The sequence below is a fragment of the Streptomyces sp. NPDC053432 genome (genome assembly GCF_055585365.1).
In genome coordinates this window covers 1-108240 of record NZ_JBVJKF010000022.1, presented here as the reverse complement: position 1 = coordinate 108240, position 108240 = coordinate 1, and the positions used below count along the sequence as shown (strand labels likewise).

The following is a 108240-nucleotide window of genomic DNA, read 5'->3' as shown; positions in this document are numbered from 1 at the left end:
GGGAGTAGATCGCGGAGGGCATGCCCACGACCTCGCCGTTCATGTTGAAGAGGGCGCCGCCGGAGTTGCCGGGATTGAGGGAGGCGTCCGTCTGGATGGCCTTGTACGAGGCGGTCTCGTTGCCGGTCCTCCCGTTGAACTGCTGACCGTTGAAGGAGAACGGCCAGCCGCCGTCGCCGCGCTGCGGGGTCTGCTGTGTCTCCGGCTTGGACACGTTCACCTCGCGGTTCAGGGCGGAGACGATGCCGCTGGTGACGGTGCCGGTGAGGCGGTCGGGGGAGCCGATGGCGACGACCTGTTCGCCGACCTTGACGTGGTCGGAGTTGCCGAGGTGGGCGGGCTTGAGGCCACTGGCGCCCTGGAGCTTGATGAGGGCGAGGTCCTTGTCGGGGTCGGTGCCGAGCACCTTGGCCGCGTACTTCTTGCCGTCGCTCATCGTCACCTGGATCTCGGAGGCGCCGCCGACGACGTGGTTGTTGGTGACGATCTCGCCGTCGCCGGTGAGGACGATGCCGGAGCCGGTGCCCTGGCCGGAGGCGGTGCGGGTGTCGATCCGGACGACGGAGGGGCTGTTCTGCTCGGCGACGCCGGCGACGGTGCCGATGCTCGACTGCGAGACGTTGGTGCCGTTGAAGCCGCCGGAGCCGGCGGCGTTCTGGGAGTTCATCAGCTGCTGGACGGCGGCCGCGGTGCCACCGCCGACCACGGCCGCGGCGAGGGCGACGGCGGCCAGCAGCGCGACGGGCTTCTTGGCGCGGGGGGCGGGGGCGGCGGCGTGGGCGGGGCCGTGCGGGGCGGGGCCGTGCGGGGCGGGGCCGTGCGGGGCGGAGCCCCAGGTGGCCCAGCCGCCGTTGCCGGAGCCGGGGCCGGAGCCGGAGCCGGAGCCGTCGGAGGCACCGGCCGCCGGGACGGCCTCGCCCTGGATCACCGGTGGCCGGTGCGCCTCGTGCCAGCCGGGTGCGGCGGGCCGGTAGGCGGGCGGTGGCGGATAGGACCCCGCGGCCTCCTGCGTGAGCCGATCGTCTCCGCGCTGCCAGTCCTCGCCGAAGGGGGCGTGCTGGGTCGGGCGGTGTTCCTGGGGGTACTCGCCTTCGCGGCGGAAGTTCTCGGTCATGGCATGACTCTGGCCACCGTTGATGAGAGCTTCCTGAGTCTGGGCTGAGAAGCCCGACAGAACCGTGTATGCCCGAAATAAGTGCGCTTCCCCGGGGCGCCGGACTCCGCTATCTTGAACGTGTTCAAGTGAACACGTTCAAAATGTGGGGGCGGGGAATGGACGGGGACGTACGCCGGAAGGTGGCCGACCGGCCGTGGAGCTGGGCCGTGGCCGCGGCCCTGGCCGCCGGCGTGATGGCCGCGGTGCTGGTGGGCGTGTCGCGCGGCAGCGCCGCGGCCGTGGTCTTCGAGCTCGTCGTGGCGGGCTCGTTCGCCGTACCGCTGCTGCTGCGCCGCCTGCCGAAGACCTTCGCCGTGGTCTGCCTCGTCGTGGGCGGGGTCGCGCTGCCCTCGGCCGCGCTCATCGCCCTGATGGGTGCGTTCTTCGTCGTCGCGCCGCCGGCGATGCTGCTCACCGCGGCGTTCGCGGACAGCCGGAACTCCCCGGGGGCGGGCTGGGTGGCCGTGGCCCTGGCGGCTTCGGTGCCGGCGACCTGCGGCCTGACGACGCTGTGAGCCCTGGGGCCGGGAGCGCGGCGCGGGCTCACTCCCGCACCGCCGACGGCCTAGCGACAGCCGCAGGAGCGGCGGATCACCAGGGCCGACGGGAACTGCTTCAGCCGCTCGCGCCGGGAGCCCGACACCCGTACGGCGTCGTCCAGGACGAGGTCCACGGCCGCGCGGGCCATCGCCGTACGGTCCGAGGCGATGGTGGTCAGGGGCGGGTCCGTGAGGGCCGCCTCCTTCACGTCGTCGAAGCCCGCCACGGCCAGCTCCCCGGGCACGTCGATCCGCAGCTCGCGCGCGGCCCGCAGCACACCGATGGCCTGGTCGTCCGTGGCGCAGAAGATCGCCGTCGGGCGGTCCGGCCGGGCCAGGACCTCCAGGGCGACCTGGTACGCGTCGTACCGGTTGTACGGGGCCTCGATCAGGCGGCCCTCGGTCGAGCGGCCCGACTCCAGCATGGCCCGGCGCCAGCCCTCGACGTGGTCGGCCACCGGGTCGCCGACCGAGGGGGTGTTCTCGACCCCGCCGATGCAGGCGACGTACTCGTGGCCGTGCTCCAGCAGGTGCCGGGTCGCCATCTGGGCGCCGCCGATGTCGTCCGTGATGACCGCGACGTCGTCGATGGCCTCCGGCCGCTCGTGCAGCAGGACCACCCGCGCGTCCCAGGCCTCGATCTCGCCGGCGGCCTGCTCGCTCATGCCCTGGCTGACCAGGATCAGCCCCGAGACCCGCATGCCGAGGAAGGCCCGCAGGTAGTGGACCTCGCGCTCGGTGCGGTAGTCGGAGTTGCCGACCAGCACCATCTTCCCGCGCTCGGCCGCGGCCTGCTCGACCGCGTGCGCCATCTCCGCGAAGAACGGCTGACGGGCGTCCGGGACGATCATGCCTATGAGGTCGGTGCGCCGTGAGGCCATCGCCTGGGCGACCCGGTCCGGGCGGTAGCCCAGGTCCTTGATCGCGGCGAGGACACGCTCGCGCGTGGCCGGGGCGACCGGCCGGGGTCCGTTGTTGATGACGTAGCTCACGACGGCGGTAGACGTACCCGCAAGTCGTGCAACGTCATCCCGCGTCACCTTGGCCACGTGCGGGAGTCTACGCGGGGTGACCTACCTCTGGGCAGGGCATCCTGCCGAGTGGACGGTCACAGCGGCTTCGGCCGACCGGGTGAGGGCTTCATCCGGAGTGTACGGGGGCCTGGGCGGGCGCCTGGTCGGGCGCCTGCGCGGACCCCTGCGCCGTGGCCTTAGCGGCGGCCTGCGCGGCCGCTTCCGCCGCCGCCCGTTCCACCTTCTCCGGGGTCACGAAGCGGTAGCCGACGTTGCGCACCGTACCGATCAGCGACTCGTGCTCGGGGCCGAGTTTCGCGCGCAGCCGCCGTACGTGCACGTCGACCGTGCGGGTGCCGCCGAAGTAGTCGTAGCCCCAGACCTCCTGCAGCAGCTGCGCACGGGTGAAGACCCGGCCCGGGTGCTGCGCGAGGTACTTGAGCAGCTCGAACTCCTTGAAGGTCAGGTCCAGGACCCGGCCCTTCAGCTTCGCGGAGTACGTGGCCTCGTCGACCGACAGGTCACCGTTGCGGATCTCCATCGGGGAGTCGTCCGAGCCCATCTGCTGCCGGCCGGTGGCCAGCCGCAGCCGTGCCTCGACCTCGGCGGGGCCCGCGGTGTCCAGCAGTACGTCGTCGATGCCCCAGTCGGCGGTGACCGCGGCCAGCCCGCCCTCGGTCACGACCAGGATCAGCGGACAGCCGGGCCCGGTGGAGCGGAGCAGCTGGCACAGCGACCGCACCTGCGGCAGGTCGCGGCGGCCGTCCACGAGGATCACGTCGGCGCCCGGGGTGTCCACGAGCGCCGGCCCCTCGGCGGGGGCCACCCGGACGTTGTGGAGCAGCAGGCCGAGGGCGGGCAGCACCTCGGTGGACGGCTGCAGGGCGTTGGTGAGCAGCAGCAGGGAGCTCATGCCCGACCACCCGCCCCGGTCGGACGGTGGTGCACGGATCGCTGGTCCATCACGTCGGTTCCTCCTCGGTCCCGTCGAGGACGTGCGCGGTACTGCTTCGTACGGTGTCGTTCCCGGTCCCGCCGGCGTCCTCGCGCCCCGCGCCCTGAGGCGTGCGGGGACGGCCGGTGTTCCCGTCTCGTTCAACGTGCTGAAAGCACAAAAGGACCCGGGGGCAACGTTGCCCGGATCCTCTCGCCACGAGAATAGCCCACCGGCCCTTTCGGGGCCGAGGCCTCTTCCGTTTCCGATTCTGTGGTTCCCGCCACGCCCGCACCCCTCGTATGCCCTGGTTTCACCGGATCGGCGGCCCGCCGGGCGGTGCGGTGGGGCCGGCCGGGCGCATCCGGGGCGCGTGGAAGCACGCCGGGGTCGGGCACGCGAGGGGTCATCATGGAGGCCGACGGTAGAGCGTCGAGAGAGCCGACGATAGGAGCTGTGCAGTGGCAACCGGAACCATCCGCTACTGGGCGGCGGCCAAGGCCGCGGCCGGGACTGCGGAGGAGCCGTACTCGGCGGGCACACTGGCCGAGGCGCTCGACGCCGTGCGGGAACGCCACCCCGGGGAGCTGAGCCGGGTCCTGCTGCGCTGCTCCTTCCTGGTGAACGACGAGCCTGTGGGCAAGCGCCCGCACGATGCCGTCCAGCTGACCGAGGGGGGCACCGTCGAGGTGCTCCCGCCGTTCGCGGGCGGGTGAACGGAAACCGATGAGCACGCCCGAGGAACAGCAGCAGCCGCAGCATCACCATCCCCACCCCCATCCCCATCCTCAGCAGGAGCCGGCCCAGGCCCCGGACCCGTACGGGACGCAGACCTGGCAGGCCGACACCTGGGACACCGGCTACCAGCCGGTGCAGCCGCCGCTGGGCGCGGTCCCCGGCCAGCCGGTGGCCCCGGAGGGCTGGTTCCGCGACGAGGCCGCGCCTCAGGCCCCGGACCCGGCCCCGTCGGCCCAGACCGGCGGCCCGTGGCCGGACGGCCCGGGCACGGCCTCCGGCGAGGCGTACCCGGCCCCCCGGGCACAGGCCGGCGGCCCGTGGCCCGGTGACCCGGGCGTGAGCGCCGGTTCGGGTCCCGCCGCCGAGGCGTACCCGTACCCGGCCCCCCAGGCACAGGCCGGCGGCCCGTGGCCGGACGGCTCGGGCACGGGCTCCGGCGAGGCGTACCCGTACCAGCAGGCTCCGGCGGGGCAGCCCGCCGTCCCCGAGGGGTGGTTCCGGGACGAGGCCCCGGCCCCGGCTCCCGTCCAGGACTGGTCCCAGGGGGCGGACGCGGGGTACGCACCCCCGGCCGCGCCGGCGTCGGCGGCGGAGACCGCGTACCTGCCGCCGTACCCCGGCCCGCAGGCCGCCGCGACCGCTTCGACCGCCGCGACCGCTTCGGCCGCCGAGGAGACCGCCTTCCTCCCGCCCTACCATCAGGCTCCGGCTGGGCAGCCCGCCGTCCCCGAGGGGTGGTTCCGGGACGACGCCCCGGCGCCGGCTCCCGCGCAGGACTGGTCCCAGGGCGCCGGGACGGCCGTCTCGGCTGCCGAGACGGCGTTCCTGCCGCCCTACCCGGGCCCCGCGGAGCAGCGGCCGGAGGCGGCCGCCGAGCAGACGGCGTACCTGCCGCCGCAGGCGCCCGCCCCGGCGCCCGCCCCCGAGCCCCTCGCGGACGGCCCGGCCGAGGAGCTGCCCGCGGCTGCCCCTGCTCCCGCTGCCGAGCCGGCGGGCGACGCGGCCTGGTCGCCCCCCACCCTCGGCGGGAACACCCTCCGCGCCGTCGACCCCGCGCAGGCCCGCGCCGAGGGCCGGTCGCCGATCATCGACCCCGGTCCGCAGTCGGCCGTACTGACCGCCGCCCTCGGCCTGCTGATGGCTCTGGCCGCCCTCCTCGGCCAGTACGCCGTGCTCGTCCCGCTGGTCGCCCTCCAGGCGCTCACCGCGGCCGGCTGGTTCCGGCTCAACGGCATGTGGCCGGCCCGCCAGGGCATCGCCCTCGCCTTCGCGGGAGCCCTCGTCGCCGACGTGGCCGTGCTCGCGGTGGACGAGCCGTACGGCCCCGGCGCGATCATCGGGACCCTCGGCGCCTGGGTGCTGATCACCCTCGTCCTGCAGCTCCGCAGCCACGCCGACCCGGACGAGCGCATGTACGGCCTGATGGCCTCGGTGGCCTCCGCCGCCCTGGCCATCGTCTGCGCGGGCTGGCTCACCGCCGGCACCGCCGCGGTCTCCGTCGGCGCGGTGGCCGTCGCGGTGGCCGTGTTCACCCGCGCCCTGCCGCTGCCCACGGCGCCCTCCGTCGGCGTCGCGCTCGCCTCCGCCGCCGGTGCCGGCCTCGTCGTGGGCGGGCTCACCGACGTCGGTGCGGGCGGGGCCCTGGTCGGGCTCGCGGCGGGCGTCTGTGCGCTGATCGGGCTGCGCGTGGCCGCGTACGACTACCCGTCCAAGTTCGTGCACATGACGGCGGGCGTCGCGCTGCCGCTCGCGGTGGCCGCTCCCGCCGTGTACCTGATCGGCCGGGTGGTGAGCTGATCTGTCCCTGACATCGGACGTGGTCCACTAGAAGGCACGTACCGGACTGACGGGGGAGGGGCGCGTGCGGGTTCTGCGTGTCGTCGTGATCATCGGAGTGGTGCTGGGCGCCCTGTTTACCGGGGTGGACCGGTGGGCCGTCGGCTATGCCGAGAACAAGCTGGCCGACCGGATCCAGGCCCGGCAGGGCCTGGCCGGCAGCTCGGAGGTGGAGATCCACGGGTTCCCGTTCCTCACCCAGGCGCTGAGCCACGACCTGGACCGGGTGGACCTGAGGCTCCGGGGCGTCGAGGTGATGGCGGACGGGCGCAAGACCCGTCTCTCGGAGCTCGACGCGAGCTTCCGCGGAGTGAAGATCGACGGGGACTACGCCGGCGGTACCGCCAAACGGGCCGAGGGCTCCGGGCTCATCACGTACGCGGACCTCACTGCGGCCTCGCAGACCGGTGCGACGCTCTCCTACGGCGGGGCGCCCGGCAAGGTGAAGGTCTCCGTGGGGGTGGAGGTGCTCGGCAAGACCCTCACCCGCAGCGTCGTGTCGACCGTCACCCTGGTGGACGCGGAGGGCGGCAAGGGCGGAAAGATCGTCCGGGTACACGCCGACGAGGTGCCGGGCGAGGGCATACCCGGCTGGGAACGGCTCGTGCGCAAGCGGACCGACTTCGACCGCAGTCTCGACGCAGGTCTGCCGGCCGGGCTCCAGCTGACCGCGCTGACCTCGGACGAAGCGGGCGTACACCTCGAACTGGGGGGTTCGGACGTGGTCCTGGCCGGATCGTGAGACGGAGCGGTCCGATCCGCAGAAGGACGGGCCGCCGGACGGCTCCAGGACGGCCCGGGGCGGCCGTGCGCTGCACTCGCATCCCAGTATCCGGACGATCCCGTCTCGGGATATGACACACCGGTGACAGGGCGGCCGATTCGTCCCTACGATCCATGGCTATGAAGCATCAGCAGGCGGACCTCACGAAGCGGCGGGCAGTAGACCTGTGTCGCGTCGCCGCCATGCTCTGTCGATCCATGTGACATGTGAGCGATACCGCTCCATCCGACCGGACGACGGCCGCACGACCGGCCTTTCCCGCGTGACCGCACCCGCCTCCTGATCCCTGACGCCTCCCCGCGCAGGTTCAGATGCGCACCCGTACGCACGCAGAAGCAGCGCAGCACCCGTAATGCCCCCGCACACTGCCCCGGAGGAGAACACCATGAGCCGCAGCGACGTCCTCGTAGACGCCGACTGGGTCGAGGCCCACCTGAACGACGCCAACGTCGTCATCGTCGAGGTGGACGAGGACACGTCCGCGTACGACAAGAACCACATCACCAACGCCGTCCGGATCGACTGGAAGACCGACCTCCAGGACCCGGTCCGCCGCGACTTCGTGGACCAGGAGGGCTTCGAGAAGCTCCTCTCCGCCAAGGGCATCTCCAACGACGACACCGTCGTCCTCTACGGCGGCAACAACAACTGGTTCGCGTCCTACGCCTACTGGTACTTCAAGCTCTACGGCCACCAGGACGTCCGCCTCCTCGACGGCGGCCGCAAGAAGTGGGAGCTCGACTCCCGCGACCTGGTCGACGGCAAGGACGTCCCGAACCGCCCGGCCACCGAGTACAAGGCCAAGGCCCAGGACACCTCCATCCGCGCCTTCCGCGACGACGTGGTGGCCGCGATCGGCAACCAGAACCTGGTCGACGTCCGCTCGCCCGACGAGTTCTCCGGCAAGCTGCTCGCCCCGGCGCACCTGCCGCAGGAGCAGTCGCAGCGTCCCGGCCACGTGCCGAGCGCCCGCAACATCCCGTGGTCGAAGAACGCCAACGACGACGGCACCTTCAAGTCCGACGAAGAGCTGACCGCCCTCTACGAGGCCGAGCAGGTCGACCTGGCGAAGGACACCATCGCCTACTGCCGCATCGGTGAGCGCTCCGCGCTCACGTGGTTCGTGCTGCACGAGCTCCTGGGCCAGGAGAACGTCAAGAACTACGACGGCTCCTGGACCGAGTACGGCTCGCTGGTCGGCGTGCCGATCGAGCTCGGCGCCAACAAGTAATCCCGGCCGGGCACGCGACGCCCGCCCCTCGTAGCAGCAGAACCTCTCTAGGACAGGACAGAGAACATGTGTGGAGCACAGATCGGCGGGCCTTCCCTCGACACGCTGAAGCCCGGTGAGACCGCGATCCAGGGCCAGGTCACCCAGGGCGGCGAGCCGGTGTCCGGCTACGTCCGCCTGCTGGACTCGACCGGCGAGTTCACCGCCGAGGTCCCGACCTCGGCCACCGGCCAGTTCCGCTTCTACGCGGCCCCCGGCTCGTGGACGCTGCGCGCGCTCGTCCCGGGCGCCAAGGCCGACCGCGCCGTCGTGGTCGCCGAGGCCGGCGGCGTGACGGACGTGGCGATCGCGGTCTGACCGACCGTGCTCGCGCACCGCGGCACCGAATGACCGGCCGAAGGGCCGCACCCCGGGGGTTTGGACGCCACTGGACGGGGTGCGGCCCTTCGTGCCGTCATCCGCCCGCGGCCCTTGTGCGCGGCGGGCGCGGTCCTACCCTGGAGCTATGTACGCCAGGCGTAGGCGCGCCTACTTCCTGCTCATGGGCGGATGCCTGATCCTCTTCGTTTCCGCCTGGTCCTTCGTGCGCCTGTTCTCGGTGGAGGCCGCGGTGGCCATGTGCGTGGTCGCCATGGTCATCCCGCCGGTCGCCGCGATGGTCGCGAACCGGCGCGGCCCGGACGACCGCTGGTGGGACGACCCCTCGGGCGATCCGAAGTCGGACGAGTGGTGGGACGAGCTGGACGGCAAGCGGCGCCACGAGGACTGAACCGGAGGCCGCCCCGGGACCGGACCGGACCCGGTGAGATAAGAATGTAATAAGCATCCATACAACTGCTCCCCCCTGAGTCGGGTCATGGATACGCGCGGGTAATCAACCCGCGCCTCATGTCCTGTGGGGGGACCCTTTTGGAACACGAACAGACCATCCCCGAGCAGCGGGAAGAGGCGGATACAGCCCCCGCCCCGGACAATCCGCCCCGCCGCCGGGGCCGTACGCCCCTCCTGATCGCGAGCGCGGCCGCCCTGGGCGTCCTCGCGGGCGCGATCACCGGCTACGCGATCCAGTACCACCGCGAACCGACGCCCCTGCCGCCGCTGGCCCAGCAGAAGCTGGTGACGCCGAAGGCGCTCGCGCCGGACGACGCGACGACGAACAAGACGATCAACGCCAACCGCTGGCACAAGACGGACGACGACCTCACCAAGCTCCTCATCGAGGCCCCGGACGGGGCCAAGGAACTGGCCGGCGGCTACGACACCCTCGACTCGTTCTCGACGACTTTCGAGCGCCCGGACGGAGCCCTGCGCGGGTTCGCGAACGACGGCTTCCGCCGGATCGCGACGAAGGTGTGGCAGGACGACAGGGTTCTCGTCGAGGTCCGGCTGATCCAGTTCGACGACTTCTCCGGTGCCGACGAGTACCAGCGGGAGCAGTCCCACTACATGCCGGAGAAGAAGTTCGCGGGCAACGACGGCGTCGCGATCCCCGGCGTCCCCGCGGACCTCGGGCACGTGTGGATCAACTCCGAGACCCACGAGAAGCCTGGGTACTACCCGGTCCGCGAAGCCCGGGCGCTCGCGCGCCGGGGCGACGTGGTCGTCGACATCTTCTACTACGACAACCGCGCCAAGATCGCCGAGGGCGATGTCATCGACCTGGCGAAGCGACAGCTGGAGCGACTGTGACCGAGCCGCAGAACGACAACACCGCGGCGCCGGTCCCGGCCACAGAGGCGCCCGAGATCTCTGCTGCAGCCCCGATCGAGGCCGCTGCGGAGCCCACCGCTCCCGAGGCCACCGCCGGCGGGGCTGCCGCTCCCGCGGGGGCTCCGGTCGAAGGGGCCGCGCCGGCGGAGCCCGCGCGTACGGGCAGCCGCAGGAAGGCCGCGCTCGTCGCGGCCGGTGTGGCCGCCGCCGTCCTCGTGGGCGGCGGTATCTGGGGGGCCACCGCGATCGCGGGCGCCGACCGGACCGCGCCCACGGCCTACTGGGTGCCCCGCGGCGTGACGACGGAGAAGACGGAAGAACCGGGACCTGTTCCCGTGAACGCCCTCTCGGGCAAACTGCTCCCCCTCCCGAGCGGCTTCTCGCCGGGCCCGGACCTGGGCGGCGACGGCAACAACTTCTTCGTCTCCGGCGAGAAGGCCGTCGAGGGTTTCAAGGAGGCCCGCAAGGGCCTGTCCAGCTCGGAACGCAAGAAGCGCGACGACATGCTGGCCGACCTCAAGCTCAAGGGCCTGGCGGGGCGCAGCTACGTCAAGGGCAACGGCGACATGGTCACGGAGGTCCGCATCATGCAGGCCGACCCGCAGGCCCTGGGACCGTTCTCCGAAGTCTCCAAGAAGCTGATCGACCTCATCGGCGGTGACCACGACGCACCGAAAGTCGACGGTTTCCCGAACGCCAAGTGCTCGCTGCTGCCCGTCGGCGAGGAGAAGGAGGAGAAGATCGACTCCCTCTACTGCGTTTCGGTCGAGGGCGATGTGATGGTCAACTTCCGGGCGTACGGGCCCAAGCCCTCCTTCAAGACGTCCGACGCCACCGCGTTCCTCAAGAACCAGCTGAGCCACCTGAAGTCCCCCGGGGAGTCCGCGTGACCGAGCAGAACACCACCGGACCGGCCCCGGAGACCGTCGAGACCGGCAAGGCCGCCGATACCGCCGACACCGTCGAGGCGACCGAAACGGCCGGGGGCCCGCAGGACCAGGTGCCCGCCGAGGCCCCCCAGGCCTCCGCGCCCAAGGACCGCCGCAAGCTGTTCGCCCTGCTGCGCTGGACCGCCGCCGTCCTCGTCTTCGGAGCCGTCGGCACGGGCGTCGCGTACGGGATCACCCAGCCCGAGCGCACCGGCATCCCCGGCCTGTCCACCAAGGACGACGGCCGCTGGGTCTACCCGGCGCTGGTCAAGCCGACCCTGCCGCCCGGTGCCGCCCTGCCCTTCGCCAAGGACAACCCGGACGGCATCCACTACGCGGGCCTGACCGAACTGCTCCTCCCGGCCCCGAAGGGATCGACGCCCGACTCCACGCTGAAGCTGGAGAAGGACTCGGTGGTGTCCGTGGACACCTTCCTGGAGGAGTACGAGCCGACCGCACGCGAAAAGATGAAGCAGGGGTTCGCCAACGACGGCCTGCGCCAGATCGTGGCGCGCGGCTGGACCACCCCCGACGGCACCCGCACCCGGATCTACCTGCTGCGTTTCCACGCCTCGGGATTCGCCGACGCCTTCAGGGGCTGTGGCCAGTACATGCGCCTGAACGGCGTCAACCGGATCGAGCCGGACATCGCCTGGTCAAAGGCCAAGGTCAGCCAGTCCGGGGGCCCGGACGCCACCGACGTGACGGTCCAGGCGGAATCCACCCCGTTCGGCGACGAGCAGATCAAGGCCGGGTGCATCCAGTCCGGTGACGTCCAGGGCGTGATCCTCCAGTCCCGCAAGGGCCAGGTGGCCACCGTCCCCCTGCACCAGACGGTGATCCTCCAGCACCAGCTCCTCGGCTGACCCCCGCTACGGCCCACCTCACACAGTGCGCCGGTCCCCGGGCCAGTAGGCTTGGGGACCGGCCCCGTACAGCCCCAGAAACGAATTCCGAGGAGCACCCCGTGCTTGAGGCAGTCTTCACCTCCCTGCTGGTCCTGGTCTGCGTCGGCGTCTTGGCCTTCACCGGCCTGGCGGTCAAGAAGCTGTACCAGGGTCAGCGCTGAGCCCCGGCTCCCCAGCCGGCCCAGCAGACCGCCCCGGAACCCCTCCCACAGACCTGAGCAGCCATTCATGATCCAGATCCCGTCCGACCTGAACCCCGGCCTCGTCCCCCTGGCCTTCCTCCTCGGCACCTGGGAGGGCGCGGGAGTCTTCGACTTCCCCGGTGAGGAGAAGTGCAACTTCGGCCAGGAAGTCGTCTTCAGCCACGACGGCCGGGACTTCCTGGGGTACACCTCCCACACCTGGGTCCTCGACGCCGAGGGCAACAAGGTGCGGCCGCTGGAGTCCGAGTCCGGTTACTGGCGCATCGACAAGGACCGCAAGGTCGAGGTCGTCATGGTCCGCGACCAGGGCGTCGTCGAGGTCTGGTACGGCGATCTCGCCGACCAGAAGCCGCAGATCGACCTCGTGACGGACGCCGTCGCCCGCACCGCGGCCTCCGGCCCGTACAGCGGTGGCAAGCGCCTCTACGGCTACGTCAAGAGCGACCTGATGTGGGTCGGCGAGAAGGCCACGCCCGACGTCGAGCTGCGTCCGTACATGTCGGCCCAGCTGAAGAAGGTCGTCACGCCCGAGGAGGTCGCCGAGATGGCGCGCAACCTCCCGGACATGCCGGACGACGGCATCGCGTTCTTCCGCTGAGGCGCCGATCCGCGCGTTCCGGGAAGGGGACCGGGGGCCGCCCCCGGTCCCCTTCCCGCGCTTACACTGGCGGGGTGGTCAGCACCGAGAGCGCCGAGAACCCCGAGGGCACGGACTGGAAGAGCGACCTGCGGCAGCGCGGTTACCGGCTGACACCGCAGCGCCAGCTCGTGCTGGAAGCCGTCGACACCCTGGAGCACGCCACCCCGGACGAGATCCTCGCCCAGGTCCGCAAGACCGCCTCCGGGGTCAACATCTCCACCGTCTACCGCACGCTGGAGCTCCTCGAGGAGCTGGGCCTCGTCTCGCACGCCCATCTCGGGCACGGCGCTCCCACCTACCACCTCGCCGACCGGCACCACCACATCCACCTCGTCTGCCGCGACTGCGCGGACGTCATCGAGGCGGACGTGGACATCGCCGCCGACTTCACCGCGAAGCTGCGCGCCACCTTCGGTTTCGAGACCGACATGAAGCACTTCGCGATCTTCGGGCTGTGCAAGAAGTGTTCCGCCAAACACCGTGACGGCCACGCGTAGCGGAGTCGTACGCTTGGTCCCATGACCAGCAGCCCCTTGCTCCACCTCCCCGGCGCCGTGCAGGCCGAAGGCCGCGACGAGGGCGTCGCCGCCCACTACGGCGAGCTGTACGGCGAACAGCGCGCCCTCGCCGACGGCCGCGGCTTCGTCGACCTCTCGCACCGCGGAGTCGTCACCGTCAGCGGTCCGGAGCGGCTGAGCTGGCTGCACCTGCTGCTCACCCAGCACCTCACCGAACTGCCCGCGGGCCAGGCCACCGAGGCGCTCATCCTCTCGGCGAACGGCCACATCGAGCACGCGCTCTACCTCGTCGACGACGGCGAGACCACGTGGGCGCACGTCGAGCCCGGCACCCAGGGGGAGCTGCTCGCCTACCTGGAGGCGATGAAGTTCTTCTACCGGGTCGAAATCGCCGACCGCACCGACGAGTTCGCCGTCGTGCACCTGCCGGCCGGGTCCATCGCCGAGGTGCCCAAGGAGTTCACCGTCCGGGAGACCGCGCACGGCCGCGACGTGTTCCTGCCCCGCCCCGAGCTGGAGGCCTTCGCCGCCGCGCACGGCCCGGCCGCCGGCCTCCTCGCCTACGAGGCCCTGCGCGTCGAGGCGCACCGGCCGCGGCTCGGCCTGGAGACCGACCACCGGACCATCCCGCACGAGCTGGGCTGGATCGGCACCGCCGTCCACCTCCAGAAGGGCTGCTACCGCGGCCAGGAGACGGTGGCCCGCGTCCACAACCTGGGGAAGCCCCCGCGCCGCCTGGTCTTCCTGCACCTGGACGGCTCCGAGGTGGTCCTCCCGGCGCACGGCGCACCCGTACGGCTCGCCGCCGACGGGGAGGAGGGCCGGCAGCTGGGCTTCGTGACCACCGCCGTACGCCACCACGAGCTCGGCCCGATCGCGCTCGCGCTGGTCAAGCGGAACGTGCCGGTGGACGCGCCGCTGCTGGTCGGCGGGACGGCCGCAGCGCAGGAGGTCGTCGTAGCGCCGTAGGCGCCGTGGCGGCGGTACTAGATGTCGATGACGATGGTGAACGGGCCGTGGTTGGTCAGCGAGACCCGCATGTCCGCGCCGAACCGGCCCGTCTCCACCGTCGCGCCCAGTGCCCGCAGCTGCGCCACGACCTCGTCGACCAGCGGCTCGGCGACGGGTCCGGGCGCGGCCGCGTTCCAGGTGGGGCGGCGGCCCTTGCGGGCGTCGCCGTAGAGCGTGAACTGGGAGATCACCAGCAGCGGGGCGTTCACGTCGCTGCAGGACTTCTCGGCCTCCAGGATCCGCACCGACCACAGCTTGCGCGCCAGCAGCGCCGCCTTCTCCGGCGTGTCCTCGTGGGTCACCCCCACCAGCACGCACAGCCCCTCGCCGACGATCTCGCCCACGGTCTCGCCGCCCACGACGACGCTCGCGCCGTCCACCCTCTGCACTACAGCTCGCATACCACCTGTGTATCAGGGTTGCACCCAACCGGGGCCGATCGGGTGGAGTACGACTGCGTCGGGGCCACGGAGAGTGGCACCATGCACGCAGGCGGTGCGGGTGCGCCGCACCGGTCGAGGGGACGGACTCGTTCGTATGAATACTTCTGGTACCTCCGTACCTGCATCACCCGCCTCCGTCGCAGCTGCCGCGGTACGACCGCCCGCGCAGCGCACCGGCGAACAGCCGGGGCCGGAGGACCCCACCACCGGGCTCGGGCTGCCCGAACTGCGCGCGCTGCGCCGGGACGCGCAGCGTGACGAGGCCGATCTGAGCTACGTACGGCGGCTGCTCCAGGGGCGTATCGACATCCTGCGGGCCGAACTCGCCCGGCGCGCCGACCCCGAGGCGCCCGTGGTGGACCGGCTCTCGGAGATCCTCGCCGACGCCCCCTCCAGCCGCAGCGCCTCCGCCCGGCACGTCACGCTCGGCACCCCGCACAGCGAGGAGTACCGCCTGCTGGCTGCGGAGATGCTGGCCGACGTCGAGCTGTCGGACCTCAGCGCCCGCACGGACGGCGAACTGTACGAGGGGATGGGCAAGCTGGTCCGCTACGAGCAGCAGGTCTCGCGGCGCCGGCAGCAGCTCCAGCGGACGGTGGACGAGTGCAGCGCGGAGATCACCCGGCGCTACCGGGAGGGAGAAGCGCAGGTCGACGACCTGCTGGCGTAGGCGGCCCGGGGAAGGGAGGGCGCTCGGGCGGGCCGAAAATCCGGCGACCGGGGGAGGGCCCGCCGATTAGCGTGACGGCCATGAGTGCAGACGTCCGGCCGATCGCCGAATCCGAACTCCCCGACTGGCTGCGGACCGTGAACACCGGTTTCCTGACGGCCTCCCGTGTCACCGGCTCCGACGTGGCCCAGCGGGCCAAGTACAACGACCTCGCCCGGACGGTGGGCGCGTTCGACTCCGAAACCGGCCGCTGCGTCGCCGCCTTCCGCTCCTTCGCGCAGCAACTCACCGTGCCCGGCGGGGCGTCCGTCCCCTCCAGCGCCGTCTCCAACGTCGGCGTGCTGCCCACGCACCGCCGCCAGGGGCTGCTGTCACGGATGATGGCCCGCGAGCTGGCCGCCGCCAAGGCGCGCGGCGACGTGCTGTCGACGCTGATCGCCGCCGAGTACCCGATCTACGGGCGGTACGGCTACGGCCCCGCGGCCTCCGTTTCGGAATGGGAGATCGACGTACCGCGCACCGGACTGGACCCGCGCACGGCCGTTCCCCTGGAGGGCGGCCGGATCGATCTGGTCGACGTGGAGGAGGTCCGGCGGGTGGGCCCGGAGCTGCACGAACGGCTGCGGGCGCGCACCCACGGCGCCGTGAACCGGGACGAACGCTGGTGGAACCTGGCGACGGGCGTGGAGGAGATGTCCTACCGCCCGTACAAGGAGAAGTTCCACGCGGTGTACCGGACGGCGGCCGGTGAGGTGGCCGGGCTGGTCGTGTACGGGGTCGACGACCACTGGACGGACGCGAAGCTCCCGCAGAACACCGTGCGGGTCAAGGACCTGCTGGCGGTCACGCCGCAGGCGGAGCGGGCGCTGTGGCGGTTCCTGTGCTCCATCGACTGGGTGACGAAGGTGCGCACCGGCTACCGGGCCCCCGACGACCTGGTCGCCGACCTGCTGCCCGACCCGCGCTCGGCCCGGATCGTCACGGCCGCGGACTTCCTGTGGGTGCGGCTGCTGGACGTCGTACGGGCCCTGGGCGCGCGGACGTACGCCGCGCCGGGGATCCTCGTACTGGAGGTCGCGGACGAGGCGGGCCTGGCGGACGGCCGCTACCGGCTGGACGCGGCCACCGGCGCGTGCGAGCGGACCACGGAACCGGCGGACCTGGGCCTGGACGTGTCCGCGCTCGGCTCGCTCTACCTGGGCGACGGGTCGGCGGTACGGCTGGCCGCGCTCGGCCGGGTGACGGAGCTGCGGCCGGGGGCGGCGGAGCTGGCGGACGCGGTGTTCCGCACGGCCCGCCGGCCGTGGTGCCCGGACGTGTTCTGACAACTGACAACTGACAACTGACGACGGACGACTGAGGACAGGTCTACTTGACGAACTCGATGTCACTGGTGGAAGCCCTGCGCGCGGCAGGCTGCGTCTTCGCCGAGGAGGAGGCGGAGTTGCTGGGCGGGGCCGCCCGGGACGAGGCGCACCTGGCGCAGCTGCTGGCCCGCCGGGTCGGCGGCGAACCGCTGGAACACGTCGTGGGATGGGCGGAGTTCTGCGGGCTGCGCATGGAGGTGGGCGCGGGGGCCTTCGTACCGCGCCGGCGCACCGAGTTCCTGGTGGCGCAGGCCGTGACGCCGGCCCGGCCCGGCGCGGTGGTGCTCGACCTGTGCTGCGGGGTCGGCGCCCTGGGCGCGGCGGTGGCGGCGCGGACCCCGGGCGGGGTGGAGCTGCACGTGGCGGACGTGGACCCGGCGGCGCTGGCGTACGCGCGGCGCAACGTGGCACCGTACGGCGGCACGGTGTGGGAGGGCGACCTGTACGAGCCGCTCCCCGCCTCCCTGCTCGGCCGGGTGGACGTGCTGGTCGTCAACGCCCCGTACGTGCCCACGGAGGAGATCGGCCTCATGCCGCCGGAGGCGCGGGACCACGAACCGCGGGTTTCCCTCGACGGGGGCGCGGACGGCCTGGACCTCCACCGCCGGGTCGCGGCGGACGCCCCGCGCTGGCTGTCCCCGGGCGGCCGCCTGCTGATCGAGACGAGCGCCCGCCAGTCGCCGTCGACGGCGGCGGCCCTGACCTCGGCGGGTCTCACGACCCGGGTGGTCACCTCGGAGGAGTTCTACGCGACGGTGGTCGTCGCCGGGGCCTGAACCGGGTCAGGGCATCGCCGGGGCCCGCGCGGCGGACGTTCCCCGCCGCCGCGCGTGGGCGAGCCGCACCCGCACCTCGCGCGGACTCCGCGGCCGGTGGCCGGGCCCGCCGGGGCGGCGCCGCGAAGGCGTCCCCGGCGGGCAGCAGTCCGGTCAGCCGTGCGCAGACCGCAGCGTCCAGGCGACGTCGTAGTCGCGGTGGTCGCGGTAGGCCATGGCCAGTGCGCGCACCGCCTGGTGGAGGGCGTCGCGGGCCGGACCGGGCTGGGCCTGCTCGAACAGGTCGAGCACCATGCGCCGCGCGGCTGTGTTCTCCAGGGCGTCCGTCGGCCCCCAGGTGGCGATCTGGTCGGCCACGTCCCGCAGCGGGCAGGCCACGACCAGCTCGTCGTGGTCGTCCACGACGTTCTGACTGCGGGCCGGCCGGTGCCGCCAGCGGGTCAGTCCGGCCGCGCCCGCCGTTTCCTCCTCCTCGTCCAGCCGGGCGTGGAGGAAGGCGACGACCGGCTCGTGGCCGTGCTCCTCGGGATCGCGCGGCTGACGACGAGGGCCGAGCGCCGGGTCGTCGTCGGGGCAGTAGGTCAGCCAGCCGGTCTCACCGCGTACCAGCACACCGCCGCCGGGCGGAACGTACGTCGCGCACAACTCGCCGGCGCACAGAGCGCCGTACCTGTTCGTCGCCATGGCCCCCATCCTGCCAACCCGTCGTCACCCGGTCGGCGGCGGCCAGGAGTGGGAGATGTTGCAAGCGGCTGCTTGCAAAAGTTAGCAACGTGCGGCAGGGTGGGGGCATGGCATCGCTCAGCGTCGGAAACCTCGGCGAGTACCTCCGTGAGCAGCGTCGACAGGCCCAGCTCTCGCTGCGGCAGCTGGCCGACGCGGCGGGGGTGTCGAATCCGTACCTGAGCCAGATCGAGCGCGGGCTGCGCAAGCCGAGCGCGGAGATCCTGCAGCAGCTGGCCAAGGCGCTGCGGATTTCCGCGGAGACGCTGTACGTGCAAGCCGGGATCCTGGATGAGCGGGACCGGGACGAGGTGGAAACGCGGGCCGTCATCCTCGCCGACCCGTCCATCAACGAGCGGCAGAAGCAGGTGCTGCTCCAGATCTACGAGTCGTTCCGCAAGGAGAACGCGCTCGATGCGCCGGCGGCCCCGGCGCCGACCGGCGAGATGCCGCCGAAGACGAACTGAAATTGATCCGGGAGGACCAGCCACATGGCCATCGCCGATGACCTGAAGAAGACCCTCACCGACCCCACCCCGCTCTACTTCGCCGCCGGCACCGCGGACCTCGCGGTGCAGCAGGCCAAGAAGGTGCCGGGGCTCATCGAGCAGCTGCGCGCGGAGGCCCCCTCGCGCATCGAGGCCGTGAAGAACACCGACCCGAAGGTCGTGCAGGAGAAGGCGAAGGAAGCGGCCCGGGAGGCGCAGGAGGCGGTCACCGCCAAGGTCGCCGAGGTGCTCGGTGCGATCGACCCCAAGAAGCTCGGGGAGACCGCCCAGGACCTGGCGCTGCGCGGGGTCGGCGTAGCGGCGGAGTACGCCGTCCGCGCCAAGGAGACCTACGACAAGGTCGCCGAGCACGGCGAGCAGGCCGTGCGCGCCTGGCGGGGCGAGGTCTCCGAGGAGATCGTCGACATCGCCGTGGCCGTGGAGCCCGCGCCGGAGACGGAGCCCGCCGCCGCCGAGCCGGCCGCGGAGCCCGCCGCCGAGGCCGCGCCCAAGAAGGCCTCCGCGCGCAAGACCACGGCGAAGAAGGCCACGGCCGAAGCGTAAGAGCGTGGCGGGCCGGGCACCTGGAGGGTGTCCGGCCCGTTGTGGTTCATGAGGGCACCTGTGCCGGTAGCGTGGAATGCGCAGGCAGGCATGCGTGCGGGTACGTGCAGCGGAGAAGAGGGCGGTCGAAGCGATGCTGATGAACGGGTTCGATAACGGGGTGCTCCCGTTGCTCGGGTTCGCCATGCTGGCGCTCGCCGTCGTGGCCTTCGTGTTCGCGCTGCTTGCGCGTGACGACGCCTACCGGGCGGCCGACAAGCAGACCAAGACCTTCTGGCTGGTCATCCTCGGCGTCACGGTCCTCGTGGACTTCTTTTTGGCGTCGATGCTGTTCCTGACGATCGCCGGACTGGTCGCGACCATCGTCTTCCTCGTCGACGTCCGCCCGGCCCTCAAGCAGGTCTCGGGCGGTGGCCGGCGCAGCGGCGGCAGCAGCAGCGACGGACCGTACGGTCCCTACAACGGCGGGCGGTAGGCGGCGCTCCGCGGCCGCCCGGCGGCCCTCAGGCCTCGGCGCGCGAGAGCAGGACGACGGCCACGTCGTCGGTGAGCTCGCCGCCGTTGAGACGGCGGGCCTCGGTGACGGACGCCTCCAGCAGGCCCTCGCCGCTCAGGCCGTGGTCCAGGTGGCGGTTGATCATCTCGACCATGCCGTCCTGCCCGAGGCGCTCCCTGCCCTCGCCGACCCTGCCCTCGATCAGGCCGTCCGTGTAGAGCATCAGGCTCCACGTGCCCCCGAGTTCGACCTGGCGGCGCGGCCAGCGGGCGCGCGGCAGCAGCCCGAGTGCCGGGCCGCTGTTCTCGTACGGGAGCAGGCGCGCGGGGCGGCCCGGCCTGGACACCAGCGGGGCCGGGTGGCCGGCCAGGCACAGGCCCGCGTGGCGGCCGTCGGGGGAGATGTCGACCGTGCACAGCGTCGCGAAGATCTCCTCGCACGGGCGCTCCACCTCCAGGACCTGCTGGAGGGTGGCCAGCAGGTCGTCGCCGCACAGGCCGGCCAGGGTCAGGGCGCGCCAGGCGATGCGGAGCTCGACGCCGAGGGCGGCTTCGTCGGGGCCGTGGCCGCAGACGTCGCCGATCATGGCGTGGACGGTGCCGTCGGGGGTGCGGACGGCGTCGTAGAAGTCGCCGCCGAGGAGGGCCCGGCTGCGGCCGGGGCGGTAGCGGGCGGCGAAGCGGAGGTCCGAGCCTTCGAGGAGGGGCGTGGGGAGCAGGCCGCGCTCCAGGCGGGCGTTCTCCTGGGCGCGCAGTTTCGATTCTGCAAGCTTGTACTGGGCGATGTCCGCCCGTTTTCTCTCCACCGCGTAGCGGATGGCGCGGCTCAGCAGCCGGCCGTCGAGCTCGTCGCGGAAGAGGTAGTCCTGGGCGCCGACCCGGACGGCCTCGGCGGCGCGCTCGGCGTCGGCCTCGGAGGTGAGGACGAGCACGGCGTGGCGGGGGGCGAGACGCAGGACCTGGCGGAGGATCGCGAGCTGGTCGACGGCGGTGGCCGTCGCGCTCGCCCGGGGGCTCGTCTCCGGCAGGGACAGGTCGAGCAGGATGCAGTGCACGTCGGGGGTGAGCAGGCGCTCGGCCTCGACGAGGTTGCGGGCGGTGCGGAGCCGGATGCGGTGGCCGTCGGAATCGAGGATCTCGGGGACGGTGAGGCCGCCGGCCGGGTCGTCCTCGATGACGAGGAGGGTCAGCGGGGTCGCGTGCGGGGTCGCCGTCGCCGTGGCCGTGGCTGTGGCTGTGGCTGTGGCTGTGGCTGTGGCCGTCGCCGTCGCCGTGGCCGGGCCGGGGACGCCGGGGGCGCCTGCGGTGGTGGCCGCCGTGTGGTGCAGAACGGCCTGACCGCTCGCCTCGGCAGGGGTCTCCCGCTGCCTCGGTACGGGTACGGGCATCGTCTCCGGTTCCTTCCCTCCCCCCGAGGATGGTGCGGTCGTCCGGCCGACCCTAGCGGCCGGGCCGGGCGAGCGGAATGCCGGTGTGGACCGGGAGCTCCGGCATATGCCGTTATCACGGGGGAAATTCGGTCTCACTGGATGACAAACGTCACGATGGGCCGTGGTCCGTCCCGTCTGCCGAGACGTATCCGGGCCCGAGTTGGTTGCCTGGTTCAGGATGATCCGGGCAATTCTTACCGCATCCCCTGATGTCGGGCTTTTCGGCGCCGCCGGCCGGGCCGGGCCGGGTGTGGGTGCGGGCCCGTGGCATCCCGGCGGCCCTTGGGCGCGGCCCGAACCGGGGTGCCGCTGCGCGGAGCTGTCCCCTACCCGCCCTTCCACCGTTCCCTGGGGCTCCGCCCCAGACCCCGCGCCTCAAACGCCGGCGAGGCTGGAGAGGCCCAGCTGCCGCTGGGGCGCGGCTGAAAGACCCGGGGCTCTGCCCCGGACCCCGGTCCTCAAACGCCGGACGGCTGGATGGCCCGGCCAGGCCCGCAGGGCAGGGGCCGCACAGGCAGCCCCGCCCCAGCCGCCCCCAGGGCGACCCGCACCAAGCCCGCCCGAGCCGCCCGCAGGCGACCCGGAGCGGAGGGTGCCCGAGCCGCCCGCAGGGGACCCGGAGCGGAGGGTGCCCGAGTCGCCCGCCGGTGACCCGCACCAAGCCGGCCCCAGCCGCCCCCAGGGTGACCCGCACCGGAGGCCGCCCGGGCCCGCCCGCAGGGGCCCGCACCCGCAGCGGAGGCCGCCCGGGGCCCGCCCGCAGGGGACCCGGAGCGGAGGGTGCCCGGGGGAGGGTTATGCGTCCGGGCGGACCACCGCCTTGATCGGCATCGAGCCCGCGCCCGCGATCGTGACGTTGCGGCCCGGGCGCGGGGCGTGGACCATCGCGCCGTCGCCGATGTACATCCCGACGTGGCTCGCGTCGTCGAAGTAGATGATCAGATCACCGGGCCGCATGTCCTTCAGTGCGACCTTCGGCAGCAGCCGCAGCTGCTCCTGCGAGGTGCGCGGGATGCCCTTGCCGGCCGCCCGCCAGGCCTGGGAGGTCAGTCCCGAGCAGTCGTACGAACTGGGCCCCACGGCGCCCCAGACGTACGGCTTGCCGATCTGCGCGGTGGCGAACTGCACGGCCCGCTTGCCCGCTTCCGTCGCCGTGCCGTTGATGTCCTTCAGCGCGCCCGACGACAGCCACGCCGTCTGCGCCTTGTACTGCGCCTCCTGTTCGAGCTGGATCAGCCGGGCCTTCTCCTCGGCCTTCAGCTTGCTCTCCAGCTCCTCCGCCGCCTTGATCTTCCCCTCGATCTCCTTCTTGGCGGCTTCCTGCTTGACCCGGTTCTCCTCCAGGACGGCCCAGCGAGCGCTCGCGTCCGCCGCGTACCGCTTCAAGTCGTTCTGGGTGGAGTCCAGTTCGGAGAGCATGCTGGAGGTGGCCTTCTCGCCCTGCCGCAACCGGCCCGCCCCGTCGAGGAACTGCGTGGGGCTTCCGCTCAACGCCAGCTGCGCGCCCGGCGGCAGGCCGCCCGAGCGGTACTGGGCGCGCGCGGCGGCGCCCGCACGGCTCTTGAGGGTGTCGATCCGGGCCTGCCCGGCCTGGATCAGGTTGGCCAGCTCGACGATCTTCTCCGACTGGGCCTTGGTCTCGGCCTCGGCCTGGTTGTAGGCGTCGGTGGCGGCGCCCGCCTGGTGGTAGAGGTCCTCTATCTCCTTGTGGACCTGCTCCAGGGACTTGGTCCCCGGCTCCGGCGCGGGCGCGGCCGGCGCGGCGGGTGCCCCCGGCGCCGCGTACGCCATGCCCGTCGCAAGGCCCGGCGCGGTCAATATCGCCATCGCGCACAGCAGTACGAGTGCGCTCGCGCCACGCCTTTGCCTCACGGCCACCATGGTCCCCCCAGGCTCCATAACTGACTATCCATCAGTAACTTGTCATCGCCTTCGGGATGGTGTCACGAGTCGATGAATTGCAACAGCCTTGTGGATGTCCGTCCGGATCAGGACGGATTCATTTCAGCCCCACCACCCCCGCCGACTCAACGGGCCACCCGGAGCACCGGTTCCCCGGCCCGCCGTATTCACCCCACCGGGCGCAAGGCCTCCCAGCGCACCGTCAGTTCCCCCTGGCGCCACCGCCGCGGACCGTCCGCCAGCGGCCAGTCCGCTGCCAGGTCCCGCGCCGTCCGGATCCAGCGCTGCCTCGCCCCGTACGAGGCGTACGGGGCCGCCGCCGCCCACGCCCGGTCGAAGTCCCGCAGGAAGGCGTGCACCGGCTCGCCCGGCACGTTCCGGTGGATCAGCGCCTTGGGCAGCCGCTCCGCCAGGTCCGAGGGCCGCTCCAGGGAGCCCAGCCGGGTCGCGAACGTCACCGTGCGCGGCCCCTCCGGGCCCAGCGCCACCCACACGTGCCGCCGCCCGATCTCGTCGCAGGTGCCCTCCACGAGCAGCCCGTCGGGGGCCAGCCGTGCGCACAGCCGCGCCCAGACCTCCGCGACCCGCTCCTCGTCGTACTGGCGCAGCACGTTCGCCGCGCGGATCAGTGCCGCTCTCTCCCCGCCGTCCAGCGGCACCTCGAAGCCGCCGTGCCGGAAGCTCAGCCCCTCCCGCTCGTACGGCTTCGCCCCCGCGACCCGCGCCGGCTCGATCTCGATGCCGACCACCCGCACCCGCGGCGCCGCCTCCCGCAGCCGTGCCAGCAGCTCGACCGCCGTCCACGGCGCGGCCCCGTAGCCGAGGTCGACGGCGACCGGCGCGTCCGCGCGCCGCAGCGCGGCCCCGTGCGCGGCGGCGATCCAGCGGTCCATGCGCCGCAACCGGTTCGGGTTCGTCGTCCCGCGCGTCACCGTGCCCACGGGGCGGCCGTGCTTCTGGCCGGAGCCATGGCTGGGCGAGGGGGACGGGGTGCTGCGGGAGGCCATGAGCCGAGGTTAAGCGGAGGGCCCGCACCGCGGGAAAACCGGTCCCCGGCCCAGCGGCGCCCTGACCTCCGCAAGAAAAATCGCGGAATCCCCGGTCATCCCGGAATGCGCGGGACCGCCATCCGGGTTGCACTCCTTGAAGGGTGCCCCGTGCGCTCCCGTCCGCATGCCCGCCAGCCGGTCAGTCAGAGCGTCGTCGTCCGAGCGAGAGGAACTGCTCCCTTGAGCCAGTACGTGTCCCGCATCGGCGGCAGTATCGGCGGCCGCCTCGCCGCCGCCCGCGCGGCCCGCCACGAGCCGCCGCGGCTGCGCCTGCCGGCCGCCGTCGGGGGCCACCGCAAGCCGCGCCGCGTCGCCATGCTCAGCGTGCACACCTCACCGCTGCACCAGCCCGGCACCGGCGACGCCGGCGGGATGAACGTCTACATCGTGGAGCTGGCCCGGCGCCTCGCGGCGATCAACATCGAGGTCGAGATCTTCACCCGGGCCACCACCGGTGGGCTGCCGCCCGTGGTCGAGCTGGCCCCCGGCGTCCTCGTACGGCACGTGGACGCGGGACCGTACGAAGGCCTCGCCAAGGAGGAGCTCCCGGCCCAGCTGTGCGCCTTCACGCACGGCGTGATGCAGGCCTGGGCCGGCCACCGCCCCGGCTACTACGACCTCGTCCACTCCCACTACTGGCTCTCCGGCCACGTCGGCTGGCTGGCCGCCGAGCGCTGGGGCGTGCCGCTCGTGCACGCCATGCACACCATGGCGAAGGTCAAGAACGCCGCTCTCGCCGAGGGCGACACCCCCGAGCCGGCCGCCCGCGTCATAGGCGAGACCCAGATCGTGGCCGCCGCCGACCGCCTCATCGCGAACACCGCCGAGGAGGCCGACGAACTCGTGCGGCACTACGAGGCCGACCCCGCCAAGGTGGCCGTCGTCCACCCCGGCGTGAACCTCGACCGCTTCACCGTCGCCGACGGCCGGGCCGCCGCCCGCGCCCGCCTCGGACTGCCGCAGGACGCCGTCATCCCGCTCTTCGCCGGCCGCATCCAGCCGCTGAAGGCCCCCGACATACTGCTGCGGGCCGTCGCCGTCCTGGTCGACCAGGACCCCTCGCTGCGCCGCCGCCTCTTCGTCCCCGTCGTCGGCGGACCGAGCGGGAGCGGGCTGGCCAAGCCGGAGGGGCTGCAGAAGCTCGCCGCCAGGCTCGGCATCACCGACCTCGTGCACTTCCACCCGCCCGTCGCGCAGGACGGCCTCGCGGACTGGTTCCGGGCCGCGTCCGTGCTGGTCATGCCCTCGTACAGCGAGTCCTTCGGGCTCGTCGCAATAGAGGCCCAGGCCGCCGGCACCCCGGTGCTCGCCGCCGCGGTCGGCGGGCTGCCCGTCGCCGTCGACGACGGGGTCACCGGCATCCTCGTACCCGGCCACGACCCCGTGGACTGGGCGCGGCAGCTGCGGCGCTTCGTCGACGAGCCGGGGCTCACCGACCGGCTGGGCGGACAGGCCGCCCGGCACGCGCAGTTCTTCGGCTGGGACACGGCGGCGAGCGCCACGGCCGACGTGTACACGGCGGCGATGCACGATCATCGTCGTCGCGTACGCTCCCACCATGGCTGACACCGCCGAGATCACCGCGATCGTCGAGAGCGCCCTGACCGGCGCCGAGCTGAGCTGGGAGAGCCCCGAACCGGGCTCGTACGTCGTCCAGCTCCCCGGCACCCGCAAGCTGAGCACCACCTGCTCGCTGCGGGTCGGCCGGCACTCCCTGTCGGTCAACGCCTTCGTGATCCGCCACCCCGACGAGAACGAGGCCGGCGTCCACCGCTGGCTGCTGGAGCGCAACCTCAAGCTGTACGGGCTGAGTTACGCGGTGGACCGGCTCGGGGACGTCTACCTCACGGGCCGGCTGCCGCTGTCGGTCGTGAACCCGGAGGACCTGGACCGGCTCCTCGGCACGGTCCTGGAGGCGGCCGACGGAGCCTTCAACACCCTGCTGGAGCTGGGCTTCGCGAGCGCGATCCGCCGCGAGTACGAGTGGCGTGTCTCCCGCGGCGAACCGACCTTCAACCTCGACGCCTTCAAGCACCTGACGCAGCCGACGCGCTGACGCGTCCCGCTACGGCCCCGCCGGACACCGTCCTAGGCCTCGGCGGTGGCCGGCAGCGACGCCGACCCAGGCGCGGCAGGGGCGGTGGCCCCGGCCGAAGGCTCGGCACCGGCCGTGGCACGGGCACCGGCCGTGGCACGGGCCCCGGCACCGGGTTCGGCCCTGGGCTCGGGGACGGCCACCACGCCCGCCTCTGCCCCCTTGGCCGACGGAGTCCCCGGCAGGTTCCGCATCAGCGCCCAGTAGCCGATCCCGGCGGCCGTGCCCAGGACCGCCGTCGTCCCCCAGAGCCACTGCGCCCCGAACCGGTCGATGACCCACCCGGCCAGCAGCGGCGCGACCAGCGCGGCCACCGACCACGACAGCGTGTACACGCCCTGGTAGCGGCCGCGTGCGTGCAGCGGCGACAGCCGTACGACCAGGCCCATCTGGGTCGGCGAGTTGATGATCTCGGCCAGCGTCCACACGGTCACCGTCAGCGCGAGCGCCCCGACGGACCCGCCGAAGGCCGTGAGCCCGAAGCCGTACCCCGCGAGCAGCGCGGACACCACCAGCAGCTTCTGCGGGTCGCGGTGCTCGATGAACCGCGTCACCGGGATCTGCAGCAGCACGATCATCACGCCGTTGACCGCGATGACCAGGCCGTAGTCGCCGGTGGAGAAGCCCGCGGCGCCCATGGCCAGCGGCAGGCCGAACGAGCCCTGGATGAAGATCAGCGAGATCAGGAACGACAGCCCCACGACGCCCATGAACCGTCCGTCGCGCAGCACCGCGCCCAGCCCGATCCCCGGGTCCGCCGCCGTCACGGCCGCCTCGTCCTTCACGGGCCGCGACTCGGGCAGCTTGAGGAAGACGAGGACCGCGCAGACGAGCGTCAGCGTCGCCTCGCCGAGGAAGCCGGCGAGGTAGCTGTACTCGGCGACGAACCCGGCGACGGTCGAGGAGACGGCGAAGCCCAGGTTGATCGCCCAGTAGTTCAGCGCGAAGGCCCGCACCCGGTCCTCGGGCCGCACGATGTCGGCGATCATCGCCTGCACCGCCGGCCGCGACGCGTTCGAGGTCATGCCGACCACCAGGGCCACCGCGGCGATGGCCGCCGGGTGCTCCATGAAGCCCAGCAGCGCCACCGACAGGCCGGTCGACACGTTGGCGGCCAGCAGCGTCGGCCGCCGCCCGAGCCGGTCGGTCAGCACACCGGCGACGAGGGACGAAACGACCCCGCCGAGCCCGTGCAGGGCGACCACGAGTCCCGCGAAGGCGGCCGAATAGCCCCGGTCCAGGGTCAGGTACAAGGTCATGAACGTGGCGACGAAGGCCCCGAGCCGGTTGACCAGGGTGCTTGCCCACAGCCACCAGAAGTCCGTCGGCAGCCCCGACACGCTCTCTCGGACGGCCCGTCTCACACGCGCAACGGACATAAGGAATCCCCCCGGAAGAGTAAGTGTCACTTGGCCTGCACGCACGTTACGAGGCGCGGTCCCCCGTGCACCAGTCGATTGACGCGGACCGTCAATCGGGGGCCGCGCACGGTGCGAGCGGGCGGCCCCGGGCGTCCATTAGGCTCGTACGCATGGCCGACGCACCGTACAAGCTGATCCTCCTCCGCCACGGCGAGAGCGAGTGGAACGCGAAGAACCTGTTCACCGGCTGGGTGGACGTCAATCTCAACGAGAAGGGCGAGAAGGAGGCGGTCCGCGGCGGTGAGCTGCTCAAGGACGCCGGCCTGCTCCCCGACGTGGTCCACACGTCCCTGCAGAAGCGCGCGATCCGCACCTCCCAGCTCGCGCTGGAGGCAGCCGACCGCCACTGGATCCCGGTTCACCGCTCCTGGCGCCTGAACGAGCGCCACTACGGCGCCCTCCAGGGCAAGGACAAGGCCCAGACCCTCGCCGAGTTCGGCGAGGAGCAGTTCATGCTGTGGCGCCGCTCCTACGACACCCCGCCGCCGGCCCTGGAGGACGGTACCGAGTTCTCGCAGTCCGAGGACCCGCGCTACGCGTCGATCCCGCCGGAGCTGCGCCCGCGCACCGAGTGCCTCAAGGACGTCGTCGTCCGCATGCTCCCGTACTGGTACGACTCGATCGTCCCGGACCTGCTCGACGGCCACACCGTCCTGGTCGCCGCGCACGGCAACTCGCTGCGCGCCCTGGTCAAGCACCTCGACGGCATCTCCGACGACGACATCGCGGGCCTGAACATCCCGACCGGCATCCCGCTCTCCTACGAGCTGGACGCCGACTTCAAGCCCCTCAACCCGGGCGGCACCTACCTCGACCCGGAGGCCGCCGCGGCCGCCATCGAGGCCGTCAAGAACCAGGGCAAGAAGAAGTAGGAAGAGCGGTCGAGCCCCTGACCCGCACGCACGGTGCGGGTCAGGGGCTTTTTCCGCGGCGACCACCTGGATCCGGGCAGGTAGCCCACATGCGTGAACGAGCTTTTGACCTGCGGTTTCACCCTCGGATCAGGGGCTTGACGCACGCCGGTACGGTCCGGGGGCCGGACGGGGGGATCGGTGGGGCCGAACGGGCGACGGCGGGGTGCGAGCGGTGACCGGCGGCCGAGCACCGGCGTTTTCCCGGCATGAAGATCAATCGATTCTCCGCGGTCGGCGCGCTCGCCGGCGTCGTCCTGCTGGCCGGTGGCGCCCCCGCGCAGGCCGACCCGCTGCTCGACCTCATCGATAACCTCAACATCTCGGACCTCAACGTCTCCCGGGTCCTGAGCAACCCCGCGGTCGTCGTCACCAACGGCGGTTCGACCACGCTCACGCAGGCCGAGCCGCTGCTCGCGCCGCTCGCGGCCCCCGCCGCCCCCGCCGCCACGCCGGCCACTCCGGGCATCGCGCCGGCCGCCCCGGCCGCGCCGGCCGCCCCCAAGCGCACCATCCAGGCCGCCCCCGTACTGCCGGGCGGTGCGGCGCACATCGACATCGCCCCGTAGCGGCGACCGCTCCTTCGACCCCCGCAAGCGCGAGGGCCCCGGCCGCGGAAACGGACGGGGCCCTCGCGCGTGCACGCACCGGCGGCAGTCAGCCGCCGCACTGGCAGGGGGCGCCGGACTGGCAGCCGCAACCGCAGCCCGAGCCGCAGCCGCAGGCCGCCAGCAGCGGAAGCCGCAGCGGCTCCGGCTTCGGCGGCTGCTCCTGCTCCGGGGTGATGGGGACGGGGGAATCGGGCATGGATCCTCCTCGCAGGCGACGAACGGGATGTCGTGCTGCCTTCGCCTCATTCATGCCCAGCCTCACCGGCGCGTCAACGGCGCATTGGCGCAGACTCAGACGCCGTCGACGATCGTCGGCTGCTGGAGTTCGTCCGCGTGCTCACCCGTCACGAGGTAGACCACGCGCTTGGCCACCGACACCGCGTGGTCCGCGAAGCGCTCGTAGTAGCGGCCGAGCAGCGTCACGTCGACCGCCGTCTCGATGCCGTGCTTCCAACGGTCGTCCATCAGGTGCTGGAAGAGCGTGCGGTGCAGCTGGTCCATCTCGTCGTCGTCCTGCTCCAGCTGGAGCGCCAGGTCGACGTCCTTCGTGATGATGACCTCGGCCGCCTTCGCCATCAGGCGCTGCGCCAGCTGCCCCATCTCCAGGATCGTGGCGTGCAGGTCCCGCGGCACCGCCGAGTCCGGGAAGCGCAGCCGGGCGAGCTTCGCCACGTGCTGGGCAAGGTCGCCGCTGCGCTCCAGGTCGGCGCTCATGCGCAGCGAGGTCACCACGATGCGCAGGTCGGTGGCGACCGGCTGCTGGCGGGCCAGCAGGGCGATGGCGCGCGCCTCCAGGTCGTGCTGGAGGTCGTCGACCTTCTGGTCGGCGGCGATGACGCTCTCGGCGAGCTTCAGGTCGGCGTCGAGCATGGACGTCGTGGCCCGCCCGATCGCGGAACCGACGAGCCGGGCCATCTCGACCAGGCTTTCTCCGATCGAGTCCAGTTCCTCGTGGTACGCGTCGCGCATGTCTCGTGTCCCTCTCTCGACCTACTGATACAGCTCTACCGCTGGTGATCCGGGCGCCCGGGAACGTCCGCCCGGGCCCCACGTTTCCACGTTGAACCGCTAACGCGTCCGACTCCGGCATCACAAATGAATCAACCCCGTCGCCAGGGTGAACTCTGGGCGACGACTGTTCGAGGTGCCACCCGAACGGCTGTGGAAGTGTCGTCGGGCCTGCTTAACCTGGATCCATGGACGTGAACGCGGCGGTCGCCGCAGCTGCAGCGATCGCCGGTCTGTGCACCGGCGTGATCGCGATGCTGGCGTTCCGCTGGAGCGAGCGCGACCAGGCCCGCCCCACCCGGAGCTCCATGCGCCCCGACATCAACGCGGTACTGCCGCCCGGCGTGGACACCGTCCTGTCCGTGCTGCGGTCCTCGGCGGTGGTCCTGGACGAGGGCGACGCGGTGGTCAAGGCGAGCTCGGCCGCGTACGCCCTCGGGCTGGTCCGCGGCGGCAAGCTCGCCGTGGAGCCCATGCTGCACATGGCCCGCGACACGCGCCGCGACGGGGAGATACGCCAGGTCGAGCTCGACCTGCCCCGGCGCGGCACCGGCCGCGGCGAGGCCCTCGCCGTCTCGGCGCGCGTCGCCCCGCTGGGCTCGCGCCTCGTCCTGCTGCTGGTCGAGGACCTCACCGAGGCCCGTCGCATCGAGGCCGTCCGCCGCGACTTCGTCGCCAACGTCTCGCACGAGCTGAAGACCCCGGTGGGCGCGATCTCCCTGCTCTCCGAGGCCGTCATGGACGCCGCCGACGACCCCGAGGCGGTCAGCCGCTTCGCGGGCCGCATGCAGATCGAGGCCACCCGGCTGATCAACCTGGTCCAGGAGCTCATCGACCTCTCCCGGGTGCAGAACGACGACCCGCTGGAGGACGCCGAGCCCGTCCGCGTGGACACCCTCGTGGCCGAGGCCATGGACCGCTGCCGCCACACCGCGTCCTCGAAGCAGATCACCATGGCCGCGGGCGGTACCGCCGACCTGCGCGTCTGGGGCAACCGCGGCCAGCTCGCGGCAGCCCTCGGAAATCTGGTCGAGAACGCCGTCAACTACAGCCCCGCCCGCACCCGCGTCGGCATAGCCGGACGCAGGGTGACGGCCCCCGGGGGAGACTTGATCGAGATCGCCGTGACCGACCAGGGCATCGGCATCCCGGAAAAGGACCGCGAGCGCATCTTCGAGCGCTTCTACCGCGTGGACCCGGCCCGCTCCCGCGCCACGGGAGGAACCGGCCTGGGCCTCGCGATCGTGAAGCATGTGGCGGCCTCGCACGGCGGGGAGGTGTCGGTATGGAGCTCGGAGGGCCAGGGATCCACCTTCACCCTGAGGCTCCCCGAAGCGGCGGCGCAGTCCCCGGCGCCGGACCGCCACACGCACCCGACCCCCGCCTGACCCCAACAGCTCCGCAAACCGCTCCCGCCACAGCCACACCTGCCCCGGAGGACCTTCCGTGACCCGAGTGCTCGTCGTCGAGGATGAGGAATCCTTCAGCGACGCCCTGTCGTACATGCTCCGCAAGGAGGGCTTCGAGGTCGCCATCGCGGCGACCGGGCCCGACGGGCTCGACGAGTTCGAGCGCAACGGCGCCGACCTCGTCCTCCTCGACCTGATGCTCCCGGGTCTGCCGGGCACGGAGGTCTGCCGGCAGCTGCGCGGCCGCTCCAACGTTCCCGTGATCATGGTGACCGCCAAGGACAGCGAGATCGACAAGGTCGTCGGGCTGGAGATAGGAGCCGACGACTACGTCACCAAGCCCTTCTCCTCGCGCGAGCTGGTCGCCCGCATCCGCGCGGTCCTGCGCCGCCGCGGCGAGCCGGAGGAGGTCACCCCGGCGGCGCTGGAGGCCGGGCCGGTCCGCATGGACGTCGACCGCCACGTGGTGACGGTCGCCGGCGCCAAGGTCGACCTCCCGCTGAAGGAGTTCGACCTGCTGGAGATGCTCCTGCGCAACGCGGGCCGCGTGCTGACCCGCATGCAACTGATCGACCGGGTCTGGGGCGCGGACTACGTCGGCGACACCAAGACCCTCGACGTCCACGTCAAGCGACTCCGCGCCAAGATCGAGCCTGACCCGGGCGCGCCGCGCTACCTGGTCACCGTGCGCGGCCTCGGTTACAAGTTCGAGCCGTAAGCCGACAGCGCTGCCGCTGTCCCGGGCCGGTCGGAGGCCGGCGCAGCGTCTCGAAGCCGGTGAGGCCCCCCGGGGCCGCGCCGTGCGAGGGGCGCACGTGGGATGGGATCGAGCCCGACCCGGGGGCGCCGCGCTACCTGGTCACCGTGCGCGGCCTCGGCTACAAGTTCGAGCCGTAAGCCGGTCCGGTACTGCCCGGCCTGCGCCCGGCAGATATACGGGAAGGGCCCCGGCCGCATCGTGCGGCCGGGGCCCTTCCCGTTTGCGTACGCGGCGACGCGGCTACGCGGCTACGCCTCAGTGGCCGGCGCTGTGCGAGGGGGAGCCGGACGGGGTGCCCGCCGGGGTGCCCGAGGCCGAGCCCGACGGGGTGCCGGACGGCGTGCCCGAAGGAGTGCCGGCCGGGGTGGCCGAGGGGGTGCCCGACGGGGTGGCGCCGGGGACGGGGAGGGCGCTCGGCGCCGCGGTGGCGCCCCACGCGGCGTACATGCCGGTGGCGGGGACCACGAAGGCCCCCAGCGCGACGTCACCCGTGCGGCTGAGCTGGAAGACGACCCGCTGGTTCTCGCCGAGCTTGGCGGCCTCGGCGCCTTCCTCGATCACGGCGGAGGCGTTGCCCTTGCCGCCCAGGACCACGGACCCGCCGGCCGGCACGGTGACCTTGCCGGAGCCCTCGGCACCCTTCAGGGTGACCTTGCCCTTGCCACCCGGGAGGGTGATGGCGTCGAGGGTCTGCTCCGTCTTGCCGGAGTTGAAGACCGTCGCCGAAATGGCGGCGGGACCCTTCTTGTCCTTCTCGCCCTGGATGATCAGAGCGTTCTGGATCTTGATGACGCCCTTGGTGGTGGCGGCGTTGTCCGGCTTGATCTGGAGGGTCTGCGCGTCCTGGCCGGCGCCGCAGGCGGCCAGCGAGGCGATCGAGAACACGACGGCGGTGGCGGCGAGGGCGCCGCGTCGAAGGCTGCGGCTCACGGCGGCGGCTTCTCCTTGGACGTACGGAACGGAAGGGTGGGTCCTCGGAACGGCCGGGGTGAAGCCGCTCTAAGGCTGTGTCAGCGGGGTCAGGTTACCGAGCCGCCACCCTGCCCCCGCACCCGACCCTCCGCAGCGCGGCGCCCGCCCTCACGCGGGTGCCGTGATCTTTCATTCCACTCGCCGATCACGCGCCGGTCACACAGCGATCATGAGCTGGTCCGGGTACGGCCCGCGCATAACGCGGGGCGGGCTCCGGTGATCGAATTCCGGGATTCCTTCGAACGGCGCTTCGTGATCAATTCAGGATTGGACCGGAACCGATCCGTGCGGGTGCTCGCCAGTCGAACGGAGTAGTTCGGTTTCCCGGCTCGCAAACCGGCAAAACGGGACGTACGTCACACTGGTGGCGGCGTAGGGGGGGTGTAGCGTGGCCCTTTCGGCTGGTCCGCACAGCGCCCCCGACCTGCGAATACCCCCTCCCAGTGGCCCTTCGCAGCACGTTCCTGTCGTTGTTGTCAAGCCCCGAGATGTGCCCTGACCTGCGAAAACGCCATTCATAACAGTCAGTTCTCGTGTTACCCTGGATAGCCACGGAAGGGGTACCTGTCACATGACGTTCAAGGTTGGCGACACCGTGGTCTATCCCCATCACGGGGCCGCGCTGATCGAGGCCATTGAGACTCGTCAGATCAAAGGCGTGGACAAGACCTACTTGGTGCTCAAGGTCGCTCAGGGCGACCTGACGGTTCGCGTGCCTGCGGACAATGCAGAGTTCGTCGGTGTTCGCGACGTAGTCGGCCAGGACGGGCTGGACCGGGTCTTCGAGGTGCTCCGCGCACCGTACGCAGAAGAGCCGACGAACTGGTCCCGGCGCTACAAGGCAAATCTGGAGAAGCTCGCTTCTGGCGATGTCATCAAGGTCGCCGAAGTGGTGCGTGACCTGTGGCGTCGTGAGCGTGAGCGCGGGCTTTCCGCGGGTGAGAAGCGCATGCTCGCGAAGGCGCGTCAGATTCTGGTGAGCGAGCTCGCGCTCGCTGAGAACACGAACGAGGACAAGGCCGAGGCCCTCCTCGACGAGGTCCTCGCGTCCTGACGCGAAACCCCGTACACAGTTGCCGCAGTGCCCGATGACACGGTCTCTCCTCCACGAGAGGCCTGTTGCCGGGCGCTGCGGCATGTCTGTACCCATACCTTTTCCCCAATGGCGTGCCGGGTCCGGGCGGCCTGCTCGACCGGTCGTCACGGAAGGGGCGAGGGGCGTCGCACCCGGCACGCTTCAGGCCATACCCATGTCGGCCGAAGTCACAAACCTGGCTCGGAGCTACTGATGTCTGACGAAACGCGCCCCCACCGCACCGCCGCGGTGATCCCGGCGGCAGGCCGGGGCGTACGCCTCGGCCCCGGCGCCCCCAAGGCCCTGCGGGCCCTCGGCGGCACCCCGATGCTCGTCCACGCCGTCCGCGCGATGGCCCGCTCGCGCGCGATCTCCCTCGTGGTGGTCGTCGCCCCGTCCGACGGGGCGGAGGAGGTGCGCCTCCTGCTCGCCGAGCACGCCCTGCCGGAGCGCACCGAGGTCCTGGTCGTCCCCGGCGGGGAGACCCGCCAGGAATCCGTGCGGGCCGGCCTGCGCGCGCTCCCCGCGGACATCACCTCCGTCCTCATCCACGACGCGGCCCGCCCGCTCGTCCCCGTCGACACCGTGGACTCCGTCATCGAGGCCGTGCGCCGAGGCGCCCCCGCCGTGGTCCCCGCCCTGCCGCTCGCCGACACCGTCAAGGAGGTCGACCCCGGCAAGCCCGGCGAGCCCGAGCCGGTCGTCGCCACCCCCGAGCGGGCCCGGCTGCGCGCCGTACAGACCCCGCAGGGCTTCGACGTGGCCACGCTGCTGCGCGCGCACGACGAGATCGCCGTCGACGGCGAGGGCGCCACCGACGACGCCGGCATGGTCGAGCGGCTCGGCGGCACCGTCCTGGTCGTACCCGGCCACGAAGAGGCCTTCAAGGTCACCCGCCCCCTCGACCTGGTCCTCGCCGAGGCCGTACTCGCCCGCAGGAGGGCCACCGATGTCTACTGACCTCCCCCTGATCCCCCAGGTCGGCATCGGCACCGACGTGCACGCCTTCGAGACCGGCCGCGAACTGTGGTGCGCCGGCCTGCTGTGGGAGGGCGAGGACGGCCTCGCCGGCCACTCCGACGGGGACGTCGCCGCACACGCCGCCTGCGACGCGCTCTTCTCCGCCGCCGGCGTCGGCGACCTCGGCGCGCACTTCGGCACCTCCCGCCCCGAGTGGTCCGGAGCCGCCGGCGTCACCCTCCTGGCGGAAGCCGCCCGCATCGTCCGCGCCGAGGGCTACGAGATCGGCAACATCGCGATCCAGGTCATCGGAGTACGCCCGAAGATCGGCAAGCGGCGCGAAGAGGCGCAGAAGGCGCTCGCCGCGGCGGCGGGCGCCCCCGTCTCCGTCTCCGGCACCACCACCGACGGACTCGGCCTCACCGGGCGCGCCGAAGGGCTCGCCGCGATCGCCACCGCGCTCGTGTACCGGACGAACCGGGGCTGAAAACCGCCGGAGACGGCACATCTTCGGCAACAAAGGTGCCCCGGGGCCTCAAAGGGTCGCGGGGCACTGCTATGCGCGCACTACCCTGGATGCCGTGACTATTCGCCTGTACGACACCAGCGCCCGGCAGATCCGCGACTTCGTCCCGCTCACCGAGGGCTGTGTCTCGATCTACCTCTGCGGCGCCACCGTCCAGGCGGCCCCGCACATCGGGCACATCCGGTCGGGCCTCAACTTCGACATGATGCGCCGCTGGTTCGAGTACCGGGGCTACGAGGTCACGTTCATCCGCAACGTCACGGACATCGACGACAAGATCATCGCGAAGTCCGCGGAACAGCGGCGCCCCTGGTGGTCCATCGGCTACGAGAACGAGCGCGCCTTCAACGACGGCTACTCCGCCCTCGGCTGCCTCCCGCCCACCTACGAGCCCCGCGCCACCGGCCACGTCACCGAGATGGTCGAGATGATGCGCGGCCTCATCGAGCGCGGCCACGCCTACGAGTCCGAGGGCAACGTCTACTTCGACGTGAAGTCGTTCCCCGGCTACCTCTCGCTCTCCCGCCAGGAGCTCGACAACATCCGCCAGCCGGAGTCGACGGGCGAGACCGGCAAGCGCGACCCCCGCGACTTCGCCATGTGGAAGTCCGTCAAGCCGGGTGAGCCCTCCTGGGAGACCCCCTGGGGCCGCGGCCGCCCCGGCTGGCACCTCGAATGCTCCGCCATGGCGCACAAGTACCTCGGCGACGCCTTCGACATCCACGGCGGCGGACTCGACCTGATCTTCCCGCACCACGAGAACGAGATCGCCCAGGCCAAGGCCTTCGGCGACGAGTTCGCCACGTACTGGGTCCACAACGCCTGGGTCACCATGTCCGGCGAGAAGATGTCCAAGTCCCTCGGGAACTCGGTCCTCGTCTCCGAGATGGTCAAGCAGTGGCGCCCCATCGTGCTGCGCTACTACCTCGGCACCCCGCACTACCGGTCGATGATCGAGTACAGCGAGGAGGCCCTGCGCGAGGCCGAGTCCGCGTTCGCGCGCATCGAGGGCTTCTACCAGCGCGTCATCGAGAAGGCCGGCTCGCCCGTCGAGCCCGCCGCCGAGGTCCCGCCCGCCTTCGCCGAGGCCATGGACGACGACCTCGGGGTCCCGCAGGCGCTCGCGATCGTCCACACCACCGTCCGCCAGGGCAACAGCGCACTCGCCGCCGACGACAAGGACGAGGCCATCGCGCGCCTGTCCGAGGTCCGGGCCATGCTGGGCGTCCTCGGCCTCGACCCGCTCGACCCGCACTGGGCCGAGGAGACCGACCGGGGCGAGGACCTCCACGGCGCCGTGGACACCCTCGTACGCCTCGTCCTGGAACAGCGCGAGTCCGCCCGCGCCCGCAAGGACTGGGCCACCGCCGACGCCATCCGCGACCAGCTCCAGCAGTCGGGCCTCGTCATCGAGGACAGCCCGACCGGACCGCGCTGGACGCTCGGCCCCCGCTGAGCCGGGCAGCTCACCCTGCTGTGCCGCCCGGCACTCCGGGCGGCACACTCTTCATACGTACATATCGCAGCACCAGACGAAACAGGTAGAAGTCATGGCCGGGAACAGCCAGCGCAGGAACCGCCGCACGTCCAACAAGAAGGGCGCCACGGTCGGCAGCGGTGGCCAGCGGCGCAGGGGCCTCGAGGGCAAGGGCCCCACGCCCAAGGCCGAGGACCGCAAGGGCCACAAGGCCTTCCGCGTCTCCAACGCCATGGCCCGGCAGGCCGCCAAGCGCCGCCCCGCCCCCCGCCGCGGCGGCCCCAAGGGCACCAGCGAGATGGTCGTCGGCCGCAACCCGGTCTTCGAGGCCCTGCGCGACGGCGTCCCCGCCACCACCCTGTACGTCCAGCAGTTCATCGACAACGACGAGCGCGTCCGCGAAGCCCTCCAGCTCGCCGGCGAGCGCGGCAACATCAACCTGATGGAAGCCCCGCGCCCCGAGCTCGACCGCATGACCAACGGGCTCAACCACCAGGGCCTGGTCCTCCAGGTCCCGCCGTACGAGTACGCGCACCCCGAGGACCTCACCGACGCCGCCTACGACAACGGCGAGGACCCCCTCATCGTCGCCCTCGACGGCGTCACCGACCCGCGCAACCTCGGCGCGATCGTCCGCTCCGTCTCCGCCTTCGGCGGCCACGGCGTGGTCATCCCGGAGCGCCGCGCCGCCGGCATGACCGCCGGCGCCTGGAAGACCTCCGCCGGCACCGCCGCCCGCACCCCGGTCTCCCGCGTCACCAACCTGACCCGCGCCCTCCAGGAGTACAAGAAGGCCGGCATCGCCATCGTCGGCCTCGCCGCCGAGGGCACGCACGAGGTCCAGGACCTCGACGCCCTCGCCGGCCCGGTCGTCATCGTCGTCGGCTCCGAGGGCAAGGGCCTCGGCCGCCTCGTCGGCGAGAACTGCGACTACCTCGTCCGCATCCCGATGCCGGGCGGCGCCGAGTCCCTCAACGCCGGTGTCGCGGCCGGCGTCGTCCTCTACGAGGCGGCCCGCCGCCGCGCCACCACCCCGCGCACCTGATCCGCTTGATCCACTTGGCTCACGGAAGGTGACCCGTGAGCGTGTCACCCCGCCCTTTCCGGGCGGGGTGGCTTGATCTTGACGGGCCTCGGACACATCGCTGGTGTCAAGGCAGTGTCCTAAACACTGATCACTCGGTTAGATGAGTGTGGACACCAGAACGTCAGGGTTCGACGACCAGCCCGCGCTGAGCATGGTCAAGGTGCCGTGCGACCCCGCACAGGTCATCGTCAACCACGCCAGCTTCCGCGTGCGGCTCGCACCGAGCACGAGCGCGCGTTCCAAGCCCGCGAACGCCCCCTCCCGCGCACCCGTCCTCGGCGGCGCCGTGGTCGCTGCCGCCGGGGCCACCCGCCGCCGGGCCCCCGTCGTCTGGAGCGGCAGGTCGGCCCCCGGCGACTCCGCCGCCATGGGCGGACTCCTCCAGGCCGTACGCGAAGCCGGGCGCGGCCACGACGAGTACGGCGACGGGTACGACGGCGGAGCCACCCAGGTCATCCCGCGCGTCGACCTCGCCCAGGACCTCGCCGACGACACCCTCGCCACCCCGACCGTCATCGGCCAGCGCAGCTACGGCGACCCCGACGAAACGCGCACCATGGCCGCCGTACGGGACATGCCGTACGAGCCCGCGCACCCCGGCGCAGGCCCCGACCCCGACCAGGGCACGGAAGGCCGCCGCACCGGCTCCGACGCCCGCGGCCAGGCCTCGTACTACCCCGGCCGCCGCATGAACCTCGGCGTCGTCCTGCTCCCGCTGCGCTGCTTCCTCGGCTTCATCTCCATCTACGCGGGCATGGGCAAGCTGTGCGACCCCGTCTACTTCGACGGCGGCGAACGCGGCTCCATGGTCACCTGGCTGCGGACCCTGCACCCCTGGGCCCTCGCCGAGCCGCTGCGCGACTTCGCCCTCGCCCACCCCGTCGGCGCCGGCCTCACCGTGGCCTTCCTCCAGGTCATCGTCGGCGTACTGACCGTCTTCGGCCTGTGGCAGCGCTTCGCCGCCTGCATCGGGGCGCTGCTCTCCGCCGCGCTCCTGATGACCGTGAGCTGGAAGACCGTCCCCGCCTACGACGCGCCCGACATCATCTACCTGGCCGCCTGGAGCCCGCTGATCATCGCGGGCGCGCCCGTCTACTCCCTCGACGGACGCCTCGCCGGAGAGGCCTGGCGCACCCTCGGACCCCGCTCCGAGATCTGGCAGCTGCGGCGGCGCGTCCTGCGGCGCGGGGCCGTCATGGCCACCGTCGTCTGCGGGCTCACCCTGCTCGTCGGCTCCCTCCTCGGCGGCGCCGTCCGCTCCACCACCGTCGTCACCGTGCCCGGCCCCGGCCAGGCTCCGACCAACTACCTCCCCGGCCAGCCGCTGCCGCAGGCCCCGGCCCGCCAGCAGCCCTCGCAGCCGCAGCAGTCGGCGAAGCCCCAGCCGTCCGCCACGGCCACCGGGCCCTCCGCGAAGCCCGGCGCCAGCGCCACGGGCGGCCCCGCCCGGGCGACCGCCGGGACGGGCTCGCAGTCGCCCACCGCGACGAAGGGCACCACCAGCAAGTCGACCCCGCGCAGCACCCCCCGCCAGTCGACCGCCCCGAAGTCCCCGACCAGCTCGGGGAGCACCGCCAACGGGGCGGGCACCGCGTCCAAGCAGCCCGGCCTGATCGGCGGGCTCATCGGCTGAGACCGGCGGCGCTCGCGTACGACACGAAGGGCCCGGCGCACGGGAGGCGCCGGGCCCTTCGCTGTGCCGGTTGCATGGTCTCTGCCGGATCTGTCGGCTCTGCCGCCTCTCCGGGCTCTGTCGGCCCCGCGAGCCCTGCCGGTGCTACGAGCTCTGCGGGCCCCGCGAGCCCTGCCGGCGCTACGAGCCCTGCCGGCCCCGACGGCTCTTCACCGAGGGCCTCAGGAGGGCGTCTGGGCCGCCAACTCCCTTGCCGCCTCGGTCAGGTCCTTCGCCGTGTCGATCGCCCGCCAATAGGCCCCCTGAGGCAGCGGGAAGCCCGCCAGCCGCCGCTCACGCGCCAGCCGCGGGAACGTCGTCCGCTCGTGGTCCCCCAAATCCGGCAGCAGCGCGGCGAATTCGGCCCCGAAGACGTACACCCCCGCGTTGACCGGGTACGGCGACGGCGGCGCCTCGATGAAGTCCAGCACCTGCCCGAACTCGTTCGTCTCCACCACCCCCCACGGGATCCGCGGCCGGGCCAGCGCCAGGGTCGCCGTCGCGCCGCGCTCCTCGTGGAAGGCCGCCATCTCGCGCAGCGAGAACCGGGTCCAGATGTCCCCGTTCGTCGCGTACCAGGACCGCTCCGGGTGCGGCAGGTGCCCGGCCGCGTACTTGAGCCCGCCGCCCCGGCCCAGCGGCTCCTCCTCCACCACCGTCGTCACCCGCAACGGCAACCGCGCCCCGTCCAGCCACTCCTGCAGCACCTCGGCGAGGTGGCCGCAGGACACCACGGCGTCCGTGACCCCCTCCGAGGCCAGCCAGGCCAGTTGATGCCCGATGATCGGGACCCCCGTGCCCGGGATCTCCACCATCGGCTTCGGCCGGTCGTCCGTATACGGCCGCAGCCGCGAACCCTGGCCGCCCGCCAGGACGACTGCCTGGGTGGGGGCGGCGGGCAACGCGGCTGCGGAGGAGGCGGATCGGGGGGTTTCGTCCATGAAGACCAGCGTAGGGAGGCGGTCCGCCTCAGCCCATGGAGGCGACGCCGGTCGCGTACGAGGTGTCGCAGACGGGACGCGCGAAGGACTGCGCCTTGGTCGGCCCGTACACCTCGACGGCGGCCCGCCCCAGCGCCCGCGCGATGCCCACGCAGTGCTCGGCGAGCGACGGCCGCCGGTTCACCTCCTGCTGTAGGTCGGTCAGTACGTCTCCCGGCGCCTTGCCCCGCTGCAACTGGCCGACGAGGTCGTCGCGCAGCACCTCGTGCGGGGCGCGCGGCTTCGCGGGCGCGGAGACGCCCTCGGCGGAGGCGGTCAGGATCTGGGAGGAGGAGTTGTCCGCCCAGGGGACCATCGTGACCGCGAGCGTCCCGGACAGGACCAGGACGACGGGCAGGACCAGGGCGAGGGAACGGCCGATTCGGCGGGCAGTGTGGGTCACGAGGGCGAGAGTAGCGCTCGGTGAGGATTTGGCGACATTTAGTCACCCGGTCGGGGGATGGTTCGACGTGGCTTTTCGATTCAAGGGTTGACGCACGAGGGCCGAATGCCACGAAAAGGGGCGCCCCTTGACGGGACGCCCCTCTCATCTCGCCGCGACGGCAGGTCAGTCGGAGAGCCGCTCGCCGGAGGAGGTCGAGAACACGTGGATCTCGCCGGACCGCGGCACGACGTGCAGCGTCGAGCCCTTCTCCGGCACCTGGCGGCCGTTGACGCGGACCACGATGTCCTGCGAGCCCGAACCGGTCGCGGACTCGGCGGAGCCGTAGACGTAACCGTCGGCGCCGAGTTCCTCGACGACGTTCACGACGATGCTGAGGCCGCCCTCGCTGCCGATGTCGAAGTGCTCCGGGCGCACGCCGACCGTGACGGTGCGGTCACCCGCGTCCGCCGCGGCGGACAGCGCCTCGCGCGACACCGGGACGACACTGTCGCCGAACTTCACGCCGCCGTCGGTGATCGGCACCTCGACCAGGTTCATCGCGGGGGAACCGATGAAGCCGGCGACGAAGAGGTTCGCCGGGCGGTCGTACATGTTGCGCGGGGTGTCGACCTGCTGGAGCAGACCGTCCTTGAGCACGGCCACCCGGTCGCCCATGGTCATGGCCTCGACCTGGTCGTGCGTCACGTACACGGTGGTGATGCCCAGGTCGCGCTGGAGCGCGGCGATCTGCGTACGCGTCGACACGCGCAGCTTCGCGTCGAGGTTCGACAGCGGCTCGTCCATGAGGAACACCTGCGGCTTGCGCACGATGGCCCGGCCCATGGCGACGCGCTGGCGCTGACCGCCGGAGAGCGCCTTCGGCTTGCGGTCGAGGTACTGGGTCAGGTCGAGCATCTTCGCCGCGTCCTCCACCTTGCGGCGGATGGTGGCCTTGTCCTCGCCGGCGATCTTGAGCGCGAAGCCCATGTTGTCGGCGACGGACATGTGCGGGTAGAGCGCGTAGTTCTGGAACACCATCGCGATGTCCCGGTCCTTGGGCGGCAGGTGGGTGACGTCGCGGTCGCCGATGCGGATGGCACCGCCGTTTACGTCCTCCAGGCCGGCGAGCATGCGCAGCGAGGTGGACTTGCCGCAGCCGGAGGGACCGACGAGGACGAGGAACTCGCCGTCCGCGATCTCCAGCTCCAGCTGGTCCACGGCGGGCTTTTCGCCGCCGGGGTAGAGCCGGGTCGCCTTGTCGAAAGTGACAGAAGCCATGGTTGATGAATCCCTTCTACCGGCAGGAACGTGCCGGACGATCCGAGTGGAAGGAAGATGGGTCTAGTCCAGTAAACGGACTCCGCCCGACGCTACCCGCCGATCCACCCCCCTGTCAGCACCCGCACGACCGTGACTTCGAACTCTGTGCGATCCGTCGGACCCACTCGTCGGAGGCGGCTGCTTGGATGACCCCCATGCCCGGCACACCGCACCCCCGCGACGTCCACGAACTGATCCGCGTCCTCCCCGATGCCCCCACCTTGCGCGAACGCTGCCGGGCACTGGCGGCCCTGGAGGTCTTGATGGGCGGCCGATGCGGCCGCTACTTCGACTACGACCCGGCGTGGAGCCCGGGAATCGAGGCCGCACTCATGAACAACGGCTCGGGCGACGAGTACACGATCCTCTTCACGCCCGCCGGGGTCTTCGGCCGGGGCTTCGACCACGAGTCCTGGATGAGCCCCTACACGAACGAGGACATGGATCTGTGGCCCGGCCTCGTCGACACCCTGCCGGAAGCCTTCCGGCCGCTCCTCGACGAGCCCGCCTTCTGCGACGACGGCGTGCGGGTGGCCACGGTCGTCTTCTGGCGCGAGACCGCCGACACGGCCTGGCGGGCGGGCCCGGTGGAACTCCCCGCGGAGGGCGAGGACGGCACGTCCCACCTCTTCGCCGTCCTGGCGGCGGGCACGCCGGAGGCGTACGCGGGCTGGGCGCGGGACTACTACGGGCGGGAGCTAGACCTGGACGCTGTCCGGCACGTGTTCGCCCTGCGGCCGCTCACGGAGGAAATGGTCAAGGCCTTGGCGCCGGAGGCGGAGGCGAGCGCCGTGGCGGCGGCGATGGACGGGATCGGTTACCCCCTGGTGCGTTGACGGCAGAGCGCTTGCCTCTACGGCCAGAGGCAGCCAGAGCGACGAACTTTTGACCTGGTCGTGGAAGAGCCGCGGCTTTTCGGCCAGGCAACTCTCACCCTCACTGCACTCACGAGCAGTGGTTCCTGCTTCGACGCCCGCTGCCGGCCCGATACGACCCTGGGGGTCGCACCTGGTCGGTCTTACGCAAGCTCCACAGGCATTCCGGCCGACGGCCCGTCGGTCTGTACTGCACATTGCTATGCCGCTGGTACGAGATCCAGCAGCTCCGAAGCCTTGATCACAGGCGGCGGAACGCGCCCCGGCGGCAGCGCCATCGCCACCGTCCAGTACAGCCTCATCCCCTCGTCCCGGAGGTTCACGGCCGCGTTCGTGTCGCGGTCGTGAACCACCGCGCACTCCGCGCAGGTCCACTCACGGACCGACACATCGAGCTTCGGCCCCTTCGTGTGGCACGCGGAGCAGCGCCGGGTCGACGGGAAGAACCGGTCCACGATCACCGGCGTCCGCCCGTACCACGCACATTTGTACCGGAGCCGGCGCAACAGCTCACCCCAGGCCGCGTCGGTGATCGACCGGTTCAGCGCGGCCTTGCGGCGACGCCCCTTGCCCGGTGCCCGGCGCAGGAGATTGACGACCGGCAGGTCCTCCACCACGAGCACTTGGTTCTCGCGCACGAGGCGGGTGGTGAACTGGTCCAGCAGATCACGGCGGACATCACCGATCGAGGCGTACAGGCGGGCGATCCGCTCCCGCACCTTCCCCCGGTTCTTCGAGCCCTTCTTCTTCCGGTGCAGATCTCGCTGCAGGGAGGACAACTGCTTCTCGTACTTGGCCAGGAGGCGCGGGTGCGCGAGCTTCTCCCCGTCGTCCAAGGTCACCAGTGCCGCGAGCCCGAGATCCAGGCCCACCGCTATCGGCTCCTGTCCGTCCGGCATGAACACCTCGGGCAGAGGGGCGATCACCTCTTCCACCAGGACGGACAGGAAGAACCGGCCGGCCCGGTCCCGGGTCACGGTCAGTTTCACTGGTAACTGTCCCGGCGGAAGGGCACGCGACCAGCGCACATCCAGGGGGGTCGTCTGCTTGGCGAGCGTGACCGTCGCTGTGCCGGGACGCGTCGGTTCTTCGGCCCAGCGGAAGCCGGTGCGGACATAGGTCGCCGAGTCCTTCGACCGGTGCTTCGACTTCCGCTGCGGGTACTTCGCCGAACCTTTGAAGAACCGTGAGAACGCGGAGTCGAGGTGCCGCAGAGCCTGTTGGAGGACGGTCGACGAGGTTTCCTTCAGCCACGCCGTCTGCGGCACCCGCTTCCAGCCGGTCAGGGCCCGGCAGGTTTCGGCGAAGCCGAGCGAGACCTTGTGTTCTTCCCAGGCCTTCACGCGTAGGGCGAGGCCCTCGTTGTAGACCCAGCGGCAAGCACCGAAGGTCTGGATGAGCTGGGCCGTCTGGTCGGGGGTCGGATAGAAGCGGAAGCGATAGACGCGCTGCTGCGTGCCCGGCTCTCTGGCCAGCCCCTTCAGTGGCGCGGCTTTCCGGGCCTGGTGTTTGGTACGGGCGCCCACCCCGAGAAGTTCGCGCTTGATGCGCCGGGCTTCCTCCCCTGTTACTCGGTCTGCCATCGCCCCTCCCACACGATCGGATCTTCAGAACGGCACACCAGTCCGCTCAACGAACGTGTGCGTGAGTGGTTACGGGTGCGGGATCAATGTGATGGCTCGGGGAATCGAGCGCTGTGTAGAGTGATGGCGGCCCCACGCGCAGCAGGTTCGCGGGTGGGTGTCGTGCCCCCTTAGCTCAGTCCGGCCAGAGCACCGCACTTGTAATGCGTAGGTCGTCGGTTCGAATCCGACAGGGGGCTCCATCCCAGGTCAGAGGCTTGACAGTCAAGGGAATTCGTACAGAAACGGAAGGCCCCGGGTGATCACCCGGGGCCTTCCGTCGTCTCGTCAGTGGCGGCCCGAGATGCGGTTGGCCAGGCGGGCCAGGGGGGTTGTCGTCGGGCGGTGGGTGGCCGTTTCGTGGCGGTCCGCCTCGCGGTAGGCGGCGTACAGGGCCTGGACGCCGAGCCAGCGGAAGGGTTCCGGTTCCCAGCGGCGGACGCGGTGGTTGACCCAGGGGAGGGTCGTGAGGTCGGTGGACTCGCCGAGGACCAGGTCGCGCAGGGTGCGGGCCGCCAGGTTGGCGGTGGCCACGCCCGAGCCGACGTAGCCGCCCGCCCAGCCGAGGCCGGTGATGGCGTCCAGGGTGACCGTGGCGCACCAGTCGCGGGGGACGCCGAGGACGCCCGACCAGGCGTGGGTGATCTCCGTGCCGGTGAGCTGCGGGAAGAAGGTGGTCAGGAGGGTGGTGAGGGACTCGATGGTGGCCGGCTGGGTGCGGCCGTCGTTGTCGGTGCGCGAGCCGAAGCGGTACGGGACGCCGCGGCCGCCGATCGCGATGCGGTCGTCGGCGGTGCGCTGGGCGTACATGTAGGCGTGGGCCATGTCGCCGAGGAGGGGGCTGTCGGCCCAGTTGAGCTGGGACCAGGTCGAGGCGGGGATCGGGGCCGTGACGATCATCGAGGAGTTCATCGGGAGCCAGGAGCGCTTCTGGCCCTTGAGGGCCGCGGTGAAGCCCTCCGTGCAGCGCAGGACGTAGGGGGCGCGGACCGTGCCGTAGGGGGTCACCGCCTTGCGGGCGGCGATCTCCGTGACGGGGGTCGACTCGTGGATGACGACGCCCAGGCGTTCGCAGGCGGCGGCCAGGCCCTTGACCAGCTTCAGGGGGTGGATGCGGGCGCCGTGCGGGGTCCAGCTGGAGCCGACGGCGTCGGCGATGTTGATGCGGGCGTGGGTTTCGGTGGCGTCGTAGAGCTCGCGGTCGGTTTCGCCGAAGGACACCTCGGAGGCGTGGAAGGCCCTGAGGCGGCCCAGCTGGGCGGGGGTGCGGGCGACTTCGAGGACGCCGCCGCGGTGGATGTCGGCGTCGATGCCCTCCTTGGCGGTGACGTCGATGACCTCGGTGACGGTGTCGTTCATGGCCTGCTGGAGGCGCTGGGCGGCCGGGCGGCCGTGGAGGGCGGCGTAGCGGTCGCGGCCCGCGATGCCGTTGTAGAGCCAGCCGCCGTTGCGGCCGGAGGCGCCGTAGCCGCAGAACTTCTGCTCCAGGACGGTGACGCGCAGGTCGGGGGCTGAGGACTTGAGGTAGTAGGCGGTCCACAGGCCGGTGTAGCCGCCGCCGACGATCACGACGTCGGCGGTGGCGTTGGCGGTCAGGGGCGGCCGGGGTGGGGCGGCGGGGGTGGTGTGGTCGGTCGCGTACCAGAAGGAAATGCCGCCGTTGATCGTCATGGGGAGTTGGTACACGGGGTTCCGGATGGGTGTCCAGGTACGGGATGCCGGGTTTCGGGGTGGGAAGCGAGGCCTTTTGGCTGATGCGGGGCCGGCGGCCGGTTCTTAGGGTCGGGCGGCTGGACGAGGGGGGCTCGGCGGTCGCCCGGGTGCTGCTGGGACGGCCGGTCTACGCTGCGGGGATGATTCGTAGCGCTGTGATCAGCGATGTTCCCGTCATCCACGCGATGATCCGCGAGCTCGCCACGTACGAGAAGGTGCCGCACGAGGCGCGGGCGACCGAGGAGCAGCTGCGGGAGGCACTGTTCGGGGAGCGGCCCGCGGTGTTCGCGCACATCGCGGAATCGGAGGACGGGGAGGCCGTCGGCTTCTCGATGTGGTTCCTGAACTTCTCGACGTGGCGCGGGCTGCACGGCATCTACCTGGAGGACCTGTACGTCCGGCCGGGCGTGCGCGGGGGCGGTCACGGGAAGGCGCTGTTGCGGGAGTTGGCGCGGATCTGTGTGGAGCGCGGGTACGGGCGGCTGGAGTGGTCGGTGCTCGACTGGAACACGCCCGCCATCGACTTCTACCGCTCGGTCGGAGCGGTGTCCATGGACGAGTGGACGGTGAACCGTCTGACGGGCGACGCGTTGCGCGGGCTGGCCGGGGAGGTGTGAGGGCCACCCGGCCGGGTCAGGGTTCCAGGACGACCTTGCCGGTGGTGGCGCGGGTCTCCAGGGCGCGGTGGGCGGCCGCGGCCTCGGCGAGGGGGTAGCGGGTGAGGGCCGGGCGCAGGCGGCCGGCGGCGGCTTCGGCGAGGGCCCGGGTCTCCAGTACGCGCAGGGGGTCGGGGGCGCCGACGCGCTGGAGCATGGCGGGGCCGAGGACGGTTTCGGTGGTGATGCCGCGGGCGGTGAGTTCGGCGCGGTCGGCGTCGGTGAGGGGGATCGGGCCGCCGGACCGGCCGAAGACGAGGTGCCGGGCGCCGGGGGAGAGGAGGCCGAGGGCGGTGCGGGCGGTTTCGCCGCCGACGGAGTCGAAGAGGACGGTGGCGCCGGCGGGGTGCGCGGCGCGGACGGCGTCCGGCCAGTCGGGGGCGGTGTGGTCGAGGGCGAGGTCGGCGCCGTTCGCGGCGGCGAGGGCGGTCTTGGCGGGGCCTCCGGCGAGGGCCACGACGGTGGCGCCCGCGTTCTTCGCGTACTGGACGAGCAGGGTGCCGATGCCTCCGGCGGCGGCGGTGACGAGGGCGGTGGAGTCCGGGCCGAGTCCGGCGAACTGGAGGATGCCGAGGGTGGTGCGGCCGGTGCCGATCATGGCGACGGCGGTGGCGGGGTCGAGGCCGGGCGGTACGGGGTGGAGGCGTTCGGCGTCGGCGACGGCGTACTCGGCGTAGCCGCCGGGGGCGAAGCCGAGGTGGGTGACGACGGACGTGCCGAGCCAGGCGGCGTCGGTGCCGGGGCCCAGGGCGTCGACGGTGCCGGCGACTTCCCGGCCGGGGATCGTGGGGAGCTCGGGGAGGGCGGGGGCGGGGCCCTGGACGCCCGCGCGGAGGGCGGTGTCGAGGAGGTGCACTCCGGCGGCGGCCACGGCGACGCGGACCTGGCCGGGGCCGGGGCGGGGGGTGTCGGTCGGCTCGTAGGAGAGGTTCTCGGCGGGGCCGAAGGCGTGGAGTCGGATGGCGCGCATGGGCCGAGCCTCGTACCTGAAGCCTGGTTGAGGTCAAGGGGCTGTCGGTGGGGTGCGTGACGATGGGGCCATGGCGCGAAACGGGCAGCAGCGGGAACGGACGGTCAGGGCGGCACGGCGGCCGGAGGTGCGGCTGCCGGAGCTCGTGGCGTGGGAGGGCGGTGAGCTGGAGCCGGACGGGGATTACGACGGGCTGGAGTTCACGGACCTCGACCTGGCGGGGCAGGAGGGGGTGGGGGCCCGGTTCATGGACTGCGCGGTGCGGCGGTGCGCGCTGGACGAGGCGGGGCTGCGCAGTGCCCGGTTCGTGGACACGGTGCTGGAGGAGGTCCGGGGTGTGGGGACGGACCTGGCGGGGGCGTACTTGCGGGACGTGGAGGTGGTCGACGCCCGGCTGGGCGGCGTGCAGATGCACGGGAGCGTGCTGCAGTCGGTGGTGGTGCGCGGGGGCAAGATCGACTACCTGAACCTGCGGCAGGCGGAGCTGCGGGACGTGGTCTTCGAGGGGTGCGTGCTGGTGGAGCCGGACTTCGGGGGTGCGGTGCTGGAGCGGGTGGAGTTTCGCGACTGCGTGGTGCGGGGGGTGGATTTCAGCGGGGCGCGGATGGCGGACGTGGATCTGCGGGCGGCGGGGGAGCTGTCCGTTGCGCGGGGGGTGGATGCGTTGGCGGGGGCGGTGATCAGTCCGGCGCAGTTGTTCGACCTGGCGCCGGTGCTGGCGGGCCATCTGGGGCTTCTGGTGCTTCCGTAGGGGCGGGGACCGGTGGGCGCGGGCCGCTGCGCGACCGGGCTCGGCCCGGATCCGGGCCTCACATGCCGGGCGGGATGGAGTGCCCGGTTCGGGTCAGCCAGGTGGTCAGTTCCGTGTGTACGGCTTCTTCCTGGTCCGTCGACCAGGGGAGCGTTCCGTACAGGAGGTCGGTTTCCCATTCGGCCACGGTGGCGGTGAGGTGGCGGTCGGCGACCGGGTGGCGGAGGGTCTCCCAGGCGGCGAGCCAGGGGCCGACGGCGCCGGAGGCTTCGGCGCACAGGGGGAGGAGCCGGTGCACGGGGACGGCCGGGTCGGGGGTGAGGAGGGTGTGGGCCCACCAGGCGTGGAGGAACTCCCGGACCGCCGCGCTCTGCGCCGCCGGCCACTGCTGCCAGCGGCCGCAGGCGAACGAGGCGCCGACGTTGTGGATGTCGTACGCGTAGGCGCCGAGGCCGCCGGTCAGCTCGCGGGCGAACTGCGGCAGGATGCGGCGCAGCACGGCGCCGTGGTCGCGCCAGTCGGGCGCGGACCAGGTGCGGTGGAGGAGGTCGGGGTCGAGCTCCGTGTCGGGGAGTTTCAGCAGGGCGAGTTCCTGCGGGCTGCCCCAGTGGCACTCGCACTGGACCTCGTCGGCCCGGGCGGTCATCCCGCGGAAGGTGACGGCGAGGCCGTCCAGGGCGCGGTCGAGCCGGGCCAGGGCCGCGGCGGCGGCCGGGTCGGGCCGGGTCATGCCGGGACGCGGGGGAACTTGGCCTGGAGGGTCCAGATGGCCGGGTTGTCGGCGAGGCCCTCGTGCATGTCGATCAGGTCCGCCACGAGGTCGTGGAGGAAGTCGCGGGCCTCGCGGCGCAGCAGGCGGTGGCTGAAGGTGAGGGGGTCTTCTTCCGGTGGCATCCAGTCCGCCTCGATGTCGACCCAGCCGAAGCGCCGCTCGAACAGCATGCGGTCGGTGGATTCGGTGAAGTCGAGTTCGGCGTACTGGCGGCGGGAGGAGCGGCTGCCGCGCGGGTCCTGGTCGAGCTGCTCGACGATGTCGCACAGGGCCCAGGCGAAGTCGAGTACGGGCACCCATCCCCAGGCTGTGGACACCTCCCGGTCCTTGACCGTGTCCGCGAGGTAGACGTCCCCGCAGAACAGGTCGTGCCGCAGGGCGTGGACGTCCGCCGAGCGGTAGTCGGTCTGCGGGGGGTCCGGGAAGCGCCGGGAGAGGGAGTAGCCGATGTCGAGCACGTACCCGATGGTGTCACGGGTCCGGGGCGGGGCCGACCGCCGGTGAGGTGCGGGGCGGGCCGGTCCGGCCGCCGGACGGGGTTCGTGGCGGTGTTTCCGAGGTCTGTGGGGTGCCCCGGTCTCCGAGTGCGTTCACGAGCTCACGAGCTCACGAGCTCACGAGCTCACGAGCTCACGAGGAGAGAAGGCGTTGTTCCTTGGCGACCGAGACCGCGCCCGCGCGGGTGTCGACGCCGAGCTTGTCGTAGATGCGGCCCAGGTGCGTCTTGACCGTGGCCTCGCTGATGAAGAGCGCGCGGGCGATCTCGCGGTTGCTCAGGCCGCGGGCGAGCTGGCCCAGGATGTCCAGTTCGCGGTCGGTGAGGGTGGGGCGGCTGCCGCGCATGTGGGCCATGACGCGGCTGGCGACCGGTGCGGAGAGCGTGGTGCGGCCCTGGGCCGCGGAGTGGATGGCGGCGAAGAGTTCCTCCGGGCGTTCCGCCTTCAGGAGGTAGCCGGTCGCGCCCGCGCCGATCGCGCGGGTGATGTCCGCGTCCGTGTCGTACGTGGTCAGGACCAGGACGTGCGGCGGGTTGGGGGCGGCGGTGATGCGGCGGGTGGCCTCGACGCCGTCGATGCCCTCGCCGAGCTGGAGGTCCATGAGGACCACGTCGGGCCTGAGCTTGGCGGCCAGGGCGACGGCCTCCTCGCCGCTGCCCGCCTCGCCGAGGACTTCGATGTCCGGTTCGCTGCCGAGGAGGGCGAGGAGTCCGGCGCGGACGACGACGTGGTCGTCGCAGAGGAGGATCGTTGTCATCCCGTGGGCTCCAGGGGGACGGACGCGGAGAGGACGGTGCCCTCGCCCGGCGTGGATTCGATGGTGAGGGTGCCCCCCAGCTGGCGGACGCGGGCCCGCATGGCGGGCAGGCCGTGGCCGCGTTGCGGGGTGGTGGTCGTGGCGGCTGCGGCGCCGGCGGACGGACCCGGTTCGGCGAAGCCGTGGCCGTCGTCGGCGACGTCCAGGACGACCTGGTCGCCGAGATAGGTGAGCGTCAGGGCGGCGGTACGGGCGCCGGAGTGTTCGCGGATGTTGGCGAGGGCCCCTTGCGCTATGCGCAGCAGGGCGGACTGGACGCGGTCGGGGAGGGGGGCCGGGGTGCCTTCGAGGTGGAAGCGGACCTCGATGTCCGGGCCGGCGTCCAGGGCGCGCAGGGCGTCGGCGAGGCCGGCGCCGTCGGCGAGCTCGGAGGGGGCCAGGTCGTGGACGAGCCGGCGTGCCTCGGCGAGGCCGTGTGCGGCGATCCCGGTGGCGGTACGGACGTGCGCGCGGGCGGTGGCCGGGTCGGTGTCCCAGGTGCGGTCGGCGGCCTGGAGCAGCATCTGCTGGCTGGAGAGGTTCTGGGCGAGGGTGTCGTGGATCTCCATGGAGAGGCGCTGGCGCTCGGCGAGGGTGCCTTCGCGGCGCTCGGTGGCGGCCAGCTCCCGGCGGGTGCGGATCAGGTCGTCGATGAGGGCGCGCTGGGCCTGGGTCTGGCGTTCCATGTGGACGAAGACGGCGGTGGCGAGGGCGGCGACGGCGGGCGGGGCCAGGAGGAGGTTGGGGTCGAAGGCCTTGGCGAGCTGGAGCTGCGCGATGACGACGAGGGTGGTGAGGAGGGCGACGAGGATGATCGCGGCGCGTGAGGGGAGAGTGCGCAGGGCGGTGAAGAAGAGGGGTACGGCGCACCAGGCGAAGCTCGGCGCGAGGACGACCAGGACCACCCAGGTGGTGACGACGAGGCCGAGCCAGACGAGGCGGCGGGGGGTGGGGGCGGTGTCCCGGCTGCCGAGGGCGGGGCCGAGGACGGGGCCGAGGACGTAGAGCAGGGCCAGGGTGATGCTGAGGGCGATGATCCACGGGGTGCGGGGGTCGCCGGGGTGGCGGAGGAGGAAGCGGGCCAGGGAGGCGCCGAGGAGCAGGAAGAAGGCGGTGTGCGCGACCGTGGCCAGGGTGCGGGTGTCCGGGTTGCGGGCGGGGGTCACGGGGTGCTCCTGGGTTGGGGGCCTGTGTTCCATTGTCGGGTCCGGAAGGGGGCGGTGGGGGTGCGGCTCGGGGGGCGGGGCTCGGCGCCTCAGGCGCCGGTGGGGCGGGGCCGGTGCGGCGCCGTTGCCGGGGGCGCTGCCCCCGGACCCCCACGCCTCAAACGCCGGCGGGGCTGGGGGTGGCCCCCAGGCGCAGGAGGGGCTGGGTGGGGGTGGGTCCGGCCAGCCAATACCGCCGCGGAGCGGGTTCGCATCAGCCGATCGGTTGACCCTGGGGTCAGCCGGTGCGGTGGGCGGGGGCAGCCGGTACGGGGACGGGGTGGCGGGGGGTTCGGGCCCAGGCTTGGAGCAGGGAAGGAGCCGGGCCGCACAGCACCGCGGATCCGCTCGCCGACCGCCCTCTTGCCGTCACGTCACCACGTCACCGCGTCATCGCGGCACCGCACTCAGGAGTAGAGATGAACACCCGCACCCGCGTTCTCACCGGTACCGCTCTCGCCATCGCCCTGGGCGCCGGGACCTTCGGTGCCGTCAGCGCCAGTGCCACCCCCGCCCCGCAGTCCGCCCCGGCCGCCGCCGCGAAGAAGAAGGACGACGGCGACGACAAGAACTTCACCACCACCACGCACCTCACCATCGACGCCGCCACCCGCGCGGCCCAGGCGTCCCTGAAGGCCGCGCAGTCCGAGAACCAGAAGGTGACGGTCGCGGTGGTGGACCGCAACGGCAACACCATCGTCACCCTGCGAGGCGACGGCGCCGGCCCGCAGTCCTACGAGTCGGCGCAGCGCAAGGCCTTCACGGCCGTGTCCTGGAACGCCCCGACCTCGGTGCTCGCGGGCCGTCTCGCCCAGGCCCCGAACCTGAAGGACATCCCCGGCACCCTCTTCCTCGGCGGCGGCGTCCCGGTCCAGGCGAGCGGCGCCCCGGTCGCCGGTATCGGCGTGGCCGGCGCCCCGAGCGGCGACCTGGACGAGAAGTTCGCCAAGGCCGGCGTCGACGCCCTCTCGAAGTAGCCGAGACGTAGTACACGGCGTACTGCGAGAAGTAGGACAAGTCGGTCTGATGCTTAGGATCGGGCGTGTGGAACATCGCATGCTCACCCGCCTCGCCGCCCCTGCCGTCGCAGCCCTGATCGCCCTCACCGCGGGGTGTACGGGCGGCACGGTGCAGGGGCGGCCGGGTGCGTCCGGGCTGCGGGACCCGTACTTCCCCAAGGCCGGCAACGGCGGCTACCAGGTCGACCACTACGCGCTGGACCTGGACTACGACCCCGCCGACGGCCGGCTGCAGGGCACGGCCGTCATCACGGCCCGCGCGGAGCAGGGGCTCAGCGCCTTCAACCTCGATCTCAGCGGGCTGGAGGTCGAGGGCGTGACCGTGCAGGGCGAGCGGGCCCGCCACAACCGGGCGGGCAACGAGCTGACGGTGCGGCCCGCCGAGGACCTGAAGAAGGGCGAGCTCTTCCGGGTCGAGGTCGACTACGGCGGCAGGCCGAAGACGATCGTGGACCCGGGTGGCGCCAAGGAGGGGTGGATCTCCACCGAGCGCGGTGCCGTCGGCGTCGGAGAGCCGGTCGGGTCGATGGCCTGGTTCCCCGGCAACCACCACCCGAGTGACAAGGCCACCTACGACATCACGATCTCCGTCCCGCACGGCTACGAAGCGGTGTCGAACGGGGAGTTGCGTTCCCGCACCGACACCGGTGACGGGCGGACCGAGTTCGCGTGGCACAGCCCCGAGCCGATGTCGAGCTATCTGGCGACCGCGGTCGTGGGTCCGTACGAGGTCACGACGGGGAAGACGCCGTCGGGTGTTCCCGTCTACAACGCGGTGGCGCCGGGGGAGGCGGCCGCGAGCGCGGTCCCCCTCTCCCGTCTGCCGGAAATGGTGGAGTGGGGCAGTGGCCGGTTCGGACCGTACCCCTTCACCACGACGGGGGCGATCGTGCTGCCGAAGGGGACTCTGACCTACGCGCTGGAGACCCAGACCAAACCCGTCTTCTCCGGCGCGCCCGTGGAGGAGGACCTCGTGGTGCACGAGCTGGCCCACCAGTGGTTCGGGAACTCGGTGTCGCCGAAGTCCTGGAAGGACATGTGGCTCAACGAGGGCTTCGCGACCTACGCGGAGTGGCTGTGGGCCGAAGAGCACGGCGGCCCCAAGGCCGAGGAGTACTTCCGGGCCTTCCTGGCCGGCGACACGGACGTCCACGCCGATGCCGACTCCGACTGGGCCGCCTTCCCGCCCGCCGCCCCGCCCACGCCCGAGGACATCTCGGGGTACCCGGTGTACTACCGGGGTGCGATGGTGCTGCACCGGATCCGGCAGGAGGTCGGCGACGCGAAATTCTCCGACCTGGTGCGGGGTTGGGTGGCCGACCACCGGCACGGGAACGCGAGCACGTCCGACTTCACCGCGTACGCCGAGAAGCGGACGGGGCACGACCTGAAGAAGGTCTGGGACGTCTGGCTGTACGGCGAGGGCCGGCCTCGGTAGGCCCCATCGGGCTCACCGGACCGGCCGGCCCCACCGGACCCGCCGGGTCCGGTCAGAGGGGTTTGCGCATCACTGTGCAGGCGCGGCCCAGTTCGCGGTCCCTGCTCCGGCGCAGGGCGGTGTAGCCGCGGGAGTGCCAGAAGGCGGCGGCCTTGGGGTTGTTGTCGAGTACGGCGATCCGGACGCCTTCGCGTCCGGCGGCGCGGAAGCGGTCCTCGACGAGGTCGGCCACGGCCCGGCCGAAGCCCTCGCGGTGCGCGGTGGCGTCGATGAGCAGCAGGCCGATCCACGGGTCCGGGTCCCCGGAGGCCGGGTCGGGGTGGTGGGCGAGGGTGGCCGCGAGTCCGACGAGCCGGCCGGCGGAGCGGGCGAGGAGCACCTCGGCGCCGTCGTGGGCGAGTTCGTCGGCGAGGGCGGCGGCGACCTGGTCGACGGTGATGCGGTGCGGATCGGGGAAGTCGCCGCTGAGCTCGAAGAAGGCGTGGTTCGTCGCGTAGAGGGCGGCGATCTCGGTGAGGGCGGGTCCGGGCAGTGCGCCGTCGACGGTGACGAGCGGTTGGAGGATCACCTGCCGAACCGTAGCGAAGCCGCGGCGGGGAAGCTGCGGCGGGGAAGCCGCGGCGAAGCCCCCTCCCCGGACGGCCGGGAGGGGGCTTCGCGGGCGGCGATCAGACGTTGACGCCGAAGTCCTGCGCGATGCCGGTGAGGCCGGAGGCGTAGCCCTGGCCGACCGCGCGGAACTTCCACTCGGCGCCGTTGCGGTAGAGCTCGCCGAAGACCATGGCGGTCTCGGTGGCCGCGTCCTCGGAGAGGTCGTAGCGGGCGATCTCGGAGCCGCCGGCCTGGTTCACGACGCGGATGTACGCGTTGCGGACCTGGCCGAAGTTCTGGCTGCGGCTCTCGGCGTCGTAGATGGAGACCGGGAAGACGATCTTGTCCACGTCGGCCGGGAGGCCGGCGAGGTTGACGTTGATGGCCTCGTCGTCGCCCGCGCCCTCGCCGGTGCGGTTGTCACCGGTGTGGACGATGGTCTGGTCCGGGGTGGAGCGGTTGTTGAAGAAGACGAAGTGGGCGTCGGAGACCACCTTGCCGGTCTGGTTCACCGCGATCGCCGAGGCGTCGAGGTCGAAGTCCACGCCGGTGGTCGTGCGGACGTCCCAGCCCAGGCCGACCGTGACGGCAGCGAGGCCCGGGGCCTCCTTGGTGAGCGAGACGTTGCCGCCCTTGGACAGGCTGACAGCCATGGATGTCCCTTTCCTCTTCCTGATCCGGCCTGCACGCGCATCGCGTGCAGGCCGCCAAATTACCGCTGACCCCTATAACGCGACGAGGGGGCGGGCGGGTTCCCGCGTGGCGTTAAATGCGGGTGACGGGGTGGCGGCGGGCGCGGATCATAGGGGTATGCCTGGTCCCTATGTCATCCGCGGTTCGGTCGCGCTCCCCGAGGGGGAGCTCGCCTGGCGGTTCTCGCGTTCCTCCGGGCCGGGCGGTCAGCACGTCAACACCTCCGACTCGCGCGTGGAGCTCCTGTTCGACCTGGGCGCGACGAAGGCGCTGCCCGAGGTGTGGAAGGAGCGCGCGCTGGAGCGGCTCGCCTCGCGGCTGGTCGACGGGGTGGTGACCGTACGGGCCTCCGAGCACCGGTCGCAGCTGCGGAACCGGGAGATGGCGCTGGTGCGGATGGCTTCGCTGCTGGCGGAGGCGACTGCGCCGCCGCCGAAGCCGCGGCGGGCTACGAAGATTCCTCGCGGGATCAACGAGCGGCGGCTGCGGGAGAAGAAGGCGCGGGCCGAGACCAAGCGGGGGCGGGCGGGGCGGGACTGGTAGCCCCTGGCGGGCCGGCCCCCGGGGCTCCGCCCCGGACCCCGCGCCTCAAACGCCGGCGGGGCTGGGTTCGGCGGGTGTGGTCGTGCCGGTGCGGCTCGAGGACGGGGCTCCGCCCGGCCCCCGCGCCAGGCGTCGGCGGGGCTGGGTCGGCCCGCGTCGCAAGCGCCGCCGGGGCTGGGTCGGCCCGCGTCGCAAGCGCCGCCGGGGCTGGTTCGGCCCGCGCCGCAAGCGTCGGCGGGGCTGGGGTGTGGCCACGGCGGGGCGGGCGGGAGCGGGCTACTGGGTGAGGTGGCGGTAGCGGCCTCGGAAGTAGGTCAGGGGGGACGAGTCCGGTTTGGGGAGGGCGGCCGTCAGGACCCGGCCGATGACCAGGGTGTGGTCGCCCGCCTCCACGCGGTTCTCCGTGCGGCACTCCAGCGTGGCCAGCGCGCCCGTCAGCAGCGGGGCGCCCGAGGCCTCGCCGCGGACGTACGGGACGTCCGCGAACAGCAGCCGGTCGCTGATCCGGCCCTTCATCGCGAACCGGCCCGCCACCTGGAGCTGGTGGTCCGCGAGGACCGAGACGGCCCACAGCGGCTGCTCCGCCAGCAGGTCGTCCATCCGGGAGCCCTCGCGCAGGCTCACCAGCACCAGGGGCGGGTCCAGGGACACGGACATGAAGGCGGTGGCCGTCATGCCGACGTCCTCGCCGCGCGGGCCGTCCGCCGTCAGGGGGGTCTCGTGCGCGGTGATCAGGCACACGCCCGCCGCCAGCCGGGACATCGCGGCCCGGAACTCGTCGTTGCTCACCCTCTCAGCATGGGGGCTTCTTCGGGAAAGGGCGGGTACGGGGGTCGTCTTGGGCACGTTCGAACGCTAATCTCGCGTCCTCGTCCCCACATCGGGCCCCGGTCCGAGGCGTGGCCCCGTCTCCAGGCCTAGGCCGCGGCGTATGTTTGCTCCCGGGAAGGGTCGGGAGCGCTCTCAGTCCCCCCGTTCTCCACACGCTTTAATGGTCATCTCATGTGACTTGAGTCACAGAGGGCAAGATTTGTTGACCCTGTGTACCTGCCGCACAGCTCACTGTGATTCAGTGGACGGGACACCGCAACGAAACGCCGATGACAAACCTGGAGTTGCTGTCGAGGTCTCGGGGAGAGCGAGCAATGGAGACCGAGTCGGAGCCGTACGTCCGTCTTGCGACCCTGCGGCAGCTGCACCGGGTGGTGGCCGATCTCAACACGGCCAGGAGCCTGGCGGACACTCTGCAGACCGTCGTGGACGGCATCGTCGTGGGCCTCGGCTACGAACTCGCCTGCGTCAACCTCGTACGCCCCGACGGTGATCTCGTCGTCGCCGCCTTCGCCGGAGACCCTTCCGCCGAAGCCCTCATCACCGGCCGCGTGGGCTCCCGTCCCTCCTGGGAACGCCGCCTGACGATGGGTGAGAACTGGGACGGACTCCGCTTCATCCCGCACACCGAGGGCTGGATCCTCCTGGAGGACGACGTCCCCCAGTGGCACACCGACGGCCCCGAACCGCGCTTCGAGGACGAGTGGCACCCCGAGGACCGGCTTTACGCGCCGATGTACGCGTCCGGCGGGGAACTCCTCGGCGTCATCTCGGTGGACCGGCCCCGCAACGGCCGCCGTCCGGGAGCCTGGGGCCGCGAGGCGCTCCAGATGTACGCCTTCCAGGCGGCGATCGCGATCAGCAACGCCAGGCTCCGGGCGAACATGCAGCGGGCCCTGGTGCGGCTGGAACGTGAACAGCAGGCGCTGAGGGCCAGCGAAGAGTCGTTCCGGCAGGCCTTCGAGTACGCGCCCAGCGGCATGGCCATCGCCGAGATGGGCGGCGACCAGCACGGCCGGCTGCTACGCACCAACGACGCGCTCTGTCGCCTCCTCGGCCGGCCCGCCTCCGTGCTGCGCCGCTACTCCTTCTCCGATCTGGTCCACCCCGAGGACATCGGGACCCTGCTGCGCACCTCCGCCGAGGGCGGCCGCGCCGAACTGCGCCTGGGCCGCCGCGACGGCACGTACGTGTGGGTCTCGCTGCGCAACTCCGTGGTCGCCGACGCCGCCGACGGGCCGCGTTTCCTGCTCACCCACGTCGAGGACATCGAGGAGCGCAAGCGGCACGAGCTCCAGCTCGCGCACCGCGCCAGCCACGACTCGCTGACCGGCCTGCCCAACAGCGCCGAGCTGCGCGCCCGGCTCGGCGCGCGACTGTGCCGAAGGCCACAGTCCGTACGTGCCAGCGCGATCGAGGCCCTGGACGCGGCCTACGACGGGCACGAGGTGCGGGGCCAGGCGGGGGGTGGTGCGGGCGAGCACGGCTTTCAGCCCGACCCGCGGCCCGATTTCCGCCCCGACCCCGCCGACGGCCTGCCCGGGGCCGACCCCTTCGAGTTCCCCGGGGCGCTGGCCGCCCCGGACGGCCCGTACGACCACCACGTGCACACGGTGGCGCCCGCGACCGACATCGACGACGGGACCAAGGGGCTCGCGGTGCTCTTCTGCGACCTCGACGGCTTCAAGTCGATCAACGACCGGTTCGGGCACCACACGGGCGACGCGGTCCTGATCGAGGTGGCCCGCAGGCTGACGACGGGCGTCAGGGACGGTGACACCGTCGCCCGGCTGGGTGGTGACGAGTTCGTCGTCCTCGCGGACGGACTCGGCGCCGCGGACGCCGCCGACCTCGCGGTCCGGCTGCGCAACGCGATCATCCCGCCGATCCGGGTGGACGGCCGCGCGGTGCGTGTCGGGGCCAGTTTCGGAATCGGCTGGGCCAGCTGCGGGATGTCCGCGGAGGAGGTGCTGCGGTCGGCGGACCAGCGCATGTACATCGAGAAGAGGTCGCGCTCAAAGGCGCACCGCAGGGCGGGCTGAGGCGATCTGGCGCCCGTGGGTGCACCTGTTCGGGGTAGGCTCCCGGGGGTCGAAAGGAGTGACCTGCGATGACGACGCCCGCGAACAACGGACCGCACGGTGGGGCGAACAAGCCCGAGGACGACGATCCGTTCGGCTATCTCTACGCGGACGGCCAGGCCGCCGGAGCCACCCCGCCCGGTCAGGCCGGCGGATACGGCTACCCGGGACCCGCGGGTGGTCCTTCCGGCGTGCAGCCGGGTGTTCCCCGTACGTCGCACCACCAGGTGCGGACGGTCGGCGAGCGCAGGAACGCGGGCGCGCAGCGCGGTCACGTGCCCGCGCAGCAGCAGCCCGGTTACCAGGCGCAGTACCAGGCCCCGGAGGCGCTCCAGGCGGGCGGCTACGGCGTTCCGCCGCAGCAGCAGCCCCCGCAGCACCAGACGCAGACGATCTCGCACTCCGGCGGTCACGGCGGTCACGGCGGCGGTGGCTCCAGCCGCCGCGGGCTGCTGATCGCGGCCGTCGCCGTGGTCGCCACCGTCGTGATCGGCATCAGCGCGGCCGTGATCTTCTCGCCGAAGGACAAGGACAAGAACGGGAAGAACGACGCGAACGGCGGCCAGCAGTCGGCGGCCCCGCAGACCCCGTCGAGTGCGCCCGCGACGGGCTCGCAGTCGCCGGAAGCCCCGCTGCCGAAGGCGGACTTCGCCGGCGCCGGCATGTCCCTCACGGGCGGTGCGCGTCTGAACAGCGCCGTTCCGGGCGCCAAGAGCGCCGGTGGCCAGTACGTGGACGGCCTGAGCGCGGTCGGCGCCGCGGCGACGTGGACGCTGGACGTGCCCAAGGCGGGCAAGTACAAGCTGAAGATGACCTACGGGGTGCCGGGCAAGGACGCCAAGACCACGCTGACCATCAACGGCGACGCGCAGGACCGGCTGATCAACATGGCCAACTTCTCGAAGGCCGCCGAGGGCGACTGGGCCAAGGGCTGGACCAACACGTACTCGCTGGTCGACCTCAAGAAGGGTCAGAACGTCATCAAGATCTCGTGCGAGGCCGGCAACCAGTGCGACGTCCTCCTGGACCAGCTGTGGCTGGAGCAGGGCTGATCGCCTAGCACGCCTCTGTGACCTTCACCGACCCCCGTACCTCCTCGTAGGTGCGGGGGTCGAACTCTCCCGCCACCGGGGCGAGCACCGTGGCCGCCGACAGGGCCACCGCGCGGGTCAGGCGCTCCGGCCAGTCCAGGCCCTCCACCAGCGCGGACAGCAGCCCGGCGACCACGGAGTCGCCGGCGCCGGTGGGATTGCCGGCCAGCGCCCGGGGCGGGGTCGCCTGCCAGGTGCCGCCGGCGGTGGTGGCCAGCAGTCCGTCCGGGCCCAGCGAGGTGACCACCGCGTGCGCGCCCCGGCGGCGGGCGTCGCGGGCGGCGGGCAGCGGGTCGCGGGAGCCGGTGAGTTCGGCCAGCTCGGCGGCGTTCGGCTTGATGATCTCCGGGCGGGCGGCGATCCCGCGCCGCAGGGCCTCCCCGCTGGTGTCCAGGAGGACCGGCACCCCTGCCGCGCGGGCCTGGCGCACGAGCACCGCGTACGCGCCCACGGGGACGCCCGGCGGGAGGCTGCCGCACAGGGCGACCGCCCGGGCGCCGGCCAGCAGGTCCTCGTACCGGGCCAGGAACCGCGCCCACTCCGCCGGAGCGACCTGCGGGCCGGGCTCGTTGAACTGGGTCGTGTCGCCGGAGGCCTCGTCGACCACGGCCACGGTGCGGCGGCTGGTGCCGGCGCACGGCACGAGCGCGTCGGTCACGCCGGGAGCCGCGGCCGCCAGCAACTCCCGTACGACGGAGCCCACCGGGCCGCCCGCGAAGCCCGTGGCGGTCACCTCCCGGCCGAGCGCGGCCAGCACCCGGGCGACGTTGAGCCCTTTGCCGCCTGGGCGTTCGGTGACGGCCGTGACGCGGTGCGAGGCGTGCGGCAGCACCCGCGGGACGCGATAGGTCACATCGAGCGCGGTGTTGAGCGTCACGGTCAGGATCATGTGGGCACCCCCGGGTCTGTTGCTGCCGGGATCATGCCAAACAGAAGGCGGCCGGCCCAGCTCTCGGGGCCGACCGCCTTCCTCCGTACAGCCGCTTGGCCGTCAGGACGCCGCGCAGGACACTGGACTGACGACCCATTCGCCGCGCCGCATGACCCCCTTGAGGTCGAAGGACGCGTCCAGCACGACGAGGTCCGCGTACTTGCCGGGTTCCAGCGATCCGATCTCGTCGTACAGGCCGAGCAGCTTGGCGGGGTTGGCGGAGATCGCCTGCACCACGGACTCGACCGGCAGCTTGTCGAGGGTCACGGAGCGCTTGAACGCGGTGTCCAGGGTCAGGGTGGAGCCGGCGATGGAGCCGCCCTCCACGAGCCGTGCCACGCCCTCCTTGACCTCGACCTCCAGCGGGCCCAGGTGGTAGGTGCCGTCGCCGAAGCCCGCGGCGTCCATGGCGTCGGTGATGAGCGCCACCCGGTGCGCGCCCGCGTGGTGGAAGGCCAGCTCCAGCATGGCCGGGTGGAGGTGGACGCCGTCGTTGATCAGCTCGATGGTGACCCGCTCGTCCTCCAGCAGCGCGGCGATGGGGCCGGGTGCGCGGTGTTCCATGCCGGGCATGGCGTTGTACAGGTGCGTCGCGACGGTCGCGCCCGCGTCGATGGCCTGGCGGGTCTGCTCGTACGTGGAGTCCGTGTGGCCGATCGCGGCGATGACCCCGTGCTCGGCGAGCAGCCGTACGGAGTCCAGTCCGCCCGGCAGTTCGGTGGCGAGGGTGAACATGCGGGCCGTGCCGTGCGCGGCGTCGACGAGCTTGCGGACCTCGGCCGGGTCGGGGTCGCGCAGCAGTTCCTCCTTGTGCGCGCCCTTGCGGCAGGCGTTGATGAACGGGCCCTCGAAGTGGACGCCCGCGATCTCGCCCTGCTGGGTGAGCTCGGCGAGCAGTCCCGCGCGCCGGGCCAGCTCGTCGAGCTCCCCGGTGACGGTGGAGGCGACCAGGGTGGTCGTGCCGTGCTCGCGGTGGGTCGTGACGCCCTGGAGGACCTCTTCGGCGGTGCCGGAGGTGAAGGAGGCGCCGCCGCCGCCGTGGTTGTGCATGTCCACGAAGCCGGGGACGATCCAGTGCCCGGACAGGTCGACGACCTGCGTGTCCTCGTGCGCGCTCCCGGCGATCCGGTCGCCCTCGACGATGACGCGGCCGCCCGCCACGATGCCGGTGGGCAGCACCACCCTGGCGCCGGAAAGGACTGTGCTGCGTGCGCTTCCGGACATCAGGCCGGTACCTCCGTGGCGAGTAGGTCCCAGGCGAGCAGCCCTGCGCCCAGGCATCCGGCGGTGTCCCCGAGGGCCGCCGGGACGATGTGGGGCAGCCGCTGGAACGTCACGCGTTCCTCGACGGCCGTCCGTAGTGGTGTGAACAACGTTTCCCCCGCCTCGGCGAGGCCGCCACCGATGATCAGCGTGCGCGGGTCCAGCAGGGTGATCGCGGTGACCAGCCCGTCGGCGAGCGCGCCGACGGCACCGTGCCACACCGTGCGGGCGCGCTCGTCGCCGGACTCGACTGCCTTGGCGCAGTCCGCCGCGTCGGCGTCGGGGTCGCCGGAGGCTGCCGCCCAGGCGCGGCTGACCGCGGCGGCCGAGGCGAGGGTCTCCAGGCAGCCGTGCTGGCCGCAGCCGCACGCGGGGCCGCCGGGGCGCACCACGATGTGGCCGATCTCGCCCGCGTAGCCGTGGGCGCCGGCCTCGATGCGGCCGGCGATGCCGATGGCCCCGGCGATGCCGGTGCCGAGGGGTACGAAGAGGAAGCGGTCGGCGCCCCGGCCGGCGCCGATGCGGCCTTCCGCGAGTCCGCCCGTGCGGACGTCGTGGCCGAGGGCGACGGGGATCCCGCCGAGGCGCCGGCCGAGCAGCTCGCGCATCGGCACGTCGCGCCAGCCCAGGTTCGCCGCGTAGACGGCGATTCCGTTCTCGGCGTCGACGATGCCGGGCACGGCGACCCCGGCGGCCGAGGCGGGCTCTGCGAAGCGCTCCCGGCCGGTGGCGAGGAGCTCGGCGGCGAAGTCCTGGATCGTCTCGACGACGGCGTCGGGGCCCCGCTCGCGGCCGGTGGCGCGGCGGGCCTCGTGCAGCAGCGTGCCGTCGGCGGCGACCAGGGCGGCCTTCATCCCGGTGCCGCCCACATCGAGGGCGATGACGTGTTTCACGGGTTTCACAGGGACAGTCTCGCGTGCTCGGCGGGGAAAGGTCTAGTCCAGTGGGAGGGATTGTTGAGCGGCCATACAAATCCGGGACCGGGGTGGGGGTGGGTGTGAGGGGGCCGCCAAAGTGGTGTAGACCTTATGGGGATCGTACGTACGACAAAGGGGTGGATCGAGAACCGTGAAGGGCCGTTTTCTGAGCCTGGCCGCGTCCGGCGCCGCACTGTGCCTGACCGCCGTGACGCTGACGGGCTGCGGAGCCGTCGGGGGACTCACCGGGGACAACGAGGTGACCCTGCGGGTCGTGGCGGCCGACTACGGGGACAATCCGCAGAACTCCTCGGCGGCCTACTGGAAGGACCTCGCCACCGGCTTCGAGAAGGCCAACCCGGGCGTGCACGTCGAGGTCAGCGTCTACTCCTGGTCCGAGGTCGACGCCAAGGTCGCCGCCATGGTCAAGGCCGGCAAGGCCCCCGACATCGCCCAGATCGGTGCCTACGCCGACTACGCGGCAGCCGGGAAGCTCTACACCGCCGACGAGCTGCTCTCCGTACGCACCGAGGCCGACTTCCTCGCACCCCTCGCCGACGCGGGCAAGGTCAAGCGCGTCCAGTACGGGATGCCCTTCGTCTCCAGTACCCGGCTGCTCTTCTACAACGAGAAGCTGCTGGCGGACGCGGGCGTGGTCGGCAAGGACGCCAAGCCCGGATCGTGGCAGCCGAAGAACTGGGCCGACCTGGAGGCGGCGGCGAAGAAACTCAAGGCCGCGGGCGTCCCCACCCCCTTCGCGGTGCCGCTGGGCCGAGAGGAGGCGCAGGCCGAGACGATGATGTGGACCCTCGCGGGCGGTGGCGGCTACACCGACAACGAGGAGGCGTACGCCATCGACTCCCCGGACAACATCAAGACGATGGAATTCCTCCGGGACAGGCTGGTCGGCCAGGGCCTCACGGGCTCCGTCGCACCGGGGAAGCTCGACCGGCAGGCCGCCTTCGACGCCTTCACGCGCGGCGAGGTCGGCATGCTCAACGGCCACCCGACGCTGCTGAAGCAGGCCGCCGCCACGGGCGTGAAGTTCGGGATGGTGCCGCTGCCGGCGGCCGACGGCTCCGCCCCGCAGGCGATGGGCGTCGCCGACTGGGTCATGGCCTTCAAGAACGGGCACCGCCAGGAGTCGGGCAAGTTCCTGGACTGGCTGTACGAGCCGCAGAACGTGACGGCCTTCACCGCCCAGTACGACCTGCTGCCGGCCACCACGAGCGGCTACCGGGCCGTGGAGTCCGGTACGGGCGGCGCGGCGCCGCAGCTGAAGACGTTCCTGGCCGCGCTGCCGAACGCGAAGTTGTACCCCGTCGGCAAGAAGTCCTGGGCGGGCGTCAGCGAGGACATCAAGGAAAAGATCGGCACCGCCGTGCAGCCGGGCGGGCAGCCGGCGAAGGTGCTGGAGGACATCGCGTCGGCCGCGCGGGCGGCCGACGCCCACTGAGGGCGGGCCGGAGTGGGCCGGGCGGGCCGGGTGGTCTGGGCGGTCCGGGCGGTCCGGGTGGGTGTCGGTGGGCGGCGTTAATCTGGCGGTATGACGGACGAGGGGCAGTTGACGGCCACCGAGGCCGCGGTGCTCGCGTACGAAGGCCGGACCTGGCCCGGGCCCGGGGTCAAGGAGCGGGCCATACGGGAAGGGCTCGGCATGACGCCCGTCCGGTACTACCAGCTGCTCAACACCCTCATGGACGACCCGCGGGCCCTCGCGCACGCCCCGGGCACGGTGAACCGGCTGCGGCGGATCCGCGAGGCGCAGCGGGCGAGGCGGTAGCGGGCGGGGCGGTAGCGGGCGGGGCGGTGGCGGGCGAGGCGGTGGCGGGCCCGGACTTCGTGGCCCCGTAGCCGCGGCCCGGCTGGGCCATTAGGGTCATCCGTATGGGGAGCACTTCGCACCATCACCTGCCGATGCCCGTCACCGCAGCCGGACGCGAGGGCCTCGAAGCCCTGCTCCGCGCACCCCGCCGTTCCGTGGTCGCCCTCGACTTCGACGGCACCCTCGCCGAGATCGTCCCCGACCCGGACCAGGCCCGCGCCCACCCCCTGGCCGTCCCGGCCCTCTCCGCGCTCGCCCCCGAAGTCGACTCCGTCGCCGTGATCACCGGCCGGCCGGCGGGCGTCGCCGTACGGTACGGGGGCTTCGCTGGGGTTGCCGGCCTGGAGCACCTGGTGGTGCTGGGGCACTACGGGGCCGAGCGGTGGGACGCCGTCACCGGCATAGTCCACGCCCCCGCCGAGCACCCCGGGGTGGCGGCCGTACGGGCCGAGCTGCCGGGCTTCCTGGAGTCCATCGGGGCGTGGCGCGGCACGTGGATCGAGGAGAAGGGCCGGGCGCTGGCGGTCCACACGCGGCGGGCCGCCGATCCGGCCGCGGCGTTCGCGGCCCTGCGGGAGCCGCTGGCGGACCTGGCGGCGCGGCACGGGCTGATGGTGGAGCCGGGGCGGGCGGTGCTGGAACTGCGGCCGCCGGGGATGGACAAGGGCGTCGCCCTGACGGAGTTCCTCGCGGAGCGGTCCGCGGAGGGGGTGCTCTACGCGGGGGACGACCTGGGGGACCTGGCGGCGTACTCGGCCGTCGAGAAGCGGCGGGCGGAGGGGCTGCCGGGGCTCCTGATCGCCAGCGGCTCGGCGGAGGTCCCGGAACTGGCGGCACGGGCCGACCTGGTCCTGCCCGGCCCGGCGGCCGTGGCATCCTTCCTGGCCGACCTGGCGGGGGTACTGCGGGGGTAAGTCCCCGGGGGCAACGCCGAGGGCCGGCCATGTCCCCCCTCGACCCCTGGGGCTGCCCGGCGGCTGCCCCCGCCCCCGGGTGGGGGTGGGGGGGCCGGTGGCGGCCGGTACGCCGCTTCAGCGCGCGGGGCCCGGCATGCGGGCGGGGGCGGGTGGGCAAGCGCCGAGCAGCCCCCGGGGGGCGAGGGGGGAGATGGCGGGGTTTCCGCTGCCTGCCCGCCAGCCGGCCAGCCGGGGCCCCCGCAGCCCCCCAACGGACGGCGGGGCCGGTCAGTTGCGGAGGGATTGGAGCTGGGCCGTGAACCAGGCCGCCGGGGGGAGGGCCGTCGCGGCGGCGGCCAGGCGTTTCGTGCGGTCCGCGCGCTCCGTGGCCGGCATGGACAGGGCAGTGTGCAGCGCGGCCGCCGTCTCCGAGACGTCGTACGGGTTCACCGTCAGGGCGTCCCGCCGCAGCTCCTCGTACGCCCCCGCCCCCGTCGACAGCACCAGCGCGCAGCCCGCCTCCGACACCACCGGGATCTCCTTCGCCACCAGGTTCATGCCGTCCCGCACCGGGTTCACCAGCGCCACGTCCGCCATCCGGTACGCCGCCAGCGAGCGCGCGAAGTCGTCCTCGACCGACACCAGGACCGGCTGCCAGTCCGGGGTGCCGAACTCCTCGTTGATCGCTGTGGCCAGGGACGAGACGGCGGCCGTGTACGTCCGGTACACCTCCAGGTCCTGCCGTGACGGGTACGCGGACGCCAGGTGGACCACCCGGCCCCGCCATTCGGGGTGGACGGTGAGCAGCTCCCGGTAGGCCAGCAGGCCGCGCAGGATGTTCTTGGACAGTTCCGTGCGGTCCACCCGGACGATCGTCTTGCGGTCGCCGACCTCGGCCCGCAGCCCCGCCAGTTTGTCGTCGACCACCGGCCGGTGCGCGAGCGCCCGCAGGTCGTCGCCGTCCACGCCCAGGGGGTGGACGTCCACGTCCGTGAAGCGGGTCTCCGCTCCCGCCCGCCGGTGCTGGACGCCGCGGCGGCGGTCGCCGCCCGGCAGGGCGCCCCACGCCAGGCCGGTCGCGTCGTCCGTCTCCGCACCGCTGATGAAGGCCGACGCCCAGGCCCAGGTGTGGAAGCCGAGCCGGTCCGCGCCGAGCATCCCCCACGTCAGCTCCGACCGGACGTCCTCCGGCAGCATGTCCAGGTACTCCGGCGAGGCCCACGGCGTGTGCGTGAAGTGTGCGATGCGCAGATCGGGGCGCAGTTCCCGCAGCTGCCCGGGGACCAGGGCCAGGTGGTAGTCCTGGACCAGGACGCACGCATCCTCGGCGGCCTCCTCGGCCAGGGCGGCCGCGAACGTGTGGTTGTAGGAGCGGTAGGAGTCCCACCGGCGGCGGAACTCCGCGTCGAAGACCGGCTCGCGCGGCACGTCGTACAGGTGGTGGTGGGTGAACCACAGCACCGAGTTCGCGATGCCGTTGTACGCGTCGTCGTAGACGGTGGGGGAGATCTCCAGCATGCGGACGCCGGGCTCGCAGACCCCCCGGCGGACCGCCTCCCTGTCCGCCTCCGACAGGGCCGCGCAGATCCACAGGGCCTCCCGCTGCTCCGCGAGGGCCGCGGAGAGGCCGGAGACGAGGCCGCCCCCGCCGCGCCGGGCGCTGAGCGTGCCGTCGGCGGCGAGGTCGTAGGAGAGCGGGCCGCGGTTCGCCGCGACGAGTACCTGAGAAGCCATGCGGCGAACCTAGCCCCGGCAGGTCCCCCTCAAACCATGCGAAACCTCACGCCACGCGGCGCAGGGCGTACTCCTTGACGCCGAGCATCGGCGGCCGTTCCTCCGTGTCCACCGGGTGGGTGTGCGGTACGAACCCCTCCGGTCCGCGCTCGAACTGCGTCAGCTCGGGACGTACGAGGTGCCCGCGCGACAGCCGCACCAGGGCCGTGCGGTAGATCGCCGCGGCCATTCGGCCCAGCGCCTGCCCGTCCTGGTGGCGGTGCACCCGTACGCCCACGTCCACCTGGGCCAGCGCGTCCAGCCCGACCGTGTGCAGCGCGTCCACCAGCAGCCCCAGCTCGACGCCGTACCCGACGGGGAAGGGGAGGCGTTCCAGCAGGGAGCGGCGCACGGCGTACTCGCCGCCCAGCGGCTGGACGAAACCGGCCAGCTGTGGCCAGTGGAGGTTGAGGAGGGGGCGGGCGACGAGTTCGGTGACCCGGCCGCCCTGGCCCGGCGCGTCCCCGAGCGGGCGGTCGTACATGGCCTTGACGAACTGCACGTCCGGTTCGGTCAGCAGCGGCCCGACGATGCCGGAGACGAAGGAGGCCGAGAAGTCCCGCAGGTCGGCGTCGACGAAGCAGACGATGTCGCCGGTGGTCGCCAGCAGCGAGCGCCACAGCACCTCGCCCTTGCCGGGCAGCGCCGGGATCCGCGGCAGCACGTCGTCGCGGTGCACCACCCGGGCGCCGGCCTTCGCCGCGACCTCGGCCGTCCGGTCGGTGGAGCCCGAGTCGATCACCACCAGATCGTCGACCAGCGGGACCGGCAGTCCCTCGATCAGCTCCCGCCGGATCGTCTCCACGATCGCCCCGACCGTCGGCTCCTCGTCGAGCGCGGGCAGGACCACGCTGACCGTGGTGCCCGTCGCCCGTTTCCGGTCGAGCAGCTGGTCGAGCGGTCGGTCGGCGGCTGACCAGGAGCGGTCTGCCAGCCAGCGCTCCACCTCTTCCAGCACCCTCAGCACTCCCTGCGTTTCGGCGTTATGGTGCGATATGTGATCCATCTCGCGGTTCGGACAGCAGTCTCAGCCGCCCGGACCTTCGGTTACAGTCTTGAACAACGCGAAGGACCGCCGCATGCCGGGGGTCCCCGCGGACAAACGCACCGGCGCGCCACAGAGCGCGTGTGCCGGTGCCATACCGCTCATCCAGAGGGGCAGAGGGACACGGCCCGTTGAAGCCCCGGCAACCCTCCAGTCGGTTCTCGCGATGCGACACGCATCCCGCGGGGTCCCCGGCTAGGGAAGGTGCCAATTCCGTCTCATGGCGAAGTGCGCCATGGGGAAGATGAGGAGAAAGGGCCTCGCCATCATGGCTGCACAGACTGTCGCCACCTCTGTTGACCTCGGACCCGCCAACGGTCTCTCCTGTCGCGAGTGCGGCACCCGCTTCGAGCTCGGCCCCATCTTCGCGTGCGTCGAGTGCTTCGGACCGCTGGAAGTCGCCTACGACCTGCCCACCGGCGACCCCGAGGCCCTGCGCGCCGCGATCGAGGCCGGTCCCAACAACATCTGGCGCTACGCCCCGCTGCTGCCCGTCCCCGCGGACGTGGCCTCCAAGCCGAGCCTGAACCCCGGCTTCACCAAGCTCGTTGACGCGGCCAACCTGGCCAAGCAGCTCGGCGTCACCGGCAAGCTCTACGTCAAGGACGACTCCGGCAACCCGACGCACTCCTTCAAGGACCGCGTCGTGGCCATCGCCGTCGAGGCGGCCCGCGCGTTCGGTTTCACCACGCTCTCCTGCTCCTCCACCGGCAACCTGGCCGGCGCCGTCGGCGCCGCGGCAGCCCGCGCCGGTTTCCGGTCCTGCGTGTTCATCCCGCACGACCTGGAGCAGGGCAAGGTCGTCATGGCCGGTGTCTACGGCGGCGACCTGGTCGGCATCGAGGGCAACTACGACGACGTCAACCGCTTCTGCTCCGAGCTCATCGGCGACCCGCTGGGCGAGGGCTGGGGCTTCGTCAACGTCAACCTGCGCCCGTACTACGGCGAGGGCTCCAAGACCCTGGCGTACGAGATCTGCGAGCAGCTCGGCTGGCAGCTGCCGGACCAGATCGTCATCCCGATCGCGTCCGGCTCCCAGCTGACGAAGATCGACAAGGGTCTGCAGGAGCTCATCAAGCTCGGCCTCGTCGAGGACAAGCCGTACAAGATCTTCGGAGCCCAGGCCGAGGGCTGTTCCCCGGTGTCCGCCGCCTTCAAGGCCGGTCACGACGTGGTCCGCCCGCAGAAGCCGAACACCATCGCCAAGTCCCTGGCGATCGGCAACCCGGCCGACGGCCCGTACGTCCTGGACATCGCCCGCCGCACCGGCGGTGCGGTCGAGGACGTCAACGACGAGCAGGTCGTCGAGGCCATCAAGATCCTCGCGCAGTCCGAGGGCATCTTCGCCGAGACCGCGGGCGGTGTGACCGTCGGCGTCACGAAGAAGCTCATCGAGAACGGGCTGCTCGACCCGTCGCTGACCACCGTGATCCTGAACACCGGTGACGGCCTCAAGACCCTGGAGGCGGTGGCCGCCGACAGCGGCCAGACCGCCACCATCCGCCCGAGCCTGGACGCGTTCCGCGCCGCCGGCCTGGCCTGACCACTCCCTACGCACTACCGGAAAGGCAGTAGCGCCATGAGCGTCAACGTCCGCATCCCCACCATCCTGCGCACCTACACCGCCGGCGCCGCCGAGGTGACGGCCGAGGGCGCGACCCTCGCCGAGGTCATCGAGTCGCTGGAGAAGAACCACCCCGGCATCGCCGCGCGCGTCCTGGACGACCAGGGCAAGCTCCGCCGTTTCGTGAACGTCTACGTGAACGACGACGACGTGCGCTTCGAGGGCGGGCTGGAGGCGGTGACGCCGGACGGCGCGGGCGTCTCGATCATCCCGGCCGTCGCGGGCGGCTGCTGACCGGTCGTACACGGACTGCCGACAGGTTCTCCATAAATAGAATTGCCCCCTCCGCTGGAAGCGGAGGGGGCAATTCTGCTTGATTGGGCACGGTAGAGTTGGGGAAGTCCCCTCCGCTGTTCTTGCCCGGTGCATATGAACGGGTCGCGTGAGGGTCGACATCTGGTCAATGTGCGGGTGCGTTTTGGGGCTTTGGCGAGATATGTCGGGCCCGAGTTGCCCTGGAATATGCCAAATTTTCACTTCATTTCAATGTATCTGAGTGTCCAGATTTCTCGTCGGATTGACCTGTTGCAGACAGCATCGGCGCAGATACATTCAGCCTCGGTCGACGCGTTCCGACGCAAGTTCTGACCCGGTAACGCGAAGTGCGTTCCCGCGCAAGGGCCAGTAATAGGGGAGTTAGGCATGGCTCAGGGCACCGTCAAGTGGTTCAACGCGGAGAAGGGCTACGGCTTCATCGCGGTCGACGGTGGTGCGGATGTGTTCGTCCACTACAGCGCCATCCAGATGGACGGATACCGCACCCTCGAAGAGGGTCAGCGGGTCGAGTTCGAGATCTCGCAGGGCCAGAAGGGTCCGCAGGCGGACATGGTCAAGCTCGCACTCGGCTGAGTCCCGGAGCGATCGACCACCGACGCGACACGTACGCGCGCACCCGCGTACGCGCATACACAACGAGGGGCCCGCATCCGAGGAGGGATGCGGGCCCCTCGTGCGTCGTTCCGCGCGTCGCCTCGCGCGTTTGCCGTACGTCCCTTGGGGCGTGGCCCGGTCTTGCCCCAAGCCGCTTGCACTCGCGGGGGTCGAGTGCTAATCATTGGCGTTAGCACTCTCCGGTTGAGAGTGCTACTGAACGAGGACCGGGTCGGTGAGGCCCGCAGGGTCCGGCGGGAAGGAACCGCCGGGCACGCAGGCCGTCCGTCGCGGGCGCGGGCGCGGTCCAGGAGCAATCCACCGCTGTCCGGGAGGACCACTTCAGATGGCCAAGATCATTGCGTTCGACGAGGAGGCCCGTCGCGGCCTCGAGCGTGGGATGAACCAGCTCGCCGACGCCGTCAAGGTCACCCTTGGCCCCAAGGGTCGCAACGTCGTCCTTGAGAAGAAGTGGGGCGCGCCCACGATCACCAACGATGGTGTCTCCATCGCCAAGGAGATCGAGCTCGAGGACCCGTACGAGAAGATCGGCGCCGAGCTGGTCAAGGAAGTCGCCAAGAAGACGGACGACGTCGCCGGCGACGGTACGACCACCGCCACCGTCCTGGCCCAGGCTCTCGTCCGCGAGGGTCTGCGCAACGTGGCCGCCGGTGCCAACCCGATGGCCCTCAAGCGCGGTATCGAGAAGGCCGTCGAGGCCGTCTCCGCTGCCCTGCTCGCCCAGGCTAAGGATGTCGAGACCAAGGAGCAGATCGCTTCCACGGCCTCCATCTCCGCCGCCGACACCCAGATCGGCGAGCTCATCGCCGAGGCCATGGACAAGGTCGGCAAGGAAGGCGTCATCACCGTCGAGGAGTCCCAGACCTTCGGTCTGGAGCTGGAGCTCACCGAGGGTATGCGCTTCGACAAGGGCTACATCTCGGCGTACTTCGCCACCGACATGGAGCGTATGGAGGCGTCGCTCGACGACCCGTACATCCTGATCGTCAACTCCAAGATCGGCTCGGTCAAGGACCTGCTGCCGCTCCTGGAGAAGGTCATGCAGTCCGGCAAGCCGCTGCTGATCATCGCCGAGGACGTCGAGGGCGAGGCCCTGTCGACCCTGGTCGTCAACAAGATCCGCGGCACCTTCAAGTCCGTCGCCGTCAAGGCCCCGGGCTTCGGCGACCGCCGCAAGGCCATGCTCGGCGACATCGCCATCCTCACCGGCGGCACGGTCATCTCCGAGGAGGTCGGTCTCAAGCTGGAGAACGCCGGTCTCGACCTGCTCGGCCGCGCCCGCAAGGTCGTCATCACCAAGGACGAGACCACCATCGTCGACGGTGCCGGTGACAGCGACCAGGTCGCCGGTCGCGTGAACCAGATCCGCGCCGAGATCGAGAACTCCGACTCGGACTACGACCGCGAGAAGCTCCAGGAGCGCCTCGCGAAGCTGGCCGGCGGCGTGGCCGTCATCAAGGCCGGTGCCGCGACCGAGGTCGAGCTCAAGGAGCGCAAGCACCGCATCGAGGACGCCGTCCGCAACGCGAAGGCGGCCGTCGAGGAGGGCATCGTCGCCGGTGGTGGCGTGGCCCTGCTGCAGGCCTCCTCGGTCTTCGAGAAGCTGGAGCTCAACGGTGACGAGGCGACCGGCGCCAACGCCGTGAAGCTCGCGCTGGAGGCCCCGCTGAAGCAGATCGCCGTCAACGGTGGTCTCGAGGGCGGCGTCGTCGTCGAGAAGGTGCGCAACCTGGCCGTCGGCCACGGTCTGAACGCCGCGACCGGCGAGTACGTCGACATGATCGCCGAGGGCATCATCGACCCGGCGAAGGTCACCCGCTCCGCGCTGCAGAACGCGGCGTCCATCGCGGCCCTGTTCCTCACCACCGAGGCCGTCATCGCCGACAAGCCCGAGAAGGCCGGCGCCGCTGCCGGTGGCGGCATGCCGGGCGGCGACATGGACTTCTGATCCACCGCGGGCCGGCCTCCGGCCCTGGTAGATCGGCTGTTCCTCACGTACCGAGGGCGGCACCCCTTCCTGACGGAGGGGGTGCCGCCCTCGGGCGTTCCAGGTGGCGGCGCGGGTCGGCTGTCAGCCCAGCCGCTTGAGGAAGTAGACGTCCTCATGGCCGCCCGGGAAGCCCGGGACGCGGGCCGTTTCCTCGTAGCCGTGACGGGCGTAGAAGGACGGGGCCTGGAAGGTGAACGAGGAGACGAGGACGCTCACGCAGCCCCGGGCCCGCGCCTCCTCCTCGGCGGCGGCCAGGAGCTTCGCGCCCCAGCCAGCGCCCCGGCTGTCCTCGCGGACCCATGTCATCCCTATGCCCGCACGGTCGCCCCAGCTCCAGCCGCTGAGCCCGGCGACGAGCTCTTCGTCCGCGTCCGTGATCCGCACGGTGAACTCGGACTGCTCCTGCCCCGGCGTCGCGGCCTGGTTGAAGGCGCCCAGTTCCTTGCTCAGACGCGCGTCGAGCGCGGAGTCCGGGCCGCCGGTCCTGATCTCTGCCCCGTTGTCGTTCATGGGGCCATCGTGCGGGTCAGAAGCCGGTGGTGTCGATCTTGAATCCGAAGGGGCCGGGACGGGCAGGGGCTCGCCGAAGGAAACCGTCGTGCGGGAGCGGTATCCGTGCGGGGACGGGTCCCAGATCTGGAAGAGGAACGGCGCGATGTCCGCGACAGGTCCTTCCGGGGGCGGGCGCCTCGAGTTGCTTGCGCAGTGCCCGCATGGGGCGGTAATAGCGGCGCATGGACCACGGTGACACGACGATCTTCCCCCGGATGAGCTCGGCCTTGAAGCCGTCCGGCGTGTCCATCTCCTCGACGGTGCGCAGGAGCGTCTCGAACGTCGGTGGTGCCGTCTGCTCTATCGGTGTGGCCCGTTCGGTCATGGTCGTCCCCGTTGTCCTCCGTATGGCCTGCCGCAACTGGGCATGAGCGCCGTCCAGGCTGGCGACGCAGTGTTCGTCGTGCCCGGATACCGAGACGGATCACCACCGACCGGGGGCTTTGGTTGACTGGGGGCATGAGCGATCTGTTCGTCAAGATCTGCGGCCTCAAGACCGCGTACGACATCGACGTGGCCGTGGCGGCCGGGGCCGATGCCGTGGGGTTCGTGTTCGCGCCCGGGAGCCCGCGGACCGTCGACGCCGCGACCGCGCGGGAGCTGGCGGCGCGGGTGCCGGAGGGGGTGCTGACCGTGGGGGTGTTCCGGGGGCAGTCCGTCGAGGAGGTGCGCCGGTTCGCGGACGAGAGCGGCGTACGGGGTGTGCAGCTGCACGGCGAGGAGGGGCCCGAGGACTTCGCGGCGCTGCGCGCCGAGGGGCGCACCCTGCTGAGGGCCACCGCCGAGCGGGCGGCGCGCTGCGGGGAGTACGGGGAGGACCTGCTGCTCCTCGACGCCCCCGACCCCGGCTCCGGCAAGCCGTGGAACTGGGCCGCGGCGGACTTCACCGCCCCCGGGGGCCGGTGGCTCCTCGCGGGCGGGCTGAACCCGGGCAACGTACGGGAGGCCGTCGAGGTCACCGGGGCGTGGGGCGTGGACGTGTCCAGCGGGGTCGAGTCCTCGCGGGGAGTGAAGTCCCCGGCCCTGATCCGATCCTTCATCGAAGCGGCCCGGGGCGGCCCGTTCCCCGGGTAGCCGGGGGGCCGGGCGAAGCCCCCGCTCCAGCCGCGCCGGCGCCTGACGCACGGGCCCGGGGCCGAGCTCCCGCTCCAGCCGCGGCGGCGTTTGAGCCGGGGGGCCGGGCCGAGCTCCCGATCCAGCCTCGCCGGCTTGAGGCGCGGGGTCTGGGCGGAGCCCCCCACCCGGCCTCGCCAGCCTGAGGCGCGGGTCCGGGCGGCCCCCGCACCCAGCCTCGGCGGCGTTTGAGCCGCGGGGCCGGGCCGAGCTCCCGATCCAGCCTCGCCGGGTTGAGGCGCGGGGTCTGGGCGGAGCCCCCCACCCGGCCTCGCCAGCCTGAGGCGCGGGTCCGGGCGGCCCCCGCACCCAGCCTCGGCGGCGTTTGAGCCGCGGGGCCGGGCCGAGCTCCCGATCCAGCCTCGCCGGGTTGAGGCGCGGGGTCTGGGCGGAGCCCCCCACCCGGCCTCGCCAGCCTGAGGCGCGGGTCCGGGCGGCCCCCGCACCCAGCCTCGGCGGCGTTTGGGGCGCGGGTCCGGGCGGGGCCCGATCCAGCCTCGCCGGCTTGAGGCGCGGGGTCCCGGCGGGGCCGATCCAGCCTCGCCGGCGTTTGAGGCGCGGGGTCTGGGGCGGAGCCCCAGGGCGGGTCCGGGCGGAGCCCGGGGAACGGTGGAAGGGCGGGTAGGGGACTGCTCCGCGCAGCGGGGGTCGTGGCGGGCCGGCGGGGCCGGCCGCGCGCCGGGGCACCTCCTCGGGCGTCGAACCTGCAGAGGCACCGGCAAGTGCGGCGTGGTTCGTTCGACGCCCTGCGGGGGCACCCCGCCGCACACCCGGCCCCGCCGGCGCGGGGGTGCCGCAGGGCCGAGCCGCCGGGCACCCGGGTTCGAGGGCGTGGGGCGCCGCGGGGCTGACTCGCCCGGCACCCGGGCCCCGGGGGCGCGGCGGTGGCGCAGGGCCGAGCCGCCGGGCACCGGGGTCGAGGGCGCGGGTCGCCACGGGGCTGACTCGCCCGGCACCCGGGCCCCGGGGGCGCGGCGGTGGCGCGGGGCCGAGCCGCCGGGCACCGGGTTCGAGGGCGCGGGTCGCTGCGGGGCTGACTCGCCCGGCACCCGGGCCCCGGGGGCGCGGCGGTGGCGCAGGGCCGAACCGCCCGGCACCCGGGCCCCGGCGGCGCGGCGGGGGCCGCACCGCCGGGTGTGGGGTCAGGGCCTGGCGTAGGGCCTTGTCATGATCTCCATGTTGTGGCCGTCCGGGTCGGCGAAGTACGCGCCCCGCCCGCCGAAGAGGCGGTTGACGCGGCCCGGATCGGTGTGGGCGGGATCGGCGTAGTAGGTGACACCGATCGCCTCCAGCCGGGCGATCATGCCGTCGAACTGCTCGTCGGGCACGAGGAACGCGTAGTGCTGCGGCTGGAGCGGCTGGCCGGCGGGCTGCTCGTAGTAGTCGAGCGTGACCCCGTTGCCGAGGTCGACGGGCAGGAACGGGCCGAAGGGGGCGCCGGGCTGCAGGCCCAGGACGACGGCGATGAACTCGGCCGACAGCTGCCGGTCCGTGGCGTGCACGACGGTGTGGTTGAGCTGGACTGATGTGACGGACATGCTGGGGTTGCTCTCCAGGTCTCGGGTCTCGGGTTTCGGAAGCGAGTACGTGGAGAGGACGGCGGGCCCCTGGCCCGCCCGGTGGTCACGCGGAGGCCGGAGGCCTCACTCGTGCATGGCCCAAGGCCGACCCGGCAGTCACCGGGCCGACCTTACGCGCTGTCGGTGTCAGTCGGCGAGCCGGAGGGCGAACCTGTCGAAGATGTCGCCCACTTCGATCCAGCCGATCTGCTTGCAGCCCTGAGCGGTCCCGGCCCCCGAGCAGTTGAATCCCGCGACGACCATGCCGTTGAGCTGCCGGGAGTCCTGGTCGTTGACGGTGATCACCGGCCCGCCGCTGTCGCCGGGACGGGCGATGACGGGGCCGGGGCTGGGGTTCGGGTCGCTGGCGCTTCCCCAGACGTAGGCGCCGTTGTTGACCCAGGTCGCGCTGCCCGCGTAGGCGGTGCGGATGTTGCAGGCGACCTTGGTGGTGTAGCCCAGCTGGCAGGTGAAGTCGCCGACCGCCGCGTTGCGCACGCCGTTGAGGCGGCGGGTGTACCCCTGCGCGTCGACGCCGTCCCACGTGTAGCGGCTCGTCGGCGTCTCGATGAACGCCGAGTCGAGGTCGTCCAGCTTGGCTCCGACCGTGCCGACGCGGAAGCCGCCGGCGGTGGAGACGGTCTCGCCGAGCCCGTAGCAGTGGCCCGCGGTGACGAGCCACTGGCGGTTGTCGACCGTGCTGTGGGCCGGGATCCCGCTGGTGCAGTGGGCGAAGGAGCCGTTCGCGGGGCCGAGCGCGGCCGCCGCGTAGAACGGCGCCCGGTCGTCCCACCGGCTCAGCGGCACCGCGGGGGACGACTGGCGGACGCGGATGGGGGTGCTCCGGGCCGCCGCGAGCTGCTCGGCGACGGCGGGCCCGGCGAGGTACTTCTGTGCGGCCTTCGCGTCGTCGACGGTGAGCTCGATCGCTCCGCCGTCGACGGTGCTGCCCGCCATCTCGATGCGGAAGGGGAGGTCCTTGCGGCTGCGGAAGTCCGTGATCTCCTTCCTGAGCTGCTGCAGCGTCCTCGCGCTCCTGCGTACGTGGAGAAGTGCGGTGTCGGCCTTCGGGGCGGCCTCGCGCACCGCGGCGAGGAAGGCCGCGCCCCGGGTCGTGTCGGTGAGGTAGACGTTGACCGAGCGGTAGTCGGGGGCCATCTCGACCTGGGTGTACACGTCCGCGTACGCACCACGGCCGACCCGCGCCGCGGCGTCGGCCACCATCCTGAGCGGTTCCAGCACCTCGCCCTGCTGCTGCGGCGTCATGGCCGCCACGGCATCGGCGGACAGGGGCCCGGGCGCCTCCGCTTCGGCGGTCGCCGTCGCACCGAGAGGCAGGACGGCCAGCACGGTGGCGAGCGCGAGCGAACGCCAAGCAGCCTTGTTCATACATCTCCTCGAAGGGTGACTCTGTGTGCACGATGTGTACGCAGCGTGACCGTAGTGATCGCCCGAAAAGCCCGGCAAGGGCGCACGGCGGCCCGCGGGGGGCGTGCAGGGGGCGTACGCCTTGGCCGGCTCAGGCGGTGGAGGGCCCGCCCGAGGAGGCGGAACCGTCCTCCTCGACCGACTCCACGACCGTGTCCGTCGCCCGCAGTGCCGCGACCTGCCCGGGGGAGAGGCGAGCGGCGAAGCCGTTCGTCACCGTGCGGAAGACATGGACCGGAGTGATCCCGTAGGCCCGCGCGACGGCGCCCGGGTCGAGGCCGCGGCGGACGGTGACGATGTACGTGGGGTGGTCGGCCGGGGCCGCGTGGGGCGCGGGAGCGGGCTCGAAGGCGGCTGCGTGGGCGGGCGGGGCGGCGACGGTGGCGGCCAGTACGACGACGGCCACGGGCAGGGCTCGGCTCAGACGGGTGCGCATGCGGCGAGGCCATCACCTGGGACGGAGCCGGTCAACGACGGCCGCGGGTGTGGCGGGGGCACGGGGAGCTCACCGTCCGTGCGCCCCCTGGAGTGGGGGCGGGCCGTACGGGTGATCTTGCCGGGGCGGCCGTGACCGTACGGACCGGGACCAGCCGGAGCGGGGCCCGGACGGACGGGGAGAGAACCCTTTCCGCGGCGTGCGCGCCGGAGGATCGGCCGGACGGGGGCGGTGGTTCAAGCCGCGCCGGGACGGCGCCCGATGGAAGGGAGGCCGCACCGGCCCGGCACGCGCCGTCGGGGGCGGCTCACGCACGCCGACCGTCCACCCCTTCTCTGGAGCCACTTCCATGCGCCTGCTCGCACGTCTGGCCACCGCCACCCTCCTCGCCGTCACCCCGGTCGCGGCCGGCACGGCCTCCGCCGCCGCCCCCGAGCCGACCCCGGCCCCCTTGCTCACAGCGGCCAACCCGGTGCCGGGCAAGTACATCGTGACCCTGGAGAAGGGCCGGCAGGCAGCGAAGATGGCGAAACAGCTGGGCCTGAAGCCGTCGTTCGTCTACACGTCGGCGATGAGCGGCTTCGCGGTCCCGCTGAGCCCGCTGGAGCTGTCGCTCGTCCGCAAGAGCCCGGGAGTGGAGAAGGTCGAGGAGGACGCCTCGGTCCAGGCCCTGCCGATGCCGTCCTCACCGGGAGCGATGCGGGCCCCGTCGAATTCGTGGGGCCTGGACCGGATCGACCAGCAGAAGCTGCCGCTGGACAACAGCTTCACCACTTCCGGCAACGGCGCGGGGGTGACGGCGTACATCCTCGACAGCGGCATCGACTACGCGCACGACGAGTTCGCCGGGCGCGCCACGTTCGGCTTCGACGCGGTCGGCGACGGCCGGGCCGGCCAGGACTGCCAGGGCCACGGCACGCACGTCGCGGGGACGGTGGGCGGCAAGACGTACGGGGTGGCGCGCAAGGCGAACCTGGTCAGCGTCCGCGTCCTCGGCTGCGACGGCAAGGGCGCGTGGTCGGGGATCATCGCGGGCCTGGACTGGGTGGCCAAGAACGCCAAGCAGCCGGCCGTGCTGAACGGCTCCCTGGGCGGGGACCGGTCGGACGCGGTCAACAACGCCGCGACCGCGCTGTCGGACGCGGGCGTCCTGCCCGTCATCGCGGCGGGCAACAGCGCGGTCGACGCCTGCCGGATCTCCCCGGCCTCGGCCGCCCGGGTCCTGACGGTGGGCGCCACCAACGTGTGGGACGAGGAGAGCAGTTTCTCGAACTACGGGCCGTGCGTCTCCCTCTACGCACCCGGCGAACAGATCACCTCGGCGAAGCTCGGCGGCGGCTCGGTCGCCCTGAACGGCACGTCGATGGCCGCCCCGCACGTCGCCGGGGTGGCCGCCCTCCTGAAGGCGGCCTACCCGCAGGCGACCCCGGCCGAGCTCGCCCAATGGCTCGACTCCAAGTCGACCCGGGGCGCCCTGAGCAACCTCGGCAGCGGCAGCCCGAACAAGCTCTTGTTCACCGGGGGTCTGTGAGTCGTCAGAGGGTCGCGACGAAGGTGGCCCAGGCCCGTGCGTGGAACACCACGTGGGGGCCTTCGGGCTGCTTGGAGTCCCTGACGGGGACGATGTCGGCGTGCCCGTCGGCGACTTCGAGGCAGTTGCCGCCGCTGGCGTCGCTGTACGTCGACTTCCGCCAGGTGGCCATCTCCACGCAGCTGCCGCCGCTCCCATCGCTGTAGCTGGACTTGTGCCAGACGGCCGTCGACAGGTCGTACTCAGGTGTGCTGATCATGTGCGTAATCCTCCGCCACGGACTCGATCAGAGCCAGGGATTGGCTGGGTGGCAGCGCGCTGGCCGTGAGGAGATCGTAGGTCAGGGTGTGCCGGGCGACCTCGGCTGGACCGTCCAACAGCCTTCCTGTGCCATTGCCTTGCACGTAGGCGAGTGGCGGAGCATCCTCGAAGGACAGCAGCTGAAGAGATCCGCCCATGGAGGCGTGGGCGCCCGCGTTGAAAGGGATCACCTGGACGAAGATCCGCCGCGCCCGAATCAGAGCCGCGATATGGCCCAGCGCCTCGGCCATCACGGTCCTGCTGGCGACCACTCGCCGGAGCACTGCTTCGTCCAGCACGCTCCACAACAGGGGTGTTGTTGGGTCGGACAGTAGCGTGGCGCGAGCCAGCCGGGCTTCGGTCAGTTCGTCGATGACCCCCTGCGGCGCGGTGGGCTGGTAGGCGTGGAACACTTCCCGGGCGTAGGCCTCCGTCTGGAGCAGCCCCGGGATCAGGAGGGGTGCGTACTCACGAATGGATTTCGCCTCCGCCTCCGCCTCGGCGGCCTCCACGAAGTGATCCGGGTACTTGGACTTGGCCGCCGCCCCGCAGTTCCGTGCGAAGAAGCCGTTCGTCCCGAGGATGTCGTCTATCTGCCGCGCGAAGTCGATGTGCATCCGGCGCGTGCCCGCCTCCAGTTGGCCGATGAAGGAGCCGCTCACGAAGAGCGGTTCGCCGAGCTCGGTCTGGCTCATGCCCGCGCGCTCGCGCGCCACGCGGAGTTCGGCGCCCAGGAGGGCCCGGGGTGAGGAGGAGGGGTCGAGGTTCTTTCCTGGCATGGCAACTCCCTGACCAACACGTGCGGTTGTTGCGGTGTCCGCATTGAAAGGCTAGCGAGCCCGTCGCCACGCTGTGTGTCGAAGTCGGATACGCAGAGTAGAAAGGTGACATGTCATGGTGCTCTCCCCACAGGAGCGCATGCAGGCGGCCGAAGAGGCCGTCCAGCAGCTGAAGGAGTCCCTGGCCGGAGTGGGGGTGGTCTTCCCCTCGCTCGACGTGGAGCGGGTCTCGGCCGCCGGTACCTACGGCCTGCCGCTGGTCGACCTCGGCCGCTGCAACCTGGACACCGCGCTCCGGCTGGCCGCCGTACTCCACGAGAGGGCGCACCCGTGAGCGAGGCGGTGGAGTGGGGTTTCGAGCTCGGATGGAAACTGCACGCGCTGGAGGCGGCCCTGGCCGGCGGCGCGTGGAGGCGCGGGGGTACGGGGCTCTCCGTACGGGTGTGCTGCGACGGGGCCGGGCTGTGGACGGCTGTCGGGGACGACGGCGGGCGGCGGGAGGCGCGCACGGCGGAGACGGCGGACGAGGCGACCGCGCTCGTGCAGGAGGCGTTCGGGCTGACGGCGTGGCGGCCGCAGCCGCCCCCGCCGCCCGGGTGGCAGCGGTTCACGCTGCTGCACTGCCCGGTGGGGGAGTGCCCGGAGTTCGAGGACGCCCGTTACGAGGGGCTCAAGGCGCGCCCGCCGCAGGGGTGTTCGGTGGAGGAGGTCGGCGGGTACTTCGGGCTGCGCTGCGAGCGGCCGGGTGCGCGGCTGCTGGACGCGGTCGCGCAGACCGTGCGGGAGATCCGCGAGGACCACGGGCTGCTCATGAACGACCTGGGCATCGAGAAGGTGTGGGAGTGGTCGGCGGACGGTACCGACGGCTGGGGTGCCGAGATCGTCGGCCAGTTGCTGCTGATGGCGGCCGAGCGGGGGCCGGCGCTCGGTTACGGCGCCGAGGACCTGGTGCGCTTCCTGCGCGCGGCCTCGCGCTGACCGCGACGTTCACTTCGTGGTGATCGGTTCGCCGTCGTGCGCGCCGCCGATACAGGTCCACAGGGCGGTGGCGGAGTCGTACTCCACCTTCCCCTTGCCTTCCGCCGTCTGCTTCACGCACTCCGGTCCGGTGACGGTGTGTGCGGCGTGTGCGGCGGGGGCGGCACCCAGAACGGCCAGCACGAGGGCGGCGGCGAAGCCGAGGATTCGTCTGCGCATGGGGGCTCCTCTCAGCACCAGCTTGGCCCCGCGCCGCGCGTGACGCACCTCGGCGCTCCAGAGGCGCCTCCAGCGCTCAAGGGGCAGGCTGGTGTCATGTCCAATGCGCCCGTGGTATCCGTGGGGGCGCCTGACGACCTGGGCCTGCGGAAGGTCGAAATCGACGGACGGACCGTGGGCAGGGCCTGGTCTCCCTGGGAACTGCAGAGATTTCTGGACCGTGCCGGTGTGGAACGCGGGCACGAGATCCACTGGCTCGGCGGCGACAGCACCGTCTGGCCGGACCGGGGGGGTTGGCGGCGACGGACGATCGGCACTCTGGTGTGCCTCGGTCTCCTCGCCACCGCGTACCCGCTCTTCCGGATCGGGATATCGGACAGCGGAGACGCGCTGACCTACGGCGGCCGTGTCGCGGGGTTCACCGTTCTCGTCGCCTCCGTGGTGGAGGTGCTCGCGGCCATCGCCTGCGTCGACTACTGGGGGAAGCGGCGATGGCGTTACTCGGGTGTGGTCGTCCTGGCCGGGGTCCTGATCGCCCTGCTCTGCGGCATCGTCCTGCTCCTACTGCAGATCGGCGAGCGTTTCACCGGCTACACCCTGCTGGGGATCGCGCTGACCCTCGGCGCCTCGCTGGCCCTGGTCGAACTCGTCAAGGCCCGGGCGTGGAAGGGCCTGCACAACCCCAGGAGGATCGCGATCGGGGCGGTCGTCTCGACCCTGCTGGCCGGCGCCAATCTGGCGTACTCACAGATCTACCTGCCCTACGTGAAGGTCCCGTTGGTGGAGAGCGGATCGGAGTTCAGGGAAGCGAATCTGAAGGGGCGAGGGGGGCCGATGTACGTGACGGTCCGTCTGTCGGTGAAGAACGCCGGCGAGGTGCCCGTCTACGTCCTCGACAGCAAGTACTGGATCCACGGGGTGCCCGCGAGCAGCCGCTCCGATCACAAGCGCGTCAAGGACGATCTGATCTACGACGGCGCGTTCGTCACGCCGGTGGGCCGCGTGCTGAATCCGGGGGAGGAGATCGCGCAGGACGCGGTCGTCGAGGTCGACGCGCCCGAGAGCAGGAAGTACGAGGCGATCAGGGCCCAGACCGAGGTGTACGTGATCAGGAAGGACAGGATGAAGGTGCCCCCTGACTACGAGCGTTCCGTGGTCAAGGGCAAGGCCCTCGAGAAGGCGGCCAGGGAGGAGCACGTGAAGGTTCCTCCGGACACGAACTACATGTACCGGTCCAACGTGTCGAACAGCAGCGAGATCCTGAACGTCACCCGGGGCCCGCAGCGCGTCACGGTGTTCGGGGTGGCCGGCGGCGAGCGGCCGCACGTCGTCGTGGACGTGTCACCGCCGCACGCGCGGATCGATTTCGACCCCAACCTCCCCCTGGCGAACGAAAAGGCCATCGAGCGGTACGGCCTCTCGGTGGTGCGCGGCTCCACGACGGAGATGCCGTACCAGGAGCTGATGGAGAAGGCCCGGGCCGTCCAGAGGACGGCCGAGCCGCCCAGGTGAGGCTGGCCGGACTCCGACGACCGCGTTCAGCGCCGCGGGGCGAGCGGCATCACGTCGCGGAGGTCAGTGCCGGGGCCCAGGGGCCACCACTGCCACGAGTCCCGGGCGGGAGCCGGCCCGCACCGCCCCGCCTTCAGGGCGCCGTGCCGTACGCCCGTACGGGCCCGCCCGGATGGCCTGCGGGCGGCGGCGGTCCGTGTGCGGCGGCGCGGAAGCGCATGCGGAGGTACTGGGCGTACGGCGAGGACGAGTCGAAGAGCTGGCGGCCCATGTGCTCGGGGACGGCCGGGCCCCAGAGCCAGGCCTCGTCGCAGCCGTAGCAGAACGCCGCCTCGAAGAGCGGGCCGGCGCTGTCCGGGTGCGGGTACGCGCGGATTCCCCAGCCCGGGGCGAACGCGCAGAGGTTGGGAGTGCCCGTGGGCAGCTTCCCGATCACGGCCAGGGCGGCGACGGCCTCGGGGCCGTCCCAGTGGGCCACGGCGTCACCGGCCATGGGCTCGCCGAGGCGCTCCGGGCCGGCGGTGACGCGTACGACCTCCAGCCGGGTGGCGGTGGCCGCCGCGGGTGCGGGGAGCTTCATGCGGGGTCCGTGCGGAGGCGGCTGCCGCGCCGCCTCGGAGCCCGTGCTCGCTCCTGCGGAGCCGGCGGCCGACCGGTCCGGGCCGCGCCGGGGCCCTGCGGGGTTGGTCCCCTGCCCGCCCTTCCACCGTTCCCCGGGGCTCCGCCCCGGACCCCGCGCCTCAAACGCCGGCGGGGCTGGATGTTCCCGGGGCCTGCGCCCCGGACCCCGCGCCTCAAACGCCGGCGGGGCTGGATGTTCCCGGGGCCTGCGCCCCGGACCCCGCGCCTCAAACGCCGGCGGGGCTGGATGTTCCCCCGGATCATGCGGGAGATGCGTCCGTGGCGTGGCCGGGCGTGGTGGCCTCGGTGAGGCAGGACTCCAGTTTGGCCAGGGTGTCGAGGGCCTCGGACTGCTCGTCGTCGGTCAGGTGGTCGGTGACGGCGCTTTCCAGTTCGGCCCAGACCTTTTCGACCTCCTGGCGCAGGGCGAGGCTGGCGGTGGTGGGCTCGATGATCGTGGCGCGCCTGTCGGTCTCGCTGGGGCTGCGGCAGACGAAGCCGGCGTGTTCGAGGCGCCTGATGGTGCGCGTCATGGTGGCGGCGTCCGAGCCGAGGAGGCGTACGAGGTCGGTCTGGCGCTGCGGGCCGCGGTCCCAGAGCTGCATCATGACCAGCTCCTGGCCGGGGTGGAGTCCGACGCGGCGCAGGAGCTGCTGGGCGAGCAGGCGGTGCAGGCGGGCCACGCGGAAGATCGCGTGGGACATGGCGCCCACCTCGACGCAGGGCGGCCGGCTGCTGGGCGTGGTGCCCTCGGGCTCGCTCATGGGTCCCTCGCTGCCGGGTGCACTTGCTCGAACAGAGGCCAGTTTATCGCCCGGGGCGGGAGTGGAGCCGCGCCGGTTGTGGCGTAGGTCACGGGCGCGAGGGAATGGGGCGGGGGATTTACTTGTTCGGACAGCTAACTCCGCCACGAGCGGCGGCATCTGCGAAGACAAGGAACGCGATCATGTCGACGGCATTCGACTCGTACGACCTCGCCGGGAAGCGCCTGGCCAACCGGATCGTCATGGCCCCGATGACCCGCAGCCGCGCCGACGCGGCCGACGCGACGGCCACGGACCTCATGGCGGCCTACTACGCCCAGCGCGCGAGCGCCGGCCTGATCATCAGCGAGGGCATCCAGCCCTCGGTGGTCGGCCAGGGCTACACCAACACCCCGGGCCTGCACTCCGCGGAGCAGGTCGAGTCCTGGCGCCCGGTGACCGACGCCGTGCACCGCGAGGGCGGCGTGATCTTCGCGCAGCTGATGCACACCGGCCGGATCGGGCACCCCAGCCTGTTGCCGGACGGGCTGCTGCCCGTCGCCCCGTCCGCGGTGGCGGCGAAGGGGCAGGTCTTCACCCACCAGGGCATGCTGGACCTGCCCACGCCCGTGGAGCTGACCGAGGCCGAGATCGCCCGGACCGTCGAGGACTACGCCGCCGCGGCCCGCAACGCGGTGGCCGCCGGGTTCGACGGGGTGGAGCTGCACGGGGCGAACGGCTACCTGATCCACCAGTTCCTCGCCCCCGGCTCCAACCGTCGCACCGACGCCTGGGGCGGCTCGGTCGCGGGCCGGATCCGCTTCGCCGTCGAGGTGGCGACCGCGGTGGCCGAGGCCATCGGCGGGAGCCGGGTGGGCTTCCGCATCTCGCCGGGGAACACGTACAACGACATCACCGAGGACGACCTGGACGAGACCTACGGGGCGCTGGTGGCCCGGCTCGCCCCGCTGGGCCTGGCCTACCTGCACCAGCTCGAAGCCGAGGGGCAGCGCGAGATGGTCCTGCGGCTGCGCAAGGAGTGGCCCGGCACCTTCGTCCTCAACCCGTTCACCGGCGCCGACGTGACGGGCCCGGGGGAGCTGGCGCTGGTCGAGGACGGCACGGCGGACCTGATCGCCTACGGCGCGATGTTCCTGGCCAACCCCGACCTCCCCGCCCGTCTCGCGGCCGGCGGCCCGTTCAACACCCCCGACGCCGCCTCCTTCTTCGGCGGCGACCACCGCGGGTACACGGACTATCCGGCCCTCGGCTGAGTGCGGTCCCCCGCCTTCCGGGCCGTTTGGCTGTTCGGACAGCCAATCGGGCCGGGCGGCGGCGGCTACGCCGGGACCGGTTGCTTTGCCGACTCGGGAGCGGTGGCCGGAGCGGTCGGCTCCGGGTCGGTGTTCAGGTCGGCCAGCATCTGCTTGGTGAAGCCGAAGAAGAACGTGGCGGCGAAGCCCACCAGGTAGCCGACCAGCAGGCCGCCCGCGTAGACGGCGACCGTGACGCCCATGCCGGACCCGCCGTCCAGGAGGGGGAACAGGGCCCAGCCCGACGGGCCGATGGCGGTGGAGCCGAAGGCCAGGCCGAGCTGGTTGAACAGGCCCACGAAGGCTCCGCCCGCCGCGCCGCCGACGCAGGCGGTGACGAAGGGGCGGCCGAGCGGCAGGGAGACGCCGTAGATCAGGGGCTCGCCGACACCGAGGAGACCGGCCGGGAGCGCGGACTTGATGGTGGCGCGGAGCGAACCGTTGCGCGGGAGCCGGCAGTAGACGGCGATGGCCGCCCCGACCTGGCCCGCGCCCGCCATGGCGAGGATGGGCAGCAGGACGGTGTAGCCGGACTGCTCGATGAGGGTGGTGTGGATGGGGATCAGGGCCTGGTGCAGGCCCAGCATCACCAGCGGCAGGAAGAGCCCGCCGAGGACCAGGCCCGCGAAGGCGCCGCCGGTGGCGAGCAGCCAGTTGGCGAACGAGCCGATGGCGGCGGAGGCCTCGCCAGCGAGGAACATCAGGCCGAAGAGGGTGACCAGGCCCGAGACCAGCACCGTGAGGGTGGGGGTGACCAGGACGTCCAGGGTCTCCGGCACCCAGCGCCGGCACCACTTCTCGACCTGGACCGCGAGCAGGGCGGCCGCCAGCGCGCCGAGCACGCCGCCCTGGCCCGGCTTGAGTTCCTGCCCGAAGGCGGTGATCTTCGCTACGCCGGGGAAGACGATGACGGCGGCGACCGCACCGCCCAGGACCGCCGTGCCGCCGAACTCCTTGGCCGTGTTGTAGCCGACGAACACCGCGATCAGCGACATGAAGCCGGACGCGATCGCGGCGAGGGCGGGGACCAGGGCCGGGAGCCAGCCGAGGTTGGTGAGGAGCCCGTTCAGACCCGCGATCACACCGCAGCCGATGAGGGCCGGGATCAGCGGGACGAAGATGTTCGCGACGCGGCGCAGGAACAGCTTGAACGGGGTCGCGTTGCGGGTCTTCCGGGCCTCCTTGAGGGCGGCGCCCCGGGCCCGGAGCCCTTCCGCGGTCACGGGGGCCCGGTGCGGGGCCGCCGCCGCGCGGCCCTCCTCCACCAGGGCCTCGAACTCCGGGGTCACCCGGGCGACGGCGCCCGGGCCGAGCACGATCTGGTACGTGTCGTCCTCGACCACGCCCATCACCGCGGGCAGCGCCTTCAGCGCCTCGTCGTCGACGAGCGAGCGGTCGCGCAGGGCGATGCGCAGGCGGGTCATGCAGTGCGCGATCGAGGTGACGTTCTCCGGGCCGCCGACCAGGGGGAGGATCGCGGCGGCCGTGGCGCGGTTCTTGTCGGTGGGCGGCGGGGTCGCCCCGGTGGGGCTGGTGCCGCTGGCGGGCCCGGTGGGCCCGGCGGGTTCAGTAGGCATCGTGGGGGTCGCCTTGCTGTCGGGATGGTCGGGATGGGTCGGGGCGGGTCGGGGCGGGTCGGGGCGGGTCGGGGCACCGGGGGCGCCGGCCGGCGCCGGCCGGTGTCGGCCGGCGTGGGTCGTCGTAGGCCGGTCGCGTCGGTCAGCTGGTGGGGCGGGCGGCGGCCAGGGCGGCGCGGAGGTGGCCCCGGGAGGCGGCGAGGAGTTCGGCGGCCGCGTCACCGTCGACCCCGCCGAGGATGACGAGGACGGCGTTCTTCACCTCGCCGCCGGTGGCGGTCAGCGCGGCCTCGATCTCCTCGTCGGGCGCGCCGGTGGCCAGGGACACGATGCGGCGGGCGCGGGCGCGCAGCTTCTCGTTCGACGAGCGCATGTCGACCATGAGGTTCCCGTAGGTCTTGCCCAGCCGGATCATGGTGATCGTCGAGATGAGGTTGAGCACGAGCTTCTGCGCGGTACCGGCCTTCAGACGGGTGGAGCCGGTGAGCAGCTCCGGCCCGACGACCACCTCGATGCCGTGCTCGGCGGCGGCCGCGAGCGCGGAGCCGGCGTTGCAGGAGAGCCCGACGGTGAGCGCACCGCGCGTACGGGCGGCCTCGACGGCGCCGACCGCGTACGGGGTGCGGCCGGAGGCGGAGATGCCGACGACGGTGTCGTCCGGGCCGATGTCGAGCGCGGCGAGGTCCGACGCGGCCAACTCGGCCGAGTCCTCGGCGCCTTCGACGGCCTTCACCATCGCGGAGGGGCCGCCCGCGATCAGGCCGACGACCTCGGACGGGTCGGTGTTGAAGGTGGGCGGGCACTCGCTGGCGTCCAGCACGCCCATCCGGCCGGCGGTGCCGGCGCCCGCGTAGACGAGCCGGCCGCCGCGTGCCATGCGTACGGCGATCGCGTCGATGGCGGCGGCGATCTGCGGCAGCCGCGCGGCGACGGCGGCGGGGACGGTGGCGTCCTCGGCGTTCATCGTGCGGGCGATGTCGAGGGTGGACAGCCGGTCGATGTCGGCGAGTTCGGGGCGGAAGGCCTCGGTGGTGAGGCCGGCGAGCTGGGCGCGGAGTTCGGCGTACGCGGTCATGGGGGTTCCAGGTGGGCTAGCGGCTGCCGGAGTGCCGGTGGGCGAGGGCCTCGTAGGAGGCCGCGAGCGCGGGCGCGGCCCGCTCGTACGTCTGCTGCGCGACGGCGACGAACAGGCAGTCGACGACGAGGAGCTGACTGGTACGGCTGGACATGGCGGCCGGGCGCAGCGCGGTCTCGCGGGCGGCGGAGGTGGCGAGGACGTGGTCGGCGTAGTGGGTGACGGGCGCGCCCGGGCGGCCCGTGAGGGCGATCGTGGTGGCGCCGTGCTCGAAGGCGGTTCGCAGCGGTTCGATGACGTCTCCGGTGGAACCGGAGTGGGTGATGGCTACGGCCACGTCGCCGGGGCGCAGCTGGACGGCGTTGGTGACGGCGAGGTGGGGGTCGCTGTGGGCGTGCGCGATGAGGCCGATGCGCTGCAGCTTCTGGACGAGGTCCTGGCCGACGAGCGCGGAGGCGCCGATGCCGTAGACGTCGATGCGGCGGGCGGCCGCGAGGGCCGCGACGGCGGCGGCGAGCTGGGTGAGGTCGAGGCCGGCGGCGGTGTCGGCGAGGGTCTGCGCCTCCTCGTGCGCGAGCTTGGCGACGACGTCGGAGAGGGGGTCGTCGACGGCTATGCCGACGGTGAGGGCGGGGGCCGCGCCGGACTCCTGCCGCGCGGCCAGCGCGGCGAGGGCGAGGCGCAGGTCGCGGTAGCCGGGGTAGCCGAGGAGGCGGGCGGTGCGGACGACGGTGGCCTCGCTGGTCCCGGTGCGCTCGGCGAGCGCGGTGACGGTGAGCGCGGCGCACCCGGCGGGATCGGAGGCGACGGCTTCGGCGACGGCCCGCACGGACCGTGTCATGGAGGGCCCGAGACTCCGCACGCGGGCCCGGAGGGCGGTGGCGGGCGGGACCGGTGGGGCGGGCGGGTCCGGTGGGGCGGACGGGTCCGGTGCGGCGCCGTAGCCGGGGCGCTGCCCCGGACCCCGCGCCTCAAACGCCGGCGGGGCTGGATCGGTGCCGGTGAAAGTTTTCTTCGGCTTCCTGCTCACGCGTGAAATCTATTTTCGGCCCGGGGTGGGGGCAAGGCGCCATACGGCCCCTCCTGAAGAGGAGCTTCGCCACATGGCCCCGCCGGGTTGACAATGAGCCCATGGACCACGCGACCCCACTGGAACAGGCGCTGCACGTCGCCCGCGCACTGGTGCTCGCCGATCTCGCCGCCGGTGAGGTCGCCGATGCCGATGTCGTCTCCCTCGTCGAGGACTCGGTCACGCACCGCCGGTGGTGGGTGGAGCAGTGGCCGGAGGGGGTCGACTACCTCGCCGGGCTCGTCGCCCAGGACGTACAGGACGCACTGCTGGAGAAGTACGGCCGCTGGCCGCTGTGCCCGGTCTGTACGCACGGCGACCCGCACGCCCTGGACGTGGAACCGGAGCTGGGACCCGACCCGCACTGGGTGTGTTCGGAGGCGGGGGTGAGGGTGGCGTCCGTCGGCGCCCTCGGGCCGGTCTTCCACCCGGGCCGGTGAGCCGCCGGTGACGGTGTACATCGACCCGCCGACCTGGCCGGGGCACGGCCGCATGTGGTCGCACCTGGTCAGCGACGTCTCGTACGAGGAACTGCACGCCTTCGCCGCGTCCATCGGCTGCCCGCCCCGCGCCTTCGAGCGGGACCACTACGACGTGCCCTCGCACCGCTACGCCGACGCGGTGGCGGCGGGCGCCGTGGAGATCGGCAGCAAGGAGCTGGTCCGCCGCATCACCCAGGCCGGCCTGCGCCGCCCGAAGGGGCGGCCGGCGCCGGTGCCGGGGCCGACGGCTCAGCAACGCCGCTCGGCCGGGCCTCCGGCGGGAGCGACCACACGCGCTCCGGAGTCACGGTCCTCGTGACGGTGTTGCCGATGGGGGAGCGGCCGTCGGGGACCCGTCCGACGCGCGTCCCCGAGCGGTCCCGCCTCTCGTAGGGGTCAGGCGCCGGCGGGCTCCGCGGCCGGCTCCCCGGCGCGGCTCGCGGCCGGGCTCGCGGAGGCCACGACGCGGGTCGGGGTGGGCGTACGGCGGTGCAGGCGGAGGGCGGTCAGGGTGAGGGCGATCGCCGTGACGGTCATCGCCGCGCCCGCCCAGGCGGTGGCGGCGAAGCCGAGGCCCGCGTCGATGACGGTGCCGCCGAGCCAGGGGCCGCCGGTGTTGCCCAGGTTGAAGGCGGCCGTGGTGGTGGCGCCGGCCAGGGTGGGGGCGGCGCCGGCGACGTTGAACATGCGGGCGTTGAGCGCGGGGGCGGTGAAGAAGGCCGAGACGCCGAGGAGGAAGGACAGCGCGATCGCCGCGGCCGCCGTGGAGGCGAGCAGGGCGAGGGCGGTGAGGAAGACGGTGGAGGCGGTGACGCCCCAGATCATCACGCCGAAGAGGTGCGCGTCCGCGACCCGGCCGCCGATGGTGGTGCCGACGAGGGCGCCGATCCCGAAGAGGCCGAGGATCCACGGGACCCACCCGGCGTCGAGCCCGGCCACCCGGGTGAGCAGCGGTGACAGGTAGCTGAAGGCGCAGAAGACGCCGCCCGCGGCGAGGGACGTGATGCCGACGGCCAGCCAGACCTGGCGGTCGCGGTAGATGCGCAGCTCGCGGCGGGGCGTGGGGCGCTCGGTGGGCAGCGGGATGCGCGGGATCAGCGCGAGGATGCCGGCCAGGGCGATCGCGGATGCCGCGCCCACCGACCAGAACGCCGAGCGCCAGCCCAGGTGCTCGCCGAGGAAGGCGCCCGCCGGGACGCCGAGGACGTTCGCGATGGACAGGCCGCCGATCATGACGGCCATCGCGCGGGCCCGCTGGTCCTTGTCGACCATGGCGATGGCGACGGCCGCGCCGACGGCCCAGAACCCCGCGCAGGCGAGGGCCGAGACGACGCGGGAGGCGAAGAGGAGTTCGTACGAGGGGGCCAGCGCGCCCGCCACCTGTCCGAGGCCGAAGAGGCTGATGAGGGCGATGAGGGTGGTGCGGCGCGGCAGGCGCAGGGTGGCCACGGCCAGCAGGGGCGCACCGATGACCATGCCGATGGCGAAGGCCGATATGAGCAGGCCCGCCCGGGGGATCGTGACGCCCATGTCCTCGGCGATGGGCGGCAGCAGGCCGGAGAGCATGAACTCGCTGGTACCGAGTGCGAAGACGGAGAGTCCGAGGACGTAGACGGCCACGGGCATGCGGGAGGGGGCTGTGGGGCTCTGGGCATCGGCGGGCATGACTGACACCAACCGGTGTGAACGCGATCAAATTCCCTGGTGCCGCGAAAGATCCGCGAGCTCGGCGGTGAGGTTGGCGCGGGCCGGGGCCTCCCAGTGCGCGGCGCCGTACGGGGTGCGGAAGAGCCGGGGCAGGTCGAGCAGCTGGCGCAGGACGGCGGCGCGGCCGGTGCGGAAGGCCTCGTCGGGGACGAAGCCGTACTCCTCGCGGACGGCGGCCACGTACGCGGCGTACGCCTCGGGGGTGCCCGCGAGCACGCCGAGGTCGGCGTCGCACAGGACCTCGCCGTTGGTGTCGCCGGGGGCGGGGTCGTGGGTGACGGTGAGCCGGACCAGCCGGGCCACCTCGGCGGTGCGGGCGGCGTCCACGCCGAGCTCGGGCAGGGCGCGTTCGGCCATGGCGGCGCTGCGCTCCTCGTTCTCGGAGCGGTCGGGCCGGTAGACGGCGTCGTGGAACCAGGCGCCGAGCCGGACGGCGGCGGGGTCGGCGGCGTGCGGGGCCAGTACGTCGATCCGCGCGAGTACGTCGGCCAGGTGCGCGGTGGTGTGGTAGCGGCGCTGGGGCTCCGCCCAGGCGGCGAGGAGCCGGTCGGCGTAGGGGGTGGGGTCGAGCCGGGGGGAGGCGCCGGCGGCGGCGACGGTCGCCTGCCAGTGCGCGCGGAGGGCGGGGGTGTCGTCGTGCGGGGTGCCTGTGTCCATGCGCACATTGTGCGGGTGGCGTGATTGTGCTGGTGGAGCGCGGGCGGAGACCCGTACCCTGATATTGGACTAGACCTATTTTCCATAGCGGACACTCGGACAGAAGGACGGCATCGAATGAGCAACCGTGCGCTCCTGGAGGTGATCGCCCTCGACGTGGAGGACGCGGTCGCGGCCCAGGCCGGTGGGGCGGACCGACTGGAGCTGGTCACCGACATGGCCGCCGACGGTCTCACCCCGTCGCGCGAGACCTTCGCGGCGATCAGGGCGGCGGTCGACATCCCGCTGCGCGTGATGCTCCGCAAGGCGGACGGGTTCGCCGCGGGCGACGTCTCCGTGGTGGTGGAGGCGGCACGGGAGCTGCGGGCGGAAGGGGCGCGGGAGTTCGTCCTCGGTTTCCTGAACCCGGACGGCAGCCCGGACCTGGCCGCGGTCGAGGCGGTGGTGGCGGAGCTGGAGGGCTGCCGGTGGACGTTCCACCGGGCGATCGACCGCGCGGCGGACCGGGACGGGCTGCGCAAGGCGCTGGCGGACCTCCCCGGCCTGGACACGTACCTGACGGCCGGATCCCCGGCCGGGGTCGAGGAGGGCCTGCCGGTGCTGCTCGCGGAGGCGGGGGCGGCGCGGCGGGGGGAGCCGGGGTACGCGGCGCGGATCCTGGTCGGCGGCGGCCTGACCCTGTCGCACCTGCCTTCGCTTCGGGACGCGGGCATCGACGCCTTCCACATCGGCGGGGCGGCGCGGCCCGAGGGGTGGGGGCGGCCCGTCTCGGCGGCGGCGGTGGCGGAGTGGCGAGCCGCCCTGTCCTGACGGCCTGGCCCCGGGGGCGCTGCCCCGCGGGGCCGCCGGGACGTCGGGCGCGGCGCCGCGCCGGGGGCTTCCGCCCCCGCACCCCCGCGCCTCAATCGCCGGCGGGGCTGGATGTGGCTCCGCCGGGACGTCGGGCGCGGCGCCGCGCCGGGGGCTTCCGCCCCCGCACCCCCGCGCCTCAATCGCCGGCGGGGCTGGGATTGCCGGCGGGTCAGGCCAGGGCCGTCGGCAAGGGGGCCGAGTGGAGGAGGGCGAGGCCCGAGACGGCTCGGGTGAGGCAGACGTACAGGCGGCGCAGCCCGGTGCGTTCGTCCGGCTCGCCGTCCACGATCGCCGCCGGCTCGTCCAGGACCACGTAGTCGTACTCCAGACCCTTCGCGAGCGAGGCGGGGACCAGCGTCAGGCGGGACTCGGCCGTCGTCTCCTCGCCGGGCGAGAGGTACGGGAGGCCCGCCGCCCGCAGGGCCTCCGCCAGGGCCGGGACCCGGGCGTCCGCCGCGATCAGCCCGATCGAGCCCTCGTGCGCGAGGGACGCGCGGCAGGCGGCGAGGACCGCCGGAGTCAGGTCCGCCGGGTCCGCTGTCTCCGTGACGACCAGGGAGCCCGGGGTCTCGCGGACCGACATGACCGGCGCCAGCCCCGGCGAGATCGACGGCAGCAGCCGCGACGCGTACGCGATCACCTCGCGCGGCACGCGGAAGCCCGCCGTCAGCTCCTCGACCGCCGCCGCCGGCTTGCCCAGGTGCGCGAGGGCCTCGTCCCAGCTGCGCGTGGCCCACGGGGTGGTGCCCTGCGCGAGGTCGCCCAGGACCGTCGCCGAGCCCGTCGTGCAGCGCCGTCCCACCGCCCGGTACTGCATGGGGGAGAGGTCCTGGGCCTCGTCGACCACGACGTGGCCCAGGGAGTGGGTGCGCTCGACCAGGTCCGCCGCCTCGTCGATCAGGACCAGGTCCGCCGCCGACCACTTCGCCGACTTCACGCTGCGGAAGGGCTTGGCCCACAGGAGCAGCTTCTGCTCGTCCGCGCTGAGCACGTCCGCCGCGTGCTCCGCCAGGAAATCGGGGTCGGAGAGCAGGCGCAGCACCAGCTTCGCCGGGTCGACCGGCGGCCAGATCTCCTTCACGGCGGCCTTCACCGCCGCGTTGCGGGCCACCGCGTCCTGTACGCGGTCGTCCGGCGCCTCGCCCGCCTGCTCCATCCGCACCAGCACCGCGTGCGCGATCCGCTGCGGGAGCGCCTCGCGGGCCGCCCCGTAGCGGATGTCGCGGTTCTGGAGCTCCTCGACCATCTCGGCCAGCTCGTACGAGGGCACGCGCCATCGGCGCGAACCGCGCACCACCATCAGGGCCTCGGTGGGCGCCGTCACGTGCGATGCGAGGGCGCGGCGCAGCACCTCCGCCATCCGGGCGTCGCCCTTGACCACGGCCGTTTCGGCGGCGTCCGTACCGCGTACCTCCAGGCCGTCGCGGGCCACCAGGTCGTCGACGGTGGCCTGCTTGACCTCCAGCTCGCCGAGCGCCGGCAGGACCTGCTCGATGTAGTGCAGGAAGGAACGGTTCGGCCCGATGACGAGGGTGCCGGTGCGGGCGAGCCGGTCGCGGTGCGCGTAGAGCAGGTACGCGACCCGGTGCAGGCCGACGGCCGTCTTCCCGGTGCCGGGGCCGCCCTGCACGCAGACCGAACCGGAGAGGCCGGACCGGACGATCTCGTCCTGCTCGGGCTGGATCGTGGCCACGATGTCCCGCATGGGGCCGACGCGCGGGCGCTCGATCTCCTGCTGGAGCAGCTTGCTGACGGAGGCCGACTCGGCCGGGTCGGAGAGGTGCTCGTCCTCGTACGCCGTGAGCTCGCCGCCGGTGTAGCCGAAGCGCCGGCGCAGGCCGATGTCCTGCGGGTCCTGCTTGGAGGCCCGGTAGAACGGCTGGGAGACCGGCGCGCGCCAGTCGATGACCATCGGGTCGCCGCCGGCGTCGTGGACGTGGCGTCGGCCGATGTAGAACTGCTCGCCCTCCGCGCCTTCGGCGAGCTCGGCGCCGGGCGCGTGCAGGTAGTCCAGGCGGCCGAAGAAGAGGGGCGTGTGGGAGAGGTCGGCGAGGGCCTTGATGCGGTCGTCGATCTGGGCCTGGAGCACGATGGCGTTGACCCAGTTCGCGGTGACGTCGCGGATGTCCAGGGCCTCCACGTCCTCGCGCATGGCACGGAGCGCGGCGCGGGACGCGGCGAGGTGGGCACGTTCGCGGCCCAGGGGATCGGCGCCGGGGGTGGCCCCGGGTGCGGCGTCGGGGGTGGTGTCGGGGGCGTGCGCGGGCACGGGACTGCCTCCAGCTGCTGGTGCGGAACAGTTGGCCCGCCGGTTACCGTCCGGCGGGCGGCTCTCCCCGGTGGGGCGGTGGGAGGCGGCAAGAGCGGAGATTGTAGTCACCGGGGCGGGCGGGCGCGAACGGGTTTCGGGGGTCCGGGGTCCCGGGGGTACGGGACCTCCGTCCGGGTGAGGGAGGCGGCGGCATCACCCTTTGGGGAGACCCACTAGGGGCCGGCATGCGCCCGGAGGAGGATCCCCGGAGCCCTGGGGTTCCGCCCGCAGGGCGATGTGCGGGGGTGGCCGGAAGCGCACCATGGATACATGAGCACCGCAACCTTCACCCCGATCCAGGGCGGCCGCCCGAGCGGCGCCACCGCCACCTCTTCCGGCTCGCATCCCCGGCACCTCGTCGGCAATGCGCTGCGGGCGGCCAAGGTCTTCGCGGCGGCGGCCGTGAGTGTGGTGGTCCTCGGTGAGTACGCCGAGGACGCGGGCGTCCACCGCCGGTGACCTCCCGGTCCGGGGTGCCGTCCGTTCGTCGGCGCGGCGCCGCCGGTGACCTCCCGGTCCGGGGTGCCGTCCGTTCGCCGGCGCACCGCCGCTGCCGGGGCTCCGCCCCGGACCCCGCGCCTCAAACGCCGGCGGGGCTGGATGTGCACGGCGGGGCTGGGTGGCCCGGCGGTCAGTCGCTGGTCAGTAGTTCGTCCGCGTCCATGATCCGGTACGCGTAGCCCTGTTCGGCCAGGAAGCGCTGGCGGTGGGCCGCGAAGTCCTGGTCGATCGTGTCGCGGGCGACGACCGAGTAGAACCGCGCCTCGTGGCCGTCCGACTTCGGGCGCAGCACGCGCCCCAGGCGCTGGGCCTCCTCCTGGCGGGAGCCGAACGTGCCCGACACCTGGATGGCGACCGTCGCCTCCGGCAGGTCGATGGAGAAGTTCGCGACCTTCGACACCACCAGCACGCTGATCTCGCCCTCGCGGAAGGCGTTGAACAGCTTCTCGCGCTGCGCGTTCGACGTCTCGCCCTTGATGACGGGCGCGTCCAGGTGCTCGCCGAGCTCGTCGAGCTGGTCGATGTACTGGCCGATCACCAGCGTCTGCTCGCCCTTGTGCTTGCGCACCAGCGCCTCGGTGACCTTCCGCTTCGTCGCCGTCGTCGCGCAGAAGCGGTACTTCTCCTCCGTCTCGGCGGTCGCGTACGCGAGCCGCTCCGACTCGGTGAGGTTCACGCGGACCTCGACGCAGTCCGCCGGGGCGATGTAGCCCTGCGCCTCGATCTCCTTCCACGGCGCGTCGAAACGCTTCGGCCCGATGAGCGAGAACACGTCGGACTCCCGGCCGTCCTCGCGGACCAGCGTGGCCGTCAGGCCGAGCCGGCGGCGGGCCTGGAGGTCGGCGGTGAACTTGAAGACCGGGGCGGGCAGCAGGTGCACCTCGTCGTAGACGATCAGGCCCCAGTCCCGGGAGTCGAAGAGCTCCAGGTGCGGGTAGACGCCCTTCCGCTTCGTGGTGAGGACCTGGTACGTCGCGATGGTGACGGGGCGGATCTCCTTGCGGGTGCCGGAGTACTCGCCGATCTCGTCCTCCGTCAGCGAGGTCCGCTTCACCAGCTCGTGCTTCCACTGGCGGGCCGAGACGGTGTTCGTCACCAGGATCAGCGTCGTCGCCTTCGCCATGGCCATGGCGCCCGCGCCGACCAGCGTCTTGCCGGCGCCGCAGGGCAGTACGACCACTCCGGAACCGCCGTGCCAGAAGCCCTCGACGGCCTGCTGCTGGTAGGGCCGCAGCGCCCAGCCGTCCTCGGCCAGGTCGATCGGGTGCGCTTCGCCGTCCACGTACCCGGCGAGGTCCTCGGCCGGCCAGCCCAGCTTGAGGAGGGTCTGCTTGATCTGGCCGCGCTCGGAGGGGTGCACGGCGACGGTGTCGGGGTCGATGCGGGCGCCGACCAGCGGGGTGATCCGCTTCGAACGCAGGATCTCCTCCAGCACCGGCCGGTCCGTGCTGGTCAGGACCAGGCCGTGCACGGGGTGCTTGGAGAGGGTGAGGCGGCCGTAGCGGGCCATGGTCTCGGCCACGTCGACGAGCAGCGCGTGCGGGACGGGGTAGCGGGAGTACTCCACGAGCGCGTCGACGACCTGCTCGGCGTCGTGCCCGGCGGCCCGGGCGTTCCACAGGCCGAGGGGGGTGATCCGGTAGGTGTGGATGTGCTCGGGAGCCCGCTCCAGCTCGGCGAAGGGAGCGATGGCGCGGCGCGCGGCTCCGGCGAGTTCGTGGTCGACCTCCAGGAGGAGGGTCTTGTCGCTCTGGACGATGAGAGGCCCGTTCACGCACGTACCTTTCCGACGCGGGGCGGTCACCCGGGTGCGGGCGGCCAAACCTCCAGTCTGCCCTATCGGGGAGGAGTGGGCGGCCGGGGCGTGTTGGCTTGCCCGGGCCGAAACCGGATCATGGTCGAGGGAGGTCTGATGGTGACGAGCGGGCAGACGCCGCCGACGGCGTACGAGCGGACGGCGGACGGCTTCCGCGTCGAGCGGGCCGGTGCCGACGGCGATGGCGGCGGCGGTGGCGACGGCACGCTCCGGGACTGGCGCCACGTCCACAACCTGGTCGTTCCCACGGCTCCGCTTTCCCCGGAGGAGGTGCGGGAGCGCGCCGGGCGCAACCGCCTGGAGGTGGCGTACCTCGCTGACGTGCTGGTGGGCTGCATGACGGTGCGCCCGCCGGACGGTGAGGATCCGGTGGTCGTGATCGCGCGGGTGCTGCCCGGGTACCGGGGGCGCGGCCTGGGCTCGGCGCTGTACGAGCACGGGATCGCGCAGGCCCGGCAGTTCGGGGCCGGCACGGTGCGGACCGTGGTGCTGGAGAGCAACCCGGAGGGGCTGCGGTTCGCGCTCGCGCGGGGGTTCACCGAGGTCGGGCGTTACGTGCTGCCCGGGGACACCGTGGCGTTCATCGACCTCGACCTCGACCTCGACCTGGATCTGGAGCTCGCGGCGACTCCTGGTTCGGGCCCGGCCCCCGCAGGGTGATGATCCGGGCCTCGGACATCGTCGCGCCCGACGGGCGGGTCCTGGTCGCGGCAGCGGATGTTAGCTTTCGGCGACCGTAGGAAGACAGGAAAAGACCAGTACATGAGGGGGGTCTCGTGGCTGAGCACGAGATGCGGGGCGGGCAGGGCCAGCAGGGGCAGGGGCAGGGGCAGGGGCAGGGGGAGCAGGGGGAGCGGCAGCAGGGTGCGGGGGCCAGTCGCCGGGCCCTGCTGACCGGGCTGGTGGCCGCGGCGGCGGGGGCGCCGGTGCTGAGCGCGCTCGGCACCGGGACGGCGTACGCCGGTTCGGCGGACGACACGTTCACCTCGAACACCAAGCTGTACGAGTTCTTCCAGAACTCCCCCGCCCAGGACGGGGAGGGCATCGACTTCGCCCGCCGCTACCGGCGGCACGGCTTCCTCGACTCCGATCCCGGCACGGTCGAGCCCGGCAACCTGACGACGATCCTCGCGATCCACGGCGGCGGCATCGAGGTCGGAACGAGTGAGCTGTGCCTGGGCATCGCCGGGTACGACCCCAAGGACGTCACCCGCCAGAAGCTGATGTTCGAGGACGATCCGGTCGTCTACGACTACTGGATGTTCGAGGGCCTCCGGACCGCCTCGACCGACCCCAGCGCGCCCGCGAACAGGGAACTGCACGTCACCTCCGTCAACTGCGACGACCCGGTGGCGCGCTCCCTCGTCGCCGGGAGCTTCAACACCGTGAGCGTGCACGGCTGCACGTGGCAGGACGCCAACCCGAAGCGGACGGACGACCCCAAGCCGGGCGAGGACCTGAAGGGGGTGGTCCTCGGCGGGCGCAACGCCACCCTGCGCGGGGCCATCGGAACCAACCTCAAGAAGGCGGGATTCCAGATCTTCGCCGGCGGCGACCAGGTCAACGGTGACGAGCCGGCGAACATCTGCAACCGCACCCTGACCGGTGAGGGCGTGCAGCTGGAGCTCACCAGGGAACTGCGCGACTGGCTGTACGACAGGCCGGGCGGCGCGGTGAACCGTCAGAACTCCCGCAACGGCCACTTCATGGACTTCGCCCGCGCCTGCCGGGAGGCCATCGCCTGGTACGAGGGCGTGCAGCGCTCGCTCCACCCGGGCCTGCGTTCCCAGGCTCCCGTCGGCGGATAAAGCCGCGCGCTCGGGCGGGGGGCGTGCGTAGGGTCCACCGCATGAGTGATCAGCCGAGTGATCAGCCGAACGATCAGTGCGAGGGAGCCGCCGGCGCACCGCCGCCGCCCTTCGTCCCCGGTGGGTTCGAGGTGCCGCGTGCGTTCGACGGTGACGGCTTCCGGCTGGAGCCGCTCGGGCCGCAGCACAACGAGCGGGACCTCGCCGCATGGAGCGGGAGCATCGCGCACGTCCGCGCCACGCCCGGATTCGTGGGGCGGACGTGGCCGCCCGTGGAGGGGATGTCCGCCGAGGCGAACCTGGCGGATCTGGTGCGTCACGCCCAGGACTTCGCCGAGCGCCGCGGGTTCACGTACAGCGTGCTGGACGGTGAGGACGTCATCGGATGCCTCTACATCTACCCGGGGAAGGACGCGCCCGAGCGGGTGAACGTCAGTTCCTGGGTACGGGCCGACCGGGCTCCGCTCGACGCGGTCCTGTACTCGGCCGTCACGCGCTGGCTCGCCGAGGTGTGGCCGTTCGAGCGGGAACGGATCGACTACGCGGCCCGGTGATGCGCGCCGCGGAACGCCGCAGGGGCCCGGCACGTGTGTGCCGGGCCCCTGCGGTCTGTCGGGGCGGGTCAGCCCTGGACGGCCTTGCGGCGGCGGGCGCCGAGCCAGGCGGCGGCCCCGCCGAGGGCGACGAGGGCGGCGGCCAGGCCGGCGTACAGCCCGGTGTTGGAGTCGGCGCCGGTGTGCGCGAGGGAGCCCGAGCTGCCGTTGCCCGTGGTGTTGGTGTTGCCGCCCGTGGCGTTGGTGGCGGACGCGGAGGCCGAGGCGGACGCGGACGTGGACGCGGAGGGCGAGGGGCTCGTCGACGGCTGCGTGGTGGCGGAGCCGCTCGGCGAGGGCGAAGGCGAGGTCGTGGTGGTGGCCGGGGCGATCTGGAACTTGGCCTGGGCCTCGGCGAAGGGGTAGGTGTTGCCCTCGGCCAGGCCGATCTGCGCGTTCAGGTTGACGGTGGTCTGCTTCTTCAGCTTCGAGTTCGGCCCGAGCTTGGCGCGCAGGTGCACCTTGTGCTCGCCGGAGGCCTTGCCGAAGCCCTTCGGGATGTCGGCCAGCCGGTAGCCGTCCTTCGCGGACAGGTCCTTCCACTGGCCGTCGGTCTGGACCTGGAGCCGGACGTCGGCCCCTTCGGGGGAGCTGCCGTCGGCGAGGTCCAGCTCCAGGTAGGTGCCCAGGGCCGTGCCGAACTCGCCGTCGCCCGTGGCGCGGTAGCGCAGGTCCATCTCACGGCACTGGTACTCGGGGGTCTTGTCCTGGCAGGGGTTGATCTGGTCGAACCAGGTCTCCAGGCTGCCCGGCTTGACGGTGGGGTCGGTCTTGAAGGTGAAGGTGCCGGCGTCGCCGTCCTGCGCCACCTCGTTCGCGTAGCTCGTGGGGTGGACCGTGAAGTCGCCGTCGTTGGTCGGGTAGCCCGTGCCGAGACCGATCGTGACCTTCCAGGTCAGCTTGCCGCCCGCCGGGATCTCGAAGGGCTCGCCCGCCTGCTTGCCGGCCGGGTGGAACATGCCCTGCCACTGGCCGTCCTGGTGCCCGATGAAGGACTGGGTCGCCGGCGCGGTCACGCCCTCGACCTTGAAGACGACGTCGGCCTGCTGGAGCGGGCTCGCACCGGCCGGCGTGCCGAGGATCCACGGGTGGAAGGAGTGCGGCTTGTCGGAGGGGTTGGCGACGGTCAGCTCGAAGGTCTCGGCGGCACCGCCGCGGGTCAGCGGGCCGCTCGGTGCCGGGGCGCCCATCGTGATCTTCAGCGCGTGCTGGTTGCCGGCCTCGGCCGGGGCGGCGTACGCCGACAGCGGGACGAGGACGGTACCGGCGACGGCGGCCACGACGGCGGTGGCGGCCGCGGAGCGGAGGTGGCGACGGGCGGCGGTGCGAGCGGACATGCGGAATCCCCCCAAGGAATCACGAAGGGCAGGCGAGCGGCGCGGAGCGGCGGCGGCCGGCGAGGGTGGAGAAGACGGTCGGTGGACACGGCAGTGGTGGAGTGCCGGGCCGGGTGGTGCGTGGTCATGCGAGGTGCTGCGGATGCGGCGGGTGCGGCGGGTGCTGCGGGGTGTCGCTCTCGGGCCGGTCCTGCATTCCCCTCGGCCGCTGCTGCGATGTACCGATCTTCACACATCGCAGATCACTGATCCACCGCGCGTCTGTCACCGCTGTGCAACAGCGGCCGGAACCCGCCATGTCCGCTCTGACCTGCGAAAACAAGCATGGTGGTTCCGCTTTTCCGGCGGCTGTCAGGCTACGCGCCGAGATGCTCCAGCGGGCCCGCCGGGTACGGGGTCTCCACGGGCAGCAGGGTCCGCGCGGCGGCCGTGTCCCCGGCCCGCACCAGGCCGTGGATCTCCCGGGCCAGCGGGGTGACGTCGCGGATGGAGACCGTCCACTCGTCGGCGTAGGCGCGGGAGAACGGCCCCGACAGGCCCAGCTGGAGCGAGCGGTGCGGGAGCGGGCTGAGGTGGAGGTCGCGCTCCGGGTCCCACTGGACGCGCGCCGAGGTCGTGCGCACCGACTCCTGCCAGGCTTCGCGGTCCGCGTGCACGGAGGGGACGTAGTGCGACAGGCAGGCCTCGCGCAGCGCCCGGTCGAAGCCGGCGCGGGTGATCTCGACGGCCAGGACCGTCTCCTGGTCGGCCTTCGTGGCCCAGCCGCAGCGGTACATCATCCACAGGAACGATGGCTTGATCCACGTCATGCGCTCCCGCTTCCAGGCGGGCGGGAACCGGCCGTCGCGGGCGGCGGGGCCGCCGAGGTGGGGGGCGTAGGCCTGGTAGACGGTGACGGTGGTGTCGGTGTGCGCGGCGCGGATCTGCCGGGCGGGCGTGGCGTGCATGCCGTTCAGAGTGCGGGGCGCCTGCGGCGGCCGCCAGCCGTTTTCCGCCGGCCGGGCCATTCCAGCCGCGCCGGCGTTTGAGGCGGGGGGTCCGGGGCGGAGCCCCGCAACGGCGCCGCGCCGGATGCCCGGGCCGGGCCGGGGCGCGCTGGGCCGGGCCATTCCAGCCGCGCCGGCGTTTGAGGCGCGGGGTCCGGGCGGCGCCCCGCAACGGCGCCGCGCCGGATGCCCGGGCCGGGCCGGGGCGCGCTGGGCCGGGTCACTGCAGCCGCGCCGGCGTTTGAGGCGGGGGGTCCGGGGCGGAGCCCCGCAACGGCGCCGCGCCGGATGCCCCGGGCCGGGCCGCGCTGGGCCGGGCCGCGCTGGGCCGGGCCGCGCCGTGGCGGCGGGCGGCGCGGGCTAGAGGTGTTCCTCCGCCAGTTCCGCCACGCCCGTGATCCGGTGCAGCGCGTACGTGCGTACCTCGTCCGCCGTGTGGTCGTAGCCCGTGACGAAACCGCCCTCCACGCGGACCGGGGCGATGACCCGCTGGCTCGCCGCGCCCTCCGCGTTCACGTAGCCGATCCACACCGCCGACCCGGTCAGGGCCGCCGCCTGGACCGTGGCCAGGGTCTCCGCCGCGCTCGTGCGCGGGAGTTCGCCGGGGACCACGGACGCCGCCGCCGACGCCGATGCCGACGCCGACGCCGGCTCCTTGCGGACCGCCGTCAGTGCCACGTCACCCGCGCGGATCGCCCGTACGGCCGCGCCGAGCAGCGTCTCGTCCGGGACCGGCGGGCCGTCCGGGACCGGCACGGGTGCCTGCCGGGCCGGGGTGCGGTGGACGTCCGCGCGGGCCACCAGGACGTCGCCGGTACGGGATTCCGCCGCCGGGGCGTAGCCCATCGCCCGCAGGCCGTCGAGCAGCGCGGTCGGTTCGGCCTGGGCCGCCAGCACGGTCGGGGCGAGGCGGCGCAGGCCCAGGCCCGCCGAGCGCTTGTCGGCCAGGATCTCGTTCAGCATGCCGTCGTCGTCGCAGCGCACGTACGAGGACGCGGCCCCCACGCGCAGGTGCCCGTGGCGCCGGGCCACATCGTCGATCAGGTACGCCAGCGGCTGCGGCACCGGGGTGATGCTGTGCTCGGCGAGGAAGGCGTGCAGGTCGGCGGCGGTCCGCCCGGCGTCCAGGGCACGGCGCACCGACCCGGCCGTGAACCGGTACACCGTCGCCCCGCCCTTGGACTCCACGTCCGCCAGCACCGCCAGGACCTCGGCGAGCGGGCGCCGCAGCGGGCCCGGGGCCACCGCCGTGAGGTCGGCCTGGAGGAGGACGTGGTCCACGGGCTCGGGGAGGAGCGGTGCCAGCAGGGGGGCGGGGTCCGCGTGCGCGAGCAGGGCGCGGCCCGGGCCGGAGAGCGCGCCGCGCCCGGTGACGCCGAGGACCTCCGCGTCGGCCAGCGCCCACCGGGCGAGGCGGGCGCGCAGCTCGCTCGTACCGCGTACGGGACGCTCCCACGCGAGCCGGGCGAGGATCGCATCCGGGTCCGCGGAGGCGCCTTCGGGCAGGTCGGCGAGGAGTTCGAGGACCCGTCTGCGCACCTCGGGGGCGCCGGAGCGGTCGAGTTCGGGGCCCAGCGCCGAGAGGGTGCGGCCCTTGGCGTCCTGCTCGCCGACCAGACCGGGCGTCCGGGTGGCCGGCAGCCAGGCCGCGGCGAGGGCCGACCACCGCTCCGCGGGCGGCAGTTCGCGCCAGTCGTCGAAGGCGGGCGTGGGCGCGTACCGCTCGTCGGCCTCGCCGTCACTGGCCAGCAGGCCCGCCGCGTAAGCGAGTTCGATCCAGAACGCGGCCTGCGGCTCGGCCACGTCGAGGGCCACCGCCGTCCGCTTCAGGTCCCGTACGGACAGTCCGCCGGCGCGCAGCACCGGCGGACCGGCGTGCTCCCAGGACTTCACCAGTTCCTCGACGGTGGACAGCGCGGCCAGCGCCTGCCCGGCCGCGTTCGCGTCCACAAGCTGTGGACGGTGCTCGCGGTGCACGGGCACCGCCGGGGCCACCGGCTCCACGGACCGGTGCGCGAGCCCGCCCCGCAGGTGCAGCGCCACCTCGCGGGGCAGCACCACCGTCCGCGCCGAGGCGGGCAGCAGCAGCCCCCGGTCGCGCAGCCAGCGCACCGGCGCCGTCGGATTCGGCGTCACCTCGCCGTACGGAGGACCCCAGACGAGCCGGCCCAGCACCTGGTGCGCCTCCGCCGGGGCCTCGTCCAGCAGCCGCGACATCCGCTCCCGGTCGGTGAACAGGGCGGTCAGCGCCGTCACCGCGGACACCGGGTCGTGGGTGGCGGGCAGCCCGGCGGCCGCCACGATCTCCTGGATCCGGGTCGGCGACATGCCGGCCGTGGCCTCGGAGACCGTGGGGCCCAGACCCGTCGGCGAGGGCCGCTGCGCGGACGGCGCGAGGAGCTCGCGGGCGGTGCGGACCAGCCGCAGCCGCTCGTCGTCGCCCCAGACCAGGGCCTGGTCGCGGAGGGTGGCGAGGGCGCGGGGGAGGGCGGAGCGGGCCGCCTCGTCCTCGCCGCCGTCACCGGTCAGCAGGCTCTCCAGCACCTCGTACGGGCACGGCTCGGGGGCCACCGCCAGGGCCTCGGCGGTCTGCAGTGCGAACCGGTCGAGGCGGTCGAGCGCCCGCACCACCGAGGCCCGCGTCCCGGCCCGGGTGGCCAGCTGCGTCACGTCGCCGGGTACGGGGCTGAGCAGGTCCGGGCGGGCATGGAGCAGCGCGGCGAGCGCAGCGTCGTCACGGGCCCGGAGCGCCTCGGCGAGGGAGCGGGGGGCGGCGGGGGCGGTGCTGCTTCCGGGGGTGGTGCTGCTTCCGGGGGTGCTGCCCGCGGGGCTTGCGCTGCCGGCGGTGTGGCTGTCGGTGGTGCGGCTGCTCGCGGGGCGGCCGCCGGGTGCCCCTGCTGCTCCCTCTGCTCCCTCTGCTCCCGCAGTGCTTGCCTCGGGCACGGTCGCCTCCTGGTCGCATCGGCCGGCACGCGTCGCCCGGCCCCCATCCGGTCAACGGTATCCGTTGCGCCGACGGCCGCTCCACGGGCGCACGCGCTACCTTTCGGGCAGCGGGATTGGGAGGAGCCGGGGCATGGGGATCGAAAGCGATCATCTGGTCTACGAATATCTGAGCCGCGTCGGGGACTTGGCGCAGCGGCGGCAGCTCGCCTCCGGAGACCGGATGAGGCTCGTGGCGGGGCTGCGGGACGAGATCGACAGTCGGCGCGCCAAGTACGACCCGGATACCCCGGCGGCCGTGCGCCGCATCCTGGAACGCATCGGCACCCCGGAGGAGGTCCTGGACAGGCTGGGGACGCGGTCGGGGGCCGGGTCCGGGTACGGGTCGGGGTCTGGTTCCGGGGCCGGGTCTGGTTCCCGTTCCGGTTCCGGTTCCGGTTCCGGTTCTTCCTCCGTCGTCCCCGCCGCGGTCCCGGAGCCGGCTCCCACGTCGGCGGTACCGGTCCAGCGGGGCCCGGGCCGGCTGCGCCGCAAGAGCGTGCCGCCACAGGGGCCGGCGGCCGAGCCCCAGAACGTACCGCCGCACCTGGCAGGCCTCGACGAACTCGGACCGTCCGACGGCGCCGAGCCCGACTGGTGGCGGGTGGCGCCGGGCGCGTACGGGCGCGGGCCGCAGGTGGAGGGGTTCGCGGGCGGCATCGAGATCCCGGACCTGTTCAAGGAGAGGGAGGGGGCGGGGGCGGAGGAGGACGAGGCCGCTGCCGACGCCGGGGTGAAGGGCCGGGCGGGCGGAGCGGGGGAGGACCGACCCCCGACCCTCGTACGCTTCCTCCGCGACCGGCGGCGCGCCAGGCGCGAGGCCGCGGCCGCTGAGCCGGCGGCGGAGGAGACCTCCGCCGCCGCCCGGCCGCGCCCGAACGCCTTCCTCCTGCTGGCCGCGGCCGTGCTGGTAGCCGGGGTGGTCAGCGGGTACTGGCTGCTGCTGGTCGTCGGCTGGCTCCTGCCGTACGCGTCGAGGGCCCTGGGCCCCACCGAACGGAAGTGGACCGTCTTCGGCCCGCCGGGCGTGGTGCTCACGGGAGCGGTGGTGTGGGTGTGGGGCCGCATGAACGGCCGCTGGGGCGAGGCCCTGCCGGAGGACCAGCTGAGCACCGCCCTGCAGGGCATGTGGCCCTGGCTCCTGAGAGGCGCGGGCATCGCTTCGGCGGCGTACCTGGTGTGGCGGGCCCGGAGGCGGTAGGGGGCCCCGGCGGGTCGGGGGTGGTCGGTGCCCCGGCCGGTCGGGAGCGAGGAAGGGTTGGGGATTTCCCGTCAGTCCCACTGTCCTTCCGCGTCGGGCCGCCCTGTCAAGGGCGCTCCCTGCGGTCGCGTCGCTGCGCGATCGCCTGCGGCGACCCTTGACAGGCCGTCCCGCCAC

General features: G+C 72.7%; 111 protein-coding genes, 1 tRNA gene, 1 pseudogene and 1 riboswitch (1 of these 114 only partly in view). Of the genes and pseudogenes, 63 read left to right on the top strand and 50 right to left on the bottom strand.

The window, feature by feature from the left end; all coding sequences use genetic code 11:
* Nucleotides 1-1114 carry the 5' portion of a S1C family serine protease gene (locus ACZ6Y1_RS29835; protein ID WP_469636690.1) on the bottom strand. Its footprint begins 170 nt before the window's first position, so 1114 of the gene's 1284 nt are visible here — the first part of the coding sequence; it begins with the start codon at nt 1112-1114; its stop codon lies off the left edge, out of view.
* Nucleotides 1115-1242: 128 nt separating this feature from the next.
* On the opposite strand from ACZ6Y1_RS29835, the gene ACZ6Y1_RS29830 reads away from it, so the two are divergent.
* The gene (locus tag ACZ6Y1_RS29830) at nt 1243-1671 is read left to right on the top strand and encodes a hypothetical protein (RefSeq protein ID WP_469636687.1); all 429 of its coding nucleotides are present in this window, start codon (nt 1243-1245) and stop codon (nt 1669-1671) included.
* A 50-nt stretch (nt 1672-1721) separates the two neighbouring features.
* Here the strand turns inward: ACZ6Y1_RS29830 and ACZ6Y1_RS29825 are convergent, their stop codons facing one another.
* Together ACZ6Y1_RS29825 and ACZ6Y1_RS29820 are read right to left on the bottom strand one after the other, a co-directional pair.
* Nucleotides 1722-2744, bottom strand: coding sequence for a LacI family DNA-binding transcriptional regulator (locus ACZ6Y1_RS29825; RefSeq protein WP_403876659.1), 1023 nt, complete (start codon nt 2742-2744; stop codon nt 1722-1724).
* A gap of 91 nt (nt 2745-2835) precedes the next feature.
* The gene (locus ACZ6Y1_RS29820) at nt 2836-3621 is read right to left on the bottom strand and encodes a response regulator transcription factor (protein WP_469636682.1); all 786 of its coding nucleotides are present in this window, start codon (nt 3619-3621) and stop codon (nt 2836-2838) included.
* A 482-nt stretch (nt 3622-4103) separates the two neighbouring features.
* Between ACZ6Y1_RS29820 and ACZ6Y1_RS29815 the strand changes: the two genes are divergently transcribed.
* From ACZ6Y1_RS29815 to ygfZ, 13 genes are all read left to right on the top strand, one after another.
* Complete coding sequence (locus ACZ6Y1_RS29815) at nt 4104-4358, top strand: MoaD/ThiS family protein (protein ID WP_469636679.1); 255 nt, start codon at nt 4104-4106, stop codon at nt 4356-4358.
* Nucleotides 4359-4716: 358 nt separating this feature from the next.
* On the top strand, nt 4717-6177 hold the full coding sequence (locus ACZ6Y1_RS29810) for a hypothetical protein (protein WP_469636810.1): 1461 nt from the start codon (nt 4717-4719) through the stop codon (nt 6175-6177).
* A gap of 64 nt (nt 6178-6241) precedes the next feature.
* Nucleotides 6242-6958 (top strand): LmeA family phospholipid-binding protein, encoded by a 717-nt coding sequence (locus ACZ6Y1_RS29805; protein ID WP_469636676.1) that lies wholly within the window; start codon nt 6242-6244, stop codon nt 6956-6958.
* A 155-nt stretch (nt 6959-7113) separates the two neighbouring features.
* The gene (locus ACZ6Y1_RS29800; RefSeq protein ID WP_350875872.1) at nt 7114-7203 is read left to right on the top strand and encodes an Ms5788A family Cys-rich leader peptide; all 90 of its coding nucleotides are present in this window, start codon (nt 7114-7116) and stop codon (nt 7201-7203) included.
* Between the two features lie 182 nt (nt 7204-7385).
* On the top strand, nt 7386-8231 hold the full coding sequence (locus ACZ6Y1_RS29795; protein WP_469636671.1) for a sulfurtransferase: 846 nt from the start codon (nt 7386-7388) through the stop codon (nt 8229-8231).
* Nucleotides 8232-8297: 66 nt separating this feature from the next.
* Complete coding sequence (locus tag ACZ6Y1_RS29790) at nt 8298-8588, top strand: DUF1416 domain-containing protein (protein WP_469636668.1); 291 nt, start codon at nt 8298-8300, stop codon at nt 8586-8588.
* A gap of 148 nt (nt 8589-8736) precedes the next feature.
* Nucleotides 8737-9000, top strand: a complete 264-nt coding sequence (locus ACZ6Y1_RS29785; RefSeq protein ID WP_469636665.1) for a DUF3099 domain-containing protein — start codon at nt 8737-8739, stop codon at nt 8998-9000.
* Between the two features lie 140 nt (nt 9001-9140).
* On the top strand, nt 9141-9920 hold the full coding sequence (locus ACZ6Y1_RS29780) for a hypothetical protein (RefSeq protein ID WP_469636662.1): 780 nt from the start codon (nt 9141-9143) through the stop codon (nt 9918-9920).
* Nucleotides 9917-10831 carry a hypothetical protein gene (locus ACZ6Y1_RS29775; protein WP_469636658.1) on the top strand — a complete coding sequence of 305 codons (915 nt, stop codon included), beginning with the start codon at nt 9917-9919 and terminating at the stop codon, nt 10829-10831. The genes ACZ6Y1_RS29780 and ACZ6Y1_RS29775 overlap by 4 nt, the downstream gene beginning before the upstream one ends.
* Nucleotides 10828-11736: a hypothetical protein gene (locus ACZ6Y1_RS29770; protein WP_469636655.1), complete on the top strand. Its 909-nt coding sequence runs from the start codon at nt 10828-10830 to the stop codon at nt 11734-11736. The genes ACZ6Y1_RS29775 and ACZ6Y1_RS29770 overlap by 4 nt, the downstream gene beginning before the upstream one ends.
* Nucleotides 11737-12006: 270 nt before the next feature.
* A complete protein-coding gene (locus ACZ6Y1_RS29765) occupies nt 12007-12579 on the top strand; it encodes a heme-binding beta-barrel domain-containing protein (protein ID WP_469636652.1) in 573 nt (190 codons plus the stop codon).
* 74 nt (nt 12580-12653) lie between these two features.
* Nucleotides 12654-13118, top strand: a complete 465-nt coding sequence (locus ACZ6Y1_RS29760) for a Fur family transcriptional regulator (protein WP_469636649.1) — start codon at nt 12654-12656, stop codon at nt 13116-13118.
* Nucleotides 13119-13139: 21 nt separating this feature from the next.
* Nucleotides 13140-14108, top strand: coding sequence for a CAF17-like 4Fe-4S cluster assembly/insertion protein YgfZ (gene ygfZ, locus ACZ6Y1_RS29755; RefSeq protein ID WP_469636646.1), 969 nt, complete (start codon nt 13140-13142; stop codon nt 14106-14108).
* 17 nt (nt 14109-14125) lie between these two features.
* On the opposite strand, the gene dtd is transcribed toward ygfZ, so the two are convergent.
* On the bottom strand, nt 14126-14551 hold the full coding sequence (gene dtd, locus ACZ6Y1_RS29750; RefSeq protein WP_469636643.1) for a D-aminoacyl-tRNA deacylase: 426 nt from the start codon (nt 14549-14551) through the stop codon (nt 14126-14128).
* Between the two features lie 136 nt (nt 14552-14687).
* Between dtd and ACZ6Y1_RS29745 the strand changes: the two genes are divergently transcribed.
* The 3 genes from ACZ6Y1_RS29745 to ACZ6Y1_RS29735 all read left to right on the top strand — a co-directional run bounded on the left by ACZ6Y1_RS29745 (nt 14688) and on the right by ACZ6Y1_RS29735 (nt 17406).
* The gene (locus ACZ6Y1_RS29745; RefSeq protein ID WP_469636640.1) at nt 14688-15263 is read left to right on the top strand and encodes an RsiG family protein; all 576 of its coding nucleotides are present in this window, start codon (nt 14688-14690) and stop codon (nt 15261-15263) included.
* An 80-nt stretch (nt 15264-15343) separates the two neighbouring features.
* The gene (locus ACZ6Y1_RS29740) at nt 15344-16588 is read left to right on the top strand and encodes a GNAT family N-acetyltransferase (RefSeq protein ID WP_469636637.1); all 1245 of its coding nucleotides are present in this window, start codon (nt 15344-15346) and stop codon (nt 16586-16588) included.
* A gap of 59 nt (nt 16589-16647) precedes the next feature.
* On the top strand, nt 16648-17406 hold the full coding sequence (locus ACZ6Y1_RS29735; protein WP_469636807.1) for a putative protein N(5)-glutamine methyltransferase: 759 nt from the start codon (nt 16648-16650) through the stop codon (nt 17404-17406).
* A gap of 153 nt (nt 17407-17559) precedes the next feature.
* Here ACZ6Y1_RS29735 and ACZ6Y1_RS29730 read toward each other — a convergent pair whose 3' ends face one another.
* Nucleotides 17560-18090 carry a DUF6221 family protein gene (locus tag ACZ6Y1_RS29730; protein WP_469636634.1) on the bottom strand — a complete coding sequence of 177 codons (531 nt, stop codon included), beginning with the start codon at nt 18088-18090 and terminating at the stop codon, nt 17560-17562.
* A gap of 107 nt (nt 18091-18197) precedes the next feature.
* Between ACZ6Y1_RS29730 and ACZ6Y1_RS29725 the strand changes: the two genes are divergently transcribed.
* The 3 genes from ACZ6Y1_RS29725 (at nt 18198) to ACZ6Y1_RS29715 (ending at nt 19656) form a co-directional block, all read left to right on the top strand.
* The gene (locus tag ACZ6Y1_RS29725) at nt 18198-18596 is read left to right on the top strand and encodes a helix-turn-helix domain-containing protein (RefSeq protein ID WP_469636630.1); all 399 of its coding nucleotides are present in this window, start codon (nt 18198-18200) and stop codon (nt 18594-18596) included.
* Between the two features lie 24 nt (nt 18597-18620).
* A complete protein-coding gene (locus ACZ6Y1_RS29720; protein ID WP_469636627.1) occupies nt 18621-19181 on the top strand; it encodes a hypothetical protein in 561 nt (186 codons plus the stop codon).
* Between the two features lie 133 nt (nt 19182-19314).
* The gene (locus tag ACZ6Y1_RS29715; RefSeq protein ID WP_469636804.1) at nt 19315-19656 is read left to right on the top strand and encodes a DUF2516 family protein; all 342 of its coding nucleotides are present in this window, start codon (nt 19315-19317) and stop codon (nt 19654-19656) included.
* 28 nt (nt 19657-19684) lie between these two features.
* Here ACZ6Y1_RS29715 and ACZ6Y1_RS29710 read toward each other — a convergent pair whose 3' ends face one another.
* The 3 genes from ACZ6Y1_RS29710 to ACZ6Y1_RS29700 form a co-directional block, all read right to left on the bottom strand.
* Nucleotides 19685-21064, bottom strand: coding sequence for a PP2C family protein-serine/threonine phosphatase (locus ACZ6Y1_RS29710; RefSeq protein ID WP_469636623.1), 1380 nt, complete (start codon nt 21062-21064; stop codon nt 19685-19687).
* Nucleotides 21065-21901: 837 nt separating this feature from the next.
* Complete coding sequence (locus tag ACZ6Y1_RS29705) at nt 21902-22987, bottom strand: C40 family peptidase (RefSeq protein WP_469636620.1); 1086 nt, start codon at nt 22985-22987, stop codon at nt 21902-21904.
* Between the two features lie 188 nt (nt 22988-23175).
* Entirely contained in the window at nt 23176-24015 is an 840-nt protein-coding gene (locus ACZ6Y1_RS29700; RefSeq protein ID WP_469636617.1) for a class I SAM-dependent methyltransferase, read from the bottom strand.
* A gap of 222 nt (nt 24016-24237) precedes the next feature.
* Between ACZ6Y1_RS29700 and mshA the strand changes: the two genes are divergently transcribed.
* A complete protein-coding gene (gene mshA, locus ACZ6Y1_RS29695) occupies nt 24238-25623 on the top strand; it encodes a D-inositol-3-phosphate glycosyltransferase (protein ID WP_469636613.1) in 1386 nt (461 codons plus the stop codon).
* Nucleotides 25616-26113, top strand: a complete 498-nt coding sequence (locus ACZ6Y1_RS29690) for a type III secretion system chaperone family protein (RefSeq protein WP_469636610.1) — start codon at nt 25616-25618, stop codon at nt 26111-26113. Before mshA ends, ACZ6Y1_RS29690 begins: the two co-directional genes overlap by 8 nt.
* 32 nt (nt 26114-26145) lie before the next feature.
* Here the strand turns inward: ACZ6Y1_RS29690 and ACZ6Y1_RS29685 are convergent, their stop codons facing one another.
* Nucleotides 26146-27531: an MDR family MFS transporter gene (locus tag ACZ6Y1_RS29685; protein WP_469636607.1), complete on the bottom strand. Its 1386-nt coding sequence runs from the start codon at nt 27529-27531 to the stop codon at nt 26146-26148.
* A 152-nt stretch (nt 27532-27683) separates the two neighbouring features.
* On the opposite strand from ACZ6Y1_RS29685, the gene ACZ6Y1_RS29680 reads away from it, so the two are divergent.
* Together ACZ6Y1_RS29680 and ACZ6Y1_RS29675 are read left to right on the top strand one after the other, a co-directional pair.
* Nucleotides 27684-28445: a phosphoglyceromutase gene (locus ACZ6Y1_RS29680; protein ID WP_469636604.1), complete on the top strand. Its 762-nt coding sequence runs from the start codon at nt 27684-27686 to the stop codon at nt 28443-28445.
* Nucleotides 28446-28693: 248 nt separating this feature from the next.
* The gene (locus ACZ6Y1_RS29675) at nt 28694-29053 is read left to right on the top strand and encodes a hypothetical protein (protein ID WP_469636601.1); all 360 of its coding nucleotides are present in this window, start codon (nt 28694-28696) and stop codon (nt 29051-29053) included.
* Nucleotides 29054-29141: 88 nt separating this feature from the next.
* Here ACZ6Y1_RS29675 and ACZ6Y1_RS29670 read toward each other — a convergent pair whose 3' ends face one another.
* Together ACZ6Y1_RS29670 and phoU are read right to left on the bottom strand one after the other, a co-directional pair.
* A complete protein-coding gene (locus tag ACZ6Y1_RS29670; protein WP_167350612.1) occupies nt 29142-29291 on the bottom strand; it encodes a hypothetical protein in 150 nt (49 codons plus the stop codon).
* 95 nt (nt 29292-29386) lie between these two features.
* Complete coding sequence (gene phoU / locus ACZ6Y1_RS29665; protein ID WP_469636598.1) at nt 29387-30064, bottom strand: phosphate signaling complex protein PhoU; 678 nt, start codon at nt 30062-30064, stop codon at nt 29387-29389.
* 227 nt (nt 30065-30291) lie between these two features.
* On the opposite strand from phoU, the gene ACZ6Y1_RS29660 reads away from it, so the two are divergent.
* The 3 genes and pseudogenes from ACZ6Y1_RS29660 to ACZ6Y1_RS29650 all read left to right on the top strand — a co-directional run.
* Complete coding sequence (locus ACZ6Y1_RS29660; RefSeq protein ID WP_469636593.1) at nt 30292-31491, top strand: sensor histidine kinase; 1200 nt, start codon at nt 30292-30294, stop codon at nt 31489-31491.
* A 67-nt stretch (nt 31492-31558) separates the two neighbouring features.
* Nucleotides 31559-32230: a two-component system response regulator PhoP gene (phoP, locus tag ACZ6Y1_RS29655; RefSeq protein WP_466527820.1), complete on the top strand. Its 672-nt coding sequence runs from the start codon at nt 31559-31561 to the stop codon at nt 32228-32230.
* A 107-nt stretch (nt 32231-32337) separates the two neighbouring features.
* Nucleotides 32338-32409, top strand: a pseudogene (locus tag ACZ6Y1_RS29650) (DNA-binding response regulator); the annotation flags it as partial.
* A gap of 118 nt (nt 32410-32527) precedes the next feature.
* Here the strand turns inward: ACZ6Y1_RS29650 and ACZ6Y1_RS29645 are convergent.
* Complete coding sequence (locus ACZ6Y1_RS29645) at nt 32528-33202, bottom strand: DUF461 domain-containing protein (protein ID WP_469636590.1); 675 nt, start codon at nt 33200-33202, stop codon at nt 32528-32530.
* Between the two features lie 613 nt (nt 33203-33815).
* Between ACZ6Y1_RS29645 and ACZ6Y1_RS29640 the strand changes: the two genes are divergently transcribed.
* From ACZ6Y1_RS29640 to ACZ6Y1_RS29615, 6 genes are all read left to right on the top strand, one after another.
* A complete protein-coding gene (locus ACZ6Y1_RS29640) occupies nt 33816-34298 on the top strand; it encodes a CarD family transcriptional regulator (RefSeq protein ID WP_003953493.1) in 483 nt (160 codons plus the stop codon).
* A gap of 234 nt (nt 34299-34532) precedes the next feature.
* Nucleotides 34533-35279 (top strand): 2-C-methyl-D-erythritol 4-phosphate cytidylyltransferase, encoded by a 747-nt coding sequence (ispD, locus tag ACZ6Y1_RS29635; protein WP_469636587.1) that lies wholly within the window; start codon nt 34533-34535, stop codon nt 35277-35279.
* Entirely contained in the window at nt 35269-35766 is a 498-nt protein-coding gene (gene ispF / locus ACZ6Y1_RS29630; protein ID WP_469636584.1) for a 2-C-methyl-D-erythritol 2,4-cyclodiphosphate synthase, read from the top strand. The genes ispD and ispF overlap by 11 nt, the downstream gene beginning before the upstream one ends.
* Before the next feature lie 94 nt (nt 35767-35860).
* Nucleotides 35861-37261: a cysteine--tRNA ligase gene (gene cysS / locus ACZ6Y1_RS29625; RefSeq protein ID WP_469636581.1), complete on the top strand. Its 1401-nt coding sequence runs from the start codon at nt 35861-35863 to the stop codon at nt 37259-37261.
* 94 nt (nt 37262-37355) lie between these two features.
* A complete protein-coding gene (gene rlmB, locus ACZ6Y1_RS29620; RefSeq protein WP_469636578.1) occupies nt 37356-38327 on the top strand; it encodes a 23S rRNA (guanosine(2251)-2'-O)-methyltransferase RlmB in 972 nt (323 codons plus the stop codon).
* Nucleotides 38328-38469: 142 nt separating this feature from the next.
* Nucleotides 38470-40002, top strand: coding sequence for a DoxX family membrane protein (locus ACZ6Y1_RS29615; RefSeq protein ID WP_469636574.1), 1533 nt, complete (start codon nt 38470-38472; stop codon nt 40000-40002).
* 221 nt (nt 40003-40223) lie between these two features.
* Here ACZ6Y1_RS29615 and ACZ6Y1_RS29610 read toward each other — a convergent pair whose 3' ends face one another.
* The 3 genes from ACZ6Y1_RS29610 to ACZ6Y1_RS29600 form a co-directional block, all read right to left on the bottom strand.
* Nucleotides 40224-40982 carry a nucleotidyltransferase family protein gene (locus tag ACZ6Y1_RS29610; RefSeq protein WP_469636571.1) on the bottom strand — a complete coding sequence of 253 codons (759 nt, stop codon included), beginning with the start codon at nt 40980-40982 and terminating at the stop codon, nt 40224-40226.
* Between the two features lie 28 nt (nt 40983-41010).
* Complete coding sequence (locus ACZ6Y1_RS29605; protein ID WP_469636568.1) at nt 41011-41424, bottom strand: hypothetical protein; 414 nt, start codon at nt 41422-41424, stop codon at nt 41011-41013.
* Between the two features lie 165 nt (nt 41425-41589).
* Complete coding sequence (locus ACZ6Y1_RS29600; RefSeq protein WP_469636565.1) at nt 41590-42684, bottom strand: ABC transporter ATP-binding protein; 1095 nt, start codon at nt 42682-42684, stop codon at nt 41590-41592.
* Nucleotides 42685-42881: 197 nt separating this feature from the next.
* Here ACZ6Y1_RS29600 and ACZ6Y1_RS29595 point away from each other — a divergent pair, with 197 nt between their 5' ends.
* Complete coding sequence (locus ACZ6Y1_RS29595) at nt 42882-43562, top strand: hypothetical protein (protein WP_469636562.1); 681 nt, start codon at nt 42882-42884, stop codon at nt 43560-43562.
* A 239-nt stretch (nt 43563-43801) separates the two neighbouring features.
* On the opposite strand, the gene ACZ6Y1_RS29590 is transcribed toward ACZ6Y1_RS29595, so the two are convergent.
* The gene (locus tag ACZ6Y1_RS29590; protein ID WP_469636801.1) at nt 43802-45184 is read right to left on the bottom strand and encodes an RNA-guided endonuclease InsQ/TnpB family protein; all 1383 of its coding nucleotides are present in this window, start codon (nt 45182-45184) and stop codon (nt 43802-43804) included.
* A 164-nt stretch (nt 45185-45348) separates the two neighbouring features.
* On the opposite strand from ACZ6Y1_RS29590, the gene ACZ6Y1_RS29585 reads away from it, so the two are divergent.
* Nucleotides 45349-45426, top strand: a tRNA-Thr gene (locus ACZ6Y1_RS29585).
* Between the two features lie 85 nt (nt 45427-45511).
* Here ACZ6Y1_RS29585 and ACZ6Y1_RS29580 read toward each other — a convergent pair.
* The gene (locus ACZ6Y1_RS29580; RefSeq protein ID WP_469636560.1) at nt 45512-46894 is read right to left on the bottom strand and encodes an NAD(P)/FAD-dependent oxidoreductase; all 1383 of its coding nucleotides are present in this window, start codon (nt 46892-46894) and stop codon (nt 45512-45514) included.
* A 182-nt stretch (nt 46895-47076) separates the two neighbouring features.
* On the opposite strand from ACZ6Y1_RS29580, the gene ACZ6Y1_RS29575 reads away from it, so the two are divergent.
* On the top strand, nt 47077-47553 hold the full coding sequence (locus ACZ6Y1_RS29575) for a GNAT family N-acetyltransferase (protein ID WP_469636557.1): 477 nt from the start codon (nt 47077-47079) through the stop codon (nt 47551-47553).
* A gap of 16 nt (nt 47554-47569) precedes the next feature.
* On the opposite strand, the gene ACZ6Y1_RS29570 is transcribed toward ACZ6Y1_RS29575, so the two are convergent.
* On the bottom strand, nt 47570-48562 hold the full coding sequence (locus ACZ6Y1_RS29570) for a zinc-binding dehydrogenase (protein WP_469636554.1): 993 nt from the start codon (nt 48560-48562) through the stop codon (nt 47570-47572).
* 70 nt (nt 48563-48632) lie between these two features.
* Between ACZ6Y1_RS29570 and ACZ6Y1_RS29565 the strand changes: the two genes are divergently transcribed.
* Nucleotides 48633-49313: a pentapeptide repeat-containing protein gene (locus ACZ6Y1_RS29565; RefSeq protein ID WP_469636551.1), complete on the top strand. Its 681-nt coding sequence runs from the start codon at nt 48633-48635 to the stop codon at nt 49311-49313.
* Between the two features lie 58 nt (nt 49314-49371).
* Here ACZ6Y1_RS29565 and ACZ6Y1_RS29560 read toward each other — a convergent pair whose 3' ends face one another.
* From ACZ6Y1_RS29560 to ACZ6Y1_RS29545, 4 genes are all read right to left on the bottom strand, one after another.
* On the bottom strand, nt 49372-50043 hold the full coding sequence (locus ACZ6Y1_RS29560) for a hypothetical protein (protein ID WP_469636548.1): 672 nt from the start codon (nt 50041-50043) through the stop codon (nt 49372-49374).
* Complete coding sequence (locus ACZ6Y1_RS29555) at nt 50040-50543, bottom strand: hypothetical protein (RefSeq protein WP_469636545.1); 504 nt, start codon at nt 50541-50543, stop codon at nt 50040-50042. The genes ACZ6Y1_RS29560 and ACZ6Y1_RS29555 overlap by 4 nt, the downstream gene beginning before the upstream one ends.
* A gap of 172 nt (nt 50544-50715) precedes the next feature.
* Nucleotides 50716-51339: a response regulator gene (locus ACZ6Y1_RS29550; protein ID WP_469636542.1), complete on the bottom strand. Its 624-nt coding sequence runs from the start codon at nt 51337-51339 to the stop codon at nt 50716-50718.
* Entirely contained in the window at nt 51336-52577 is a 1242-nt protein-coding gene (locus ACZ6Y1_RS29545; RefSeq protein ID WP_469636538.1) for a sensor histidine kinase, read from the bottom strand. Before ACZ6Y1_RS29545 ends, ACZ6Y1_RS29550 begins: the two co-directional genes overlap by 4 nt.
* Nucleotides 52578-53002: 425 nt before the next feature.
* Here ACZ6Y1_RS29545 and ACZ6Y1_RS29540 point away from each other — a divergent pair, with 425 nt between their 5' ends.
* Complete coding sequence (locus ACZ6Y1_RS29540) at nt 53003-53560, top strand: GlcG/HbpS family heme-binding protein (protein ID WP_469636533.1); 558 nt, start codon at nt 53003-53005, stop codon at nt 53558-53560.
* A 79-nt stretch (nt 53561-53639) separates the two neighbouring features.
* Nucleotides 53640-55040, top strand: a complete 1401-nt coding sequence (locus ACZ6Y1_RS29535) for a M1 family metallopeptidase (protein WP_469636798.1) — start codon at nt 53640-53642, stop codon at nt 55038-55040.
* Between the two features lie 52 nt (nt 55041-55092).
* Here the strand turns inward: ACZ6Y1_RS29535 and ACZ6Y1_RS29530 are convergent, their stop codons facing one another.
* Both ACZ6Y1_RS29530 and ACZ6Y1_RS29525 read right to left on the bottom strand, forming a co-directional pair.
* Nucleotides 55093-55608 carry a GNAT family N-acetyltransferase gene (locus ACZ6Y1_RS29530; protein ID WP_469636530.1) on the bottom strand — a complete coding sequence of 172 codons (516 nt, stop codon included), beginning with the start codon at nt 55606-55608 and terminating at the stop codon, nt 55093-55095.
* A gap of 100 nt (nt 55609-55708) precedes the next feature.
* Nucleotides 55709-56284: a TerD family protein gene (locus tag ACZ6Y1_RS29525; RefSeq protein WP_469636528.1), complete on the bottom strand. Its 576-nt coding sequence runs from the start codon at nt 56282-56284 to the stop codon at nt 55709-55711.
* 157 nt (nt 56285-56441) lie between these two features.
* On the opposite strand from ACZ6Y1_RS29525, the gene arfB reads away from it, so the two are divergent.
* Nucleotides 56442-56867: an alternative ribosome rescue aminoacyl-tRNA hydrolase ArfB gene (gene arfB, locus ACZ6Y1_RS29520; RefSeq protein ID WP_469636524.1), complete on the top strand. Its 426-nt coding sequence runs from the start codon at nt 56442-56444 to the stop codon at nt 56865-56867.
* A 276-nt stretch (nt 56868-57143) separates the two neighbouring features.
* Here the strand turns inward: arfB and ACZ6Y1_RS29515 are convergent, their stop codons facing one another.
* Nucleotides 57144-57713, bottom strand: a complete 570-nt coding sequence (locus ACZ6Y1_RS29515) for a flavin reductase family protein (RefSeq protein WP_469636521.1) — start codon at nt 57711-57713, stop codon at nt 57144-57146.
* A gap of 299 nt (nt 57714-58012) precedes the next feature.
* On the opposite strand from ACZ6Y1_RS29515, the gene cdgB reads away from it, so the two are divergent.
* A complete protein-coding gene (gene cdgB / locus ACZ6Y1_RS29510; RefSeq protein ID WP_469636518.1) occupies nt 58013-59740 on the top strand; it encodes a diguanylate cyclase CdgB in 1728 nt (575 codons plus the stop codon).
* Between the two features lie 68 nt (nt 59741-59808).
* Nucleotides 59809-60831: a CBM35 domain-containing protein gene (locus tag ACZ6Y1_RS29505; RefSeq protein ID WP_469636515.1), complete on the top strand. Its 1023-nt coding sequence runs from the start codon at nt 59809-59811 to the stop codon at nt 60829-60831.
* Between the two features lie 4 nt (nt 60832-60835).
* On the opposite strand, the gene ACZ6Y1_RS29500 is transcribed toward ACZ6Y1_RS29505, so the two are convergent.
* From ACZ6Y1_RS29500 to ACZ6Y1_RS29490, 3 genes are all read right to left on the bottom strand, one after another.
* Nucleotides 60836-61759: a 1-phosphofructokinase family hexose kinase gene (locus tag ACZ6Y1_RS29500; protein ID WP_469636512.1), complete on the bottom strand. Its 924-nt coding sequence runs from the start codon at nt 61757-61759 to the stop codon at nt 60836-60838.
* A 102-nt stretch (nt 61760-61861) separates the two neighbouring features.
* Nucleotides 61862-63025: an N-acetylglucosamine-6-phosphate deacetylase gene (nagA, locus tag ACZ6Y1_RS29495; protein WP_469636509.1), complete on the bottom strand. Its 1164-nt coding sequence runs from the start codon at nt 63023-63025 to the stop codon at nt 61862-61864.
* Nucleotides 63025-63957 (bottom strand): ROK family protein, encoded by a 933-nt coding sequence (locus ACZ6Y1_RS29490; RefSeq protein ID WP_469636795.1) that lies wholly within the window; start codon nt 63955-63957, stop codon nt 63025-63027. Before ACZ6Y1_RS29490 ends, nagA begins: the two co-directional genes overlap by 1 nt.
* Before the next feature lie 175 nt (nt 63958-64132).
* Here ACZ6Y1_RS29490 and ACZ6Y1_RS29485 point away from each other — a divergent pair, with 175 nt between their 5' ends.
* From ACZ6Y1_RS29485 to otsB, 3 genes are all read left to right on the top strand, one after another.
* On the top strand, nt 64133-65437 hold the full coding sequence (locus ACZ6Y1_RS29485) for an extracellular solute-binding protein (RefSeq protein WP_469636505.1): 1305 nt from the start codon (nt 64133-64135) through the stop codon (nt 65435-65437).
* 90 nt (nt 65438-65527) lie between these two features.
* Complete coding sequence (locus ACZ6Y1_RS29480) at nt 65528-65764, top strand: DUF3263 domain-containing protein (RefSeq protein WP_376658593.1); 237 nt, start codon at nt 65528-65530, stop codon at nt 65762-65764.
* Between the two features lie 104 nt (nt 65765-65868).
* On the top strand, nt 65869-66720 hold the full coding sequence (gene otsB, locus ACZ6Y1_RS29475; RefSeq protein ID WP_469636501.1) for a trehalose-phosphatase: 852 nt from the start codon (nt 65869-65871) through the stop codon (nt 66718-66720).
* A gap of 270 nt (nt 66721-66990) precedes the next feature.
* On the opposite strand, the gene ACZ6Y1_RS29470 is transcribed toward otsB, so the two are convergent.
* Nucleotides 66991-68436, bottom strand: coding sequence for an alpha,alpha-trehalose-phosphate synthase (UDP-forming) (locus ACZ6Y1_RS29470; protein WP_469636498.1), 1446 nt, complete (start codon nt 68434-68436; stop codon nt 66991-66993).
* A gap of 46 nt (nt 68437-68482) precedes the next feature.
* A complete protein-coding gene (locus ACZ6Y1_RS29465; RefSeq protein ID WP_469636496.1) occupies nt 68483-69433 on the bottom strand; it encodes a glucosyl-3-phosphoglycerate synthase in 951 nt (316 codons plus the stop codon).
* A 185-nt stretch (nt 69434-69618) separates the two neighbouring features.
* Nucleotides 69619-69771, top strand: a riboswitch (SAM riboswitch).
* A gap of 17 nt (nt 69772-69788) precedes the next feature.
* Between ACZ6Y1_RS29465 and thrC the strand changes: the two genes are divergently transcribed.
* The 4 genes from thrC to groL all read left to right on the top strand — a co-directional run bounded on the left by thrC (nt 69789) and on the right by groL (nt 73983).
* Nucleotides 69789-71063, top strand: coding sequence for a threonine synthase (gene thrC / locus ACZ6Y1_RS29460; RefSeq protein WP_469636493.1), 1275 nt, complete (start codon nt 69789-69791; stop codon nt 71061-71063).
* A 36-nt stretch (nt 71064-71099) separates the two neighbouring features.
* Nucleotides 71100-71378, top strand: a complete 279-nt coding sequence (locus ACZ6Y1_RS29455) for a MoaD/ThiS family protein (protein WP_469636491.1) — start codon at nt 71100-71102, stop codon at nt 71376-71378.
* Between the two features lie 408 nt (nt 71379-71786).
* Nucleotides 71787-71993 (top strand): cold-shock protein, encoded by a 207-nt coding sequence (locus ACZ6Y1_RS29450; protein WP_030009783.1) that lies wholly within the window; start codon nt 71787-71789, stop codon nt 71991-71993.
* A gap of 367 nt (nt 71994-72360) precedes the next feature.
* Entirely contained in the window at nt 72361-73983 is a 1623-nt protein-coding gene (groL, locus tag ACZ6Y1_RS29445) for a chaperonin GroEL (RefSeq protein ID WP_469636487.1), read from the top strand.
* 123 nt (nt 73984-74106) lie between these two features.
* Here the strand turns inward: groL and ACZ6Y1_RS29440 are convergent, their stop codons facing one another.
* Together ACZ6Y1_RS29440 and ACZ6Y1_RS29435 are read right to left on the bottom strand one after the other, a co-directional pair.
* Entirely contained in the window at nt 74107-74535 is a 429-nt protein-coding gene (locus ACZ6Y1_RS29440) for a GNAT family N-acetyltransferase (RefSeq protein WP_469636484.1), read from the bottom strand.
* Between the two features lie 16 nt (nt 74536-74551).
* Nucleotides 74552-74902 carry a hypothetical protein gene (locus tag ACZ6Y1_RS29435; protein ID WP_469636481.1) on the bottom strand — a complete coding sequence of 117 codons (351 nt, stop codon included), beginning with the start codon at nt 74900-74902 and terminating at the stop codon, nt 74552-74554.
* 134 nt (nt 74903-75036) lie between these two features.
* Here ACZ6Y1_RS29435 and ACZ6Y1_RS29430 point away from each other — a divergent pair, with 134 nt between their 5' ends.
* Entirely contained in the window at nt 75037-75651 is a 615-nt protein-coding gene (locus tag ACZ6Y1_RS29430) for a phosphoribosylanthranilate isomerase (protein WP_469636478.1), read from the top strand.
* 1181 nt (nt 75652-76832) lie between these two features.
* Here ACZ6Y1_RS29430 and ACZ6Y1_RS29425 read toward each other — a convergent pair.
* From ACZ6Y1_RS29425 to ACZ6Y1_RS29415, 3 genes are all read right to left on the bottom strand, one after another.
* Complete coding sequence (locus ACZ6Y1_RS29425; RefSeq protein WP_469636475.1) at nt 76833-77228, bottom strand: VOC family protein; 396 nt, start codon at nt 77226-77228, stop codon at nt 76833-76835.
* Between the two features lie 168 nt (nt 77229-77396).
* On the bottom strand, nt 77397-78638 hold the full coding sequence (locus tag ACZ6Y1_RS29420; protein ID WP_469636472.1) for a chymotrypsin family serine protease: 1242 nt from the start codon (nt 78636-78638) through the stop codon (nt 77397-77399).
* 130 nt (nt 78639-78768) lie between these two features.
* On the bottom strand, nt 78769-79113 hold the full coding sequence (locus ACZ6Y1_RS29415) for a protease inhibitor I9 family protein (RefSeq protein WP_469636469.1): 345 nt from the start codon (nt 79111-79113) through the stop codon (nt 78769-78771).
* Between the two features lie 349 nt (nt 79114-79462).
* On the opposite strand from ACZ6Y1_RS29415, the gene ACZ6Y1_RS29410 reads away from it, so the two are divergent.
* Entirely contained in the window at nt 79463-80644 is a 1182-nt protein-coding gene (locus ACZ6Y1_RS29410) for a S8 family peptidase (RefSeq protein WP_469636466.1), read from the top strand.
* A 4-nt stretch (nt 80645-80648) separates the two neighbouring features.
* Here ACZ6Y1_RS29410 and ACZ6Y1_RS29405 read toward each other — a convergent pair whose 3' ends face one another.
* Together ACZ6Y1_RS29405 and ACZ6Y1_RS29400 are read right to left on the bottom strand one after the other, a co-directional pair.
* Nucleotides 80649-80903: a DUF397 domain-containing protein gene (locus ACZ6Y1_RS29405; RefSeq protein ID WP_469636463.1), complete on the bottom strand. Its 255-nt coding sequence runs from the start codon at nt 80901-80903 to the stop codon at nt 80649-80651.
* Nucleotides 80887-81723 (bottom strand): helix-turn-helix domain-containing protein, encoded by an 837-nt coding sequence (locus ACZ6Y1_RS29400; RefSeq protein ID WP_469636460.1) that lies wholly within the window; start codon nt 81721-81723, stop codon nt 80887-80889. The genes ACZ6Y1_RS29405 and ACZ6Y1_RS29400 overlap by 17 nt, the downstream gene beginning before the upstream one ends.
* A gap of 115 nt (nt 81724-81838) precedes the next feature.
* On the opposite strand from ACZ6Y1_RS29400, the gene ACZ6Y1_RS29395 reads away from it, so the two are divergent.
* Both ACZ6Y1_RS29395 and ACZ6Y1_RS29390 read left to right on the top strand, forming a co-directional pair.
* Nucleotides 81839-82057 (top strand): hypothetical protein, encoded by a 219-nt coding sequence (locus ACZ6Y1_RS29395; RefSeq protein WP_469636457.1) that lies wholly within the window; start codon nt 81839-81841, stop codon nt 82055-82057.
* Nucleotides 82054-82701: a hypothetical protein gene (locus tag ACZ6Y1_RS29390; protein WP_469636453.1), complete on the top strand. Its 648-nt coding sequence runs from the start codon at nt 82054-82056 to the stop codon at nt 82699-82701. Before ACZ6Y1_RS29395 ends, ACZ6Y1_RS29390 begins: the two co-directional genes overlap by 4 nt.
* A gap of 9 nt (nt 82702-82710) precedes the next feature.
* Here the strand turns inward: ACZ6Y1_RS29390 and ACZ6Y1_RS29385 are convergent, their stop codons facing one another.
* The gene (locus ACZ6Y1_RS29385) at nt 82711-82920 is read right to left on the bottom strand and encodes a hypothetical protein (RefSeq protein ID WP_469636450.1); all 210 of its coding nucleotides are present in this window, start codon (nt 82918-82920) and stop codon (nt 82711-82713) included.
* Nucleotides 82921-83148: 228 nt separating this feature from the next.
* Between ACZ6Y1_RS29385 and ACZ6Y1_RS29380 the strand changes: the two genes are divergently transcribed.
* Entirely contained in the window at nt 83149-84432 is a 1284-nt protein-coding gene (locus ACZ6Y1_RS29380; RefSeq protein WP_469636447.1) for a hypothetical protein, read from the top strand.
* 133 nt (nt 84433-84565) lie between these two features.
* Here the strand turns inward: ACZ6Y1_RS29380 and ACZ6Y1_RS29375 are convergent, their stop codons facing one another.
* Together ACZ6Y1_RS29375 and ACZ6Y1_RS29370 are read right to left on the bottom strand one after the other, a co-directional pair.
* Nucleotides 84566-85012, bottom strand: a complete 447-nt coding sequence (locus ACZ6Y1_RS29375; RefSeq protein WP_469636444.1) for a hypothetical protein — start codon at nt 85010-85012, stop codon at nt 84566-84568.
* A gap of 301 nt (nt 85013-85313) precedes the next feature.
* Entirely contained in the window at nt 85314-85817 is a 504-nt protein-coding gene (locus ACZ6Y1_RS29370; RefSeq protein ID WP_469636442.1) for a MarR family winged helix-turn-helix transcriptional regulator, read from the bottom strand.
* A 182-nt stretch (nt 85818-85999) separates the two neighbouring features.
* On the opposite strand from ACZ6Y1_RS29370, the gene ACZ6Y1_RS29365 reads away from it, so the two are divergent.
* Nucleotides 86000-87070, top strand: a complete 1071-nt coding sequence (locus tag ACZ6Y1_RS29365; RefSeq protein WP_469636439.1) for an alkene reductase — start codon at nt 86000-86002, stop codon at nt 87068-87070.
* Between the two features lie 65 nt (nt 87071-87135).
* On the opposite strand, the gene ACZ6Y1_RS29360 is transcribed toward ACZ6Y1_RS29365, so the two are convergent.
* From ACZ6Y1_RS29360 to ACZ6Y1_RS29350, 3 genes are all read right to left on the bottom strand, one after another.
* A complete protein-coding gene (locus tag ACZ6Y1_RS29360) occupies nt 87136-88686 on the bottom strand; it encodes a PTS transporter subunit EIIC (protein WP_469636436.1) in 1551 nt (516 codons plus the stop codon).
* Between the two features lie 142 nt (nt 88687-88828).
* Entirely contained in the window at nt 88829-89761 is a 933-nt protein-coding gene (murQ, locus tag ACZ6Y1_RS29355; protein WP_469636433.1) for an N-acetylmuramic acid 6-phosphate etherase, read from the bottom strand.
* 16 nt (nt 89762-89777) lie between these two features.
* Nucleotides 89778-90791: a MurR/RpiR family transcriptional regulator gene (locus tag ACZ6Y1_RS29350; protein ID WP_469636430.1), complete on the bottom strand. Its 1014-nt coding sequence runs from the start codon at nt 90789-90791 to the stop codon at nt 89778-89780.
* A 101-nt stretch (nt 90792-90892) separates the two neighbouring features.
* On the opposite strand from ACZ6Y1_RS29350, the gene ACZ6Y1_RS29345 reads away from it, so the two are divergent.
* Nucleotides 90893-91270 carry a hypothetical protein gene (locus ACZ6Y1_RS29345; protein WP_403876883.1) on the top strand — a complete coding sequence of 126 codons (378 nt, stop codon included), beginning with the start codon at nt 90893-90895 and terminating at the stop codon, nt 91268-91270.
* A gap of 7 nt (nt 91271-91277) precedes the next feature.
* Nucleotides 91278-91631 carry a DUF4031 domain-containing protein gene (locus ACZ6Y1_RS29340; protein ID WP_469636426.1) on the top strand — a complete coding sequence of 118 codons (354 nt, stop codon included), beginning with the start codon at nt 91278-91280 and terminating at the stop codon, nt 91629-91631.
* 77 nt (nt 91632-91708) lie between these two features.
* Here ACZ6Y1_RS29340 and ACZ6Y1_RS29335 read toward each other — a convergent pair whose 3' ends face one another.
* Nucleotides 91709-92938: a Cmx/CmrA family chloramphenicol efflux MFS transporter gene (locus ACZ6Y1_RS29335; RefSeq protein ID WP_469636792.1), complete on the bottom strand. Its 1230-nt coding sequence runs from the start codon at nt 92936-92938 to the stop codon at nt 91709-91711.
* 66 nt (nt 92939-93004) lie between these two features.
* On the bottom strand, nt 93005-93676 hold the full coding sequence (locus ACZ6Y1_RS29330) for an HD domain-containing protein (protein WP_469636423.1): 672 nt from the start codon (nt 93674-93676) through the stop codon (nt 93005-93007).
* A 117-nt stretch (nt 93677-93793) separates the two neighbouring features.
* Between ACZ6Y1_RS29330 and ACZ6Y1_RS29325 the strand changes: the two genes are divergently transcribed.
* Nucleotides 93794-94486, top strand: a complete 693-nt coding sequence (locus ACZ6Y1_RS29325; protein ID WP_469636420.1) for a copper homeostasis protein CutC — start codon at nt 93794-93796, stop codon at nt 94484-94486.
* A 211-nt stretch (nt 94487-94697) separates the two neighbouring features.
* Here ACZ6Y1_RS29325 and ACZ6Y1_RS29320 read toward each other — a convergent pair whose 3' ends face one another.
* Nucleotides 94698-96797, bottom strand: coding sequence for a HelD family protein (locus ACZ6Y1_RS29320; RefSeq protein ID WP_469636417.1), 2100 nt, complete (start codon nt 96795-96797; stop codon nt 94698-94700).
* 312 nt (nt 96798-97109) lie between these two features.
* Between ACZ6Y1_RS29320 and ACZ6Y1_RS29315 the strand changes: the two genes are divergently transcribed.
* Nucleotides 97110-97298: a hypothetical protein gene (locus ACZ6Y1_RS29315; RefSeq protein WP_469636414.1), complete on the top strand. Its 189-nt coding sequence runs from the start codon at nt 97110-97112 to the stop codon at nt 97296-97298.
* Between the two features lie 172 nt (nt 97299-97470).
* Here ACZ6Y1_RS29315 and ACZ6Y1_RS29310 read toward each other — a convergent pair whose 3' ends face one another.
* Entirely contained in the window at nt 97471-99114 is a 1644-nt protein-coding gene (locus ACZ6Y1_RS29310) for a DNA repair helicase XPB (RefSeq protein WP_469636411.1), read from the bottom strand.
* 138 nt (nt 99115-99252) lie between these two features.
* On the opposite strand from ACZ6Y1_RS29310, the gene ACZ6Y1_RS29305 reads away from it, so the two are divergent.
* The 3 genes from ACZ6Y1_RS29305 to ACZ6Y1_RS29295 all read left to right on the top strand — a co-directional run bounded on the left by ACZ6Y1_RS29305 (nt 99253) and on the right by ACZ6Y1_RS29295 (nt 101518).
* Nucleotides 99253-99816 carry a GNAT family N-acetyltransferase gene (locus ACZ6Y1_RS29305; RefSeq protein ID WP_469636408.1) on the top strand — a complete coding sequence of 188 codons (564 nt, stop codon included), beginning with the start codon at nt 99253-99255 and terminating at the stop codon, nt 99814-99816.
* Nucleotides 99817-99932: 116 nt separating this feature from the next.
* Nucleotides 99933-100964: a poly-gamma-glutamate hydrolase family protein gene (locus tag ACZ6Y1_RS29300; RefSeq protein WP_469636403.1), complete on the top strand. Its 1032-nt coding sequence runs from the start codon at nt 99933-99935 to the stop codon at nt 100962-100964.
* Nucleotides 100965-101005: 41 nt separating this feature from the next.
* The gene (locus ACZ6Y1_RS29295; RefSeq protein ID WP_469636400.1) at nt 101006-101518 is read left to right on the top strand and encodes an N-acetyltransferase; all 513 of its coding nucleotides are present in this window, start codon (nt 101006-101008) and stop codon (nt 101516-101518) included.
* 68 nt (nt 101519-101586) lie between these two features.
* Here the strand turns inward: ACZ6Y1_RS29295 and ACZ6Y1_RS29290 are convergent, their stop codons facing one another.
* The 3 genes from ACZ6Y1_RS29290 to ACZ6Y1_RS29280 all read right to left on the bottom strand — a co-directional run bounded on the left by ACZ6Y1_RS29290 (nt 101587) and on the right by ACZ6Y1_RS29280 (nt 106823).
* Nucleotides 101587-102894, bottom strand: a complete 1308-nt coding sequence (locus ACZ6Y1_RS29290) for an LPXTG cell wall anchor domain-containing protein (RefSeq protein ID WP_469636397.1) — start codon at nt 102892-102894, stop codon at nt 101587-101589.
* A 356-nt stretch (nt 102895-103250) separates the two neighbouring features.
* Nucleotides 103251-103841: a DUF4291 domain-containing protein gene (locus tag ACZ6Y1_RS29285; protein ID WP_469636394.1), complete on the bottom strand. Its 591-nt coding sequence runs from the start codon at nt 103839-103841 to the stop codon at nt 103251-103253.
* A gap of 399 nt (nt 103842-104240) precedes the next feature.
* Complete coding sequence (locus tag ACZ6Y1_RS29280; RefSeq protein ID WP_469636391.1) at nt 104241-106823, bottom strand: helicase-associated domain-containing protein; 2583 nt, start codon at nt 106821-106823, stop codon at nt 104241-104243.
* A gap of 133 nt (nt 106824-106956) precedes the next feature.
* On the opposite strand from ACZ6Y1_RS29280, the gene ACZ6Y1_RS29275 reads away from it, so the two are divergent.
* The gene (locus ACZ6Y1_RS29275) at nt 106957-108063 is read left to right on the top strand and encodes a hypothetical protein (protein WP_469636388.1); all 1107 of its coding nucleotides are present in this window, start codon (nt 106957-106959) and stop codon (nt 108061-108063) included.
* Nucleotides 108064-108240 lie beyond the last annotated feature (177 nt).

Coding starts and splice junctions, on each gene's coding strand:
- ispF (WP_469636584.1), top strand. CDS start 35,269: ATGTCTACTGACCTCCCCCTGATCCCCCAGGTCGGCATCGGCACCGAC.
- ACZ6Y1_RS29575 (WP_469636557.1), top strand. CDS start 47,077: ATGATTCGTAGCGCTGTGATCAGCGATGTTCCCGTCATCCACGCGATG.
- ACZ6Y1_RS29720 (WP_469636627.1), top strand. CDS start 18,621: ATGGCCATCGCCGATGACCTGAAGAAGACCCTCACCGACCCCACCCCG.
- ACZ6Y1_RS29325 (WP_469636420.1), top strand. CDS start 93,794: ATGAGCAACCGTGCGCTCCTGGAGGTGATCGCCCTCGACGTGGAGGAC.
- ACZ6Y1_RS29795 (WP_469636671.1), top strand. CDS start 7,386: ATGAGCCGCAGCGACGTCCTCGTAGACGCCGACTGGGTCGAGGCCCAC.
- ACZ6Y1_RS29425 (WP_469636475.1), bottom strand. CDS start 77,228: ATGTCCGTCACATCAGTCCAGCTCAACCACACCGTCGTGCACGCCACG.
- ACZ6Y1_RS29540 (WP_469636533.1), top strand. CDS start 53,003: ATGAACACCCGCACCCGCGTTCTCACCGGTACCGCTCTCGCCATCGCC.
- ACZ6Y1_RS29455 (WP_469636491.1), top strand. CDS start 71,100: ATGAGCGTCAACGTCCGCATCCCCACCATCCTGCGCACCTACACCGCC.
- ACZ6Y1_RS29450 (WP_030009783.1), top strand. CDS start 71,787: ATGGCTCAGGGCACCGTCAAGTGGTTCAACGCGGAGAAGGGCTACGGC.
- ACZ6Y1_RS29600 (WP_469636565.1), bottom strand. CDS start 42,684: ATGGCTTCTGTCACTTTCGACAAGGCGACCCGGCTCTACCCCGGCGGC.
- ACZ6Y1_RS29570 (WP_469636554.1), bottom strand. CDS start 48,562: ATGCGCGCCATCCGACTCCACGCCTTCGGCCCCGCCGAGAACCTCTCC.
- ACZ6Y1_RS29370 (WP_469636442.1), bottom strand. CDS start 85,817: ATGAGCGAGCCCGAGGGCACCACGCCCAGCAGCCGGCCGCCCTGCGTC.
- murQ (WP_469636433.1), bottom strand. CDS start 89,761: ATGACCGCGTACGCCGAACTCCGCGCCCAGCTCGCCGGCCTCACCACC.
- ACZ6Y1_RS29295 (WP_469636400.1), top strand. CDS start 101,006: ATGAGTGATCAGCCGAGTGATCAGCCGAACGATCAGTGCGAGGGAGCC.
- ACZ6Y1_RS29315 (WP_469636414.1), top strand. CDS start 97,110: ATGAGCACCGCAACCTTCACCCCGATCCAGGGCGGCCGCCCGAGCGGC.
- otsB (WP_469636501.1), top strand. CDS start 65,869: ATGGGGAGCACTTCGCACCATCACCTGCCGATGCCCGTCACCGCAGCC.
- ACZ6Y1_RS29430 (WP_469636478.1), top strand. CDS start 75,037: ATGAGCGATCTGTTCGTCAAGATCTGCGGCCTCAAGACCGCGTACGAC.
- phoU (WP_469636598.1), bottom strand. CDS start 30,064: ATGCGCGACGCGTACCACGAGGAACTGGACTCGATCGGAGAAAGCCTG.
- dtd (WP_469636643.1), bottom strand. CDS start 14,551: ATGCGAGCTGTAGTGCAGAGGGTGGACGGCGCGAGCGTCGTCGTGGGC.
- ACZ6Y1_RS29725 (WP_469636630.1), top strand. CDS start 18,198: ATGGCATCGCTCAGCGTCGGAAACCTCGGCGAGTACCTCCGTGAGCAG.
- ACZ6Y1_RS29395 (WP_469636457.1), top strand. CDS start 81,839: ATGGTGCTCTCCCCACAGGAGCGCATGCAGGCGGCCGAAGAGGCCGTC.
- ACZ6Y1_RS29405 (WP_469636463.1), bottom strand. CDS start 80,903: ATGATCAGCACACCTGAGTACGACCTGTCGACGGCCGTCTGGCACAAG.
- ACZ6Y1_RS29415 (WP_469636469.1), bottom strand. CDS start 79,113: ATGCGCACCCGTCTGAGCCGAGCCCTGCCCGTGGCCGTCGTCGTACTG.
- ispD (WP_469636587.1), top strand. CDS start 34,533: ATGTCTGACGAAACGCGCCCCCACCGCACCGCCGCGGTGATCCCGGCG.
- ACZ6Y1_RS29765 (WP_469636652.1), top strand. CDS start 12,007: ATGATCCAGATCCCGTCCGACCTGAACCCCGGCCTCGTCCCCCTGGCC.
- ACZ6Y1_RS29680 (WP_469636604.1), top strand. CDS start 27,684: ATGGCCGACGCACCGTACAAGCTGATCCTCCTCCGCCACGGCGAGAGC.
- thrC (WP_469636493.1), top strand. CDS start 69,789: ATGGCTGCACAGACTGTCGCCACCTCTGTTGACCTCGGACCCGCCAAC.
- ACZ6Y1_RS29525 (WP_469636528.1), bottom strand. CDS start 56,284: ATGGCTGTCAGCCTGTCCAAGGGCGGCAACGTCTCGCTCACCAAGGAG.
- ACZ6Y1_RS29740 (WP_469636637.1), top strand. CDS start 15,344: ATGAGTGCAGACGTCCGGCCGATCGCCGAATCCGAACTCCCCGACTGG.
- ACZ6Y1_RS29330 (WP_469636423.1), bottom strand. CDS start 93,676: ATGGACACAGGCACCCCGCACGACGACACCCCCGCCCTCCGCGCGCAC.
- ACZ6Y1_RS29360 (WP_469636436.1), bottom strand. CDS start 88,686: ATGCCTACTGAACCCGCCGGGCCCACCGGGCCCGCCAGCGGCACCAGC.
- ACZ6Y1_RS29480 (WP_376658593.1), top strand. CDS start 65,528: ATGACGGACGAGGGGCAGTTGACGGCCACCGAGGCCGCGGTGCTCGCG.
- ACZ6Y1_RS29700 (WP_469636617.1), bottom strand. CDS start 24,015: ATGGCCTCCCGCAGCACCCCGTCCCCCTCGCCCAGCCATGGCTCCGGC.
- ACZ6Y1_RS29715 (WP_469636804.1), top strand. CDS start 19,315: ATGCTGATGAACGGGTTCGATAACGGGGTGCTCCCGTTGCTCGGGTTC.
- ACZ6Y1_RS29820 (WP_469636682.1), bottom strand. CDS start 3,621: ATGAGCTCCCTGCTGCTGCTCACCAACGCCCTGCAGCCGTCCACCGAG.
- ACZ6Y1_RS29365 (WP_469636439.1), top strand. CDS start 86,000: ATGTCGACGGCATTCGACTCGTACGACCTCGCCGGGAAGCGCCTGGCC.
- ACZ6Y1_RS29670 (WP_167350612.1), bottom strand. CDS start 29,291: ATGCCCGATTCCCCCGTCCCCATCACCCCGGAGCAGGAGCAGCCGCCG.
- ACZ6Y1_RS29345 (WP_403876883.1), top strand. CDS start 90,893: ATGGACCACGCGACCCCACTGGAACAGGCGCTGCACGTCGCCCGCGCA.
- ACZ6Y1_RS29505 (WP_469636515.1), top strand. CDS start 59,809: ATGACGACGCCCGCGAACAACGGACCGCACGGTGGGGCGAACAAGCCC.
- ACZ6Y1_RS29435 (WP_469636481.1), bottom strand. CDS start 74,902: ATGACCGAACGGGCCACACCGATAGAGCAGACGGCACCACCGACGTTC.
- rlmB (WP_469636578.1), top strand. CDS start 37,356: ATGGCCGGGAACAGCCAGCGCAGGAACCGCCGCACGTCCAACAAGAAG.
- ACZ6Y1_RS29690 (WP_469636610.1), top strand. CDS start 25,616: ATGGCTGACACCGCCGAGATCACCGCGATCGTCGAGAGCGCCCTGACC.
- ACZ6Y1_RS29790 (WP_469636668.1), top strand. CDS start 8,298: ATGTGTGGAGCACAGATCGGCGGGCCTTCCCTCGACACGCTGAAGCCC.
- ygfZ (WP_469636646.1), top strand. CDS start 13,140: ATGACCAGCAGCCCCTTGCTCCACCTCCCCGGCGCCGTGCAGGCCGAA.
- ACZ6Y1_RS29785 (WP_469636665.1), top strand. CDS start 8,737: ATGTACGCCAGGCGTAGGCGCGCCTACTTCCTGCTCATGGGCGGATGC.
- ACZ6Y1_RS29745 (WP_469636640.1), top strand. CDS start 14,688: ATGAATACTTCTGGTACCTCCGTACCTGCATCACCCGCCTCCGTCGCA.
- ACZ6Y1_RS29275 (WP_469636388.1), top strand. CDS start 106,957: ATGGGGATCGAAAGCGATCATCTGGTCTACGAATATCTGAGCCGCGTC.
- ACZ6Y1_RS29470 (WP_469636498.1), bottom strand. CDS start 68,436: ATGGCTTCTCAGGTACTCGTCGCGGCGAACCGCGGCCCGCTCTCCTAC.
- ACZ6Y1_RS29440 (WP_469636484.1), bottom strand. CDS start 74,535: ATGAACGACAACGGGGCAGAGATCAGGACCGGCGGCCCGGACTCCGCG.
- ACZ6Y1_RS29500 (WP_469636512.1), bottom strand. CDS start 61,759: ATGATCCTGACCGTGACGCTCAACACCGCGCTCGATGTGACCTATCGC.
- ACZ6Y1_RS29640 (WP_003953493.1), top strand. CDS start 33,816: ATGACGTTCAAGGTTGGCGACACCGTGGTCTATCCCCATCACGGGGCC.
- ACZ6Y1_RS29590 (WP_469636801.1), bottom strand. CDS start 45,184: ATGGCAGACCGAGTAACAGGGGAGGAAGCCCGGCGCATCAAGCGCGAA.
- ACZ6Y1_RS29615 (WP_469636574.1), top strand. CDS start 38,470: ATGAGTGTGGACACCAGAACGTCAGGGTTCGACGACCAGCCCGCGCTG.
- ACZ6Y1_RS29400 (WP_469636460.1), bottom strand. CDS start 81,723: ATGCCAGGAAAGAACCTCGACCCCTCCTCCTCACCCCGGGCCCTCCTG.
- ACZ6Y1_RS29705 (WP_469636620.1), bottom strand. CDS start 22,987: ATGGTGGCCGTGAGGCAAAGGCGTGGCGCGAGCGCACTCGTACTGCTG.
- ACZ6Y1_RS29565 (WP_469636551.1), top strand. CDS start 48,633: ATGGCGCGAAACGGGCAGCAGCGGGAACGGACGGTCAGGGCGGCACGG.
- ACZ6Y1_RS29560 (WP_469636548.1), bottom strand. CDS start 50,043: ATGACCCGGCCCGACCCGGCCGCCGCCGCGGCCCTGGCCCGGCTCGAC.
- ACZ6Y1_RS29580 (WP_469636560.1), bottom strand. CDS start 46,894: ATGACGATCAACGGCGGCATTTCCTTCTGGTACGCGACCGACCACACC.
- ACZ6Y1_RS29660 (WP_469636593.1), top strand. CDS start 30,292: ATGGACGTGAACGCGGCGGTCGCCGCAGCTGCAGCGATCGCCGGTCTG.
- ACZ6Y1_RS29420 (WP_469636472.1), bottom strand. CDS start 78,638: ATGAACAAGGCTGCTTGGCGTTCGCTCGCGCTCGCCACCGTGCTGGCC.
- ACZ6Y1_RS29685 (WP_469636607.1), bottom strand. CDS start 27,531: ATGTCCGTTGCGCGTGTGAGACGGGCCGTCCGAGAGAGCGTGTCGGGG.
- arfB (WP_469636524.1), top strand. CDS start 56,442: ATGCCTGGTCCCTATGTCATCCGCGGTTCGGTCGCGCTCCCCGAGGGG.
- groL (WP_469636487.1), top strand. CDS start 72,361: ATGGCCAAGATCATTGCGTTCGACGAGGAGGCCCGTCGCGGCCTCGAG.
- ACZ6Y1_RS29545 (WP_469636538.1), bottom strand. CDS start 52,577: ATGGAACACAGGCCCCCAACCCAGGAGCACCCCGTGACCCCCGCCCGC.
- ACZ6Y1_RS29335 (WP_469636792.1), bottom strand. CDS start 92,938: ATGCCCGTGGCCGTCTACGTCCTCGGACTCTCCGTCTTCGCACTCGGT.
- ACZ6Y1_RS29730 (WP_469636634.1), bottom strand. CDS start 18,090: ATGGCGACGAACAGGTACGGCGCTCTGTGCGCCGGCGAGTTGTGCGCG.
- ACZ6Y1_RS29595 (WP_469636562.1), top strand. CDS start 42,882: ATGCCCGGCACACCGCACCCCCGCGACGTCCACGAACTGATCCGCGTC.
- ACZ6Y1_RS29710 (WP_469636623.1), bottom strand. CDS start 21,064: ATGCCCGTACCCGTACCGAGGCAGCGGGAGACCCCTGCCGAGGCGAGC.
- ACZ6Y1_RS29385 (WP_469636450.1), bottom strand. CDS start 82,920: ATGCGCAGACGAATCCTCGGCTTCGCCGCCGCCCTCGTGCTGGCCGTT.
- ACZ6Y1_RS29610 (WP_469636571.1), bottom strand. CDS start 40,982: ATGGACGAAACCCCCCGATCCGCCTCCTCCGCAGCCGCGTTGCCCGCC.
- ACZ6Y1_RS29285 (WP_469636394.1), bottom strand. CDS start 103,841: ATGCACGCCACGCCCGCCCGGCAGATCCGCGCCGCGCACACCGACACC.
- ACZ6Y1_RS29675 (WP_469636601.1), top strand. CDS start 28,694: ATGAAGATCAATCGATTCTCCGCGGTCGGCGCGCTCGCCGGCGTCGTC.
- cdgB (WP_469636518.1), top strand. CDS start 58,013: ATGGAGACCGAGTCGGAGCCGTACGTCCGTCTTGCGACCCTGCGGCAG.
- ACZ6Y1_RS29550 (WP_469636542.1), bottom strand. CDS start 51,339: ATGACAACGATCCTCCTCTGCGACGACCACGTCGTCGTCCGCGCCGGA.
- ACZ6Y1_RS29735 (WP_469636807.1), top strand. CDS start 16,648: ATGTCACTGGTGGAAGCCCTGCGCGCGGCAGGCTGCGTCTTCGCCGAG.
- ACZ6Y1_RS29290 (WP_469636397.1), bottom strand. CDS start 102,894: ATGTCCGCTCGCACCGCCGCCCGTCGCCACCTCCGCTCCGCGGCCGCC.
- ACZ6Y1_RS29535 (WP_469636798.1), top strand. CDS start 53,640: ATGCTCACCCGCCTCGCCGCCCCTGCCGTCGCAGCCCTGATCGCCCTC.
- ACZ6Y1_RS29410 (WP_469636466.1), top strand. CDS start 79,463: ATGCGCCTGCTCGCACGTCTGGCCACCGCCACCCTCCTCGCCGTCACC.
- nagA (WP_469636509.1), bottom strand. CDS start 63,025: ATGTCCGGAAGCGCACGCAGCACAGTCCTTTCCGGCGCCAGGGTGGTG.
- ACZ6Y1_RS29375 (WP_469636444.1), bottom strand. CDS start 85,012: ATGAAGCTCCCCGCACCCGCGGCGGCCACCGCCACCCGGCTGGAGGTC.
- ACZ6Y1_RS29800 (WP_350875872.1), top strand. CDS start 7,114: ATGGCTATGAAGCATCAGCAGGCGGACCTCACGAAGCGGCGGGCAGTA.
- ACZ6Y1_RS29305 (WP_469636408.1), top strand. CDS start 99,253: ATGGTGACGAGCGGGCAGACGCCGCCGACGGCGTACGAGCGGACGGCG.